We start from the raw sequence: 113,253 nt of genomic DNA on the forward strand, positions 1-113,253 counted from the left end.
TCAAGCCGGCGAACATCCTGGTCACGCCCGCGTCGACCGGGGCCGACGAGTTCGTGTACGTCGCGGACTTCGGCATCGCCCGCTCGTTCCTCAGCGGCTCCACCTCGCTCACCGCGACGGGCGCCACGGTCGGATCGGTCGACTACATGGCCCCGGAACGGTTCGCGTCGGGGCTGGGGGACCGGCGCGTCGACGTCTACTCGCTCGGTTGCGTGCTGTTCGAGGCCCTCACCGGGCGCAGGCCGTTTGAGGCGACCGGCCTGCCCGCGATCATCAACGCCCACCTGAACGTCCCGCCGCCGCGGCCCTCGGAGCTGGTCACGGGCCTGCCGACGGGTTTCGACGCGGTCATTGCCCGCGCGCTGGCGAAGGACCCGGCCGACCGGTTCGCCACCGCGGGCGAGCTCGCCGCCGCGGCCCGGGCGGCGGCCGGGGACCTCCGGTTCACGGGTCCGACGGTCGCGGGGAACTCCCCGCACACCGCCCCGACGGTCGCGGCGTACTCCACCGGCCCGACGGTCGCCCACGCCCCGCACACCGGCCCGACCGTGGCGTCCGCGCCCGCCGGGTCCTGGCAGCCCGCCTACGGTCCACCGGGCGGGAACGTGCCCGGCGGCCCGCCGTACCCGCCCGGCCCGGTGCCGCCCTGGCCGAACCGGGGCACCGGCCCTGCGACGGTCGTCGGCCCGCCGCGCAGGCGGTCTGCCGGCGTGCTGGTCGCCCTCGCCGCAGTCGTCGCGGCGTTGACCCTGCTCACCACCGCGGTCGTCGTGTTCGGCAACCCGCTGGCTGCCGACGCGTCGACCGTGCGCCGCGATCCGGTCCTCACCCCGGGCGACAACCCGTTCATGCCGGCGGTCGGGCGCGACCGCCCCGGCGTGGTCGCGCCTGCCGGTGTCGGGCGCACCGTCGACGGCGCGACCGTCGGGCTCTACGGCGGCACCCGCAACGACGCCGTCTGCGACCCGGCGCAGCTCGTCGCGTTCCTCGAATCCGATCCCGCCAAGGCCGCCGCCTGGGCGCAGGTGCAGCGGATCGCCCCTTCGGAGATCCGGGGCTACGTCGCCGGGCTCACCCCGGTGATACTCCGGTCGGACACGGCCGTCACCAACCACGGCTTCGCAGGCGGCCGGGCGACCGTCGTCCCGGCCGTGCTGCAGGCGGGCACCGCGGTGCTCGTCGACCGCTACGGCGTGCCGCGGGCCCGCTGCGCCTGCGGCAACCCGCTCACGCCCGCGAACCTGCCGTCGACCCCGACGTACACCGGTCCGTCCTGGTCGGGGTTCTCGAGCACACAGATCACGACGATCGTGTCCAGCACCACCGTGATCGTCGACTTCACCCTCGTCGATCCCTCGACGCAGGAGGCGTTCACCCGCCCAGCGGGCAGCGGCGGCGACCAGGACGGGGCGCAGCAGCCGCAGCAGACACCCCTGCCGACGCAGGCACCGCTGCCGACGTTGCCGACGCTGCCACCGCTACCGACCCAGCCGCCACCTCTGCAGGAGACGCGGACCCCGCTGTACTACCTCGCGTCCAGCACGAATGCGGCCGGGGCGTCGGGCAGCCGGGCCGACCCGTCGGTCACCGGCGTGGCGGGGGAGTCGAACACGAGCTTCTGGGTGGGTTGCGACGGCGCCCCCGCCCAGACGGTCTTCCAGCTGTCCGGCGGCTACTCCCGGGTCGACGGACGGATCGCCCTGGCGTACTTCACCCCCTCCGACCTGACGATCGCCGTGCAGCTGCTCGGCGACGGGGTGGTCCTCGACTCGGTGTCGCTCACGGCGGGCCGGACCTACGACTTCTCCCTGGCCACCGCGGGTGTCCAGTCGTTCACCGTGGCCGCGCAGGCCGTGTCGGGGACCTGCACGCCGGCCCCAGTGGGCTACGGCGTGCTGGCGGACGCCGCGGCCGTCACCTAGCCGGGTCGGGGGCGCGGCCGTAGGTGAGGCGGCGCAGCAGCACCTCGGCGGGTCCCCGCAGCCCGGCCCTGCTCGACGCCACCGAGCCGAGCACCGTCGCGACCCACACCCCGGCCGCGAGGGCGGAGGCCGCCGGCAGGCTGATCGTCGCACCGAGCCCACCCGCGAACGGGGCGAGCAGCGCCACGAACACGACGGACTGGGCCAGGTAGCAGGTCAGCGACCGCTGGCCGCACGCCCGCAGCGCCGCGACGACGTTGCCCGCGTGGGCGGCGAGGAGCATGGCCAGCGCGAGGTAGCCGACGGCCGCGGCAAAGCCGGCGAGGGTGTGCGCCACGCCGGCGGCGACCGCGAGCCCCGTGCCCGGGGCCGTCCACCATCCGGCGGTCATCAGCGCGAGCGGCAGCCCGCCGACGACACCGACGGCCACGCCGATCACCGCCACCCGCCCCTGCAGCGCGCGGTCCGTGGCCGACGCGTCGAGCCGGTTCGCCCACCACGCCCCCGCGGCGACCGCGGCCAGCACCGCGATCGCCTGCCCGAACAGCCCGGTGCTCAGCCACTCGCCCGCCCGCAACCCGAGCGCGGTGACGGCGTCCGGCTCGGCGCGCGACGGGAACGGCACCGAGTCGGTGGACCGCGGGAGCCCGGACCCCGCGCCGAGGACCGCGGCGAGCAGCAACCCCGTCACCGTCGCGTAGCCCAGGACGAACCCGGACCGCAACGCGATCGGCACCGCCAGGACCACGGCGAGCAGCCCGTACGCACCGACGATGTCGCCGGAGAACAGCAGGATCCCGTGGAGGGCGCCGATCAGCAGCAGCGCGGCGCCGCGCCGGGCGAGCAGCCCGGCCGTCACGACCGGCCCGTCCTCCTCGCTCCGCCGCGCCAGCCGGGCCAGGCCGTATCCCACGAGCAGCCCGAAGAGCGGGTAGACCCGCCCGTCGACCAGGAGCATCTGCGTGAACGTCACCACCTGGTCGGCGGTGTCCTGCGGCAGGGGGTAGGAGCGGAGCCCGAACGGGCGGTCGTAGAGGAAGCCGTGGACGTTGGCCACGGCGATCAGCAGGAGCATCGCGCCGCGGGCGACGTCTGGCCAGGGGGCACGTGCGGACAGCGGGGTCGCCGCGCGTGACCGGGTTGGTTCCGTGCCGGGCACGCGCGACAGGGTGGCACAATCCTGCGGGTGACCGCCGCAGCGACCCTGAGCCGCCTCGAGTCGGCCGATGCCGTCGAGCTGGCACGTGCCGGGGCCGTCGAGGACGCCGTGCTGGACCTCGGGTCCGCGGGCGAGCGCGCGGTCGGCGAGCACCTGGAGGCCGTCGCCGAGGAGGGCGGCGGCGTCACCCACTTCTTCGCCGCGCGGCAGGGCGGCTACCGCGGCTGGCGGTGGTCGGTCACGCTGGCCTGCGCGGACGAGGAGTCTGCTGTCACGGTGAGCGAGGTCGTGCTGCTTCCGGGCGCCGATGCGCTGGTCGCGCCCCCGTGGGTGCCGTGGCAGGAGCGGATCCGCCCCGGCGATCTCGGGGTGGGCGACCTGCTGCCCACCACGCCGGACGACGACCGGCTGGTGCCGGCGTACGTGGCGTCGGACGATCCGGCGGTCGAGGAGGTCGCCCGCGAGGTGGGCCTCGGCCGGGTCACGGTGCTGAGCCGGTCGGGCCGCGAGGACGCCGCCCGTCGCTGGGAGCGCGGCCCGCGCGGTCCGGGTTCGGACATGGCCCGCGCCGCCCCGGGCGCCTGCGGCACCTGCGGGTTCTTCCTGCCGCTCGCCGGCTCGCTGCGGGGCGCCTTCGGTGCGTGCGGCAACGAGTTCGCGCCCGCGGACGGCGCGGTCGTGGCGGTGGCCTACGGGTGCGGCGCGCACTCGTCGGTGGTGGTCGAGGCGTCGTCGCCGGTCGCGGTGGCCGAGCTCGTCTACGACGACGGCGTCGACCTGGAGACCCGCTGAGCGACCCGTTCGGCACGGCGGCCCTGCGGGCAGCGGTGCGCGACGCGTGGGCCGCGTCGCCCACCCGGTTCCGCGAGGACGCCAACGCCGAGGAGGACCTGCGTCTCGGCGGGTACGCGCGCTCGTGGCTGGTCGAGCTGGCGCAGAACGCGGCGGACGCCGCCCGGGCGGCCGGGGTGGCGGGACGGCTGCGCGTGGCCGTCGAGGACGGCGAGCTGCGGGTCGCGAACACCGGTGCGCCGCTGGACGCGCCGGGCGTGGCGGCGCTCGCGTCGCTGCGGGCGTCGGCGAAACGGGACGGCCGGTCGGTCGGGCGGTTTGGCGTCGGGTTCGCGGCGGTACTGGCGCTGTCGGACGCGCCGCGGGTGGTGAGCGGCACGGGCGGGGTGGCGTTCTCGGCCGAGCGCACGGCGCGGGCGGTCCGCGGACTCGCGGGAGCCGCGGCGGAGCTGGAGCGTCGCGACGGGCAGCTGCCCGTCCTGCGGCTGGTGTGGCCGGTCGGGGACGACGAACCGCCGATCCCGGACGGCTACGACACCGAGGTGCGGCTGCCGCTGCGCCCCGGAACCGACCCCGCGGCCCTGCTCACCGAGGCGGGCGCGGATGCGGCGGCGTTGCTGCTCGCGTTGCCCGACCTGGCCGAGATCACCGTCGGGGGTGCGGTCCTGCGCCGGGAGGACGGCCCCGCCGCCCGGGTGACGACGGCGTGGCTCGTCACGGACGGGCGGCGGGAGGCGTGGCTCCTGGCCCGTGCGTCGGGGGAGCTGGACGCGGGCGAGATCGCGGCGCTCGCCGTCGAGCAGCGGGGCTTCGCGGCGTGGTCGGTGTGCTGGGCGCTGCCGGTGGACGCCGACGGCCGGCCCGAACCCGCCACTCGGCCTGATGAGATGCGCAACTCGCGGCGGTGGGATGCGCAACTCGCGGGGGGCCCGGGGGTGGGGGCCGGGGATGGCGTCGTCGCGGGGATTACCGGCGATGGCGTCCTGGCCGGGGGCGCGGCCGGGGAGGTCCTGCACGCGCCCACGGCCACCGCGGAGCGCCTGAGCCTGCCGGCCCGGCTGATCGCGACCGTCCCGCTCGACCCGGACCGTCGCCACGTCCGTCCCGGCCCCGCGACGGAGCGGGTGCTCGCCGCCGCGGCGGCCGCGTACGTCCACCTGGTCGCGGCGCTCGCCCCCGCGGACCGGCTCGCGCTGGTCCCGGCGGCGGGCTTCCCGCGCTCGGAGGTCGACGGGCGGTTGCGCGAGCTGGTCCTCGCGGCGCTCACCGGCGCCGACTGGCTGCCCGGCGCGGACGGCACGGATGTGGCGCCGTCGCGCGCGGAGTGGCTCGACCTGCCCGGCGAGGATCTCCCGGGCCTGCTCGCGGAGTCGGGGGCGTTCCCCGGCCTGCTCGCGGTCCCGCAGCGTCCGCCCACCGCACTCGGGATCGCCCGGCTCGGGCCGGCGGCGATGGCCGACCGCCTGATCGGCGTGGAGATGGCGCCGTCGTGGTGGCGCGCGGTCTACGCCGCCCTTGCCCCGGCCGTGGACGCCGTTCCGGGGCTCGCCGAGGAGCTCGGCGCGCTGCCCGTCCCGCTGCTCGGCGGAAGATCACCAGGAATGGGGCAGGAGCGCCGGATGCGGGGCCCACGTCACACTCCCGGTGATCTCCGGACGGTTCCGGGACCCGCGGCTGTGCTCCTCACGGTCCGCTCACCGGCGGTCGAGGCGGTCGCCGGGCTCCAGCTGACCGGCCTGCACCTCGCCCATCCCGACGCCGGGCACCCGCTCCTGGAGCGGCTCGGCGCCCGCCCTGCCGACGCGGCCGTGGTGCTCGCGCACCGCGCCGTGCGGGCAGCGGTGGAGCGGTCCGTGGACGACGCGGACGCTGGCCTCGACACGGCGCCGCTCGCCGCCGCCGTCCTCGCGCTGCTCTCCGAGACAGGGTCGGACGCGGCGCCGCCGTGGATCGGCGCCCTCGCCCTCCCCGAGGACGGCGGGGGCGTGCGCCGGGCGGACGAGCTGCTGTTCCCGGACGCCGCGCTGCGGCCGCTGCTCGCTCCCGACGCCCCGCTCGGGGTCCTGGGCGAGGTCGGGGCGCCGCGCGAGGTGCTCGCCGCGGCCGGCGTGGTGGACGGGTTCGTGGTGCTGCTTGACGACACCCCCACCGCTCCGGACCACGACCTCGACGACGAGGAACGGTGGTGGGACGACCGCGACGTCCCGCCGTCGCGGCTGCGGGCCGTCCGCGACCTGGACCTCGTCGCGGCCGGCGCCTGGAGCGACGCCCTGGCCCTGCTCGCCGCGGATCCCGGCACGCGGGCGGCCGTGCTCGAACCGGGCGGTTACACCGGCTGGTGGCTCGCGCGGCACGCCCGGCCGGGCGGGCGGCGGCCGTCGCACTGGCGGCTGCCGTCGGCGACGGGGATCGCCGCGCTCTACGACGCGGTCCCGCTCGCGGCGGGCCGCCCTGCCGCCGCGCCCGCCGACCCTGCCGGGCCCGCGCAACGAGCGGCGCGTTCGTCCGACTCAGTTGGACGAGCGGCCCGTTCGTCCGTGGGGGCCGGGGCCACCGTGGGGGTGGAGGCCGGGGGCGCCCAGGACGGGGCCTTCCTCACCGCGATCGGTGTCCGCGCCGATCTCACCGTCGCCGAACCCCATGCCGCCGCGGACCTCCTCGCCCGCCTCGCCGATCCCGCGCGGCACCCCGATCCGGCGCTCGCCGCGCAGGCCCATGCCGCCCTCGCCGCTGCAGTGGCCGACGGCCGGGTGGACCCGGTCGACCTCGACCCGCCGGACCGGGTCCGCGCCCTGGACGGCACGGTCGCCGCCGTCGATCTCGCGGTCGTCCTGGACCACCCCTGGCTCGCCGCGGTCCTCCCGCCGGGGGAGACGGTCGCGGGCGGCGAGCCGGAGGACCTCGCCGCGCTGCTGGACCTGCCCCTCGCCTCGGAGGTCGTCGCCGCCACGGTCGAGGGCACGGGCGAGCGCCGGCGCTGGGCCGAGATCCCCGAGATCGTGCTCGCCTGCGCGGCGCTGCACACCGCCGTCCCCGAGGGGGAGCTGACGGTGCACGAGACGCTCTCGGTGAGGGTCACGCGGCCGGTCGTGGGGCGCCGCACCGTCCTCGCCTGGTGTGACGGTGATCACTGGCATGCATCGGACCCGCTGCGTGCCCTGGTCGGCTTGCTCGCGGCGGCGCCGCCGGGCACCCGTTGATCCCGGCTCGCGGGGTGACCGTCGGGGTCGCGTGCTAGGAAGGGGCGTGTCCTTCGCCAGTGTCGCCGGCGCAGCCAGTGCCTCCGCGCCTCGCCGCGTGTGCGTGCTCTCGGTGCATACGTCGCCGCTGGAGCAGCCGGGCACGGGCGACGCGGGCGGGATGAACGTCTACATCGTCCAGACGGCGCTGCGGATGGCCGCCCGCGGCGTGGACGTGGAGATCTTCACGCGGGCCACGTCGTCAGGGCACGACCCGGTGGTCGAGCTGGCGCCGCGCGTGCTGGTGCGCCACGTCGAGGCGGGGCCGTACGAGGGCCTGTGCAAGGACGACCTGCCCGGGCAGCTGTGCGCGTTCACCGCGGGAGTGCTGCGCACGGAGGCGCAGTACCCGCCGGGGCACTACGACGTCGTGCACTCCCACTACTGGCTCTCGGGCCAGGTCGGCTGGCTGGCGCGGGACCGGTGGGGAGTGCCGCTGGTGCACACCGCCCACACGCTGGCGCGGGTGAAGAACGCGGCGCTGGCGGACGGGGATCCGCCGGAGCCGATGGTGCGCGTGATCGGCGAGGACCAGGTGGTCGCGGAGGCGGACCGGCTCGTCGCGAACACCGAGGCCGAGACGCACCAGCTCGGGGAGCTGTACGGGGCCGATCCGACGCGCACGGTCGCGATCCCGCCGGGGGTCGATCTCGCACAGTTCACGCCGGGGGACCGGGTGCTCGCCCGCGACGCGCTCGGCATCGCGCCGGACGCGCAGGTGCTCGCGTTCGTGGGTCGCATCCAGCCGTTGAAGGCTCCGGACGTGCTGCTCCGGGCGGCCGCGGAGCTGCTGGCCCGGGATCCTGCATTGCGGCAGCGGCTGGTCGTGCTGGTCGCGGGCGGGCCGTCGGGCAGCGGGCTGGCCGAGCCCGCTGCGCTGCAGCTGCTCGCCCGCTCGCTGGGCATCGACGACGTGGTGCGCTACCTGCCGCCGGTGTCGGGCGCGAGGCTCGCGGGCGTCTTCCGGGCCACCGACGTCGTGGCGGTGCCGAGCCACAACGAGTCCTTCGGGCTGGTGGCGCTGGAGGCCCAGGCGTGCGGCACCCCCGTGGTGGCGGCGCGGGTCGGCGGCCTGCCGGTCGCGGTGGCGGACGGACGCTCCGGCCTGCTCGTGCCGGGGCACGAACCAGCGGCGTGGGCGGACGCGCTGGCGGAGGCGGTGCGGCGGCGCGCCGAGCTGGCGCCGGGTGCGGTGGCGCACGCGCAGCGGTTCTCCTGGGAGCGCACCACGGACGCGCTGCTCACCACGTACGCGGACGCGGCGGCGGAGTTCGCGGCGCGGCGGATGCCGGTGATGACGTGACCGAGCTGGACACCACGATCGGAGACGCCCTCGCCGCGCTCGAGGTCGACCACGTCCACCCGGAACCCGGCCAGTTCCTCGTCACGCTTCCGGGGACGAACCGGCTCCAGACCCACTGTTGGCTGGTGGTGCGCGACCACGCCCTCTTCGTGCAGGCGTTCGTGTGCCGCCGCCCGGACGAGGAGCACGAGGCCGTCTACCGCTTCCTGCTGCAGCGCAACGCCCGTCTCTACGGAGTGCACTACGCGCTGGACCGCATCGGCGACATCCACCTCATCGGGCGCATCGCGCGGCACGCGGTCAACCGGGACGAGCTGGACCGCGTGCTCGGCCAGGTCCTGGAGGCCGCGGACGGCGACTTCAACACGCTGCTGGAGCTGGGCTTCGCCTCGTCGATCCGGCGGGAGTACGCCTGGCGCATCGAGCGCGGGGAGTCGATCGCCAACCTCCGAGCCTTCGAGCACCTCTTCTCGTAATCATTCCGTGATCTGACACGGCCAACCTGCCGCCCATCCCGCTCCGTCCTGGTCGCAAGGGACGGACGAGGAGGCCGAGGGTGGGACTGCGACAGGTGTGGGGGCGCCGCTGGGTGCGGCGGAGCGCGGCGATCGCGGGTGCGGCGGCGGTGCTGATCGCCGGGGCGGCCGTGGTGGTGCAGAACAGCGAGGCCGGCGGACGCGCGGGGGGGGAGCGCCGAGTACGCCACCGCCCCCGCGGTGCCGTCGCCGGGGGGTTTCGGTGCGCCGGTGACGTCGGAAGCGGCCGGGGACGCGGCCCGCAGCGCCGCCCCGGACGTCTCGACGGTGCCGCCGGCGGGCGTGCCCGTCGGGACGGTCGACCGGACCCTGATCCGGACGGCGCAGGTGTCGCTGGAGGTCGCCGACCCGGCGGCATCCGGTCGCCAGGTGCGCACGGCCGTCGCGGCCGCGGGTGGGTTCGTCACGGAGGAGTCGACGGCGACCAAGCGGGCGACGCTGGTCGTGCGGGTCCCGGCGGCCGCCCTCGACCGGCTGCTCGACGACGTCGCCACCCTGGGAACCGTCACCGAGCGTGGCGGGCAGACCGTGGACGCCACCGAGGAGGTCGTCGACCTGGACGCGCGCGTGGCGAGCCAGCAGGCCAGCGTCGCGCGGGTGCGGGCGCTGCTCGCGCGGGCCGAGTCGATCGGTGACATCGTGGCGATCGAGTCGGAGCTCGCGCGCCGCGAGGCCGAGCTGGACTCGCTCACGTCCCGGCTGGCGGCCCTGCGCGGCCAGGCGGCGCTCTCCACGCTCACCGTCACGCTGCGTCAGGTGGGCGACGAGACCGACGAGGACGACCGTGCCTTCGGCTTCCTCGACGGCCTCGGCGCCGGCTGGGACGGGCTGAAGGCGTTCGGGCTGGCGGTGGCGGTGGTCGTCGGGTTCCTGCTGCCGTTCGTGCCGGTGGTGGCGGTGATCGCCGGGATCGGGTGGCTCGTGCGGCGGGGGATCCGCTCCCGGCGTACCCCGGCCGCGACGCCGCCGGCGGGCTGAACCTCCCGGTTCGCGTGGTCCGCCCCCGCCCCGGTCGCCTGTGGGCTGCCGGGCCGGGGCCGGCCCCGCTCCGGTTCGCGCGAACGGCACGTACGGGAAGACCTATTTCCCGTACGTGCCGTTCGCTCGGGGCTGCGGGGGCTGCGGGGGCTGCGGGGGCTGCCGGGGGCTGCGGGGGGCTGCGGGGGCTGCGGGGTTTCCCCGATACTCGTCCGCCCCGCCCCTGCCTAGCGTCGGCCACCTCGGACGGGAGGTGGCCGGATGCGGACGTCGCTGCTCGTGGCCGTGCTGGCCGCGCTTCTGCTGGCGGGCTGCGGCGGGGTCGGAACACCGGCGCAACCACCGGCGCAGCCACCGACGGCGGACGCGTTCGCAGGCGTCCCCGCCACGGGCCCGGACGGACCGCCCGGGTTCGTCGGCCGCGACGCCGCCGGGGTCGGCCTGGCGGTCCGCCTGACGGGTCCGCAGACCGCCGTCGCCTATCTCTGCGACGGGGCCGGGACGGGGCGCTGGTACACCGGTCCGGTCGCCGCCGACGGCACGCTGCGGCTCACCGCCGCGGACGGGGAGGTGCTCACCGCCGCTCCGGCAGGTGCGGGTCTCACCGGCACCCACGGCGACGGGGTGGCGTTCACGCTCGAACCCGCGCAGCCCGGGTCGGGGCTGTTCCGCCAGACCCTCGCCGGCACGTCGTTCGTCGCCGGATGGGTCGTCGGCAACGACGGCTCGGTACTCGGCCGGGCCAAGGACGACGGCGGCGGCGTCGTCACCGTCTCGTCGCCCGGTGACGACGAGCCCGCCGCCGACACCGGTGAGGCCGTCACCGGTTCCGGTGGGGCGCCGGAGCCGGCTGTGCGCCGGGTCCGTTGCGGGCTGCTGAACTTCCGGATCGGCTTCAACGAGGGTCAGTTCCAGTCCGCGGAGCCCGGCAGCCAGGCGGAGGCGGACGCCCGCGGCGATCGGGACCGGCTGGTCAAACGCAACACCGATCTGGGCTGCGGTGACTTCGCCGCCGGGCCCACGTCCTGACCCGGGAGGCCACCTGTGCGCCGATCGATCCGTGCCCTCGCCGCGTTTCTCGCCGGCGCCGCGCTGCTCGCCGCGGGGTGCGCCGCGGCGCCGCCCGCCCCGGCGCCGCCCCCGTCCGCCGACGTGCTGCTGGCTGCGCTCCCCGGGCCGGAGGCCGAACCGCTGCCCGGGTTCGTCGGCACCGATGTCGCCGGTGTGCCGTTGGCCGTCGTCGAGGTGGCCGGCGGGGCGGTCGCCTACCTGTGCGACGGCGCCGGGGTCGGGAAGTGGTTCACCGGCTCGGTCGACGGTGGCCGCTTCGCCCTGGCGGCGCGCGACGGCACCACCCTCGTGGCGACCGTCGAGGGCGCGACGCTGCGCGGCGAGCTCGGCGGCGTGGCGTTCGCGTTGCCGTCGAGCACGCGGGGCGGGCTGCTGCGCTCGACGTTCCCGCTGGACGGCACGACGTTCGCGGCCGGCTGGATCGTCGGCGACGACGGCGCGGTGCACGGCCGGACCGTCGACGAGAGCGGCAAGGGCGTCGGCGTGGCGAGCGCGGCCGACGACGCGCCGGGGAACACGCAGGACGTGAGCGTCTCGGGCCCGCCGGACGGTGAGCCCGTCCCGACCGGACTGCTGGGCAACGCCCAGTGCGGGATCCTGCTGACCCGGCTCGTGTTCAACCAGCGGCAGGGCCGCGAGGCGCAGGCCGCCGGCGACCAGGAGGCGCTCGACGACGCGCTGGCCGACATCGACGTGATCAAGGCGAAGCAGCGGCGGGCCGGCTGCGAGGTGTGAGCTGTGGGAGCACCCATACGGGCTACCGGGCGGTCACTAGCATCTGGACGACCCACGCCGACACGCAAGGGAGCGCCGCCATGCCGATCCGTAGCCCGTACCCCGACGTCGAGATCCCCGAGGTGTCGCTGCACGACTTCCTGTTCGGCGACTTCGGCGACCGGGCGGACGCCCCTGCGTTCGTCGACGGTGGCTCCGGTGCGTCGATCACGTTCGCGGAGCTCGCGGGCATGGTGGGCAAGCTCGCCGCGGCGCTGCACGAGCGCGGGATCGGCGACGGCGACGTCGTGGCGATCTTCTCGCCGAACACGCCGTACTACCCGGTGGTCTTCCACGGCATCCTCCGCGCCAACGCCGTCGTCACCAGCGCGAACTCGCTGTACTCACCGGCCGAGCTCGCCCACCAGCTGCGGAACTCCCGCGCCAAGATGATCTTCACGATCTCGCTGTTCCTCGACCGTGCCCGGGTGGCGGCGCAGGAGGTCGGGATCCCCGACGAGGCCGTCGTCGTCCTCGACGGGGCCGACGGCTTCGCCTCGCTGCGCGACCTGCTCGCCACCTCCGCCGAACCGCCCGCGCACAACCGCATGCCGGCCGACACCGCCGTGCTGCCGTACTCGTCCGGCACGACCGGGCTGGCCAAGGGCGTGATCCTCACCCACCGCAACCTGGTGGCGAACCTGTGCCAGATCGATCCGGTGTTCCGGGGCGACCACACCACGAAGATCCTCGCGGTGCTGCCGTTCTTCCACATCTACGGCATGACCGTGATGATGAACGCCGGCATCCACCAGCGGCAGACGGTCGTCACGATGCCGAAGTTCGACCTCCCCGAGTTCCTGCGGGTGGTCTCGGAGTACCAGGTCCAGCGCGTGTACATCGCCCCGCCCGTGGCGGTGGCGCTGGCCAAGCACCCCATCGTCGACCAGTACGACCTGTCCTGCGTCGACGTCATCTTCTCCGGAGCCGCGCCCCTGGACGCTGAGCTCGGCCACGCCGTCGCCAAGCGCCTGGGCTGCGAGGTGCTGCAGGGCTACGGAATGACGGAGATGAGCCCCGTCAGCCACTGCATCCCGGACGGCCGCACCGACATCGACCTGAACAGCGTCGGCTACGCCATCGCGAACATGGAGTGCAAGCTGGTCGACCCCGACACCGGCGAGGAGGTCGGCCCCGGCGGGCGCGGGGAGCTGTGGTGCAAGGGCCCGAACATCATGGCCGGCTACCTCGACAACCCCGAGGCCACCGCCGCCACGCTCGACGCGGACGGCTACCTGCACACCGGCGACGTCGCGACGGTCACCGACGAGGGCGTGTTCGCGATCGTTGACCGGGTCAAGGAGCTGATCAAGTACAAGGGCTACCAGGTGCCGCCCGCCGAGCTGGAGGCGTTGCTGCTCACCCACGACCGGATCGCGGACGTCGCCGTCATCGGGGTGCGCGACGACGAGGGCGAGGAGGTGCCGAAGGCGTTCGTCGTGCTCCAGGAGGGGGCGTCGCTGTCCGCGGACGACGTCATGGACTTCGTCTCCGAGCGGATCGCACCGCACAAGAAGGTGCGGGTCGTGGAGTTCATCGAGGCGATCCCGAAGTCGGCGTCGGGGAAGATCCTGCGCAAGGACCTGCGCGCCCGGGAGGCGGCGAAGTCCTGATCGGCTCGATGCGGTGCCGACCAGCGGAGACGTCGGTCGGCACCGCACCCGTCGCCGGTGGCGATCCACCCGCCGCTGCTCGACGCCGCGCGTGGGGCTGTCCGGCTACCCGCGCCGGCCGAGGGTCTCCACGGGAGTCGCGCCGGGGCGGGTCCACTGCGGCGCGGGGCGGCTGGTCGGGCCCCAGGTGGCGTTCCCGTCCGCGTCCGAGCACCAGTACCAGCACGAGTGACGCCCCTCGGGCCAGCCCTCGGGGTTGTCCTCCCACGCCTCGCCGCGCCCGTACGGCGTCATGTCGAGCAGGCCGAAGGATCCGGCGGCCGGCTCGTTGCCCCGGGCCGTCGTGGAGTAGGTGAGGAACGCGCGGTCGCCGTCGCGCAGGTAGCAGGTGATGGAACCCATGCTGTCGCCGACCGGAGCGGCCACGTCGCGCACCGAGTACCAGGGCTGGGTGTAGCCCATGAACTCGACGTAGGGAGCCACCTCGTCCCACCGGCCCTCGGTCAGGATGGCGAACGAGACGCCGCGGGCGTTGAGGTAGACGGCGTCCTTCAGGTTCCAGGCGTTGGTGGTGCAGCCCCCACACTGCCCCTGGTGCGGGGCGCCGTCGTGCCACATGTGCTTGTAGACCGCGAGCTCGTCACGGTCCTGGAACAGGTCCAGGAACGGGACCGGGCCGTCGGGTCCGACGACCTCGACCGTCCCGTCGAACTCCACCATCGGCAGCCGCCGGCGCACCGCGGCGATGGCGTCGCCCTCGCGCGTGTGGGCCTTCTCGCGGACCAGCAGCTCGTCACGGGCGGTCTGCCAGGTGGCCAGGTCGACGACGGGCGGGCGGCCGGGCAGCGCGGTGGTGGGGTCACTCGGCATGGTCGTCATGGTGTCCTCCGTGGAGTTCCCTGCCGGGAAGGGGCGTACGACACGAGAACAGACCCGATACCCGGCCGGAACTCATCGCGGGGGCCCCGGCCGGCCCGGACCCGCGCGGCCCGGACACGCGCGCCCCCCGACCCGCGCCCCCCGGACACGCGCGCCCCCCAGCCGGTCGCACATATCCCGTGGTGCTGGCACACACCGCCGGCGGTATGTGCGAGCGCTCCGGGGTGTGTGCGAACCGTCGAGCGTGTGTTCGAGCGCCGCACGGCTGCCTCGCCGTGGCCATCGCGGCGGACCGGGGCGGTCCTCCCGCAGCCACAGGAAGCCCCGGGCAGCGGCATCCGTCGCGGCTACGCGCGCGACCGACTACACCGGGAGCGACGTGCCGCGGGCAGACCCGGAACCGATGAGTTCGCGACCCGCGGCCCGTCCGACCCTCATGACCGATCTCGCACCCACGGACACGACGAATCTCGACGGCTACGGCAACGCCGCGCTGGGCTGGGACCGGGCCCGCGTCGCCATGGCGAAGCCCGGCGCCGAGTTCACGTTCTTCCTCGGCACCTGCCGGCCGGACGGCAGGCCGCACGCAGCGGGGGTCGGCGCCCAGTGGCTGGACGGCGACCTCTACTTCCCGAGCGGCCCCGGCACGCGCAAGTCGCGCGACCTCGCGGTCAACCCGGTCTGCACGCTGTCGGTCCATCTGCCGGGCATCGACCTGGTGCTCGACGGCTCCGCCGAGCGCGTGACCGACCCGGAGACCCTCGAACGCGTCGCGGCCGGCTACCGGGACGTCCACGGCTGGCCCGCCCAGGTCGACGGGGACGCGCTCACCGCCCCGTTCAGCGCTCCGAGCGCGGGTCCGCCGCCGTGGCACCTGTACCGCTTCACGTTCCACACCGCGGTGGGCGTCGCGGGCGCGGAGCCCTACGGCGCCACCCGCTGGCGTTTCCGGCGCTGATCAGGATTCCCCGGCCCGCGAGGGGGACGGGCGCTGCGGGCACGTGCAGGCGGTGATGCTCACGCACCGCGCCCGGACGACCTGGAGCAGCCCCTCCCGGATCCGTTCGAGGTCGGCCATGCGGTCCTCGATCTCGGCCAGCTTGGCGCGCGCCCGCTCCTGCAGCACGGGGGTCGGGTGCCGCCGTCCGGTGTCGAGCAGGTCGGCCACCTCGTCCAGGGTGAAGCCGAGCCGCTGCGCCGCCTTGACCGCCCGAAGCCGCGCGACGGCGTCCTCGCCGTACTCGCGGTACCCGCCCGTCGTCCGGCGCGGCTCGGGCAGCAGACCGCGGCGCTCGTAGTAGCGCAGCGTCTGGACGGTCATCCCGGCAGCCGCGGCCAGCTGACCCGACCTCACCGCGGGTACCCGGCCATCGCGGCCAGCCCGTCGAGCACGGCGGCCCGGCTCGGCGGTACCCGCACGTCCACGACCACGTCGCCGCCCTCGCGGTGCACGGTGAAGTCGAAGAACGCGCAGCAGCCGGCCTCCCGCGCGGTGAGCTCCGCGGCCCGCTCCGCCACCCCCGCCCCGTCCGCGAGGCGCAGCCGCAACCACTCCGGTTCGTACCGGTCGAGCCGCCGCAGGCCGCGGAAGAGGTCCGCGAACTCGTCCAGCCGAACCGGCCGCTCCGCCGCCGCCAACGTGCAGGCGTCCACCGGCACCCATCCCGGATCGCCCGCGCCGCTCCCGATGCCCTCCACCGTCGTCCTCCTCCGCGAGCCCGTCGACGAGGAGACCGTAAGCCCGTACCCGGGTACCGGGTTCAACATGGCGCTCGTCACATCTCGGGCCTCGGACGGCGCACGGCGTCGGTCCGGCATCCTCCGGGTGCCCCGACCCCGAGGAGCCCCCGTGCCCCGCATCGAGCCCGACGATCCGCCGGAAGCGACCGCCGCGGTCCTGCGCGAGCGCATCTACGGCGGCATCGCCTGCCTGAGCACCCTCCTGGTGCTCGCCCGCCACGTCGAGGACGTGGAGTCGGCGTGGACGGCGTTCGCCGACGTCGCGATCGCCACCGGGGCGCTGTACGCGGCGAGCCTGCTCGCGGACTACGTGGCGCACGTCGCGGCGCACGGGCAGGGCCCCCGCGGCGCGGACGCGGTGGCCGCGCTGCGGGCGTCCGGCCAGATCCTGCAGGCCTCCGCGGTGCCTCTGCTGCTGCTCGCCCTCGCCGGCGTGGGCATCATCGGGACGGCCGGGGCGTTGCGGGCCGGGGTGTGGGTGTCGGTCGTGACGCTGGGGCTGTTCGCGTTGCTCGCCGCGCGCCGCACCATGTTGCCGTGGTGGCAGCGGGCGGTGCTCGTCGCAGCGCTGCTGGGGCTGGGTGCGCTCGTCGTCGCGCTCAAGACGCTTGCCCACTGACCCGCCTCACCGCGCGCGCAGCACCCGCACCATGAACACGTAGGCGGGTGCGACGAGCACGAGCCCGGCGAGCAGCACGCCCAGCACCGGGCCGGCGATCGCGGCGGGTGCTGCGGTGTCGGCGAGCGCGACGCCGGGCAGCGCGTCCGGGTGCAGCGCAAGCGCCCAACCCGTCAGCAGGCCCAGCGGTGCGGCTGCCGCGGCCACCCTGGCGAGCGAGTACGAGCGCCGCCAGAGCAGCGCGAGCGCGAGCACGCCCGCCGCCGCCGAGGCGGCCACCGCGGGCAACCCGATGCCGCGCAGCTCGGCCGCGAGCGCCGGGGGGAGCAGCGGCAGCGCCGCGAGCGCGAGCAGGCCCGCGACGGTGCCCGCGCCGAGTGCCCTGCGGCGCATCCGGCCCACCAACCCGTCCGCGGGAGATCCGACGCGCTCGGCGTCGCGGGTGAGGAACACCGCCGCCAGGAAGGCGCAGCACGCCACCGCCAGGATCCCCCCGACCAGCGGCAGCGGTGCGAGATAAGGCGCCAGCAGACCCGCCGAGCCGTCCGCGCGCAGGGTGCCGTCCGCCATCGCCCCGGCGGCGGTACCGAACGCGAACGGGGTGAGCAGGGACGACCACGCGAACACGTGTCCCCACGCGCGGGTGCCGCGGACCTCCCCGCCGTAGGTGTGGAAAACGAACGCCGCGCCGCGCAGGACGATCCCGAGCAGCGCCACCGACAGCGGGGCGACGAGCGCGCGCGACAGCGCCCCGAACGCCCCGGGGAAGCCGGTGAACAGCGTGATCACGACGAAGATCAGCCAGACGTGGTTGGCCTCCCAGACCGGGCCGACGGCCTTGACGAGCAGCTCGCGCTGCGCGCGCGAGCGGGTGAGGTGCCACAGCCCCGCGCCGAAGTCGGCGCCGCCGAGGACGGTGTAGGCGCCGAGCCCGGCGAGGACGATCAGGGCGAGCCCATCGGCGGCAGTCATGACCGGCCCTCCCCGGTGGCCGTCGAGAACGACGTTGTGCCGATCTCCGCCGGCGTGTCGCCTGCGTAACGTCGTTCTCGACGGGGCTCCGACGGCTCGGGCGGCTCGGGCGGCTCGGGCGGCTCGGGCGGCTCGGGCGGCTCGGGCGGCTCGGGCGGGTCGGGCGGGGTCGGCCGGCGCGCGAGCCGTCGCAGGATCGCCACGAGCGCGACGGCGAGCACCAGGTAGACCACGGCGGTGACGTAGAGGTAGACCTCGAGCCCGGTCTGCGTGGTCAGCGCCTCGGGGGTGCGCATGACGCGGTAGACGATCCACGGCTGCCGTCCGACCTCGGTGACGACCCACCCGGCCAGCAGCGCCACGAACGGCAACGGCCCGGCGACGGCCATCGCGCGCAGGAACCACACGTTCCCGACGGGCCGCCTGCCGCGCCACCACATCCACGCGGCCCAGACGGCGAGCGCGGCGAGCGCCGTGCCGATCACGACCATGATCTCGAACGACAGGTGGGTGAGGGCCGCCGGTGGCCGGTCCGGCGGCGGGATGGCATCCAGGCCGACGATGCGGGCGTCCGGGTCGAGGTGCATGAGCAGCGACAGCGCGTTCGGGATCTCCAGCGGCCCGAGCCGGAACGGGGCCCCGTCGACGGTCCGCGCGACCCCTTCCATGGCGGCGAACTTCGCGGGCTGGTTCGCGGCGACGGCACGTGCGGCCCAGTCCCCGGCGAGTACCTGCATCGGAGCGGTCGCGAGTCCCATCACCGCGCCTGCGGCGAACCCGCGGCGGTGGTAGCCGTCATCGCGCCCGCGCAGGATCGCCACGGCGTAGACGGCGGCCACCGCGAAGCCGGTGCACATGAGCGCGGCCAGCGCCATGTGCACCATCTGCGGCGCCGCGGTGGGGGCCATGAAGGGCCCGAGGGGCTCGGTGGCCACGAGGTCGCCGTCGGGTCCGGTGACGAGCCCGACCGGGCCGTTCATCCAGGCGTTCGCGGTCGTGACGAACAGCGCCGACGCCATGCCGCCGAGCGCGACGGGGACGGCGCAGAGCAGGTGGACCCGCGGGCTCAGGCGGTCGCGGCCGTAGAGGTAGAGGGCCAGGAAGATCGCTTCGACGAAGAACGCGAACGACTCCAGGGTGAACGACAGCCCGATGGCGGCGCCGAACCGCTCCATGAACGTCGGCCACAGGAGTCCGAACTCGATGGAGAGCACCGTCCCGGAGACGGCGCCGACGGCGAACAGGACGGCGACGGCGCCGGCCCACCGGTGCGCGAGCGCTGTCCAGCGGGGGTCGCCGGTGCGCACGCCGCGCCACTGCGCGGCGAGCATCAGCCACGGCATCCCCACCCCGAGCACCGCGAAGACGATGTGAAAGCTCAGCGAGAGGGCCATCTGCTCGCGCGCCGCGGTCAGGTCGGGGATCATGACCGCACCGTACTTCTACTTCACGTAGAACTTCTACTGGGCGTAGAAGGCTGTGGCAGTCGACACCGGAGGAACGGGGGGGTAGGCGGGGACTACGGTGTACGGATGGCGCCGCCCGAGCCGTCGAGTTTCAACCTCGACGAGCAGCTGTGTTTCGCCCTCTACACCGCCTCACGCGCGATGACGGGGTGCTACCGGCCGCTGCTCGATCAACTGGGACTTACCTACCCGCAGTACCTCGTGATGCTCGTCCTGTGGGAGCGCGGTGAAGCCACCGTCGGAGGCCTCGGCGAGGCACTGCATCTCGAGACCGGCACGCTGTCCCCGCTGCTGAAGCGGTTAGAGGCGGCCGGCCTCATCTGGCGTCGCCGCCGGCCGGACGACGAGCGCTCCGTGCTGATCGGGCTCACCGACGCCGGCCACGCGCTGCGCCGCCGCGCCGACGCCGTGCCGAGCACCGTGGCGGCGGCCACCGGCTTGGACCGGGCGACGATCGAAGAGCTGCGCGAGACGCTCCAGCGGCTGGCGGACACGATCCGCGCCGACGCCGTCCCCGTCCGCTGAGCCGCGCCGTCAGCATCCGGTCGGCGTCGCCCGCACCGTCCCGGCGGGTGGTACCTCGACCGTCTCCGCGGCCCGCGATTCGTCCGGCGACCGATCCCCCGGGCCCGCCTCGGTGCCGAACGTCAGATGGACCCGAACCGTCGTCCCACCCGGCCCGCGGTGCACCCGCACGAGGTCGGCGAGATCGTGGACCAGACGCAGCCCGTGCCCGGTGTCCGACGGCGTGCCCGGCCGCCTGCCCGCCAGGACGTCCGGCAGGAAGCCACGATCCTCGATCTGGCAGACGAGGTGCTCGTCGGTCACCCACACGGTGAGCAGTCCCTGGCCGCCCGCATGCACGATCGTGTTGATCACGAGCTCCTGCACGACGCTGCGCAGGGCGGCGACGCGCACGGGAGGCAGCCCGGCCCGGGCGGCGACGTCGTGGACGAACCGGCGGGCCTGCGCGGGACCGATCGGACCGCCGACGACCTGGATGTCCGATTCGGGCGGTGGCGGGGGCAGCGGCCGGTCGAACATCGCGGCGACGGCCACGGGGTCGGCGTAGTCCAGGCTGTGCCACCGACGCCCGCCCTCGATGAGCACGGGATGGGTACGGGCGGCGTCGTGGATCCGCCCGCCGTCGAGGCTCGTGGTGTCGTAGGGGCAGAGCACGGATGCCGGCGCGTCCTGGAGGGCGACGTTGATCAGCGCCTCGTGCTCGGCACAGGCGGGGTACTCGTCGTCGGAACGGCCGGGCCAGATCGGCTCCCCGACGATCCGTACCCGACGGCCCGGATGCTCCCCGACGAACGCGCCGAGCACGCTTCCGATGATGCGTCCGGGGTTTCGGCCCGCACGCCGCATGTCGACCATGTGCACGGCCGCGCGCTCGGCGGGGGCCAGCTCCTCGCGCACGGCGCCGAGGTTGGGCTCGGGGACGGCGACCAGCGTGGGTTCGCCCCGCTCCAGCCCCTCGCGGACGAATCCGACCACGCCCGCGAGGTAGTCGTCCTGGTCGGTGTAGTACAGCGCCGGGTGCCACAGGCCGGCCGGACGTTCCTTCACGGGCGCCGTCATCGCCGCACCGCCTCCGTCGCTGGGCAGGTTTCGGGTTCGCCGGCCGGGCCGGCCAAGGGTGTCACGCTGCGTGCCGAGTGCAGCGGCGTACGGAGCGAGGAGCGTACTCCGGCCGGGGACGGGCGTTCAGTCACCCCACGTTCGGTGTCGCGCTGTGCAAGCGGATCATGTCAGGGCGTGGTCGCGGCGGGAAGTGGCCGGGACGGCCGAGGATGGCACAGTGCTCCGCATGGGAACGCTTGTGCTGCTGCGCCACGGCCAGAGTGTCTGGAACGCCGAGAACCTGTTCACCGGCTGGGTGGACGTGCCTCTGTCCGAGCTCGGCGAGCAGGAGGCGCGCCGCGGCGGGGAGCTGCTCCGCGAGGCGGGCCTGCTGCCCGACGTCGTGCACACATCCCTGCTGCGCCGGGCGATCTCGACGGCGAACCTCGCCCTGGACGCCGCGGACCGCCACTGGATCCCGGTGAAGCGGGACTGGCGGCTCAACGAGCGCCACTACGGCGCCCTGCAGGGCAAGAACAAGAAGCAGACCCTCGACGAGTTCGGCGAGGAGCAGTTCATGCTCTGGCGCCGCTCCTACGACGTCCCGCCGCCGCCGATCGAGCCGGGCTCGCAGTGGAGCGAGGACGGCGACCCGCGCTACGCCGGGCTCGGTGACGCCCTGCCGCGCACCGAGTGCCTCGCCGACGTCGTGGTGCGGTTCCTGCCCTACTGGGAGCAGGAGGTCGTGCCCGACCTGCTGGCCGGGAAGGTGGTGCTGCTCGCCGCACACGGCAACTCGCTGCGTGCCCTGGTCAAGCACCTCGACGGGATCTCCGACGACGACATCGCGGGCCTCAACATCCCGACCGGCATCCCGCTGCGCTACGACCTGGACGCCGGCCTGCGACCCACCGTCCGCGGCGGCGTCTACCTCGACCCGGACGCGGCGAGGACGGCCGCGGCCGCGGTGGCCGCCCAGGGCCGCTGACCCGGGCGCGGCCGGGCACGATCACCGTCCGGGCGCGAGAGGCGACCCAGGGTGTCGCATCCCGCACCGGGCGTGCCGGTCCGGGCCGGCCGGCCGCGCACCGCGAATCGACCGGGTGAACGGGTGGTGAACGAAGGGCGAAAAGTCGCTCGCTGCGACGTCGCCATCGTCACGCCGCGCTGTTCGGGCTGGTGGTCGGCCCACCCTTCGCGCTTACGATTCGGAGCGTGATGGCGTGGGTGCTGGTCGCGATCGTGGCCGCGCTGCTCGGCGGTGCGGTCGGTGTGATGTTCGCCCGGCACCGCGGCAGCGTCCCGAGCCACCTCCCGAGCCCTGGCCCGCCGGCCGCCAAGTCCCGCGCCGCACCGGTGCTGGAGGAGCTGTTGGAGCGCGTCTTCCAGTCCTCGGGTGCGGGCCTCGCCGTCCTCGCGCGCTCCGGCGACGTCGTGCTGTACAACACCCGGGCCGTGGAGCTGGGCGTCGTGTCCGGCGGCAGGCCCGATCCGCGGGCGTGGGCGGCCTGCCAGGAGGCGCTGCAGTCCGGCCGGTCCGCCGACGTCGACCTCTCCCCGCTGGACCGCCGTGGCCGCGGCCCGTCGGCGGTGGCGGCGCACGTCCGGCCGCTCGGCGAGGGCTACACGCTCGTCGAGGCCGAGGACACCTCCGAGGCCGTGCGCCTGGAGGCCACCCGGCGCGACTTCGTCGCCAACGTCAGCCATGAGCTGAAGACCCCGGTCGGGGCGGTGGGCCTGCTCGCCGAGGCGGTGCTCGACGCCGCGGACGACCCTGCCGAGGTGCACCGGTTCGCCACGAAGATCCTCAAGGAGTCGACGCGGTTGGGTGCGATGGTCACCGAACTGATCGCGCTGTCGCGGCTCACCGGCGCCGAGCGGCTGCCGGAGCTGGCCGCCGTGGAGGTCGACGGCGTGGTGGCGGACGCGCTGGCCCGCTGCCGCATCTCCGCGGAGTCCACCGGGATCGAGATCCACGTGGACCGGGCGAGCGGCCTCGAGGTCGACGGCGACCACACGTTGCTGGTCACGGCCCTGGCGAACCTCGTCGAGAACGCCATCGCCTACTCCCCGCGCGACGCCCCGGTCTCCGTCACCCGCCGCCGGGCCGGCGACTCGGTCGAGATCTCCGTGACCGACCGGGGCATCGGCATCGCCGCGGAACACCAGCAGCGGGTGTTCGAGCGCTTCTTCCGCGTCGACCCGGCCCGTTCGCGCGCCACCGGCGGCACCGGGCTGGGCCTCGCGATCGTCAAGCACGTGCTGGCCAACCACGGTGGGGAGGTGCGCTTGTGGAGCACACCCGGTACCGGCTCCACCTTCACCATGCGGCTGCCCGCGCACGTTGCGGCGAAGCCCGCCGAACCCGCCGCAGAGCCCCCGGTCACCACAGATCCGGTCCGCGACCCCGTGAGGACGACATGACGAGGGTGCTCATCGTGGAGGACGAGGAGTCCTTCGCCGATCCGCTGGCGTTCCTCCTCCGCAAGGAGGGGTTCACCACCGCGATCGCCGCCACCGGCCAGGACGCCCTCGTGGAGTTCGACCGCAACGGTGCCGACATCGTGCTGCTCGACCTCATGCTCCCCGGCATGAGTGGCACGGACGTCTGCAAGGCGCTGCGCACCCGCTCGTCGGTTCCGGTGATCATGGTGACGGCCCGGGACAGCGAGATCGACAAGGTCGTCGGGCTGGAGCTGGGCGCCGACGACTACGTCACCAAGCCGTACTCCGCCCGCGAGCTGATCGCCCGGGTGCGTGCGGTGCTGCGCCGCGGATCCGACGCGGCCACCGAGGACGCGCCGGGCTGGGGCGGCGGGGCCGTGCTGGAGGCGGGCCCGGTGCGGATGGACGTCGAGCGCCACGTCGTGAGCGTGCGCGGCGCGGACGTGGCGCTCCCCCTCAAGGAGTTCGACCTGCTCGAGTACCTGCTGCGCAACGTCGGGCGGGTCCTCACCCGCGGCCAGCTCATCGACCGGGTGTGGGGGGCGGACTACGTCGGCGACACCAAGACCCTCGACGTCCACGTCAAGCGCCTGCGCTCGAAGGTCGAGATCGACCCGTCCACGCCGCGCCACCTCGTCACGGTGCGCGGCCTCGGCTACAAGTTCGAGTCCTGAGGGGCCGCCGTGCGCCTCGGCGTGCTCGACGTCGGATCCAACACCGTCCACCTGCTCGTCGTCGACGCCCACCGTGGCGGCCACCCGACGCCGATGAGCTCGCAGAAGGCGCAGCTGCGCCTCGCGGAGCACCTGGACCGCGCGGGGGCGCTCAGCCGCGAGGGCGCGGACGCCCTGGTCGCGGCGGTCCACCGGGCCCACGAGGCGGCCGCGGTTGCCGACTGCGCCGAGGTGCTGGCGTTCGCGACGTCCGCCCTGCGCGATGCCACGAACTCGGCCGCCGTGCTCGCCAGGGTCCGCGCCGAGACCGGGGTCTCACTGCAGGTGCTCCCCGGCGAGGACGAGGCCCGCTACACGTTCCTCGCCGTCCGCCGCTGGTACGGATGGTCGGCGGGGCAGCTGCTGGTGCTCGACATCGGCGGTGGTTCCCTTGAGCTCGCCGTCGGCCTCGACGAGCTGCCCGCCACCGCGGCGTCCCTGCCGCTGGGCGCGGGCAGGCTCACCCGCGAGTGGTTCGCGGGCGACCCACCCACCCGCGGCGAGATCGACGCCCTGCGCGCCTTCCTCGACGCCGAGCTCGCCCCGGTCGGGCGTCGGCTGCGTCGCAGCGGCGTGCTCGAACTCGCCGTGGGTACCTCGAAGACGTTCCGGTCGCTCGCCCGCCTCGCCGGGGCGGCGCCGTCGGGCGCGGGGCCACGGGTGCGACGCATGCTCACCGAGGCCGGGCTGCGCCAGGTCGTGGCCTTCATCACGCGGATGTCGGCCGCCGATCTCGCCGATCTCGAAGGCGTGAGCCCCGGACGGGCCCACCAGCTCGTCGCCGGCGCGCTCGTCGCCGCGGCCGCGATGCGCGCCCTGCGCGTCGACCGGCTCGAAATCTGCCCTTGGGCGCTGCGTGAAGGGGTCATCCTGCGCCGGCTCGACACCCTCGACGGCTCTGCACACCCACGCCAGACGCAGAGCGACCGTTCGGCGCAGGGCGCATCCGATGGACTTGGTCGCCTGTCGCCGTTCGAGGCACGGTGGACCGGATGACTTCCGACACCGAGCGGCCCCGCCAACGCACCGTCGCCGAGCTCCTGGCGGAGCACGGCGATGCCGCCTCGTCGTCCCGCCGCCGCCGCCGGCGCACCTCGGACGACGAGAACGCCGAGTCGGTCGCGACGGTCGGGGTCACCGCGGCCACCGGTCAGGTCGGTGGGCAGCGCACCGCGCCGGGCCACCCCCCCGCCCCGGAGACACCGCAGCCCCGCCAGCCCTCGTACGGGCAGTCGGGCACCGACGACAGGCTCGAGGCCTACCGTGCCGTCTCCCGCCCGCTGCCACCGGAGACGCCCACGGACGTGATGCCGCGCGTCCCCGCGTCCACCCCGCCTGCCGCGTACGAGCCCGGCTACCAGCAGTGGTCGCAGGGTGGCGGCCCGGACGTCGAGGCCACCGGCCCGATCGCTCAGGTCGCGGAGGCGGCCGGAGCCACGGCGGCAGGGAGCGCCGAGGCGACCACGGCCGTCCCGGCCCGCGCGCCGGAGGACGGCGGCCCGCCCACCGAGTTCGCCCCGCGCGTCCAGGACCAGGACGATGAGGACGCCCACGAGTGGGACGAGGACTGGTCGGACGACCAGTGGGACGACGAGCAGCACGCGGGTGCGGACCAGCACGACAGGGATCGGCGCCGCGGGGCCGACGGCGACGGGGCGGAGGGCCCGCCGACCGGCTTCTACGACGTCGAGTCCGAGGAGTACGGAAAGGTCGGCACGGCCGAGGACGGCGAGGCCCCGGGTCTCGCCGAGGAGGACGCCGAGGCCGAGCACGATCCGGATGCGCAGGAGGAGCGGGCGCCCCGCTCCGGGCCGTCGTGGCCCGCCGTCATCGCGCAGTGGATCGCCGGGGCGATCGGCGGTGCGGCCCTCTGGGTGGCGTTCCGCTACCTCTGGAAGGGCTTCCCGATCGTCGCGGTCGCCGCGGCGCTGCTGGTCACCGTAGGACTGGTGATCATCGTGCGCGGCCTGCTGCACAACCGCGACCTCCGCACCACGATCTTCGCGGTCCTCGTCGGGTTGCTGCTGACGGCTTCACCTGCCGTGCTTGTGCTGATCGGACGCTGACGAAGAGGATGGCGGGGTGGCTGCACCCGCCATCCCGGTCGCCTTGTCCACGGCCTCGGTCTACCCCGAGTCGGTGCGGGCGGGTTTCGAGCTGGCCGCCGAGCTGGGCTACGACGGCGTCGAGCTGATGGTGTGGACGGACCCGGTGAGCCAGGACATGGCGGCGGTCGGGCGGCTCGCCGAGCGCTTCGCGATCCCGGTCGTGGCGGTGCACGCGCCGTGTCTTGCCGTCACCCAGCGGGTGTGGGGTGCCGACCCGGTGCAACGGCTGCGGCGCTCGGTGGCGGTCGCCGCCGATCTCGGCGCACGCACCGTCGTCCTGCACCCGGCGTTCCGCTGGCAGCGACGCTACGCGGACGTGTTCGCGGAGGAGGTGGCGCGGGCGGGTACGTCCTGCGGTGTGCTGCTGACGGTGGAGAACATGTTCCCGGTGACGCGCGGCAGGGTCACGGCCACGCCCTACGACCCGGGGCACGATCCCACCGCGGTCGGCTACGCCCACTACACACTCGACCTGTCGCACACCGCCGTCGCGGGCGACGACGCGCTCGCGATGCTGCGGCGGATGGGGGAGGGGCTCGCGCACCTGCACCTCGGCGACGGCACCGGCGCCCACCGCGACGAGCACCTCGTCCCGGGCCGCGGCACGCAGCCGTGTGCCGAGGTGCTGCAGCGGCTGGCCGACGCCGGTTTCGGTGGCGTGGTGGTCGCGGAGATCAACACCCGCGGCTGTCGCACCCGCTACGAGCGGGCCGCGATGCTCGCCGAGACGCTGCTGTTCGCGCGGCTGCACCTGCAGGCGTCCGGCGCGGCGAGCGCCCCCGGGGCGTCCGTCCCGTCCTGAGTGACCGTCGAGAACGACGTTGTGCAGCCCGGGAGGCCCCCGGACGCTGCATATCGTCGTTCTCGACGGGGGCACCCCGGCTACGGTGCCCGCATGACTCGGATCGCGGTGCTCGGGGCAGGCAAGATCGGTGAGGCGTTGCTGGCGGGCCTGCTCGCGGCGGGGCGTGCCCCGGCCGACCTCGTGTTCAGCGAGCGGCATCCGGAGCGCGCCGCGGAGCTGACCGCGCGGCTGGGCGTCCCTTCCGCCGACATCGCCACCGCGGTGGCGGAGGCCGAGATGGTCGTCGTGGCGGTCAAGCCGCAGGACATCGCGCCCGTGCTGGACGAGCTCGCGGCCTCGCTGAAGCCGGCCACCGCCGTGGTGTCGCTGTGCGCGGGCCTGCCGACCTCCCGGTTCGAGGCGGTGCTGCCCACCGGGACGTCCGTCGTCCGGGTCATGCCGAACACCCCGATGCTCGTGGGGGAGGCGATGAGCGCGGTGTCGCCCGGCACCCACGCCACCGAGGAGCACCTCATCGCGGTGGAGAAGATGCTCGGCGCGGTCGGCCGGGTCGTCCGGGTGCCGGAGACGCAGCAGGACGCGGTCACCGCGCTGTCCGGCTCGGGGCCCGCCTACTTCTTCTTCCTCGTCGAGGCCATGATCGACGCGGGGATCCTGCTGGGGCTGCCGCGGGCGGTGGCCGCGGACCTCATCGTGCAGTCCGCGTTCGGTGCCGCGCGGATGCTGCGCGAGTCCAGCGACCACCCGGTGATCCTCCGCGAGGCCGTCACCTCGCCGGCGGGTACGACCATCGCGGCCATCCGGGAGCTGGAACGCCACGGCGTCCGGGCGGCGCTGATCGACGCGATCGAGGCCGCCCGGGACCGATCGGTGGAACTGGGGCGCCCCACGAGCTGATCACCGATACGCGCCAATCAGTCCCCCGGACGGGTGGGGGTCCGTGTCCACCGCGTGACGGTCAACGCTAGGCTGACCGGCGGTCGGCGCCGAAGGTGGGATCGGTGCCCGTGACCTCCAGGAGGTCGGATGGCACCGGAAGAGATCGCCCGGCTGGGTGGCACCCTGACGGTGGCCGAGGTCGCGGCGCGTATGCAGGTCTCGAAGATGACGGTGTACCGGCTCGTGCACTCCGGCGAGCTCCCCGCGGTGCGCGACGGGCGGTCGTTCCGGGTGTCCCGCTCGGCGGTGGAGGAGTACCTGCGCACGGTCTGGTCCGACGCCGGATAGACTCGGCCCGACGCGCGCGCCGGCGGGCGGTCGCCGGGACCTCCGGCGCGGGTCCCGGCGCCGCACATCCGGTTCGATCCAGGAGGACGTCGACGCATGGGTTCGGTCATCAAGAAGCGCCGCAAGCGGATGTCGAAGAAGAAGCACCGCAAGCTGCTGCGCAAGACCCGCGTGCAGCGTCGCAAGCTCGGCAAGTAGGGCGGTCCCGGGCGGTGGGCATCGCGCCGCACCGCCCGGATCGGGCCTGCGATCCTTTGGTCACACCGTGTCGTGGCCGTGGTGCGGATCGGTCTAGCATCGGGCACTCACGTCGAACGTCTTTCGTGAGGCTCTGCTTGTGACCCCTAGTGTCGTACTCGTCTCCGGCGTCAGCCGGTTCCTCGGGGGGCACCTGGCTGCCCGGCTGGCTGCCAATCCGGGGATCGACCGCGTGCTCGGCGTCGACACGGTCCCGCCGTCGCGGGACATGCTGCGCCGGATGGGCCGCGCCGAGTTCGTCCGGGCCGACATCCGCAACCCCCTCATCGCCAAGGTCGTCGCGAACGCGAACGTCGACACCGTCGTGCACGCGTCGCTGTCGGCAAGCCCCGGCTCGTCCGGGGGGCGCACGGTGATGAAGGAGATGAACGTCATCGGCACGATGCAGCTGCTCGCGGCGTGCCAGAAGGCACCGTCGGTGCGCCGCGTCGTGCTGAAGTCCAGCACGGCGGTCTACGGGTCGAGCCCGCGCGACCCGGCCCTCTTCGACGAAGCCACGACGCCGAAGGACATGCCGTCGGGCGGCTACGCCAAGGACACCGTCGAGATCGAGGGCTACCTGCGGGGCTTCGGCCGCCGCCGCCCGGACGTCTCGGTCACCGTGCTGCGGTTCGCGAACTTCATCGGCCCCCGCATCGAGACCGTGCTCACCCGCTACTTCGCGCTGCCGGTCGTGCCGACGGTGCTCGGCTACGACGCCCGCGTGCAGCTCCTGCACGAGGAGGACGCGCTCGCCGTCCTGGAGCGGGCGACCGCCGAGGACCTCCCGGGCGTGTTCAACGTCGCTGCGGACGGGGTGCTGCTGCTGTCGCAGGCCATCCGCCGGGCCGGGCGGGTCCCGGTGCCGGTCCCTGGCCTCGCCGTCGGGCCGGTCAGCAGGCTCTTCCGCGGTGCCGGGCTCGTGGACTTCTCGCCCGAGCAGATGCGCTTCCTCAACTTCGGCCGGGTCGTCGACACCACCAGGCTGCGTGAGGGCTTCGGTTTCGAACCGAGGTGGACCACCATGCAGGCCTTCGACGACTTCGTCCGCGGCCGGGGCCTGAACCCGGTCGTCTCGCCCGCCCGTGTCGAGTCGCTGGAACGCTGCGTGCTCGACATGGCCCGTTGCATGCGACGTGAGTCGCCGGAGAGGACATGACCGTGCCGGAGGGGCGCAACGGATCGGCGGTCGGCGTGCGGGCCGCAGAAGGGGCGCGGGTCATCCCGCTGCGCCCGGACGGGGAGAACCGCCGCTGGCGCCTCGGTGCGGAGCCGCGGGGCCGGGCCGTACGGCGACCCGCCCGCCCGATCGCGGTGGCGGAGCCCGAACCCGCGCCCGAGGCCGAGCCCGCCGCCTGGGAGCAGGCGCTGGAGGAGGCGCTCGCGTTCCTGAGGAGGCGCGTCGAGGGCGACTACACGGTGGACGAGTTCGGCTTCGACCGCGACCTCAACGAGCACGTCATCCTGCCCGTGCTGCGCCCGCTGTACCGGCACTGGTTCCGCGTCGAGACCATCGGCATGCACCACGTACCGGACACCGGCGGTGCGCTCGTCGTCGCGAACCACGCCGGCACGCTGCCGCTGGACGCGATGATGACGGCCGTCGCGCTGCACGACGAGCACCCGGCGCAGCGCAACCTGCGGATGCTCGGTGCCGATCTCGTGTTCCGCACCCCGCTGATCGGCTCGATCGCGCGCAAGCAGGGCAGCACGCTGGCCTGCAACCCCGACGCCGAGCGCCTGTTGCGCACCGGTGAGCTGGCCGGGGTGTGGCCCGAGGGGTTCAAGGGCATCGGCAAGTCGTTCGCGGACCGCTACAAGCTGCAGCGGTTCGGACGCGGCGGCTTCGTCTCCGCAGCGCTGCGCACCCGCGTCCCGATCATCCCGTGCTCCATCGTGGGCTCCGAGGAGATCTACCCGAAGATCGGCGAGCTCACCCCCGTGGCCCGGCTGCTGGGCCTGCCGTACTTCCCGATCACGCCGACGTTCCCGCTGCTCGGGCCGCTGGGTGCGGTGCCCCTGCCGTCCAAGTGGTACATCGAGTTCGGTGAGCCGATCCGCACGGACGAGCTGGGACCCGCGGCCGCCGAGGACCCGATGCTCGTGTTCAACCTCACCGACCAGGTGCGCGAGACCATCCAGCACACGCTCTATCGGTTGCTCGCGCAGCGGCGCAGCGCCTTCCTCGGGTAGCGCTTCCGCGGGAAGGAGCTACTTCTTGCGGTAGGCCAGCCCGGCCGCCACCGCCCCGGCGACCGCGCCCGCGCCGAGCACGGACGGGACCGCGATCCGGGTGGCCTTGCGGCCCGTGCGGAAGTCCCGGACCTGCCACGCCCGCTGCTTGGCGAGATCGCGCAGCTGCGAGTCCGGGTTGACCGCCACCGCGGTGCCCACGGCGGAGAGCATCGGCACGTCGTTGATGGAGTCCGAGTAGGCCGTGCACCGGCGCAGGTCCAGCCCCTCGGTCGCGGCCAGCGCCCGCACCGCGTGCGCCTTCGCCGGGCCGTGCAGGATCTCGCCGACCAGCCGGCCCGTGTAGTGGCCGTCCACGCTCTCCGCGACGGTGCCGAGCGCCCCGGTGAGCCCCAGCCGCCGCGCGATGATCAGTGCCAGCTCGACGGGCGTGGCGGTGACGAGCCAGACCCGCTGGCCCGCGTCCAGGTGCATCTGCGCCAGCGCGCGCGTGCCGGCCCAGATCCTGTCCGCCATCAGCTCGTCGTAGATCTCCTCGCCGAGGGCCAGAACCTCGGCGACGCTGCGCCCGGCGACGAACGACAGCGCCGTGTCCCGTCCGGTGGTGGTGCTGTACTTCGTCTCCCGGCCCCCGACGCGGAACTTCACCTGCTGCCAGGCGAAGCCCACGAGATCGGACGTGGTGAAGAACTTGCGTGCCGCGAGCCCCCGGGCAAAGTGGAAGATCGATGCACCGACCATCATCGTGTTGTCGACGTCGAAGAACGCCGCTGCGGTGAGATCGGTCAGCGGGACGTCCGGCGGGCTCTCCCCGGCGGCGACGGCCGCGGCGGCCGATGCCTCCCCGGCGCGGACCGCAGGATCGTCGGCGGTCGCGGCGACGATGACGTCGGCGGCCTCGGTGATCCCCGCCACCTCGGCGCGCCCGTTGCGCTCCTCGCCCGTCACCGTCCCGTCCCCCGCTCGCGCTCGACCGATCCGCCCACGCCGGGCGGGCCTCCAGCCTAGGTGACGATGAGGGCCGCACCCGTGCGGGTGCGGCCCTCATCGCAGTCCTGCAGCGGCCGCGATCAGCCGATTGTGAGCGGCGGCATGCCGGGCAGCAGCGGCGGGAGCGTGACCGGTGCGCCGGGCAGGGGCAGCGGTACGCGCGGGTTCTGGGTGTCCTGTGTGGCCGCCGGGTCCTGCGGCGTGGCCGTCGCCGGGTTCTCCGGGTCCGTGACGAGCGGCGTGCCGTCCGGCTGGAGGCCGGGGAGGCCTTCCTCGGGCGTCGCCGACGGATCGGCCGGGTGCGCGGAGGAGTCTGTGCCCGCGCCGGGCGCACCGTTGCGCTGCACGGGCCCCTGCGGGGTGATCCGGTCCGGCCTGTCGGCGCCGCTTCCCGTCCGGGGCGAGTCGGAGCTCAGGGACTCCTTGCCGATCAGGCCGTCCAGCAGCGCGAGCGAGGTGTCCGTGGCGGGCAGCGCGGGATCCGGCAGGGACGGGCGGAGCGCAGAGAGCCGGGCCGACTGCGTCGCCGCCCAGGCGTGCAGGGCGTCGTCGCCGCCGCCGCTCAGCAGCGCGCGCGATCCCTCGTTGGTGGCGAGGTCGAACTCCGACATCGCCACGCGCACGACCTGAGGATCGATCCCGGACCCGCCCAGCGCGACGAGCCGTTCGAGCTCGCCGATCCGCAGTGCCGCGAGCTCGAGGTTGCGTTGGGCGCGCTCCGCGTCGTCGAACGTCATCGCGAGGCTCGCGGCCTCGGCGGCCCGCTTGAGCGGGTAGAGCGTCTGGCCGGGCAGGGCGTCCTGGCTGACGAACACACCCGTGCCGGTGAACGCGACCAGCACGAACAGCGCCGCGGAGCCGACCACGCCCGCGCGGCGGGCGATACCGGGACGCTCGCCGGCGAGCCGACTGCGCCCGGCACGGCCCATGGCCTCGCGCTTCATCGCCGCCGGCAGCGCGTGCCGGCCGCGGCGCGAGCGGCCCGCGAGCGGGGTGACGGCGGCGAGCGGGGTGTCGCTGGATCCGTCCGCCTCCTCCTGGGCATCGTCGAAGGCGTCGTCGTACGGGTCGTCGAGGGCCTCGACACGGGCCTCCCCGGCGACCGGCTCGTCGCGGACGGTCGGGATCGGCGAGGTCGGGTCCGCCGCGGTGACGGCCGGGAAGGCGACGACCCGGCCGCCTGCGCCGGGCGCATCCGGCTGCTCGGGTGTGCTGCGCTCGGCGAGCATCGCCATGAGCCGTTGCTTGGCCCGGGCCTTCTCGTCGGCGCGCGGCGCGTGGGCGTCCGTCCCGGACCGCAGCATCGCCATGGCCTCGTCGTGCGAGGCCAGCGTGCCCTCGCGCGAGCGCAGCCGTGCCACGATCGCCAGCTCGCGTGCCAGATCGGCGTCGCTGCCGGCGGACAGGGGGGATCGCCCCGAGTCCACTGCCGCGGCGAACCTCTCCGCTGCGTCCTTGCCCCGTTCGGCGGGCATGTTGGCCGTCCTCACTGCATCCCTGCGTTTCCACTCGGCACCGCGCCGTGCTGACCTCGCTCGACACAACGAGCCGAGGGCCGCCGGGTTACGGGGCAGGTACCGTTCATCGCATCGGGTTGTTCGTTCGCCGCAACCGTAACGGGGAGGACTTCCCCGTCGATATGCACGGAGTTCATCGCAGACCCTCCGGTAGGAGCTGGGCGAGGCGCCGGACCGCGCGGTGCTGGAGCGCCTTGACGGCGCCCTCGTTGCGGTCCATGATGCGCGCCGTTTCGGCCACGGAGAGCCCCTGCAGGAAGCGCAGCTCGATGCACTGCTGCTGGTCGGGGTTGAGCTTGCGGACGCATCGCAGCAGCTCGTCGTTGGTGGCGCCGTCCAGGACCTGCTGCTCGGGGCCGCCGGTGGGCGGTGAGATCTCCACCATCTCCGCCGTGGTGGTCTCGAGCCGGTACCGGCTCGACTTCACGTGGTCGAAGATCAGGTTGCGGGCGATCGTGACGAACCAGGCGCCGATGTCCTTGCCCTGGTAGTTCACCGAGCTGATCCGGCGCAGCGCGCGCAGGAACGTCTCCTGGGTGATGTCCTCGGCGAGGATGCGGTCGCCCATCCGGAACAGCACGTACCGGAAGACGACGTCGTAGTAGCGGTCGAAGAGCAGGCTGAAGGCGTCCATGTCGCCGGCCTGCGAAGCCCTGACGAGTGCCCACGCACCCTGGTCCGCGCCGTGGTCGCCGTCGTCGGGGAGCGTCTCGGGGTTCACGTCCTGGGCTGCCGGTTCGGGGGCGGGGGCGACCGGGCGCTGCAGGGGGAGCGGGCGCCCGTCGGCGGGACTCGCGGCGTGGCCGGTCACGTGCCCGGGGGCGGGAGGGGGAGCGGCCCGGCCGTCGCGTGGGCCGCCCGGCATCGGGTGGCCCGGCGCCGCTCGGGCCGGTGGGGCGGGCGGAGCGGGTGTCGGGCCCCCGGGCAGTGGCGGCCCGGGGGCCCGGACCGGTGCCGGTGCAGCTGCGGCACGCGGGGGGTGGTGCGGGGGTGGACCGACGCGGGGAGCGGTGGTCGACGGCATCTGTACCTCCCCACCCGCCGGTGGGCGGGTGGTCTCGGTGCGGAGCAACCGGATCGGATGCATCGGAGCGGTCATGCCTCCCGACCGGCCCGCGGGCCAAGTGCGGTCGCACGCCGGGGGACGTGCGGTCTGGAGACAGGGGGCATGCCACTCCCTCGGGTGAGTTCGCGCGACGAGTTCGGGGCTTCGTCCGTTGAGCGAGCTGTAGCGGCGGAGCATACGACCGGACGTCCACGGGGGAACCCGCACCGCCGTTCGCCGCGTGGGGGAACCGGTGAGCGGGCCACTACGCGCGGTCAGCGTCACAATCGGGAGCGTGATCGGCACCATGTGCGGGCACGTCTCGCCCGTTCGCCCGTACGCCGGTCGTCGCGGACCGCCGATCGCCGGTCCGCGCCACCCGCCGATCGCCGACCCGTCCCGGGTCGAGGCCCTGGAGGACCTGTGACGCCCGCCGCCGATGTCCCCGCCGATGTCCCCGCCGAGGTCCGTGTCCTCGTCTACACCCGCAGCGGCTGCACGGCCTGCGTCGCCGCCGAACGCGACGTCGAGCGCGTCTGCGGCGAACTCGGCCAGGGCTGGGCCGCGGTCGACGTCGACACGGACCCGGAGCTGCGTGCCGAGTACGGCGACCGCGTCCCGGTGATCATGGTCGACGGCCGCGAGCACGGCTTCTGGCGCGTCGAGGAGCCGCGGCTGCGGGCGGCGCTCGGCGGCTGACCGGGCCGGGCGCCGGCGGGCCGTTCGCGCGGCAGGCGGCGGCACGCGAACGGGCAGCGGCACGCGGGGCCGCCGGCCGCTCCCGGACGGACTCACCCGGGTGACCTTCCCCGGGCGGTGAGCGACGCCACAGGGCGTGCGGTGCGGCGAGCGGGCGCCCGCAGGCGACCACCGGCCGACGCGCGTCTGCCGGGCCCGGGAGGACCCGGGCGGGCACGTCGAGGTTCAAGATCGCAACTTTGTGCGTGCCTTCACAAGCGGCTACCGTGACTTCCGGTCGTCGTCAAGGCCCCTCCGGGATTCCGGACGCGAGCGCGGAGGCGACCGTCGCACCATGTACTCGAGGAGTCAGCCCGTGACGTTGCCGCCGCACGCCGGCCCCGGCTCCGACCCGGGCATCGGTGGAGCCGTCGCCCCGGGCGGCTCCCCGCTCCGGTCGGTCCCGGAGGCGAGCGTGGTACGGCTCGCGCTGTACCTGCGGGTGCTCGGCGAGCTCGCCGAGCAGGGCACGGAGACGGTCTCCAGCGACGAGCTCGCGGGCGCCAGCGGCGTGAACCCGGCGAAGCTGCGCAAGGACCTCTCCTACATCGGTTCCTACGGCATCCGCGGCGTCGGCTACGAGGTCGCCCCGCTGCTGCGCCACCTCGAACACAGCCTCGGCCTCACGCAGCGCCAGGCCGTCGCCCTGGTCGGCGTCGGCAACCTCGGCCACGCGCTGGCCGGCTACGCCGGCTTCGCCGGGAACGGCTTCCCCGTCGTCGCCCTCTTCGACATCGACCCGGACCTCGTCGGGGTCGGGATCAACGGGATCCTCATCGACCACGTCGACGAGCTCCGGCGGGTGTGCGCCGAGCGCGGCGTCACGATCGGGATGATCGCCACTCCCGGCCAGGCGGCCCAGGGCGTGTGCGACCAGCTGGTGGCCTGCGGCGTGCGGTGCATCCTCAACTTCGCCCCCGCGGTGCTCCAGGTGCCCGACGACGTGGACGTCCGCAAGGTCGACCTCGCGGTCGAGCTGCAGGTGCTGGCCTTCCACGTCGCCCGGAGGCACCTGGCGGCCGCCGAGGGGCCCCTCAACGTGGTCGCCCAGGCCGCCGCGGCCGCCATCAACGGCGCGGGGCGCCGTGTCACGGGAGGAACGTCATGAGCGTGCTCGTCGTCGGGCTGTCGCACCGCAGCGCGCCCGTCGAGGTGCTGGAACGCGCCGCCGTCGGCGCGCACGAGGTCCCCAAGCTGCTCGACGAGGCGCTCAAGGGTGCCCATGTCAGCGAGGCCGTGCTGCTGTCGACGTGCAACCGGATCGAGGTCTACGCCGTGGTCGACGCCTTCCACGGCGGCCTCGGCGACGTCTCCGCGGTGCTCGCCCGCCATGCCGGCCTCCCGATGAGCGAGCTCACCGAGCACCTCTACGTCCACTACGCCGGTTCCGCGGTGCAGCACCTGTTCGCGGTGTCGTCCGGGCTGGACTCGATGGTCGTCGGCGAGGCGCAGATCCTCGGTCAGCTCCGGGCCGCGTACGCCACCGCCCGCACGTCCGGCACGGTCGGGCGCGTCCTGCACGAGCTCGCGCAGCAGGCCCTGCGCGTCGGGAAGCGGGTGCATTCCGAGACCGGGATCGACGCGGCGGGGGCGTCCGTGGTCGCCGAGGCGCTCGCCGACGCCGACGTCGCGCTGGAGGGCCTGGCCGGCCGCCGCGCCGTCGTCGTCGGGGCGGGGGCGATGGGGGCGCTCGCGGCCGCACACCTGCGCCGCGCCGGGGCGTCCGAGATCGTCGTGCTGAACCGCTCGCCGGAGCGCGCGCGGCGGCTCGCGGACATCACCGCTGGGCACGGCACGCCCGCCCGCGCGGGCGGTCTGGGCGATCTCACCGTCGAGCTGGCCGACGCGGACGTGATGGTGGTCTCCACGGGAGCCGTCGGAACGGTCGTGGACCGCGACACGGTCGCGGCGGCCGTCGCACAGCGTGCGGGTCGCCCGCTCGCGGTCTGCGACCTCGGCCTGCCCCGGGACGTGGACGGGCGCGTCACGGAGCTCCCGGGCGTCACCGTCGTGGACCTGGCCGCGCTGCAGCGCCGCCTCTCCGACCGCACCCAGGGCGCGGCCGTCGAGAGCGCCCAGCGGCTCGTCGCGGCCGAGGCGCAGGCCTACCTCGCCGCGCAGCGTTCCGCGGAGGTCACGCCGACCGTCACCGCGCTGCGCCAGCGCGCGTCCGAGGTGATCGACGCCGAGCTGCTGCGCCTGGCGTCGCGGTTGCCCGACCTCGACCCGGGCGTGCGCGAGGAGTTCGCCCGCACCGTCCGCCGGGTCGTCGACAAGCTGCTGCACACGCCCACGGTGCGGATCAAGCGCCTCGCCGAGGGGCCGGACGGCAGCAGCTACGCCCATGCGCTGCGCGAGCTGTTCGAACTGGACCCGCAGACCCCGGCCGCCATGGCCATCCAGCGCAGCGGCGACGTCCTCGCCGCGCTGGAGGCCGCAGCGAGCGTCGGCGAGCGGCGCGCAGCGGCATCGGGCACGCCGCTGCCCCACGGCGACGAGGAACCCGTCCGATGACGGTCCGCACGCCCGCGCTGCGGCTCGGTACCCGCCCCAGCGCGCTCGCGCTCGCGCAGAGCGGCCTGATCGCCGAGCGGATCCGTGCTGCGGGCCGCGACGTCGAGCTCGTCGAGATCCGCACGCCCGGCGACCGGTCCACCGCGCCCGTCACCCAGCTCGGTGTCGGCGTGTTCGTCTCCGCGCTGCGCGACGCCCTGGTGGACGGGGCGTGCGACCTCGCCGTCCACTCCTACAAGGACCTGCCCACCGCGCCGGATCCGCGGCTCGTGCTCGCCGCCGTCCCGCCGCGGGAGGACCCGCGCGACGCGCTGGTCGCCCGGGACGGGCGTGTGCTCGGCGAGCTGCGCCCCGGCTCCCGGGTCGGCACGGGGTCGCCGCGGCGGATCGCCCAGCTCGCCGCCCTCGGCCTGGGCCTGGAGCTCGTCCCGATCCGCGGCAACGTCGACACCCGGATCGGAAAGGTCGTCTCCGGCGATCTGGACGCCGTCGTCGTCGCCGCCGCCGGGCTGCGCCGCCTCGGGCGCATCGACGAGGCCACCGAGCTGCTGGACCCGCTGCAGATGCTGCCCGCACCCGCCCAGGGGGCGCTCGCCGTCGAGTGCCGTGCGGAGGACCGGGAGCTGGCGGACTTCCTCGCCACCACCCTCGAGGACCGCCCGACGCGCGCCGCCGTCGCCGCCGAGCGGGCCGTCCTCGCCACCCTGGAGGCGGGCTGCAGCGCGCCCGTGGGCGCGCTCGCCGACATCGTCAGCGATCTCGACGACGACGGCCGCGCCGTCGACCGGGTGTCGCTGCGGGCCGTCGCCGGAACCACGGACGGGGAGCTGGTACGCGCCTCCGTCACCGGAGAACTCGACAACGCCGAGAAGCTGGGGGCCGCCCTCGCCGCCGAGCTTCTCGACCTGGCCGGCGACACGCTGCCGGCCGCCACGAATGCTGGATCGGGAGCCAACGGATGAACACACCCCCCACCGCCGGACGCATCGCCTTCGTGGGCAGCGGCCCCGGCGATCCCGGCCTGCTGACGCTGCGCGCCCGCGACGCGCTCGCCGCAGCCCCGATCGTCGTGACCGATCCGGACGTCCCCGACGCGATCCTCGCCCTGGCCGCGGAGGGTGCGGAGACCCGACCCGCCGTCGGCGAGCCCGCCGACGTCGCCAAGACCATGGTCGAGGACGCCCGGTCCGGTCGCTCGGTCGCTCGCCTGGTGTCCGGCGACCCGCTCACCACGGACTCGGTCGTCGCCGAGGCCCGCGCGGTCGCCGAGGCAGGCATCGCGTTCGACCTCGTCCCCGGCGTCCCGGCCGCCACCGCCGTCCCCGCGTACGCGGGCGTCCCGCTCGGCTCGGCCCACACGGAGGCCGACGTGCGCGGCAGCGGGGTGGACTGGGCGCGGCTCGCCGCGGCCCCCGGGCCTCTCGTGCTGCACGCCGCCCCGGCGCACCTGGCGGAGGTCTCGTCCGCGCTGGTCGAGCACGGTCGCTCGGCGGACACCCCGGTCGCCGTCACCGCGAGCGGCACCGCCCCGACCCAGAAGACGGTGCAGGCCACCATCGGCACCGTCGCGGCGGCCGCGGGTGCCGCGGACCTCACCGGACCGGTCGTGCTGACCGTCGGGGAGGAGGTGGCGCTGCGCTCCGAGCTCTCCTGGTGGGAGTCGCGCTCCCTCTACGGCTGGCGCGTCCTCGTCCCGCGCACCAAGGACCAGGCGGGTGCCATGACCGAGCGCCTCGCCGTCCACGGTGCGATCTCCGAGGAGGTGCCGACCATCGCGGTCGAGCCGCCCCGCTCGCCCACGCAGATGGAGCGCGCGGTCAAGGGCCTCGTCGACGGCCGGTACCAGTGGGTGATCTTCACCTCCACCAACGCGGTCAAGGCCGTGTGGGAGAAGTTCGCCGAGTTCGGTCTGGACGCCCGCGCCTTCTCCGGCGTCAAGATCGCCTGCGTCGGCACGGCGACGGCCGAGCGGGTCGCGGCCTTCGGCATCGTCCCGGAGATCGTGCCGGACGTCTCCGAGGCGCAGGAGTCGTCGTCCGAGGGCCTGCTGAAGATCTTCCCGCCCTACGACGACGTCCTGGACCCGGTGGACCGCGTCCTGCTGCCGCGGGCCGACATCGCCACCGAGACGCTCGCCGCCGGCCTGCGCGAGCGCGGCTGGGAGATCGACGACGTCACCGCGTACCGCACCGTGCGCGCCGCGCCGCCGCCCGCCCCGATCCGCGAGGCCATCAAGACCGGTGGGTTCGACGCGGTGTGCTTCACCTCGTCGTCCACGGTGCGCAACCTCGTCGGGATCGCGGGCAAGCCGCACGCCCGCACGATCGTCGCGTGCATCGGCCCGCAGACCGCCGAGACGGCCCGCGAGTTCGGCCTGCGCGTCGACGTCCAGCCCGCAGAGGCGCGCGTGCCCGCGCTGGTGGACGCCCTGGCCGCGCACGCCGCGAAGCTGCGTGCCGAGGGGGCCCTGCCGCCGCCGCGGAAGGTGAAGGCCCGCCGCCGCTGACCCGGCGCGCTGAGGGCGCGCACCTTGACCATTCGCTGGGTCAGCGCGGGATCCGGGCCAGCCGCTGCTGCTCGACCGCGGCGAAGTAGCGGTTCGCGCGCGGCGTGAAGGGCAGGACGATGCTCGCCACGAGCATGACGGCCTGCACCACCGTCGCCGCGACCGCCTCGATGCCGGCGGTCACCGCTACCACCAGACCGACCGTCCACAGCGCGCTCATCACCGTGATGACGATGCGGGCCCAGTTCCGGCCGCGGAAGGTGAGCAGGCCGAACACGAGGTACGGCACCCACGCCACCGAGATCACGACGGCGGCCCCCACGAACGCGGCGAGCACGTTGCCGACGGGGCCGATGTCGGTGGTCGACTCCTTGTCCAGCGCGACCGCCACGACGACCAGGCCCACCACCACGGCGGCCGCCTGCAGGAGCAGCGCGACGAGGAGCTCGGGCGGGGCGGGCCCCGTGGAGAGCGGCGGCCTCGACGGCACGGGTCCCGCCTGCACCCCCCGCGGCGGCGGCACCGACCCCGGCGGCGGGTAGCGGACGTGCGGCGGGCCGGGCGGCCCGCCCTGTGGCGAGACGCCCGGTGCGCCGCGCGAGGGCGCGGAGAGTGCACCCGACGACGAGACGCGCCGGCCGGGGGGCGGCGTGGGGAGCGCACGCGGCGCGCCGGGCGGTGGCGTGTGCAGGCGCAACGCGGCGCGGGCCGCGGCGACGAGCTCACCGGCCGTCGCGTAGCGGTGGGCCGGCTCCTTGGCCATCCCGCGGAGCACGACGGCGTCGAGCCCGGGCGGCAGGTCGGCCCGGACCGTCGACGGCCGTGGCGGCTCGACCGCGACGTGCGCGTGCAGCAGGGCCAAGGTCGAAAGCCCCGGGAACGGCGGGCGGCCGGTCAGCAGCTCGAAGAGCACGCAGGCCAGCGAGTAGACGTCGGCACGCCCGTCGATCGCCGTGCCGGCGAACCGCTCGGGCGCCATGTAGTCCAGGGTCCCGACCGTCGCACCCGCTGCGGTGAGCTGCGCGCTGCTCGACGACCCGGTCGCTGACCAGGCGATCCCGAAGTCGATGAGATAGGCGAACTCGTCCTCGTCGAGGCCCCGCACGATCACGTTCGACGGCTTGACGTCCCGATGGACCAGGCCGTCCGCGTGCGCTGCGTCGAGCGCCGAGGCGACCTGCCCGAGGATGCCGACGGCGCGGCGGGGCGACATCGGCCCGCCCCTCGCGACGACCGAGGCGAGGTCGGTGCCTTCCACCAGCCGCATGTCGATGTAGAGCTGGCCGTCGATCTCACCGAAGTCGTGGATCGGGATGATGTGCGGCTCGGACAGCTGCGCGGCGAGCGCCGACTCGCGGCGGAAGCGGGCCTGGAACTCGGGATCGTCCGCCCGCTCGACGGGCAGCCGCTTCAGCGCGACCGTGCGGTGGCGCACCGTGTCGTACGCGCGGTGCACCTCGCCCATGCCGCCGCGCCCCAGAAGCGCCTCGAGGCGGTACGGGCCGAACTGTTCCGCCACACGCACACCCCCCTCGACGGTGCGAGCCTCTCATCCGTCCGCCCCGGTCGGCGAACGAGGGGCGGGCGGGTGCGAGACTCGACCGAACGTCCACGGTAGGCGAACCAGCGGGGTCGCCGATGCCGATTTCGTCGGCCGTGGGGCGCCCGCGAGGAAGCATCGGGAGGAGTCGTTGCCGGCCACCGAACCGCGGCCGCCCGGTGGGGGGCCGTATTTCGTGCCCGGCTCGACGATCCTGTGGCGCTACCGGCACTCCGTCGCCCCGCTGCGGGTGGTGGAGGACGGGCCGCGGCAGCTGGTCGCCTGGCTGCCCGGCGGCACGCCGCTGTTGCGACCGGTGCTGCCGGACGGCCGTGAGGTGCGGTCGGTCGGGCCGCACGAGATGTTCCGCCACGGCCGGGCGCTGCGCCGCGACGTCTGGCACGGGTACGGCAGCCTGCGGATCGCACCCCGGGCCCGGCCGTGGTCGGTGTGGATCTTCCGTGACGACAGCCGCGACTACCTGCGCTGGTATGTGAACCTCGAAGCGCCGCAGCGGCGCGACGAGCGGGGTGTCGTCAGCGACGACCGCGTCGTCGACCTGGTGGTCGACCCGCAACGCCGCGTCGAGTGGAAGGACCTCGACGAGCTGGAGGGCGCCGTCGTGGCCGGCCGCTTCACCCGGGCCCAGGCCGACTCGTACGTCGCGGACGCGCACGACGCCCTGCGGGAGATCGAGGCGTGGACCGCGCCGTTCTGCGACGGCTGGGAGCGGTGGGACCCCGAGCCCGGGTGGCCGCTGCCGGAGCTGCCGGCGGATCTCGTCGCGGACTACTGACCGCCCGGTCCACGCCTGCTCCGCCGGGGCGGGATCGCCGGTCGCGGGCGGTCGGGAACGGGCTGGCGCGACGTGGATCCGGTCGCAAGGCGCTGCGGATCCGACCAGGATGATCAGTATGAAGGACTACAGGGCCGACACCTACGGCGAACGTATCGCTGACGTGTACGACCAGCGCCATCCCGAGGTCGGGGCGGGGCAGGTGGAGCTGTTGGCCGAGTTGGCCGGTGCCGGACCGGTGCTGGAGCTGGGGATCGGGACCGGTCGGCTGGCGTTGCCCCTGGCTGCTCGGGGGGTGCCGGTTCACGGCATCGACGCGTCCCCCGCGATGGTGGATCGCCTGCGGGTCAAGCCGGGTGGGGAGCAGGTTGCGGTGAGCATCGGCGATTTCACCGACTTCGACGTGGGTGAGCGGTTCTCGCTGGTGTTCGTGGTGCTCAACACCTTCTTCGCCCTGCCCAGTCAACACGCCCAGCTCAGCTGCTTCCGTGCTGTGGCCCGACACCTGGCACCCGGTGGACGGTTCCTGGTCGAGGCGTTCGTGCCCGATCCCAGCCGCTTCGGCCGGGGCCGGCAGGTGGTGAGCCTGCGCCATCTCGAGCTCGACGAGGCTGGTCTGGACTGCTCGATCCATGACCCGGTGGGCCAGCGGGTGACGACGCAACACGTGACGGTGGGGCCGAGTGGTATCACGTGCTATCCGGCCGAGTTGCGCTACGCCTGGCCTGCCGAGTTGGACCTGATGGCCGCCCTCGCCGGTCTCGAACCCGCTGCCCGATGGGGTGGCTGGGACCGCCAGACCTTCACCGCCGACTGCACGTCACACGTCTCGATATGGCAGGCCCCGACCATCGGCTGAGGTCGTCGACGGGGTCCGCCCACCACGACGAACGGCACACCCGTACCGGGTACGAGGGAACCCACTCGTCGCGCGTTGCGGGCGGCGGGGGGACACGGGGTCACCCGGTCGTACCCTGGCCCGCATGCCCTTCCCCACCCACCGGCCGCGGCGGCTGCGCACCACCCCCGCGCTGCGGCGGCTCGTCGCCGAGACCGACCTGCGCCCGCGCCACCTCGTGTTGCCGATGTTCGTCAAGGAGGGCGCGTCCGACCCGGTGCCGATCGCGTCGATGCCGGGGGTCGTGCAGCACACGCGGGACTCGCTGCGCAAGGCGGCGGTCGAGGCCGTCACGGCGGGCGTCGGAGGACTCATGCTCTTCGGCGTGCCCGCGCGGCGTGACGCGCGGGGGAGCGCGGGCACCGACCCGGACGGCGTGCTCAACGTGGCGCTGCGGGACGTGCGTGCTGAGATCGGCGACGACACCGTGGTCATGTCGGACTGCTGCCTCGACGAGTTCACCGATCACGGCCACTGCGGCGTGCTCGACGCGCAGGGCCGGGTGGACAACGACGCCACCCTGGCCGTCTACGCCGAGATGGCGGTGGCGCAGGTCGAGGCGGGCGCCCATCTGGTCGGGCCGAGCGGGATGATGGACGGCCAGGTCGGGGTGATCCGGGGGGCGCTGGACACCGCGGGCCACGCGGACGCGGGCATCCTCGCCTACACCGCGAAGTACGCGTCGGCGTTCTACGGGCCGTTCCGCGAGGCGGTGGAGTCGCAGCTGCGGGGCGACCGCAAGACCTACCAGCAGGACCCGTCCGGGATCCGGGAGTCGCTGCGCGAGCTGGCGCTCGACCTCGAGGAGGGCGCGGATCTCGTCATGGTCAAGCCGGCCATGGCCTACCTGGACGTCCTGCGCGCCGTCGCCGAGGCCTCGGACGTGCCCGTGGCGGCGTACCAGGTGTCGGGCGAGTACGCGATGATCGAGGCGGCCGCCGCGAACGGCTGGATCGACCGGGAGCGGATCGTCCTGGAGACGCTCACCGGGATCCGCAGGGCGGGTGCGGACGTCGTGCTGACGTACTGGGCGGCGGAGGTGGCGGCCCGCCTGGACTGACACCCTCTGGTCACGATCTCCCGCACGGCATGGACGCGCGGGTGTGCGCGGCCTTAGTTTGCCGCCCATGAGCTCCCCGTCCGACCCGCCCGGCCAACCGGGCTACGGCCAGCAGCCCGGCTACGGCCAGCAGCCGCCCGGATACGGCCAGCAGCCGCCCGGGTACGGGCCTCCCCCGGGCTACGGCCAGCAGCCGCCCGGGTACGGGCCCCCGCCGGGCTACGGCCAGCAGCCGCCCGGGTACGGGGCCCCGCCGGGTTACGGCCAGCAGGGCGGCCAGCCCGGATACGGCCAGCAGGGGTACGGCCAGCAGGGCGGCCAGCCCGGGTGGGGCCAGCAGCCGGGGCCCGGTGGGCCGCCGCACAAGCCCGGGGTCGACTTCTCCGTCGCCGGGGTCAAGGCCGCGTATGCGCAGGCCCGCCCGCCGAAGGAGGTCCACCAGGGCTTCCTCGCGTTCCTCGCCGCGATGGCGGTCGGCCTGCTCAGTTCGCTGGTCGGGATCGTCTACGCCTCGCTGATCGTGTCCGCGGTGGGCGGGTTCGGCGGGGTCGGCATCGGCGTGGGCCTCGTCGGGCTGCTGTTCTCGCTGGTGATCTACGCTCTGGTGGTGTTCGTGCTGATCCAGATGCGGGCCGGCCTGAAGTGGGCCCGGATCACGATCACGGTCCTGGGCGCCATCGCGCTGCTGTTCGGGGTGATCGGGATCCTCACGTCGCTGACCGGCTTCGGTCTCCTCGGCGGCTTCGACCTGTTCACGGTGATCTCGACGCTGCTCTCGATCGGCCAGGTCGCGCTGATCGCGGGTGGCATCTACCTGATCCACAGACCGAGCACCGCGGGCTACTTCCGCTGACACCCGGCGCGGTCCTACGGTGGCGCCGTGACCACCCCGGAGCACGGCCGACCGGACGATCGGACCGTCGTCGTCCCGACGGGATCGGTGCAGCCGCCGCCGTACGGGCAGCACCCGCCGACGGCGCAGTACCCCGCGCCTGCCCAGCCGTACAACCCGTACGGCAACGACTACCCGGACTACCCGGCCGTCGACCAGTACCCGGACGGCTACCCGCAACCGCAGGCGCGGCGCACCGGTGGGATGGTCGTCGCGCTGCTGCTGCACATCCTCGCGGCCCTGCCGTTCCTGGGCGGTGCCGTGCTGGTGGTGGTGGCGGGCGCGTCGATCCAGTCGATGGTGCCCGCCGAGCAGCTTGCCGATTTCCGGCAGCTCACCGGGGTGGACCCGTTCGCGCTGCTCTACGGGCTCGCGATCTTCGTCGGCGCGGTGGCGTTCGTGTTCGTGCTGCTGGCGTTCGTGACGTTCGCGGGCCGCAACTGGGCGCGCATCCTCGGCACGCTCATGACGGTGGTCTTCGTCCTGATCACCGGCTTCGCGGTGTTCGCAGGCCTGGCCGGCGGGGTGGCGGTGGACCCCTCGCTCACGGGCGGGGGGCAGCTGGTCGCCGGCCTCGCCGTCGTCGCGGCCCCGGCTCTCTTCGCGCTGATCGGCACGATCCTCGACTTCACCCCGGGCGCGAACCGGTTCTTCGCCGCCCGGCGCCGCTGACGTCTCGTCCGCCCGCGTCACCTGCCGGCGCCGCGCGGCTGTAAGACTGGAGGTCGTGCACACCTCGTCGGTCAGCGGGTCGGTCAGCGGCACGGCCACCTCGCGCGCGCTCTTCGACCGGGCCACCTCGGCCATCCCGGGCGGGGTCAACTCGCCCGTACGGGCCTTCACCGCGGTCGGCGGCACCCCCCGGTTCATGGCATCGGCACGGGGTCCCTGGTTGACGGACGCGGACGGCAACCGCTACGTCGATCTCGTCTGCTCGTGGGGGCCCATGATCCTCGGGCATGCCCATCCGGCCGTCGTCGAGGCGGTACGACGGGCGGCGGGCGGCGGGCTGTCGTTCGGCGCGCCCACCGAGGCCGAGATCGAGCTGGCCGAGGCGATCATCGCGCGGATGGCGCCCGTCGAGCGCGTGCGGCTGGTCAACTCCGGCACCGAGGCCACGATGAGCGCCATCCGGCTGGCCCGGGGCATCACGGGGCGGCGGGCCGTCGTCAAGTTCGCCGGGTGCTACCACGGGCACGTGGACGCGCTGCTCGCGCAGGCCGGCTCCGGCGTCGCGACGCTGGGGCTGCCCACCAGCCCGGGCGTCACCGGAGCGCAGGCCGCGGACACGATCGTCCTGCCCTACAACGACCTGGACGCCGTGCGTGCCGTCTTCGCCGAGCGCGGCGGCGAGATCGCGTGCGTGATCACCGAGGCGGCGGCGGGCAACATGGGCGCGGTCGCGCCGCGGCCCGGCTTCAACGCGGGCCTGCGCGAGGTGTGCGACGCCCACGGCGCCCTGCTCGTCATGGACGAGGTCATGACGGGTTTCCGCGTCTCACCCGCCGGCTGGTTCGGCCTGGACGGGGTGGCGGGCCACCTCTACACGTTCGGCAAGGTCATGTCCGGTGGGCTGCCCGCCGCGGCGTTCGGCGGACCGGCCGAGCTCATGGGCCACCTCGCCCCGGCCGGGCCCGTCTACCAGGCCGGGACGCTGTCGGGGAACCCCGTCGCCGTCGCCGCCGGGCTCGCCACGCTGCGCGCCGCCGACGACTCCGTCTACGCCACGCTGGACGCGAACGCCGCCCGGCTCGGCGGGATGCTCACCGACGCGCTCGCCGCCGCAGGCGTCCCGCACCGCGTCCAGTACGCGGGCAACCTGCTCTCGGTCTTCTTCTCCACGTCCGACGTGCAGGACTACGAGGGCGCCAAGGCCGCCGACACCTGGCGGTTCCCGGCGTTCTTCCACGCGCTGCTCGACCGCGGCGTGTACGCCCCGCCCAGCGCGTTCGAGGCGTGGTTCGTCTCCACCGCCCTGGACGACGAGGCATGGGCGACGATCGACGCGGCGCTGCCGGCCGCCGCGCGGGCGGCCGCGGAGGCGAGCGCGTGAGCACCCCCGCCGAACCGCTGCAGCCGGGGGAGGAGCTGGCGCCCGCCGAGGTCGCGAACGACCCCACCACCACCGCGCGGATCCCCGAGCCCGTCGCGCCGGGGGAGCGGCCCGCCGAGCGCGTCCGCACGGTGGTGCACGTGGTGCGCCACGGCGAGGTGCACAACCCCGCCGGGATCCTCTACGGCCGGCTGCCCGGCTTCGGCCTGTCCGCGAACGGCCGCCACCAGGCCGATCTCGTCGCGAAGGCGCTGGAGGAGGCGGACGTCGCCGCGCTCGTCGTCTCCCCGATGCAGCGTGCCCAGGAGACCGCCGCGCCCATCGCCGACTCCCACGGGCTGGAGATCATCACCGACGACGGCCTCATCGAGGCGTCGAACCTGTTCGAGGGTCTCGACGTCTCCATCGGGGACGGCGTCGTGCGCCGCCCCGAGCACTGGTGGAAGTTGCGCGACCCGTTCACCCCGTCATGGGGGGAGCCGTACCTGCAGATCGCGCACCGCATGCTGGGGGCCGTCCACCGCGCGCGCGAGCTCGCCGAAGGGCGCGAGGCGGTCTGCGTGTCCCACCAGCTGCCCATCTGGACGCTGCGACGCTTCCTCACCGGCAGGCGGCTCTGGCACGATCCGCGCCACCGCCAGTGCGCGCTCGCGTCGGTCACGTCCCTGGTGTTCGCCGACGCCGAGTTCGTCGGGTTGCGCTACAGCGAGCCGGCCGGTGAGAGCGACCCGACCCAGACCGGCGCATGAGGGCGCTCCTGCTCGTCCTGCTGCTGGCCCTCGCGGGGTGCTCGGCGAGCAAGGACGCCGTCGCGACCGGCGGGGACTTCCAGTTCGTCGCCCCCGGTGGGAAGACCGAGATCCTGTACGACCCGCCGTCGTCTCGCGGTGCCGTGACCGGGCTCACCGGGGAGAGCCTGCAGCGGCCCGGCCAGACCGTGGGGCTCGAGGACTACGCGGGCAAGGTCGTCGTGGTCAACATCTGGGGCACCTGGTGCGGGCCGTGCCGGGAGGAGATGCCGGACCTGCAGTTCGTCGCCGACCAGGCGGGCGGGGACGGGGGGGACGTCGTCGTGCTCGGCATCGACGTCCGCGACGCGGCCGACCCGGCCCGGGACTTCCTGCGCGACCAGGGCATCCGCTTCGACTCGATCTTCGACCCGGCCGGGCGGACGCTGCTCGCCCTGCGCGGCTATCCGCGCAACGTCGTGCCGTCGACGATCGTGCTCGACCGCGAGCACCGGGTGGCGGCGGTGTACCTGGCCCAGATCCGCGTGCCCCAGCTGCTCCCGCTCGTGCAACGGCTCGCCGCCGAACCCGCCGCGCCGTAGCCCGCGAGTTGCGCATCCCGCCGCCGCGAGTTCCGCATCCTGCACCGGCGAGTTCCGCATTCCGCGCCCGCGAGTTCCGCATCCTGCACCGGCGAGTTGCGCATTCCATCAGGCCGACATGCGCGTTCCCTCGGACGAGATCCGCGACATCCCCTGACGAGATCGGCAACTCGCGGTCTACAACCTGTAGAACCCGGTGCGGTGCCCCGTCGACCGCGCGCCTACCCTCGACGGTGATGGACTCGACGGCGCTGGCGGTCTCGGGCCCGCTGCTGGTGGCAGCGGTCGTCGCCGTGCTCGCCGGGGCGGTCAGCTTCGCCTCGCCGTGCGTCGTCCCGCTGGTTCCGGGCTACCTCGCCTACCTCGCCGGGCTCGTCGGCGCCGACGCGCCACCCGCGACGGTGACGCAGGCCGAGGCACCCCGGTCCGGCCGCTGGCGGGTGGCGGGCGCGGCGGGGCTGTTCGTCGCCGGGTTCACCGTCGTGTTCGGCGTGATCCTCGTCGGGGTCGTGTGGCTCTCGGACACACTCGTCCGCAACGAGCTCGCCCTCCAGCGCGCCGGCGGCGTCGTCATGATCGTGATGGGGCTGGCGTTCGTCGGGCTGCTGCCGGTCCTGCGCACCGAGCGGCGGGTCCACTGGGTGCCGCGCGCGGGCGTCTGGGGGGCGCCACTGCTCGGCGCGGTGTTCGGCCTGGGCTGGGTGCCGTGCATCGGGCCGACGCTCGCGGGCGTCGTCGCCGTCGCAGCCGGGACGGGCGGCGGGTCGCTGCGCGGCGTGGTCCTCACGCTGGCGTACTGCGCGGGGCTCGGGTTGCCGTTCGTGCTCATCGCGCTCGGCGCCTCGCGGGCCGTCCGGGCGTTGGGGTTCCTGCGCCGCCACACGCGCGCGATCCAGGTCACGGGCGGCGCGATGCTCGTCACCGTGGGAGTGCTCCTGGTGACGGGTGTGTGGGCGGCGCTGCTGGCCCAGCTGCAGGTCGCGATCTCCGGATTCGTCCCGGTGATCTAGGTGACGACCACTCCGACGCGGACGGATTCCGCAGCACAGCCTGATGAGATGCGCAACTCGCGGCTGCGGAATGCGCAACTCGCGGGGGTGCAGAACGTGTGGCGCGGCCTCACCAGCATGCGGACGGCGCTGGTGCTGCTGTTCCTCCTCGCCCTCGCGGCGCTGCCGGGGGCGCTCCTGCCCCAGCACTCCCTCAACGCGCAGCTCGTGCGGGACTACTACACCGACCATCCCCGCCTCGCACCGCTGCTCGACGGCCTCGGCTTCTTCGACGTCTTCGCGGCCCCGTGGTTCGCGGCCGTGTACCTGCTGCTGATGGTGTCGCTGGTGGGCTGCCTGCTGCCGCGTACTGCCGAACAGCTACGGGCGCTGCGCACCCCGCCCGTCGCGACGCCGCGCAACCTCGGGCGGCTGCCCCACCACGCCACCGCCACCCTGGATGCCCCATGCGAGGAGGTGGCGGGCCGCGTGCGGGGGCTGCTGCGTGGCTGGCGCGTCGCCGAGCGCGAGGACGGGCTCTCCGCCGAGCGCGGATCGCTGCGGGAGCTGGGCAACCTCGTGTTCCACATCAGCCTCGTCGGCCTGCTGGTGGCATTCGCCGTCGGGAAGCTGTTCGGGTACTCGGGCCAGGTGATCGTGCTCACCGGCCAGCAGTTCTGCAACACCGGCATCCTCGGCTACGACTCCTTCCGCGCGGGCCTGCGCGTGGACGGCACCGAGCTGGACCCGTTCTGCGTCCGCCTGGACCGCTTCGCCGCCGACTACCTGCCCACCGGCCAGGCCGACGCCTTCAAGGCCGATGTCGGCTACCAGACCGCCGAGGATCTCGCCGCGGGAGTGTCCACGTGGCGGCCCTACGCGCTGGAGGTCAACAGCCCGCTGCGGCTGGACGGCTCGCGGGTCTACCTGCTCGGCCACGGCTACGCACCCCGCTTCACTGTCACGTGGCCGGATGGACAGCAGCGCACCGGTGAGATCCAGTGGCGGCCGGTCGATCCCGTGACGCTGCTGTCGGAGGGCGCCACCAAGTTCACCCGCCCCGGCCTGGACGACGCCGAGCAGCGCCGGACGTCCCAGCTCGCGATCACGGGCCTGTTCGCGCCGACGAGCTCCGGCGGGAAGATCGTCACCAGCGTGTTCCCGGAGCTGCGCAACCCCGAGGTGGCGGTGGACGTCCTGCGCGGCGATCTCGGACTCGACGACGGCCGCGGCCAGTCGATCTTCACGGTGTCCGCCGAGCAGGTCGAGTCCGGCGCGCTGGCGCGGGTCGCGCGGGCCAACCTCACCCCGGGCCAGGAGGTCCGCCTCGACGACGGCACCACCGTCCGGTTCGACGGGGTACGCGAATGGGCGTCGCTGCAGGTCAGCCACGATCCGGGGCAGCTCGCGGTGCTCGTGTTCGCCGTCCTCGCGCTCGGCGGGCTGGCCGTGTCGCTGGCCGTGCGGCGGCGGCGGTTCTGGGTGCGGCTCACCCCGGCCGGGCCGCAGCGCACGGACGTCGAGCTGGGCGGGCTCGCGCGCACGGACCGGGCGGGGTACGGCGAGGAGTTCGAGCGGCTGGCCCGGGAGCTGCTCGGGAGCGGCGCCACGGTGCGGTACGAGCGGCACCCTCGTACGCACGAAGCGGACGAGGGTGCCTCTCGTACCGGAGAACCCGACGTCCAGGAGTCGCGATGACCGCCGACCCGACCCTCTCGCTCCTCAGCGACCGCCTCTTCATGGCCACGGTCGGCGTCTACGTGCTGGCGCTGATCTTCCACAGCGCGCAGTACGCGCTGGCGGCAGGCCGCCGCGTCCCGGTCCCGGCGGGCGCCCCCGGCGAGGCCCCCGCGCCCGTGCCGCAGGCGGCCCGGTTCGGGCGCATGGCCGTGGCCTTGGTGGTGCTCGGCGCGGTGCTGCACCTCGGGTCGCTGGCCGCCCGCGGGTACGCCACAGCACGCTGGCCGCTGGGCAACATGTACGAGTTCACCTCGGCGATCTGCCTCGCCGCCGTGGTCGCATGGCTCGTGATGCTGCGCCGTGCGGCACGCAGGCCGGCCGAGGACGCGGCCCGCTTGGTCGCGGCGGGGCCGTTCCTGCTGCTCCCCGTCGTCGTGCTGATGTTCCTGGCCGGCACCGTCCTCTACGCGCAGGCCGCGCCCGTGCAGCCTGCGCTGCAGTCGTACTGGCTCGTGGTACACGTGACGACGATCTGCCTGTCCTCGGGGATGCTGCTCGTCGCGGGCGTCGCGAGCCTGCTCTACCTCGTGCGGCGCACCGGCCGTGCCCCGTGGCTGCCGGCGGCGGACGTGCTGGACCGGCTCGCCTACCGCGTGACGATCGTCGCGTTCCCGGTCTACACCTTTGCCGTCATCGCGGGCGCGATCTGGGCTGAGGCCGCCTGGGGACGCTTCTGGGGGTGGGACCCGAAGGAGACGGTCGCCTTCGTCGCGTGGGTCGTCTACGCTGCCTACCTGCACGCACGCGCCACGGCGGGCTGGCGCACCGCCCCCGCCGCGTGGATCAACGTCGCCGGGTTCCTGGTCATCGCGTTCAACCTGTTCTTCATCAACATGGTCGTCGCCGGGTTGCACTCCTACGCAGGCATCTGACGACGCCGGGTGCCCGCTCGACCGCAGCAGGTGGCACGACTACCGTCGTCGGCGAGAGGAGTGCCGATGACGGAGCGAGGGGCCGGGGACTTCCCGGACGGGTCGGTGGGCCGGTACGTGCGGGAACGCTGGGGTGCGGCGCCGCGGGACCGGGTACCGGAGCGCGCGGACGAGCCCGCCCACGACACGTACGCCGACACGCTCGCCCGGACGGCGTCCTCGGAAGCACCCGAGGTCGAGACCGACGTCGAGCCGGGCTCCGAGCCCGCGGCGCCTCCTGCGCAGACCCCCGCGCCGTCGCCCGCCCCGGCGGCGGGCGAGCGGCCGTCCGACCCGATCGGCTCGCCCACCCCGGCGCCGGCGGACCAGCTGACCGACCCGATCGGCACTCCCACCGCCCCCGCGCCCGGCCCGCCCGCTGCGCCCGCCCCTGACCAGGCGGCTGCGCCCACGCCTGGTCCTGCTGCGCCCACGCCTGGTCCTGCTGCGCCCACGCCCGGTCCTGCTGCGTCCACGCCCGGTCCTGCCGCGCCCGCGCCCGGTCCTGCTGCGTCCACGCCCGGTCCTGCCGCGCCCGCCACCGGCCCGACCGCCGACGACGCGGCCGACGAGCCCACCGGGGAAGCCGCCGGCGCACCGGCCGCACCGTCCCCGAACACCGCCCGCCCACGGCCCGGCGACCGGCACCGCCCGGCCGATCACCACCCGACCCAGCACCACCCGACCGAACACCGCCGCGCTACGGACGACTGGCCCCGCTCCCGCAGGGTGACGCCCGGGACAGCGCGCCGCACCGGGCCCGAGCGGCCGGTCGGCAGACCCCGCGACGAGGACCGCAACCGTCGCACCGACGCCCGCGGCGTCAACGGCACGCCACGCGCCCGCGACGGTGGCCACGCCGAGCGTGCCGCGGCCAGGGAGATGTGGGACTTCGACAGGCCGGACATCAGGCCCGCCGCGCCGCGGCCGTCCGCGCCGCCGGCGCTGGACGTGCCGCCCGACCTGTCGACGGAACGGCTGCTGCGCCGCAGCAAGCGGGTGCCGCAGTCCGGATGGCGCTACTGGGTGTACCGGCTGTCCGGGCGCACGATCAACCCGGGGGAGAGCCCTGCCGAGCGCCGCCGTCGTGAGCTCACCGCGCGCGTCAACGCCCCGCTGCTGGGCTCCTACAAGATCGCGATGCTGAGCCTCAAGGGCGGCGTCGGCAAGACCACCATCACCGCCACCCTCGGGGCGACCTTCGCCTCGATGCGCGGCGACCGCGTCATCGCCGTGGATGCGAACCCGGACCGCGGCACGCTCAGCCAGAAGATCCCGCTGGAGACCAGCGCCACCGTGCGCCACCTGCTGCGCGACGCGCAGCGCGTGCGGCGCTACACCGACGTGCGCGCCTACACCTCGCAGGGCGCGTCGCGGCTGGAGGTGCTGGCCAGCGAGCAGGATCCCGCGGTCTCGGAGGCGTTCAGCGATGACGACTACCGCCGCACGATCACGCTGCTCGAGCACTTCTACAACATCGTGCTCACCGACTGCGGCACCGGCCTCATGCACTCCGCGATGTACGGGGTGCTCGGGATCGCCGACCAGTTGGTGATCGTCTCCTCCGGCTCGATCGACGGTGCCCGCAGCGCCTCGGCCACCATGGACTGGCTCGACGCGCACGGCCACGCCGATCTCGTGAGGAACGGGGTGGCCGTCATCAACTCGGTGCACCGCCGCCACGGGCCGGTGCACCTCGCACGGGTGGCGGAGCACTTCGGGGCACGCTGCCGCGCCGTGGTCCGGATTCCGTTCGATCCGCACCTGGAGGAGGGGGCGGAGGTGGACCTGGACCGGCTGGAGCCGGACACCCGTATCGCGCTGCTCGAACTCGCAGCAGCAGTGGCGGACGGGTTCGCCGGAAACCAGCCGAGCCGGAGCTGATCCCGCGGTTCAGGACGTGGGCGGCGGCTCCTCGCGACGCAGCTTCTCGTTGATCCGCCGCAGGAACTCGGGGTCGTCGTCAGGGCCGGATACGCGCGGGCGCGTGGTCCGGCGGGGCCCTTCGACAGGCGGCTGGCCGTCGGCGCGCACGGAGTTCATCGCCTTCCACAGCACCACCGCCACCACCACGGCGCCGATGAACGCGACGAGGAACAGCATGTGCATCACCTCCGAACGCGAGGTTACCCGCGCCGGGGCGAGGCAGTCGTTAAATCACTCGGCCCCCTCGTCCGGCGGCCGGTCGGCGGGGCCGGAGGGTCTGTCGGGCGGCCCAACAGGCGCCGCACGTCGGACTCGCGGTAGCGGCGATGACCACCCGGCGTGCGCAGCGCGCCGATCCGCCCGGAGGTCGCCCAGCGCGCCACCGTCCGCGGATCGACGCCGAACAACGCGGCCACCTCGCCGGGGGTGAGCAGGCGGTCGCCGGGTGCGGTCACGGTCCCATCGTGCCAGCGGCGGCCGCGGTCCGCAGTGACTCGCCGTAGGGTTGGGACCATGCCAGCGCCTCCGCCAGCGCCGCCTTCCCCACCGCCGCTCGCGCGGACGATCACGCTCTACACGCTGGCCCGGATCGCGCTCGTCGTGGCCGCCGCCGCGGTCCTGGTCCTCGTCGGGGTACCGCTCCTCATCGCGGTGCTGGTGGCGCTCATCGTGGCACTGCCGCTGTCCATGGTGCTGTTCCGCGGGTTGCGGGCGCAGCTGGACTCCGCGCTCGCCGCGCGGACCGAGCAGCGGGCGCAGTTGCGCGCCCGGCTGCGGGGGGACGAGCCGGACCCCGACACCGGGCCGGACGGCTCGGGATCAGCCGGCGAGGGCGAGCCCGACGCCCGTCGCGGCTGACCAGGTGAGCAGCACCACGCCCGTCGCCGCCAGCACGGGGATGAGCTCGCGCCCCGCCGCCCCGCCCAGCACCCGGCGCACCGGGCCGACCGCCAGTGGTGCCGCGAGCAGCCCGAGGAGCAGCGGCCAACCGAGGAAGCCCGCCGTGACCGCCGACACCGCCAGGGGGCCGAGCACGAGCGCCACGTACAGCACCCGGGTACGGGCGTCACCGAGCGCCACGGCGAGGGTGTGCTTGCCCGCGAGGGCGTCGGTGGGGATGTCGCGCAGGTTGTTCGCGACGAGGACGGCGCTGGTCAGCCCCCCGACCGCCACCGAGACGACCACCGCCGACCACGTGACCAGCCCGGCCTGCGTCAGCATCGTGCCCAGCACCGCGACCGGTCCGAAGAACACGAACACAGCCACCTCGCCGAGCCCCGCGTACCCGTACGGCCGCCGTCCGCCGGTGTAGAACCACGCGCCCGCGATGCACGCCGCCCCGGCCGCGGCGAGCCACCACAGCCCGGACAGCGCCAGCAGTATCAGCCCCGCGAGCGCCGCCACCCCGAAGCAGGCGAAGGCGGCGGTGCGGACCGCCTCCGGCCGCGCGAGCCGTGATCCGACCAGCCGCACCGGGCCGACGCGGACGTCGTCGGTGCCGCGGATGCCGTCGGAGTAGTCGTTGGCGAAGTTCACCCCGACGACCAGCGCGATCGAGACGATCAGCGCCAGTAGCGCGCGACCCGGGGCGACGGCCCCGGCCCCGACGGCGGCGCCGGTGCCCGCGAGGACGGGCGCGACGGCGGTCGGCAGCGTGCGGGGGCGGGCGCCCTGGACCCATTCGGCGAGCGTGGCCACAATGCCGACGCTATCCCGGGCCGGGCGTCAGCCGCCGCCGTCCTCCCCTGGGGGTGCGCCCGCCTGCACCTCGGTCCCGGCGCGGACCTCCGCGGCGGACCCGGGTGCTCCGACAGCGGCCTGCACCGTGACCGGGGCGGGCGCCTGTGGGGCGCAGGCGTCCGGCTGCCGCGCCCAGCTGACGGCCCCCGCCGGGACGTACTGCCCGTCGTCGATCCGCAGCCACGGACCGTCCGGCCCCTCGACGAGGCACCGCGCCGGGATCCGCGCGCTGCGCCCGGCGAAGCCGACCTCGGCCGCGTCCGGGTCCGCGGCGGCCCGCACCGTCACGGGCTCCTGGCCGACGGTGCCGAGGGGCCCGGACCCCGTCCACAGGTAGTCCACCCGGACCCACGCGTTGTCGTCGAGGCCGAGGTCGTAGAAGAAGGCGTCGGACAGGTCGATGCCGGCCGGGTTGAGCACCTCGCGGCCGAACTGGTCGAGCCCGCCGTTGAACCCGTCGAGGTGGGCCAGCTGCGCCTGCGGCATGCCCTGCGGCAGCTCGGCCCACTCCTGGCGGACGTCGGCGGGGTTCCAGTAGTCGTCGCGGGTGTTCCACGGGCCGACGTCCCAGACCGGCGCGTAGCCGCAGCGACGGGCGGTGCAGACGCGCACGGTGTAGTCGCCGGTGTCCTTCGGGGCGAGGGCGCGCCGGGACGGGAGGGCGACGAAGTGGTCGGTCTCGGTGATCACGTGGCCGTTGGCGGTCGTGCCGCCGACGAGCCCCTCCCGGGTCGCGAAGACGCGGTAGCGCAGCACCTGCGGCGCCGACATCGCGATCCGCGGGCGGGCCGCGGGCCGGGCCTGCAGGTCGACGGCGCGCACCACCGGTGCCGCCGCCGGGCCGCCGGTGAGCACGATGCGGCCCTGGACCTGCGACGACGGTTCGGGCAGCGCGATCTCCCCGTCCGGGTCTGCTGGCACCCACTCGCCCCACTCGCCGCCGGCCTCCCGGCCCCGGACGTCGACGGTGGCGGTGGCGCCCGCGGGGACGTCGGCGCGCAGTGCCGTGCGGATGCGGTCGGTGGGGATGGTGAGCTCGTGAGGGGCGAGGGTCAGCAGGCCGAGCTGCTCCGTGCCGCGGCCGGGGCGCGCGTCGAGGCGCACGCCGCCGGGCCCCGTGACGACGGCGCTGCCCTGCCCGGCGCCCAGGTCGGGCGACCAGCGGTCGGCGTCCGCCGCGTGCGACGAGCCGGCGAGGCCGGTCGCGAGGCCCGCCGTCAGCGCGAGGACGGCCGAGGTCCGCAGCAAGGTCGTGAGCACGGCGGCGAGGAGATCGGACCGGTTCGTAGCGGTCAATCAACGCTCGGTCACCAAGCCGATCGAGCGACGCCGGTATTCACTCGTCAGGGGGACCCTGATCGAACATCTGCGTAATCACCGCCCGGTCGGGTTTCCCGATGCCGCGCAGCGGCAGGTCCGGCAGGTCGAGCAGCCGCCGCGGGACCGCGGCCCGCCCGAGGGACTCCCGGACCGCGTCACGCAACCGCCGGTCGTCCGCGGCGGGCACGTCGCGCACCACCGCGGCGACGACGACCTGACCCCACTCGACATCCGGCACCCCGACCACGCACGCCGCCCGCACCCCGGGCTGCGCCGCGAGGATCCGCTCGACGGCCGCGGGCGCCACGTTCTCCCCGCCCGTGACGATCACGTCGTCCGCCCGACCGAGCACCTCCAGGCGCCCGTCGGACCCCCAGCGGCCGAGATCGCCGGTGCGGAAGCGGCCGTCCGCGAAGGCGGCGGCGGTCGCCGCCGGGTCGCCGAGATAGCCCGAGGCGAGGGTCGCGCCGGCGACGGTGATCCGGCCGGTGGGGCCCTGTGCGTCGTCCGGTGAGCCGCGCTCGTCGACCAGCCCGATCCGCACGCCGTCCAGCGGCACGCCGTCGTACACGCAGCCGCCGCTGGTCTCCGTCATGCCGTAGGTCGCGACGAGCGGGACCCCCGCGGCCTCGGCCCGGGCCCGCAGCGGGGGATCCAGCGCAGCCCCGCCGACGAGCACCGCCGAGAAGCCGCGCAGCGCGGTCAGGGCGGGCCCGCCGTCGTCGAGCAGCCGGAGCAGCTGCGTCGGGACGAGGCTCGTGCACCGCGGGCCCGGGCCGAGACGGGCCGCCGCGGCGGCGAACCCGTCCGGGCGGAAGCCGCCGCGCAGGTCCTGCACCACCGGTGCCGCCCCGGCGAGCAGCGCGCGGACGATCACCTGCAGCCCCGCCACGTGCTCGGCGGGCAGCGCCAGCAGCCAGCGCGCGGGCCCGCCCAGGCGCGCCCGGGTCGCGAGTGCCGACGCCCGCAGCGCCGCAGCGGGCAGGGCGACGAGCTTCGGCTCACCGGTGGAGCCGGACGTGGCGAGGACGGCGGCCGTCCCGGGCGCCGGGTCGGGCAGCGGTGCCGCGTGTCCGGCCGACCCGGCGAGCGCCAGTACCGGTGGGCCGCCGTCGAGCGCCTCGTCGAGCACCGCGACGAGCTCCGCGATCCGGTCCGGCGAACCGTCGCACCGGATCGTCCGCACCGGACCAGCCTGCCATGCGGCCGTACCGGCCGGGCCGGCACGTCGAGCGGGGGTTGGCCCCCGTCGATGCGGGGGCCGCCACCCTGCCGCGGGGTGCCGCGGGCGCGCCATCCTCGTGATGGGCCCGCCGACCGGCCGGGCCGGACCGGGGGACCACCATGATCGAGACGGGCCCGTGGGTCGCCGGACACCGGGGGCCGTCGCTCGCGGGGCGACTGGCGGCGGTGGTCGTCGTCTGGGCCGCGGGCGCGGCCGTGGTGCTCGGGACGGCTGCGTTCACGCGGATCGGCCCGGTCGTCTACGTGATCGACTCGCGGCACGGCGTCCACGCCTTCGACGCCCTCGTCGCGGTGGCGGTGGTCGTCGTCGCGGTGCCGTCGACGGTGGCGTTCCTGTGGCGTTCGCGGTACGAACCTGCGCAGGACGCATCGTTCGCCGGTTCAGGCGTGCCGCACGGGTGGGCCGTGGGCGACCCGGGTCGTCCCGTGCCGGGCGGGTGGTACGGACCCGACCGCCACCGCCCCCGGTCGCCCGGGCTCGACGCCCCGACCGTGGCGTTCGCCCCGGCGATCCGGCGCCCGCGGCCCTCATGGCCGGCCGCCCCGACCGTGGCGTTCGCCCCGGCGATCCGGCGCCCGCGGCCGTCCGGACCGGCCGCCCCGACCGTGGCGTTCGCCCCGATCGGCCTCGCTGGGTGACCGCGCGGCCGGCACGTGGCGGCGACGACCCCGCTGCCGACCCTCCGTCCGGTGATCGGGCCGGCGACGCTCGGTGACCGGCTCGGTAGACTGTCCCGGTGCTTCAGGTCGAGCCGGATGCGCCGCATCCGCGTCCCGTGGGCTGGCCCAGCCTCGGCAAGCTGGTGCTGGTCGCGCTCGTCTGGGGCGGCGCGGCGTTCGTCGTGCTCGGCAACGCGGCCACCACCCGGATCGGCCCCGTGCTCTACAGCGTCAGCGACGGCCACGGCGTGCACGCGGGCGACATCGTCGTCGGCACCGTCGTGTTCTGCCTCGCCCTGCTGGCGACGGCAGTGATCGTCTGGCCGCGCCACCGTCGCTGAGGCGTGGGCCGCGATCGGTCGCGCACACTCCAGGCGGTGCCGGTTGTTCGTGTCCGTGTGCGGCGCTTGCGCCCAACGCGGTGGCCGCCTGTCGCAGCGGCCGGATCTGGTCGACTCGGCGTCGCCTCGAAAGATCAGCTTGCGGCGGCAACCGGACCAGCGGGCGACCGCCCACCACAGTGGGCGGGCCGCTGACCGGCAGTCCCCCGCCCCGGCCGCCCGCCTCCCTCGCAGGGACCGGGCACGCCTCGCACTGGCCGCAGCCCCTGCGAAGCATGCGGAAAGCCTGCGAAGCTGCCCGCCGCGGTCGGTTGCGGCCCGGTTCGGTGGTCGGTGCCGGCGACGCGCGTGGGCGCGGACCGCCCGGCTTCGGGCCTCGTCGCGGACCGCCCGGCTGCGGGCACGGGCCGCCCGGATCGGGCCGCCGTGTCGCCGGGGAGCCCTCGCACGACGCGCCGCCTCGGACGGGCCGCCGAGCTCAGAAACTGTTCCGGCTGGGCAGCCCGACCAAGTGAACGTCGGCCGTCAGTAGTGCCACGGGTAGGGCGAGAAGTCCGGCTCCCGCTTCTGCAGGAACGCGTCGCGCCCCTCGACCGCCTCGTCGGTCATGTACGCCATGCGCGTGGCCTCGCCCGCGAAGAGCTGCTGCCCGACCAGCCCGTCGTCGAGCAGGTTGAACGCGTACTTGAGCATGCGCTGCGCCTGGGGCGACTTGCCGTTGATCTCCCGCGCCCACTGCAGCGCGGTAGCCTCCAGCACCGCGTGCGGGACGACGGCGTTGACCGCGCCCATGTGGTGCATCTCCTCGGCGGTGTAGGCGCGGCCGAGGAAGAAGATCTCCCGGGCGAACTTCTGCCCGACCTGGCGGGCGAGGTAGGCCGAGCCGTACCCGCCGTCGAAGGAGCCGACGTCGGCGTCGGTCTGCTTGAACCGGGCGTGTTCGGCGCTGGCCAGCGTCAGGTCGGCGACGACGTGCAGCGAGTGCCCACCGCCCGCCGCCCACCCGTTGACGACCGCGATGACGACCTTGGGCATGAACCGGATGAGCCGCTGGCACTCCAGGATGTGCAGCCGCCCCGCCCGGCCCCTGTCGACCGTCTCGGCGGTGTCACCCGAGGCGTACTGGTAGCCGGTGCGTCCGCGGATGCGCTGGTCGCCGCCCGAGCAGAACGCCCAGCCACCGTCGCGGGGGGACGGACCGTTGCCGGTGAGGAGCACGCAGCCGACGTCCGGGGTCTTCCGGGCGTGGTCGAGGGCGGTGTACAGCTCGTCGACGGTGCCGGGGCGGAAGGCGTTGCGGACCTCCGGCCGGTCGAAGGCGATGCGTACCGCGCCGGTGTCGACGGCGCGGTGGTAGGTGATGTCGGCGAAGTCGAGGCCCTCGACGGCGCGCCAGGCGGTGGGGTCGAACAGCGCGGACGGGCTCGTGGACGGCTCGGACGTGCTCATGCGGTGGACCCTAGAGGTGCCTCCCGCAGCAGGATTTGCCACTCCGACCTGCTGGGTACCGTAAGCGTGACACCCATTCGGGGGGCATCATGGCGAACCAGTCAGGCGGCGGTGTCTCCACGGTGCTCCTGCTCGGCCTCGCCGGGCTGATCGTGTTGGGGTTGATCGGCTGCAGCAACACCGCGACAACGGCGCCCCCTTCGGGCCAGACGCTCACCGCGATCCCCGACGACGTGCAGATCCAGAACGTCGCGCAGATGACGCAGATGGCGGGCGAGGAGGTGGCGGCCCAGGGCGTGCGGGTCGACCACGTGGCCGCGGACGAGGGGTTCTGGCTGGATCTGGTCGGCGGCCGCGTCTGGGTCACGCTCGTCGGTTCGGGTGAGTCGCCGTACACGGTGCGTGACGGGGACGTGGTGAGCTTCCAGGGCCGGATCGTGCCGCACGGCCCGACGTACCCGGCGCCGCTGGGGATGTGCTCGCAGGCCGACTACGACGCGCTGTCCGCGCAGCCGTCGCACATCGAGGTGCCGTACGACGCGCTCGCGTTCGGGGTCGGATGACCGGGACGGTCCTCGCGGGTTGACCACGGCGGGGCGCGGTGCCACGGTCCGCTGTCGTGAGACCGGTCCGGCAGTCCGAGACGGTCAACGCGCAGGTCTTCGACGCGTTGCGCACGGCGGTGATCACCGGGGAGCTCCAGCCCGGCACGCTGCACTCGGTGCAGACGCTCGCCACCCAACTCGGCGTCTCGCGCACTCCCGTGCGCGAGGCGTTGATCAAGATGGCGCAGCACGGGATGGTGCGGTTCGAGCGCAACCGGGGCGTGCGGGTGCTGCAGACGTCGTTGCACGACCTCGAGGAGGTCTTCGCGCTGCGCCTGCTGCTGGAGCCGCCGGCGACGCGCCGGGCGTGCACGCTCCTCGACGCCGCGGGCCGGCGCGAGCTGCGCCGGGTGCACCAGGCGATGGAGCGGGCAGCGCGCGCCGAGGACGAGTTCCGGATGTGGGAGCACGACCGGCGCTTCCACGCGGTGCTGCTGGAGGCGTCGGGGAACACCCGGCTGGCCGGGGTCGTGGACGGGCTGCGCGACATGGTGCTGCGCCGCGGCGTGTCGACGGCCGGGTCGTCGCGCGGTCTCGCCGACATCGTCGCGGAGCACACGGCGGTGCTGGAGCGGGTGGAGGCGGGCGACGCGGACGGGGCGGCCACGGCGATGCGCGCGCACGTGCTGCACACCGCGGAGCTCCTGATCGCGCAGGAGGCGGGTGCGGCGGTGGACGTCGATCTCGGCTGGACGGCTCCCTGACGGACTCGGATCGCCAGATCCCGGCGAGAGTGGCATGCTACATGTCACTCCTCGGGCTGCCCCCTCCAACGACGAAGGGACCACGATGGCGACTGCGAACAAGGTGACCGTCATTCCCTGCGGGGCGATGACCGCCGATCTGACCTGGCTGCTTCTCAAGCCGGGCCGCTCGATCATGGACCGCTCGAACAAGCAGGCCACGACCCCGTGGGTGGACGTGCCCACGCACTGCGTGCTGGTCGAGACCGACGAGGGAAAGGTCCTCTGGGACACGAGCTGTCCGCGGGACTGGGAGGAGCGCTGGGGGCCGACGGGCCTGCAGGAGTTCTTCCCGTACGACAAGGTCGGCGAGGACGAGTACCTCGACTCGCGGCTCAACCAGCTGGGCGTCGGGCTCGACGAGATCGACTACGTGATCCTGTCGCACCTGCACTTCGACCATGCCGGCAACGCCCAGATGTTCAAGAACACGAACGCCAAGCTCGTCTGCCACCAGCGGGAGAAGGACTTCGCGACCGGATTCGAGGGGTTGTTCAACGGCGCGCACCTGAAGACCGACTACGAGGGCCTGGAGCTGCAGACGGTCTCCGGGGACACCGAGTTCCTCCCCGGCATCACGCTGATCGAGACCCCGGGGCACACGGTCGGCACGATGTCGATGCAGGTCGATCTGCCCGACAGCGGAACGATGATCTTCACCAGTGACGCCGTGTACATGGGGGAGAGCTTCGGCCCGCCCGCGACGCCCGCGGCGATCGTGAACAACCTCGAGGACTTCTACCGCTCCGTGGAGAAGCTGCGCGGCATCCAGGAGCGCACCAACGCCGCGATGGTGTTCGGCCACGACGCCGAGCAGATCCACAAGCTGCGCGTCGCTCCGGGGGGCTCCTACACATGACCTACCCGTCCGACGTGCAGCTCACCGAGGAGACGATCTTCACCTGGGGGGCGCCGCCGCTGAAGTTCGGTGCGGGTGCGCTCGACGAGGTCGGTTTCGAGCTGAGCCAGTTCGGCGTGCGCCGCGTCCTGATCGTCACCGACTCGGGGATCAACGCCCTGGGTGCGCCCCAGCGCCTCGCGGACAACCTGCGCCGCTACGACATCGAGTCGGAGATCTTCGACGGCGTCCACGTCGAGCCCACCGACGACTCGATGAACAAGGCCGTCGAGTACGCCCGCGTGCAGGGGGAGTGGGACGGGTTCGTCGCGATCGGCGGCGGGTCCGCGATCGACACGGCGAAGGCGATCAACCTGCTCACCAGCCATCCCGGCGAGCTGATGGACTACATCAACAAGCCCATCGGCGCCGCGAAGGCGCCGCCGGGAGCGCTCAAACCGCTGGTCGCGGTCCCCACGACGGCGGGGACGGGCTCGGAGTCGACGGCGATGTGCGTGCTGGACATCCTGTCGATGAAGGTCAAGACCGGGATCAGCCACTGGCGGCTGCGCCCGACGCTCGCCGTCATCGACCCGCTGCTGACGCTCTCGCTGCCGCCGGAGGTCACGGCGGCGTCGGGGATGGACATCGCCTGCCACGCGCTGGAGTCCTACACCGCGCGGTGGTACACGACGTTCGACCGCAAGCCCGCCGAGCAGCGGGTCACGTACTGCGGCTCGAACCCGGTGTCGGACCTGTGGTGCGAGAAGGCGATGGCGCTGCTCGCGCAGTCCTTCCGCGATGCCGTGCACCGCGGTACCGACGCTGACGAGGGGGCCCTCACGGCGCGGGCGAACATGATGATGGCCGCGACGTTCGCGGGCATGGGGTTCGGCAACTCCGGCGTGCACATCCCGCACGCCAACGCCTACCCGATCGCGGGGATGGTCAAGGACTACCGGCCGGCGGGCTACCCGCAGGACGAGCCGATGGTCCCGCACGGACAGTCGGTGTCGCTCACCGCGCCGGAGGCGTTCCGGTTCTCGTTCGAGAGCGCCCCGGAGCGTCATCTCAAGGCGGCGTCGCTGATGGCTCCGGATGCGGAGAAGACCAACGACCCGCGTGAGCAGCTGCCGTCCGTCCTGGTGCGGCTCATGCAGGACATCGGCATCCCGAACGGCATCGGGGGCGTGGGCTACTCCGAGTCGGACGTCCCCGACCTCGTCCCGGGCACGATGAAGCAGCAGCGGCTGCTCGCCACGTGCCCGAAGACGCCGTCCGAGGACGACATCGCCGACATCCTCACCAAGTCCGTCGAGAACTGGTGACGTGCCCGTCGAGAACGACGTTGTGCTGATCAACAAGGCCGTCCGGCCTGCACAACGTCGTTCTCGACGGGGGACCCCGGGAGTTGCGATGCCGATCTACGTCTACAAGTGCGGGTGCGGGACGCGTGTCGAGCGGTTGATGCCGCTCGACGCGCCCGCCCCGGGCTGCCCCGCCTGTGGCGGGGAGACCCGCAAGATCCCCGCGGGGTTCAGCCTCGGCGGGCAGGCGGACGCGGGGCTGTCGAAGGAGCGGATGCCGCAGACGTGGCGCGGCACCTACCACGGCGACCGCGAGTACCTCACCGGGCTGCAGCGGCAGTGGGAGAAGCGGCAGCGGTTGGAGGCACACCACCCCGAGATCGCGGGCGACCAGCGGCCGATCATCGCCCACGAAGGGCGCTACCACGACGCGCCGCTGCGGGCGGGCGACCCGATCCTCGGCGGCGGCGCAGGCTCGGGGCACGGCCACGGCCATGGCCACGGGGGCCACGGCGGTGCTGCGGACGGCGGCGGGGCTGGCCCCGCACCGGCGTCACCGACATCACCGACGCCGACCCCGCCCGCGTCGCCTCCGAAGCCGGCGTCCGCCGGAGAATGATCCGGTGACCGCCACCGAACCCGCTCGCGATGCCGCGCACCTGGCCGACGACCTGCGCCGAGCCGTCGGCGGGGAGGTGGCCTTCGACACCGCGACCCGGGCGATGTGGTCCGCCGACGCGTCCAACCATCGTCGCGTCCCGCTCGGGGTGGTGGCGCCCCGCGACGCCGCGGACGTCGAGGCGGCGCTGGCGGTGTGCCGCGAGCACGGGGCGCCGGTCCTGCCGTTGGGCGCGCGGACGTCGATCGCGGGCCAGTCCGTCAACACCGCGGTCGCGCTGGACTTCACCCGCCACATGAACCGGATCGTCGAGATCGACCCGGACGCCCGTGCCGCCCGCGTCCAGCCCGGGGTGGTGTGCGACGCGCTCCGTGACGCCGCCCGCCCGCACGGGCTCACGTTCGGCCCGGACCCGTCCACGCACAACCGCTGCACGCTCGGCGGGATGATCGGTAACAACGCCTGCGGGTCGCACTCCGTGGCGTGGGGAAAGACGGTCGACAACGTCGAGGCGCTGGACCTGCTCACCTACCGGGGCGAGCGGGTGTCGACCGGCGACGCCGGCCGGATCGGCGCGGAGCTGCGCGCGCTGGGGGAGCGGCGCGCCGGGGCGATCCGGGCCGGTTTCCCGCGGCTCACGCGGCGGGTGTCGGGCTACAACCTCGACGAGCTGCTGCCCGGAACCGTCGACCTCGCCCGCGCGATGGTCGGCACCGAGGGGACGTGCGCGACGGTCGTCGAGGCGACGATGACGCTGGTGGAGTCGCCGCCCGCGCGTGCGCTGGCCGTCCTGGGCTTCCCGGACGCGTACCTCGCGGCGGAGCACGCCGTCACCGTCCGGGAGCACTCGCCGCTGACGATCGAGGGCATGGACGCGGGCCTCATCGCGGCGCTGCGGGCGCACCGGCCGGGGGAGACCTCCTCGCGGATGCTGCCCGACGGCGGTGGCTGGCTCTACGTCGAGACCGGCGGGGCCACGCGCGACGAGGCCGAGGAGGCTGCGCGGAAGGTGGCACAGGACGTCGGGTCGTCGCTGGTGGTGAGCGACCCGGCCCGGATGCGGGCGCTGTGGCGCATCCGCGAGGACGGCGCCGGCATCCTCACCCGCTCGGCGGACGGCGGCGAGGCCTGGCCCGGCTGGGAGGACGCCGCCGTCCCGCCCGTCAGGTTCGCCGACTACCTGCGCGAGTTCGACGCGCTGCTGCGCCGCCACGGCCGCCGCGGCGCCTACTACGGCCACTTCGGCGACGGCTGCCTGCACGTGCGCATCGACTTCGACCTGCTCACCCGGGCCGGGATCGCGAACTACCGGGCCTTCCTCGAGGACGCCGCCGATCTCGTCGTCGCCCACGGCGGATCGCTCTCGGGCGAGCACGGCGACGGGGCCGCGCGCGCCGAGCTGCTGCCGAGGATGTACCCGCCCGAGGTCATCGCGGCGTTCGAGGAGTTCAAGGCGATCTGGGACCCGGACGGGCGGATGAACCCCGACCGGGTCGTCCGCCCCGCGAAACTGGACGAGGACCTGCGCGTCTTCGTCGGTCTCCCGACGCTGCCGGACACCCCCGTGCTCGCCTTCGCCGAGGACCGCGGCTCGTTCACCCGTGCCACCCGCCGCTGCCTCGGCGTCGCCAAGTGCGTCACGGCGTCCGGCGGGGTGATGTGCCCCAGCTACCGCGCCACGGGTGCGGAGATGCATTCGACGCGCGGCCGGGCGCGGCTGCTGTTCGAGATGGCCTCGGGCGAGGTGATCACCGGAGGCTGGCGCTCGCCGGAGGTGGCCGAGGCGCTGGACCTGTGCCTGTCCTGCAAGGGCTGCAAGCGCGACTGCCCCGTCGGCGTGGACATGGCCGCCTACAAGACCGAGTTCCTCGCCCAACGCTACCGGCGGCGGTTGCGGCCGCGGCAGCACTACGCGATGGGGGCGCTGCCGCGGTGGCTGCGGCTCACCCGGGCCCGCCCGCTGCGGGCGGTGTTCAACGCCCTCGCGCGCTCCCCGCTCGCGGGGGTGGCGAAGCGCCTCGCCGGGGTGGACGCGCGCCGGGACATCCCGACGCTCGCGCCGACGACGTTCACGGGGACGGGGGAGGGGCGGTCCCGCCGCCGCCGTCGCAGTGGGGCGCGCGGGCGGCTCCTCCTGTGGCCCGACACGTTCACCGACCACTACGACCCGTCGATCGCCGAGGACGCGGTCGCCGTCCTGGAGGCCCTCGGCTACATCGTCGAACTGCCGCCGCGAACGGTCTGCTGCGGCCTGACGTGGACGTCCAGCGGCCAGGTCGGCGCCGCCCGCCGGGTGCTCTCGCGCAGCCTGCGAACCGTCGAGCCGTGGCTCGCGGCGGGCGTCACGGTCGTCGGGCTGGAGCCGTCCTGCACCGCGGCGCTGCGGGCGGACGCCGCGGAGCTGCTGCCCGACGATCCGCTGGTCCCGGTGCTGCGCACGCACGTGCGGACGTTCGCGGAGGTACTCGCAGGCCACCTCGACGAGCTGCCTTCCCGGCCGGGGCAGCGCGCGATCGTGCAGATCCACTGCCACCAGCACGCCGATCTCGGGTCGGAGGCCGACCGGGCGGTCATGACGGCGCTCGGGGTCGAGCCGGAGTTCGTCGAGGGCTGCTGCGGTCTCGCCGGGAACTTCGGGTTCGAGCACTACGACGTGTCGCTCGCCTGCGCGGAGCACGCACTGCTCCCGGCGGTGCGGTCCGCCGGCCCGGACACCGAGGTGGTGGCCGACGGGTTCAGCTGCCGCACCCAGCTCCGCCAGGCGGGGACCCGCGAGCCGGTACACCTCGCGACCATCGCCGCCCGGGCGTTGCGCTCGCCACAGTGAGGTCCCTGGGCTGCGCGCCGTCGCGGAAGCGCCTAGCGTTGAGCCGCATGTTGGCAGTCACCGATATCGCGGCCGAAGCCATCAAGTCCCTGACCACCGACGCGCAGATCCCCCGGCAGGGCGGGCTGCGCATCACCACCGCGGAAACCGGGCCCGCCGAGGGTGGGCTCCAGCTGGCGCTGGCTCCCGAGCCCGTCGCCGACGACGTCGTCGTCGGCGATCCCGGATCCGCGGTGTTCCTGGAACCCGCCGCGGCGGCGTTCCTCGACGACATGGTGCTCGACGTCGAGGCCGCGCCCACAGCGGACGGCGGCCAGGAGCTCCGGTTTGCCCTCGCGCCGAAGCCCGCGGAGGCCTGATCGCCCACCCGACCGAGTAGGACCGAGTAGGACCGACCCGCGCCGCCCGCCGATCCGGCGGGCGGCGCCGTCGTGGGAGGCCGTCGTGCCAGGCCGTTGTGCCGGGCCGTCGTGCCAGGCCGTTGTGCCGGGCCGTCGTGCCAAGGCCGCCCGGTCCGGCCCGTACCCGCGAGTTGCGCATCCCATCAGGCGGTGTTGCGGGTTTCCTCAGGGCCACGCCGGGACACGCGCCGGGACGCACCGGGAACACCGCGCGCACCCGACCCGTTGTCCCACCGCCGGCCTGTCCCGACCGGCGTGCCCGTGCCCACGCGCTGCAGGGAGAGCCCGTGCCCCCACCCGACGCCCCGTCGGATGCCGCCGGGGCCGTCGCATCGGGCGTGCGCCCAGCCGTGTTCGCGGTGGGCGGCATGGCCGCAGCGGCTCTCGCCGCGCTGCTCGTCGGGTCGCTGCACGTGATCGTGGGCCCGGACGAGGTCGATCCGGTGCGCCGCACGATCAGCGAGTACGCGCTCGGCGACTACAAGCCGATGTTCGACGCCGGTGTGCTGACGCTGGCCGCGGGGTCCGTGATCGTGCTGGTGGCCCTGGCCGGAACGCGCCTGCTCCGGGTGGTGAGCGCGCCGTCGCTGCTGCTCGCGACGTGGAGCGCAGCCCTGGTCCTGGTCGTGGTCTTCGAGAAGATCGACTGGTCGGTGGGACCCACAGCAGGTGGCTACCTGCACCGCTACGCGAGCCTGGTGGCGTTCCTGAGCCTGCCGCTCGCCGGCCTGCTGCTCGCGCTGCGTCACCGACGTCGCTGGCCCGCCGCGGCGCGATGGACGGGGGCACTGTCGCTGCTGTCGCTCGCCTGGCTCGCCCCTATCCTGCTCGGGTTCGCGCTGCGGCCGCTGACGGGCGTGCCGTGGTGGCGGTTCGTCCCGCTCGGGCTGGTCGAGCGGGGCCTTGCGGTCACGGAGGTTGCCGTGGTCTTCGCGCTGGGCTGGTGGGCCTGGTCGGCCGGGCGTGCGCGGGAGACGGCGCGGTGACCGATCGCGCGCTCGTCCTCGGCGGGGGCGGGTTCACCGGTGTCTCGTGGATGTGGGGGATGCTCGCGGGGCTGGTCGAGCGGGGGATCGACCTGCGAGCAGCGGACCTCGTCGTCGGGACGTCGGCCGGCTCCGTCGTGGGCGCCCAGGTCGCGTCCGGGCTGGACGTGGAAGAGCGGTATGCCGCGCAGCTGCGGCCGCTGGCGGACGAGGTGCCGGTGTCGCTGCCGCTGCTGCGCAAGCTCCGGTTCGGTGCGGCCCTGTTCGGCGATGCTGCGGCGGCGCGGCGGCGGATCGCGGCGATCGCGCTGCGTGTCCCGACCGTGCCGGAGGAGGAGCGGCTGCGCCTCATCGGGGACCGTCTGCTGGTCACCGCGTGGCCGGACCGGGAGCTGAAGGTCACCGCGGTCGACACCGCCACCGGCGAGCTCACCGTGTTCGAGCGCTCGTCCGGGGTGGCGCTGCGGCAGGCGGTGACGGCGAGCTGCGCGGTGCCGGGCGTGTGGCCCCCGATCACCGTGAACGGCCGCCGCTACGTCGACGGCGGGCTGCGCTCGCCCGCCAACGCCGACCTCGCCGCCGGGTACGCGCGCGTGGTGGTGCTCGCGCCGATCCCGCGCGGCATCGGCCCCATCCCCGGGGTGGAGCGGCAGGTCGCGCAGCTGCGCGAGCACTCGCGGGTGGCGCTCGTCAGCCCGGACGGGGCGTCGCGGGCCGCGATCGGGCGCAACGCCCTGGACCCGGGCAGGCGGCCCCGGGCGGCGCGTGCCGGGCGGCGGCAGGCGCGGGCGGTGGCTGCCGAGTTGCGGGCGGTCTGGGAGGTCTGACCGGTCCGTGCACGGCATTCCTCGCAGCGTGCCGCGTCACCTCACAGCCGTCCGGCCAGTTGCGAGGTGACCCCCGAGGCTGCGAGGTGCGGCCGGTCGCCGTCCGGGCTACGGCTCGCGGACCTGCCCGTCCGCCACGATCCACCGCCGCGTGACGCGCACCGCGTCCAGCATCCGGCGGTCGTGGGTGACGAGCAGGACGGTGCCGGGGAAGGAGTCGAGCGCCTGCTCGAGCTGCTCGATGGCGGGCAGGTCCAGGTGGTTGGTGGGCTCGTCCAGGACGAGCAGGTTGACCTCGCGGGCCTGAGCAGGGCCAACGCGGCTCGGGTGCGCTCGCCGGGGGACAGCGACGCGGCGGGCCGCGGGACGTGTTCGGCGGTGAGCCCGAACTTCGCGAGCAGGGTCCGCACCTCCGACTCGGTCCATGACGGCATCGCGTCCCCGAACGCCCGTGCGAGCGGCGTCGGGCCGAGGAACAGCCCCCGGGCCTGGTCGATCTCGCCGACCCGCACACCCGACCCGAGCCCAGCAGAACCGGCATCCGGAGTGACCCGGCCCAGCAGCAGGCCCAGCAGCGTCGACTTGCCTGCGCCGTTCGCCCCGGTGACGGCGATCCGGTCCGCCCAGTCCACCCGCACGTCCACCGGGCCGAGCTGCCACGCGCCGCGCCGCACCATCGCGCCCGACGCCGACGCGACGACCGTTCCGGAGCGGGGTGCCGCGGCGATCGTCATGCGCAGCTGCCACTCCTTGCGGGGCTCCTCGACGACCTCCAGCCGCTCGATGGCCCGCTCCGTCTGCCGCGCCTTCGCCGCCTGCTTCTCGCTGGTCTCGGCCCGCTTCGCCCGACCGATCTTGTCGTTGTCGGTGGACTTGCGCCGGGCGTTGCGCACGCCCTGGGCCATCCAGTTCCGCTGCACGACCGCGCGTTCCTTGAGACCGGTGAGCGTGTCGGCGTACGCCTCGTAGGCCTCGCGGGCGTGGCGGCGGGCCCGCGTCCGCTCCTCCAGGTAGGACTCGTAGCCGCCGTCGTAGATCCCGACCTGCTGCTGGGCGAGGTCGAGCTCCACGATCCGCGTCACGGTGCGGGCGAGGAACTCGCGGTCGTGGCTCACGATCACCGTGGCCGACCGCACACCCGCGACGAACCGTTCCAGGCGTTCGAGGCCGTCCAGGTCGAGGTCGTTGGTGGGTTCGTCGAGCAGCAGCACGTCGTAGCGCGACGCGAGGAGCGCGACGAGCCCGGCGCGCGCTGCCTGCCCGCCGGACAGCGTCGCCGTCGGCGCGTCGAACGCCACTCCGAGCCCGACGTCGGCGGCGATCTCCGCGGCGCGCTCGTCCAGGTCGGCCCCGCCGAGGGCGAGCCAGCGGTCCAGGGCTGCGCTGTAGCGGTCCCCGCCACCGGCTGCCAGCTCCTCCGCTGCCGCGTCCATCGCCGCCTGCGCGGCGGACACCCCGGTGCGCCGCGCGACGTACGCGGCGACGGACTCGCCCGCCCGGCGCTCCGGCTCCTGGGGGAGGTAGCCGACGGTCGCGTCCGGCGGGCTGAGCGAGACCCGGCCCGCGGCCGGCTCGGCCAGGCCCCCGAGCATCCGCAGCAGCGTCGACTTGCCCGCTCCGTTCGCCCCGACGAGCCCGACGACGTCGCCGGGTGCGACGACCAGGTCCAGGCCGGAGAACAGGACACGGGAGCCGTGGCCCGCGGCGAGATCGGTGGCCTGGAGGGTCGCGCTCATGACGAGGGTGACGCTACCGGGAGCGCCGAAGTCGCCTGCCGGGTCCCGGGAATCGTCAAGAGTTGCGATGTCGTGCACAGCGGGACCCGGGAGGCTGCCCGTGTGAGTGCAGGCAGCGGTGTCAAGGTGGCGCGCGTGCCCGCCGCGGGGACGGAGTGTCGATGAAGGCGACGTGGGCGCGACTCGAGCTCGCGGCGCGACGGGCCCTCCGCCGGATCGAGGGCGTGCGCGATCGGAAGTGGGGAATCCGAACCAGCGACGAGATCGAGTTGGCTGCTCTCGGTGCCGAGGGCTCCGACCGCAATCCCTACGCGCCGAGCCGGTGGTCGACGCTCGAGAAGATCCTCCCGCCGGCCGAGGTGACCGCGAAGGACGTCTTCCTCGACCTTGGCTGCGGGATGGGGCGGGTTCTCCTGGTCGCGGCGTCGCGGTACCGGTTCCGCGCGGTGATCGGCGTCGAGGTGTCTGCGGAGCTCTGTGAGATCGCCAGGGCCAACGTTGTCGCGGCCCGGTCCAGGTTGGTCTGCGAGGACGTGCAGGTGGTCGAGGCCGACGTCCTCGACTACAACGTTCCCGACGACGTCTCGGTGGTGTTCATCTACAACTCGTTCGGCGGGCATGTCTTCGCGCACGTCGTGGACGGGCTGGTCGCCTCCTTCGACCGCAATCCGCGTGACCTGCGGATCGTCTACCACAACCCGGTCGAAGAGGCTGCGCTGCTCGCGACCGGGCGGATCCTCCCGATCCGCGCCGCACTCGAGTTCAAGCTCACGCCGGATTTCGACAGCTGGCGCTCGCTGCGCATGTACGTCGTGGGCTCGCCGTCGGTACGCGACGTTGCCGACGGGACGCCCTCGATGGTGGAGAACTGGTCCTCCGGCGCGCACACCGATCGGGCTCGCCCATGAGCTCGACCCTCGATCCCGGCGACGGCGGTGGCCCGTCGCGCTTCTCCGAGCCGATTCCCGCCCCCCGCGGCTGCCCGGGCGGAGGACCCGCATCAGACGCTGCCGGCATCGACCGGTCGATTCAGGAGGCTGCCATGTCGATGACGCACGAGGCGAACGGCAACGGCCCCGTGGTGACGCACGTGATCGCTGCATCGGGTGGTGAGAACGGATCGGCGGTCGCACCCCGCGGCGTCGTCCCGCTCGCGGCCTCGGTGATCGGCCCGGTGGCGCCGGGACACGTGATCCCGTCGGTGTCACTGATCATCCCGACGAAGAACGAGGCGTCGAACGTCTCCTGGGTGCTCGAGCAGGTCCCCTCGGTCGTCACCGAGATCGTCATCGTTGACGGGCACTCGTCGGACGCCACGATCGTTACGGCCCGGTCCAGCCGCAACGACGTGAAGGTCGTGACCCAGGAAGGAATGGGCAAGGGCGACGCACTGCGCAAGGGCTTCGCCGAGGCCACCGGTGAGATCCTCGTGATGATCGACGCTGACGGCAGCATGAACCCGCAGGAGATCACGCACTTTCTGCACTTCCTGGACAACGGCTACGACTTCGTCAAGGGATCGCGGTTCACCGGCGGCGGCGGGTCGCGCGACATCACCCGCATGCGCCGGATGGGGAACATGGCGTTCCGGCAGATGGTGAACGTGCTCTTCGACGCCCAGCTCACGGATCTGTGCTACGGCTACTGCGCGTTCCACCGTCGCTACCTGCCGTTCCTCAACCTCCGCACGTCCGGGTTCGAGGTCGAGACCGCTCTCGTGATCTCGGCGCTGCGCGCGGGGCTGCGGATCGCCGAGGTACCGAGCATGGAGATGCCGCGGCGCCACGGACGCTCCAACCTCAGGACGTTCCGCGACGGCAGTCGCGTGCTGAACACGATCATCCGTGAGCACCGGTCCCGCAATGTCGTCCTGCCGGGCCGAGGCCTACCGGCGCTTCCGGCAGCCGACCCGGCCCGTGCCGACCACCTCGCGTGATCGGCCTGCATGGTGGCCGCGTTCCCGTCCGGCCCACACCGCGCTCATGCCTGCTCGCGACGGTTCTCGGGCAGGGCCTCCTCCTGGCCCCTGTCCTGCTCCTGCCGCCGGGCGGTGTCCGGACGATCGCCACCGTGGTGTATCTCGTCGGGGCGCCTGCGCTACCGGTCTTCCTCTCGCTCACCGGTCTTGACCTCCTGCTTCGGGCCGTCCTCGGGGGCTCCGTCGCGGTCGTGGTGAACACGGTGGTCGCCGAGTTCATGGTGGTGACCAGGAACTGGTCGATCGTCGGCGGCATCGTCGCAGTCGGTGTCGCAAGCGTGGCGATCGCGCTGGTGGGGTTCGGCATGTCGCGGGAAACGCACAGGCAGGCCGCGGGCGGGTTGGGTTGATGGACGTTGACGTCGTCCGGCCCGGCGAGCTCGGCCCGCCGGAAATCGACGCCTGGCGTCGGTTCCAGACGACCTGCCCGGAGTGGGCTAACCCTTTCCTAGCCCCTGAGTTCGCGCTCGCCGTGGGGCAGGTGCGGCCGGAAGCCCGGGTGGCGGTGCTGTCGGGTCCGGGCGGCGCCCTCGGCTTCTTCCCGTTCGAGACGGGACCGTTCGGCTACGGGAAGCCGATCGCGGCCGGGCTCACCGACTGCCAGGGCCTCGTGCACGCCCCAGGTCTGGAGTGGGACCCGCGCGAGCTCCTGCGCCGGTGCGGCCTCGCGATATGGGAGTTCGACCACCTGGTCTGCGGGCTCGAGCCCCTCGAACCCTTTGTTCTGTGCCACGCCCCGTCCCCGGTGATCGACCTGCGCGGCGGGTTCCCCGCATACCTCGCCGGGCGCACCGCCTCGCGCATCCGCGACCTGCCGCGGCGGCGCCGCAAGCTCACCCGGGAGCACGGTGAGCCGCGGTTCGTCTACAACTCCGACGACCGTGCCGCGCTGCGCACCGTGCTGGCCTGGAAGTCCGCGCAGTACCGGCGGACCGGCCGTTCGGACCGGTTCGCCCGCCGATGGATCGTTGAGCTGGTCGAGACCCTGCTTGCCACCCGTACCCCGGCCTTCTCGGGGCTGCTGTCAGTGCTCTACGCGGGCGACACGATCGTCGCCGGCCATGTCGGGCTGCGCTCGGAGCAGGTCGTCCCGACCTGGTTTCCCGCGTACAACCCTGACTTCGCGCGCTACTCCCCGGGATTGCTGCTCCACCTGGAACTGGCCCGTGCGGCCGCCGACGCCGGCGTGCTCCAGGTGGACCTGGGGCGCGGTGCGAAGGACTACAAGGAGTGGCTCAAGACCGGCGACCTCACCGTCGCCGAGGGCAGGGTCACCCGCCGGGTACCGGGTGCCGCACTGCACTGGGCACGGCGCGAGCCGGCGCGGCGCCTGCGCAACACCGTCACGGCCCATCCCGTCCTGTTCCGCGCCGCGGACCGCGCGCTCAAGGCAACTGGCCGCGTGCGCATCCGCACCGCCACGGCCCACCCGACCCGTGAGGAGCTCAGCTGATGCCGGACGATGCCGCCCTTTCCGTCTCGGTCGTGATCTGCGCGTACACCGAGCGACGATGGGACGACGTACTTGCGGCGATCGAGTCGGTCCGGATCCAGCGGCTCCCCGCACACGAGATCATCCTCGTGGTCGATCACAATCCGACCCTCTTCGCCCGGCTGCGGGCCGAGCTGCCCGATGTGCTGGTGGTGGAGAACCGCCATCTCCGGGGCCTGTCCGGGGGGAAGAACACCGGTGTGGGGCTCGCGACGGGGGAAGTGGTGGCGTTCCTCGACGATGACGCCGTCGCGGAGCCGGGATGGCTCGGCCATCTCCTCGCAGGCTATGTCGAGCCGGAGGTCATGGGGGTCGGCGGGCTCACACTGCCCCTCTGGGAGACGGGGCGCCCCACCTGGTTGCCTGAGGAGTTCGACTGGACCGTCGGCTGCACCTTCGTAGGCCGCGAACCCGGCCGGGTGCGCAACCTGCTCGGCGGGAACGCGTCGTTTCGGCGCGAGGCATTCGTGCGGGCCGGAGGTTTTCCGGAGGGGATCGGCCGCTCGGCGGCCGACCGCAGGCCGCTGGGCTGCGAGGAGACCGAGTTCTGCATCCGGCTGGCTCAGCGCATCCCGGGCAGCGTGTTCGTCTACGACGCCGGTGCAGTCATCCACCACCGGGTGCCACGTCAGCGCGAGCGGTTCGGGTACTTCCGGACGCGCTGCTTCTCCGAAGGGCTCTCCAAGGCCCAGGTGACCCGCAGCGTCGGCGTCGCCGACGGGCTGTCCGCGGAGCGGCGGTACGCGAGGGTCACCCTGCGGCGGGGCGCGACGCGTGGCCTCCGTGACGCCGTGCGCGGAGACCTCGCCGGGCTGGCCCGTTCGGGTGCGATCGCCTCGGGGTTGCTCTTCACCACTGCGGGCTTCGCGCTCGGCACGCTGCGCGGCGCCGTGACACGGGTGACGCGATGACCGGGCCCGTCCCCGTGCTCATGTATCACTCGGTCGCCGAGCACCCTCCGCGGTCGACCCACCGGCTCTCGGTCGGCCCGGCGTCGTTCGCCGACCAGCTCGCCCACCTGCGCGACCACGACGTCGCCACTGTGACCTTCTCCGATGTGGCGGAGGCGATGGCGGGCGGCCCGGCGCTGCCCGAGCGGGCCGTCGCGCTGACCTTCGACGACGGCTACGCGGACTTCCACGAGACCGCGCTCCCCCTGCTGGAGCGCTTCGGCTGCACCGCGACGGTCTTCGTCACCACAGGATGGCTCGACGACGCGGGTTCCCACCGCGCCGGGCGGCCCCTGGACCGGATGATGACCTGGAGCCAGGTCGCCGAGAGCGCGGCCGCAGGCGTCGAGGTCGGTGCGCACAGCCACAGCCACCCGGAGCTGGACCAGCTGCCCGACGGGCTGCTCGCCGAGGAGCTGGCCACGAGCAAGGCGCTGCTGGAGGAGCGGCTTGCGGCCCCGGTGCCCGCCGTCGCCTACCCGTTCGGGTACTGGAGCCCCCGGGTGCGTGACGCCGCGCGCGGTGCCGGCTTCCGGCACGCCGCCGCGGTGGCCAATCGGCTCGCGGGCGCCGGACACGACGGCTATGCGCTCCCGCGGCTCACCGTCCGGCGCTCGACCGACCTGGAGACGTTCGCGCTGCTGGTGCAGGGCCGCCGGATCGGGCGGACGTTCGCCATGGACCGCTGCCTCACCGCGGGGTGGAAGGCCGTGCGTCGTGCACGTTCCGGAATGCGGAGTCGCTGAGATGACCGATGTCGACCAGAGCGCCGTGGTGCCGACCTCTGCCCTCGCCGAGAGCGAGCCGCAGATCGACCGCGCTGCGTCGAACGGCTGCGTCGTCGACGTCGCCGAGGCCGAGGCGCCGCACCGGGAGGCCTGGCGCGTCCAGCTGCGCAACCATCTGGCCGACCCCTTCTTCCGCAATGCCTACGCGCTGATCGCCAACACCGGTCTCACCGCCCTGCTGGGCCTGGGGTTCTGGGCGCTCGCGGCGCGCCTGTACGACGATTCAGACGTCGGCCGCGCGTCCGCGCTGATTTCGGCGATGACGGTGCTGTCGGGCGTCGTCGCGATCAACCTCGCCGGCACGCTCAGCCGGTTCATCCCGGAGAGCGGGCGGCGGACCGGTCGCCTCATCGGCGCCGCCTACGCGCTCAGCTCGGCGGCCGTCCTCGTCCTTACCCTGGGCTTCCTGCTCTTCCTGGGGCAGTGGGGGACCTCCTTCGAGCTGCTGCGCGATCCGGTGACTGCGGGATGGTTCCTGCTCGCGGTCGTCGCGGCGGGCATCTTCACCGTGCAGGACGGCGTGCTGGTCGGGCTGCGCAGCGCGGTGTGGGTGCCGATGGAGAACGTCGTCTTCGGGATCGCGAAGATCGTGCTCCTCGTCGTGCTGGCCGCGTCGTTCCCCGGGGACGGGGTCTACCTCGCGTGGATCGTCCCGATGATGCTGCTGATCCTGCCGATCAACGCGCTGATCTTCGGGCGGCTCGTTCCCTGGCACGTGGCCGCAAGCCCGGCGGACCAGTCGCCGCCCACCCGCCGCACCATCGGCCGGTTCTTCCTCGCGGACTATGCGGGATCGCTGTTCATGTTCGGGGCCGCGACGGTTCCGCCCGTCCTCGTGGCGCCGTTCGTGGAGCCGTCGACGTTCGCCTACTTCTACATCGCCTGGATCACCGCCGGCGCGCTGAACCTGCTGGGCATCAACCTCGCTCACTCGCTGACCGTGGAGGGCGTCTACGAGGCCCGCCGACTCGTGATCAATACCCGTGCGGCGCTCCGCCGGGGCGCCCTGCTGACCGTGACCGCCGCCGTGTTCCTGGGCGTCGCTGCGCCGACGTGCCTCGAGCTGCTCGGCAGCGGGTACGTGGAGGCCACGTCGATGCTGCAGGCGCTAGGGATCGCGGCGATCCCCCGGATGATGATCGAGATCTGGGTCGGTGTGCTGCGCGCGCGAAGCCGGGTCCGCGAGATCGTCCGGGTGCAGGTTGGCTCCGGCGGGCTCGCCGTCGCCGCCGTCGCCGTGTGGGTCTACCTGTGCGTCGGCAGCGGCGGGTCCGACACCGAGCTGATCACCGGTGTCGGCGTGGCCGTGCTGCTGAGCCAGGTCGCCGTCGCCGCCGCGGTGGCCCCCGCGTTCGTCCGCTTCGTGCGTGACGGGGACGGAGCCGGTGCAGGCCAAGCAACGCCGAACGGGCGGTCCGAGCCGGACCCGCCGGCGGCCCCGGAGGACCGGGACGCACCGTTGACCGCGGACCGGCCGGGCGGGGGCGGCCCGGCCGGGGACCCGGCACTCGACGACCCGACACTCGCGGATCCGGCTCCCGCGGATGCCCCACCCTGGGATGCCGCTCCCGGCGACGCGGCTCGCGGGGAATCGGCTCCCGCGGATGCCCCACCCTGGGACGCCGCTCCCGGGGACGCCGCTGCCGACGAGGCGGCTCCCGAGGTGGCGGCGCCCGAGGATGAGGCTTCCGCGGCCGCCGTCCCAACCGCCGGCGAGGCACCGCCCGCCCCGGCACCGGGCAGGATCGCGCGGCTCCTCCCGTGGCTGCTCGGCCTGGTCGGCGCCGTTGCCGTGACCCTCACCGTGCGGGGGCTCGCGGAGGTCCGGCCCGCCGCGGTGGACGGCTACGGGCTCGTCTCCGGCCTGCCCGTGATCGTCCTCGCGGGACTGGGCCTGCTCACGGTCACGTTCCTGGCGACCCTGGCCCGGCGGCGGCAGAACCGCTTCCTGCTCGCGGCGCTGCTCGTCGCCACGATCTGCTGCCTGCACGGGGCCACGCTGTTCGCCTCGCCACAGCCGAGGTTCAACGTCACGTGGGTCCACCTCGGGTTCGTCGAGTTCATCTCCCGCACCGGCGGCCTCGCGGAAGGCCTCGACGCGCGATTCAGCTGGCCGGGGTTCTTCGCCCTCGTCGCGTTCTGGCTGGGCGACCGCCCGAGCTCCGAGCTCGTGCCGCTGCTCGGCTTCGTGCCCGTGGTGTCGAACCTGCTCTACCTGCTGCCGCTGGCCCTGCTCATCCGGAACCTGCGGATGAGCTGGCAGGCGGCGTGGACGTCGGCGTGGCTGTTCGGCGTGCTGAACTGGATCGGCCAGGACTACTTCTCCCCCCAGGGCTTTACCTACGGCCTCTACCTCGTCTTCATCGCGGGCATCGTGACCTGGCTGCGCGCGCCGGCCGGTACGGAGGTGCCGCCGGGCCGGTGGTCGACGATCGGTCGCCGGCTCGGGTTCCCGCCGGCCACCGTGGCCGGCGAGCTGCCCCCGACGCCCGTCGGGCCGAGGCTGCGAGCGGCGATCCTCCTGGTGCTGGTCGGCGTCTTCCTGGTCGCGGTCGCCGGGCACCAGCTGACCCCGTTCGTCATGGTGGCCGCCTGCGCCGCGCTGGTGCTCGTCGGCCGCTGCGCGCCCCGCAGTCTCCCGGTGCTGCTCGCCGCGCTGCTCGCCACGTTCATCAGCTACCTGGCGGTCGACTTCTGGAGCGGGCACCTCGCGAAGCTCTTGGGTGGCGTCGGCGACGTGGGCGGCAATCTCAGCACGAGCATCGTCGAACGCGCCGGTGCGGGCGCCGAGCATCAACACGTCGTCCTCACGCGGGTCGGGCTGGCCCTCTTCGTCGCCGGTCTGGCGTGGATCGGCCTGCTGCGCCGTCGGCGTCGCGGCATCGCGGATCGGGTGCTCGTCGTCCTGCTCGTGGTCCCGCTGCTCACGGTCGGCTTGCAGAGCTATGGCGGCGAGATCATGCTGCGCGCCTACCTCTTCGTGTTGCCCGCCGCGGCGATCCTCGCAGCGTGCGCCTTCCTGCCGGCGATCGACGGGAAGCGCCCGCGCCCGCTCGCCTTCATCGTGCTCGGCGCGACGATGCTGGCGCTGGTCGGGGCGTTCCTGGTCGCCCGCTTCGGCAACGAGGCCTACGAGCGCACGGACCCCGCCGCGCTCGAGGCCGTCGAGTTCGTCTACGACCAGCCGGGGGTGGTACGGGTCGTCTCGGTCACGCTCCCGGCGACCGATGCACCCCCGTTCCTCCCCGTGGGCTACCGCGACGCCGAGCGCACGCGGTACACCAACCTTCCCGCGCCTGAGGACCCGAGCGACGTCTCCGACCTCGTCGCGGCCCTGCGTGACCTGGGGCCGGGCGCCTACCTCGTGACGACGGCCGAGACGGAGGCCTACCTGCGGATCAACCTCGGCTACCCGCCGGACTGGGGCGAGCGGTTCGCCCGCGCACTCACCGCGCGACCGGAGATCGAGCGGGTGGCGGGAACCGACGGTGCCGCCGTGTACCGGGTGCGGGGCCTGCCACCCCCGGCGCCGGCGCCGGCGCCACCGGTGTCGTCGGTGGACATCGGATCGACTCCCTGGACGGGGTTCGGGTTGATCCTCCTGGCCGGGCTCACTGTGCTCGTCGGAAGCCGGGAGATCCGGCGCATCCTGGGTCGTCCGGTCGGGGACAGGACGGTCTCGTGGATCGTCGGCATACTGGCGGTGGGGTTGCTGCTCGTGATCATCGAACGGCTGGTGCTGCTGGCATGACCGGAGGATGGACGTGGGACGGCTTCAGCCGACCGGGACAGGGTGGACGGTGGCTGGGCGGGCCGCTCTGATCGGCGCGATCCTGATTCTGGTGACCGCGGCGGCGAGCGCGCCGTCGCCGGCCCGGGAATGGCCCCGATGGGGTTTCACACATACCCAGTTCAGCGCGGACCATGGCGAGCCCGAGGCGGTCACGGCTATCGTCGGCGCCCTGGCCCAGCAGCCGCTCGTGCAGGTGCAGCCGATCATGGGCTGGGGCGCCGGGAACCCCGAACCGTCGCCAGGCATGTACGACTTCGAGAGCCTGGACAGCCGGATGGACTTCATCCGGCGCTCCGCGGGCGTACCCGTGATCACGCTGTGCTGCGCGCCGGACTGGATGAAGGGCGGGCAGGCGGGCCACACCGACTGGGACGAGATCGAGACCGCACCGCTCCCGCAGCACTTCGCCGACTTCGCCGAGCTGAGCGCTGTGATCGCCCGCCGCTATCCCGACGTGCGGCACTTCATGGTGTGGAACGAGCTCAAGGGCTTCTTCGACGACGAGGCAGGGAAGTGGGACGCGGAGGCCTACACCGACCTCTACAACCAGGTGTACGTCGCGCTGAAGGCGGTGAACCCCGACATCCAGGTCGGCGGCCCCTACATGGGGATGGCCACCGCTAGGCCGAACGCGTGGATGCATGCCTCCGCCGTCCGCGGCGACTGGGGGGCACTCGACCGACGTTCGTTGGATGTCGTGGAGTACTGGCTCACGCACAACGTGGGGGCCGACTTCGTAGTCGTGGACGGGTTGGCCACCACCGCCGGGGGTGCGCCGGACGAGTTCGCTGCGCTGGGCAAGCTGTCGGCCGTGTCCCGCTGGGTGCGGGAACGGACCTCGCTGCCGCTGTGGTGGGCCGAGTGGTACGTCGGCCCGGACCGTCCGGACTGGAGCGCCGATCGACGGGTCGCGCTGCGGACCGCAGCGCTCATCGAGCTGGCAGCGGCCGGTGCGGACACGGTGCTCTACTGGAATCCGGCCCCCGCCGGCCCGGGGTGCGCCTCGTGCCTGTGGACCGACACCGAGGAGATGGGTGGCGGCGCCCCCTTGCCCTACCTCGCCGTCCTGCAGGAGTTCGCCCGGTCGTTCCCCCGCGGAACCCCGCTTGTCGCCGTGCCCGAGCCACCGGGCGTACGGATCCTCGCCTCGCCAGAACGGCTCGTCGCCGTCAACACCACGGGCGAGCCACGGATGTTCGGACAGGACGGTCGGGAGGTCGTCCTCGGCCCGTACGAGACCCGCTGGATCACACGGACGGCGATCACCTGAGGTCCCGACCGCCCGAGCACCGGGAGCGGCCGGTGGATTCAGGCTCAGTGCAGCGCCGGGTCGGGACGCCGAGCACGTCGCCCGGCGACATCACGAGATCGACCGGCGACGGGGAGTTGTCGACCTGGAGCCTGCTGATCGCCACCCATTCGTCCCGGGTGGCGACCCAGGCCTGGTCGACGTCGCAGCTACCGACGGTTCCCGGCGGCTCGGTCGCAAGGACCCCGGTGCGCTGCGCCCGGCGCACCGTGATCTCCAGCCCGTCGACGCCACGGGTACGGGGGCGCCCCCACGGCGACGCCCAGGGGCCGTAGTCGCAGGCGCGGACCAGCCCGGTCACGCGGGTGGCGTCCTCGCTCCACGGGATCCACCCGTCGTGCGGGATGCCCCGCCCGAAGTACCGCCGTCCGGTGCTGTCCTGCTCGATGACCGGGACGGTCGTCACGTCGGTCGCGAGGGCCGTCAGCAGCCGAGACACGAGCTCCAGCCCCCGTCGCACACAGGCCGCGGAGAGGCTGAAGCCGGTGTCGTCCGGCGAGACGGGGAACGAGGACTCGTACGCGACGGCACCGGTGTCGATCCCCGGCGCCATCCAGTGCAGCGTCACGGCGTGGGTCGTCTCGCCGTGGTAGAGCGCCCAGTTCGGCGCGTTCAGGCCGGCGTAGCCGGGCAACGGTCCCGGATGCAGGTTGAAGCACCCGACGCGCGGCGCCGCCAGCACCGCCGGCGAGACGACGTGCAGCGAGTGCACGTTCAGCAGGACATCGACCTCCCGGTCCCGCAGGACGCCCGCGAGGCCCGCGTCGCGAACCGCGGTGCCAGGCAACGTCGGGATGCTGAGATCTGCGGCGACGGCCGCGACGGTCAGGCCGCGGGCCCGGTCGGTGGAGCTCGACGCGGTCAGCACCAGGGGAATGACGTGGCTGGAATCGGCCAGGAGGCGCAGCGTCTGCACCCCCGCGGACTCCTCCGCGGCCAGCGCGATCCTCATGGTGTCGCTGCCGCGAGCCGCGCGGCGATCGCCTCGGTGCTCAGCCACAGGGAGTGGTGGCCCATCCACCATTCGCCGTCGAGGCGGGTCAGCAAGGTCTCCGGCGTTCCCAGCAGGGCGAGGACGCTCTGGTCTTCGCTGTGCACGAGGCTCCACTCGCTCGGCACCAGCAGGCACCGGTTGCCGTGCAGCTCACTCACCGTGTGCGCCTCGACCCGTCCGGTCACTGCCGCCGCACCCTGGGAGTCGGCGTGCCAGAACAGGTGCCCGAGCACGGCTGCCATGTCACCGCCGGGTGCCGCGACCTGCATGACCTGGGCGACCGACCCCGGTTCGAGGTAGTAGACGTACCAGCCGAGCACGCGGCCGCGGACGTCCCGGACAAGATGGCGCACCGGGGTCCCGCGGAAGGTCACGGCGGCGAGCTCCTCGAAGAGCCAGTCGACGTACGCCGTGTCGTAGTCGGGATGCAGCCGCAGATGTCGCGCCGCCGACCCGACCTGTTCGACGAGCGTGGCGGCGTCGAGCTGCTCGGTGAAGGTCTGCGGCTCAAGGGGGAGGACGCCTGGTACCCGGCCCGCGAGGCGGCGGGCCGCCGCATCGACCGGGGATCCGACGAACCCGATGGACCTAGTGAGCCACCTGCGCCCGCGCCTGCGGGAGAGGAACGCGCCGACCTGGGCCGGGCGCAGGAACTTCACCCAGCCGATCGACGCGGCAGTGTCGGTGCGGCCGCCGAGGCCGGTCCAGATCCGGCGCACATAGTCGGTCGCTCCGTCGGTGATCGTGATGTCCTGCGGTCCCGCCAGGTAGCGGCGCATCAGCAGCGCTCCGACGCCCTTGTGGCGGGCCTCCGGTGCGGCGACCAGCTGCCCGCTGCACCCGAGGCGGACGGCGCGCCCGTCCAGGCGCATCCGGCGGGCGTAGGAGCCGAGGAACCCGGCGATCTCGCCTTCGCGGGTCTCGTACACCAGGGACGGAATGTCCTCGTCGAACCACGGATGATCGATCAGGGTCCGCGCGAAGTAGTCCTCCAGCGCGAGCGGGTGCTCTGGCGTGCCCGATCGAACCACCCGCTCGTAGAGGGAACACACCTCTGGGAGGTCCTCGCGGGCCAAGGGGCGGATACCGCTCATGGCAGCCTCACCAGGTGCCCCGGGCGTCGAGGACCCCCGACTCGTCCAAGTACGTAGTGATGCGTCGCACCGAGCGGAAGTTCTCGATGTCGAAGTCGTCGAGGGGGAGTTCGCAGGCGAACGTCTCCTCGATCGACGTGATCAGCATGACCAGCGCGAGAGAGTCCACCAGCCCGGTCTCGATCAGGTCGACGTCGGCGTCCGGTACGTCGATACTCAGGCGCTCCCGGACCAGGCCGAGGATGCGGTCGTCGAGGTCTGCGCCGCTGCGGTTCACGCGCCACCCACCGACTGTCCGCGCGAGGCCAGTTCGCGGGTGAAGGCCTCCCGGAGCTCCTTGCGGTCGATCTTGCCGTTGACGTTCTTCGGCAGCGCCTCCAGCTGTTGCCACCGCGCCGGCAGCATGTAGGGCGGCAGGAGGCTCGACACTGCGGTCCGCAGTGCGAGCGGCTGCAGGTCGACGCCGTCGGAGAGCGAGTAGGTGCAGCAGATCGTCGTGCCTTCGAACCCGCCGACGTCGACCCCGACGACGGCACACTCGCGCACCCCGGACTGGGCGTTGACCGCGGCCTCGATCTCGCCGAGCTCGATACGGTAGCCGCGGCTCTTGATCTGCGAGTCCGCGCGGCCGAGGAAGTGCACCAGCCCGTCCTCGCCGAGCCGGGCGAGGTCGCCGGTGCGGTAGATGCGTTCGCCCGTGCCGGGGCCGGTCACGAAGGCGTCGGCGGTCTTCTGCTCGTCGCGCCAGTACCCGGGGGAGAGCCCCACGCCCGAGATGTAGAGGTCACCGATCTCGCCCGACGGGACCGGGCGCCGCTGCTCGTCCAGGACGAGCAGCGACTCGCCGTCGCACGCTGTGCCGATCGGGATCGGCTCGGTCTCGTCGACGGGGCAGGCCGGAACGGTGTAGTAGCTGCTCGCGATCGTGGCCTCGGTGGGACCGTAGAGGTTCGTGAAGCGCACGTGCGGCAGCCGGCGCATCCAGTGCGCGAGGACCGGTGTGGGCAGCACCTCGCCGCACCACAGCAACCGCTCCATGGCCGGGAAGTCGTCCTGGGCGATCGCGTCGAACTTCGCGAGGTAGGTCAGCACCGACGGTACGGAGAACCACTGCGTGAGCTCGCGGTCGCGGATCATCGCCGCCAGGGCGCGCGGGTTGACGCTCAGGTTGCCCGGGACGAGGTGCAGCTCAGCGCCCGCCGCCAGCGTCGCGAAGATGTCGAACGTCGACAGGTCGAAGTGCAGCGGGGGGTGTCCGGAGATCCGGTCGGTCGGACGCGTCCCGAAGTACGTGACGGCCCACTCGACGAACGCCACGACGTTCGCGTGCGTGATCATCACGCCCTTGGGCACACCGGTCGAGCCGGAGGTGAAGAGCAGGTGTGCGAGGTCTCCGGTGCTCTGCGGGGCCGGCAGCGGTGCGGGCGAGAGGCGTGCGGCGTCGTCCCACGCGAATCCGGAGGCGAACCTGTCGCCGTACAGGGGCGCGTCCACCGAGCCGATCGGGGTGATGAGCCGCGACAGGGCGCCCGCGTCGATCAGCCCGTCGATCAGCGGGACGGCCGAGTCGTCGGCGAGGACCAGTGTCGGTTGTGCCGATTCGAAGATCCTCGCGACCCGCGCGGCGGGGCTCGAGCTGTCGATCGGCACGTACACGCCACCGGCCTTGAGGACGGCCAGCAGGCTCGCCACGGTGCGCGGGGTCTTGCTTGCCAGGACGCAGACCCGGTCGCCGGCGCGGCAGCCGGACTCCTGCAACAGGCGGGCGACGCGGTTGGTGGCCGCCTCGAGGTCGCCGTAGGTCAGTCGCTCGTCACCCATGACGAGCGCGCCAGCGGATGCGTCGCGCTCAGCCGAGCGGGTCAGGTAGTCCTGCAGTCGGGTGATCATGTCGTGACCATCTCCTGTGCCTTGGCGAAGACGACCGCGCAGTGGGCGAGCTCCTCCTCGCTCGGTGGGACGTCGAGGATGAATGTGCTCGTGCCGAGGTCCATGTAGTGGCTCAGCATCCGCGCGACGCGGTCGTAGCTGCCGACGAGATAGGGGCAGAACGTCCGGTAGTTCTGGAACGGACCCAACCAGTACGGATCCGGCTCGCCGTCGAGATCGGGGCCGGCGTGCTCGTCGCCGGACAGCTGACCGTGCCAGTGCGAGTCGGACACGGCCATCGCGAGCCGGTGGGTGATCTGCCCGCTCCGGTCGGTCGGGAAGCGCTCGTGCGCCACCCGCCAGGCCTCGTCCGTCGTGTCCCGCGCGACGATGCCGACCCGGATGCCGAAGCCACCCGTGAGACCGTCGGTCATCCACTCGATCTCCTGGCCCGGCGGCTGGGGGTACTTGACGGCGGTGGCGTCGAGCGCGCGCGCGGCCTCGCGGCCGGCCGGGGAGGACCCGGATACCAGCACGTCCGGCAACAGCTCGGCGGGGACCTTCGGCCGCAGGCGCAGACCCTTGACCGTGTAGTACTGCCCGTCGACGGTCACCGGACCCTCGTCGCGCAGCAGCGCCATGACGATCCGGGTGTACTCGACCGTCCGCCGGTAGCGCTCGTCGTGCTCGGTGTCGTCGCCCAGCGCGATCAGATCGTTGCGGAATCCGCCGGCCAGCATGTTCAGGTGCACGGCTCGTCCGTGCAGGTGGGCGAGCGAAGCGACCATCTTCGCCACCGCGTATGGGTGCATGTAGACGGGCTGGACCGCGACCAGCGGACAGAGCCGGCGGGTCGCCTGGATGATCACCTGCGATACTAGCCACGGGTCTACCAGGCCGTTGTCGGTGTAGACGAGGATCCCCTCGCACCCTGCCCGGTCGCTCCACCGCGCGATGTCGCGGACCATCGGCAAGTAGTCGGTCCCGCTGATCCCCTTCGAGGGTGGACACGTCGTGTAGATCCGCACGATTGATCCACCTCTCCCGCCGGTCGATGTGGGCGAGTGCTCCGCACCCAGCACATCGTCGCAATGGATTCGGCGGGTCCGGGGGCGTCCGCAAATTAGATGTTTCACCCAGTACGGCGGTGCCTGAGGCGCGTCAGAGACGGCGGCCGCGCCGGTTGCCTGGCTCGAGCCGCTGCTGGCGGAACAGCGCGACGGCCTCCAGCTGCGAGCTCACCTCGAGTTTCGTGAGGATGGAACGGATCTGCGTGCGGACCGTCGGCATGCTCACGACGAAGTGTTCCGCGATGCTCGCGGCGCGCCGACCCTCAGCGAGCATCTCCAGCACCTCCCGTTCGCGGGGGCTGAGCCGCGACAGCCGTCGTGCCAGCTCACGCTCGCGGGCGATGTAGCGGCGATGGCGCTCCAGCCAGGCCTGATGCTCCTGCTCGGTCATGACCGACTCCCCGCGCGCCGCGGCGCTCACCGTCGCGAGCAGCACGTCGAACGACCGCGACTTGGGGACCGAGCCGATCGCACCCGCGGCGATCGCCGCGGCGACCCCCGGCCGGTCGACGCTCCCGCTGACGATCAGCACCGTCCAGCCGTGTCTGCGCAGTCCCTCGACGAGATCGGCCCCGTTGACCCAGTTGCCCTCCGCGTCCTGCCCGAGGTCGAGGTCGAGCACCACCAGGCCGGTTCGCCCGGGTGTCGGCCCGTTCATGAAGTCCCGTACGCAGGCGACCGTGAGGGCCCGGGCGTCGAACCCCTCGGAGCGCAACGCCATCGTGAGCGAGGTGCTGAACAGTTCGTGGTCGTCGATGACCAGGACCGGGTAACCGAAGGCCGGGACCGTTGCGCCAGCCGAGCCGAGCGTTGCGGTCATGACGCGACGCGGCTGCCGACGGCCGCGGCGGCAGAGGACACCTCGGCAGCGGGAAGGTCCACGACGACCGTGCAGCCGGGGCACAGCGGGTCGGCCGGCCGGATCGAGATCGTGCCTCCCTGACCTGTCACCAGGCGACGGGAGATGTGCAGGCCGAGGCCGAGGCCGGTCGACTCGCCACGACGGTGCCCGGGTTCGAACACCGCCTCCTCCTTGCCGGGGGCAACCCCAGGGCCCCGGTCGGACACCTCGATGACGACGCGGACGCCGCGGTGCCGGGCGCGGATGTCCACCGGGCTGCCCGGGGCGTGTGCGGCGGCGTTGGCCAGCACGTTCGTGAGCACCTGGGTGAGCAGGCGCGAGGAGCCGAGGACGCGCAGGCCGGGGTCGGCCTCGAGGTGGATGTCCATCCCGGTCGAGCTGCGCAGCGCGACGAGGCCGTGCAGCACCGGAGTCACCGCGTACGCCTCCACCGGTGCCGGTCGGGGCCGGTCTGCGGGGGTCCGCAGCAGCTCGTCGAGCCGGCTGAGCTCCGAGGCGACGACGGTGCCCAGCAGCGCGGCCTGCGGGTCGTCGCGCACACCGAGCAGGTTCGTGGCTCCAGCCAGGCCGGCGAGCCCGTTGCGCAGCTCGTGGTCCCGCTCGGCGGCGCGCGCGAGCCGGATGTCCGCCAGGCGCAGCTGCTCCTCGTGGTCGGCCAGATGGGCGTCGAGCCGGCCGACCGCTTCGCGGGCGAGGTTGAGCGATGCCCAGAGCACGATGATCACTCCGGCCATCCGGATGGTCGAGAAGACCAGGCCGAGGTCACCGGGGGAGGCGATGTCACCGGCGTTGATCTGCCCGAAGTGGGCGAGTCCGATCACCGCGATCCCGGCACCGACCTGCGACAGGCGCGGGCTACGGTTCCGCGCCGCTTGCAGCGCGACGGCGACTGCCGCGATCGTCCAGGACGCGGCGACGGCGTAGCGGATGGGGAGATTCGTCGACAGCGCGTTGCCGGCGGCGGGGAACGCGGAGCCGAGGCCCGCGACGCCGATCGCGAGGCCCACCGCGCAGATCGCGGCGCCGACGGTCTGCCAGCGGTTGAGCGGGGCCGGGGCGACCAGCGCCGTCACGAGCAGCGCTACCACGAGGCAGTGCAGAAGGGAACGGACGGCGCCGACCATGGGCGCCGGTGCCGCGCCGAGGGCGCCGGCAGCGGCCGTGGGGATCACCACCAGGCTGTAGCAGCCGAGGGCGAGTGTGATCCAGGTGAGCCGATGGTCGTCGGTGAGCCGCGCCGCGATCACCGCGAGCATCGCGGCGGTCGTCCCGGCCGCCGCGGCGAACAGCGCCATGATGATCGTGATCTCGTCGGCGGGGAGGGCCTGCTCCAGGGGAATGCAGATGGCAGCCAGGAGCGCGAGCGCACCGAGCACGAGCACTGAGTCGAGCAATGCGACCGGCCGGCCCGCCCCCGAGACGGCTTCGGTGATCTTCGAACGCATGGTCAGTCCCCTGGTGGTGTACGTGCCGTCGACGTCCCCGTTCGTCGGCGGCCCACGCTCGCCGGTGCCGCTGTGCGCGGCAGCCTGTGCTGTCACCCTCTCCGCCGGAGACGGTTCGACATTGCAGAGCGTGACGTCCGTTAGCGCAATCGAGCTACGGCAATCAGGTGATGAAGTTGTAGGTCGTGACGCTGAGCTGAACTCGTCGTTTGTTACCTCGTGTTACAGGGGGACAATGTTTCATCCGATCAGGGCCGCAGGCTGGCGAAGCTCGGCTGGTCCACAGTATCTATGGGGCACGATCTGATCGTAGGCGATGTGACTGGCCGTTCAGGGCCGGATGCCGCGCCCCGACGTCTCGGTGGAGGAGGGCCAGCACCGCCCGTCGGTCTATGTGACACGGGTCAGCGGACCAGCCCGTCGAGCAGCAGCACCTCCGCCAGCACCCCCCGCCCGAACATCCCCAGGTGCAGGCTCTCGTCGATCCCGTGCCACCGGCTCGCCGGATCGCCCACCCCCGTCACGAGCACGGCCGCCCCCGGGAACGCCCGGGCGAACTCCGCGATGAACGGGATCGAGCCGCCGATGCCCGTCTCCACGACCTCGTTGCCGTAGGCCTGGGCGAACGTGCGCCGCGCCAGGTCGTAGACGTCGCCGACCGCCTTGAGCTCGTACGGTGCCGCCGCCGCTCCCGGCGTCACGGTGACGTGCGCACCCCACGGCACATGCGCCGTCAGGTGGGCGGCGAGCGCGTCCTGCGCGGCCGCCGGATCGTCGCCCGGAGCCAGGCGCATGCTCACCATCGCGCGCGCCCGCGGCAGCAGCACGTTCGACGCCTCCGCGACCGACGGTGCGTCGATCCCGAGCACGGCGACGGCGGGGCCCTGCCACGCGCGTTCCAGGATCGTGCCCTCGCCGAGCAGCTCCACGCCGTCGAGGAGGCCGACGTCGGACCGGAAGGTCGCGAGATCGGGGTCGGGGGCGTCTGCGTGGTGGTGCAGCCGGCCGGGGACGGCGACGCGGCCGTCGTCGTGGTGCAGGCTCGCGAGCGTGCGGCACAGGGCGGTGAGTGCGTCCCCGACCGGGCCGCCGTAGAGCCCGGAGTGCACCGGGCGCTCCAGCATCGCCACCTCGACCGTGCAGTCGACCAGCCCGCGCAGGCTCGTCGTCAGCGCCGGGACGTCCACCGCGGGGTTGGCCGAGTCCGCTATGACGATGACGTCGCAGGCCAGGGCGTCGCGATGCGCCGCCATCAGCTCGACCAGCGTCGGGGAGCCGGACTCCTCCTCGCCCTCGACGAACAGCACCACGTTCACCGGCGGGCGCCCGCCGAACGCGCGCAGCACGGCGAGATGGGTCATCACACCGGCCTTGTCGTCGGCGGCGCCGCGGCCGTACAGCCGCCCGTCGCGCTCGGTCGGCTCGAACGGCGGGCTCGTCCACAGCTCGTCCCCGCCGGTGGGCTGGACGTCGTGGTGGGCGTAGAGCAGGACCGTCGGCGCACCGGCGTCCGCGGCGGGCCAGTGCGCGATCACCGCCGGAGCGCCGTCCCCCGCGGCCACGACCTGCACGGTGGCTGCGCCGCCCGCGCGGGCCAGCGCTGCCACCGCCTCGGCGCTGCGACGGGTGTCGTCGCGGTGCGCCCGGTCGGCCCAAACGGACGGGATGCGCACGAGATCGCGCAGGTCGGCGAGGGCGCCGGGGAGTACCGCATCGACGGCCGCGGCGAGCGCTGCGGGAGGCGTGTCCCGGAGAGTGTCGGGAGCGGATGCGACGGCGGGTTCACGCTGGTCAGCCACCCGGCGACGTTACACCGCGTGCCGCGGCCCGCGAGTTGCGCGTTCTGCCGCCGCGAGTTGCGTGTTCTGCGGGGGCGAGTTGCGCGTTCTGCGGCGGCGAGTTGCGTGTTCTGCCGCCGCGAGTTGCGTCTTCCGCGGGGGCGAGTTGCGCGTTCCGTCGGTCCGTGATCGCCGTCCTGTCCGGCGGAGTCACCCCCCGTCCCCCGTCCGCCGCACCGCCACCGATCACTCACGACGCGATGACATCCCGGGGCCGTACGCTCGGCGCCATGTCCCGGTTTCTCGCGACGATGCTCGACACCGCCGCGCACTCCGACCGCGGGATGACCACCGGCGAGCCGACCACCCCGGTGCGCACTCCGTGGCCCGACGTGCACTCCCGAGCCCGGGGAATGGCCGGCGCGCTGCGGGCCGCGGGTGTCGCGCCCCGGGCGGCGGTCGGGATCCTCGCGGGCCAGCCCGCCCTCATCGCCCCGGCGGCGCAGGCCGTGTGGCTGTGCGGCGGCAGCGTCACGATGCTGCACCAGCCCACCGCGCGCACCGACCTCATGGCGTGGGCGGAGGACACGGTCGCGGTACTGCGCATGGTCGATGCCGGGCTGGTGCTGCTCGGTGCCCCGTTCGACGGCCTCGCCCCGGTGCTCACCGAGCGCGGCATCCCGTTCCGCGTCCTGCACGAGCTGGACGGTGAGCCCGTCGAGCCCGCCGTGGACGTCGCGGGCGAGGGCGACACCGCGCTGCTTCAGCTCACCAGCGGGTCCACCGCGAAGCCGAAGGCCGTCCGCATCACTCACGGCAACCTGCACGCCAACATCACCGCGATGACCGCCACCGCACAGCTGGACCCGGCCCGCGACGTCCTCGTCTCGTGGCTCCCGCTGTTTCACGACATGGGGATGGTCGGGTTCCTCACCACGCCGATGGTGTGCGGGCTGGAGCTGGTCACGGTCACGCCGATGGACTTCCTGTCGCGTCCCACCCTGTGGGCCGAGCTGATCTCGAAGTACCGGGGATCGGTGACGGCCGCCCCGAACTTCGCCTACTCGGTGCTCGCGCGCAGGCTCGCGCGCGCCGAGGCCGGATCGCTGGACCTGTCGAGCATGCGCTTTGCGCTCAACGGCGCCGAGCCGATCGACCCGGGCGTGGTCGAGGCGTTCGCCGAGGCCGGGGCGCGTTTCGGGCTGAGCCCGGACTGCGTCGTCGCGGCGTACGGGATGGCGGAGACGGCGCTGGGGGTGTCGTTCGCGCCGATCGACACCGGCCTGCAGGTCGACCAGGTCGACGCGCATGCGCTCGAGTCGCAGCGCCGCGCCCTGCCAGCGATGTACGGCCCGTCGCGTCGATTCCCGAAGCTCGGTCCGCCGCTGCCGGGCATCGAGGTGCGCGTCGTGGGCGAGGGCGGCCGGGTGCTCGGCGAGCGGGAGGTGGGGGTGCTGCAGCTGCGCGGGGAGTCCGTGACGCCCGGCTACCTGACCGTGCAGGGGCCGATCGCCACCCAGGACGCGCAGGGCTGGTTCGACACCGGCGACGAGGGCTATCTCGCCGAGGGCTCCGTCGTGGTGTGCGGCAGGCGCAAGGATGTGATCATCATGGCCGGGCGCAACATCTACCCGACCGACATCGAGCGCGCCGCCGCGGGCGCGGACGGCGTGCGGGCGGGCAACGCCGTCGCCGTCCGGCTGGACGCGGCGGACGGGCGGCACCGGGAGTCGTTCACGGTCGCCGTGGAGTCGCGGCAGGCGGGCACCGAGGACGAGCAGCGGATCCGTAGCGACGTGACGAGCCGGGTGGTGTCGGCGGTGGGCGTGCGGCCCGCCGAGGTCGTCGTGCTCACACCGGGGAGCCTGCCGAAGACGCCGTCGGGGAAGCTGCGCCGTGCGGCAACGGCGGCGTTGCTGCTGGCGCGGGGCTGACGGCCCTGCGGAATGCGCATCTCGGCCTGATGAGATGCGCAACTCGCGGCTACGGGATGCGCAACTCGCGGGCCCCCGGCGAGTTGCGGGTTCGGCCGGCGCGAGTTGCGGGTTCGGTCAGGGCGAGGTGCGGGTTCGGTCAGGGTGAGTTGCCCGATCGGTCAGCCCGAGAGGGCATGGAACCGGTTCTGTGCCGCCTCGAGCCCGTCGGCCAGCAGCGCCTCGGTCGCGTCCGCGGCCAGATCGATGCCGAGGTCGAGTTCCTTCGCCTCGACGGCGGAGAAGCGCCGGAGCACGTAGTCCGCCGGGTCCTGCCGGCCGGGGGGACGGCCGATGCCGAAGCGGACGCGCAGGTAGTCCCGGGTGCCGATCGAGCGGCTGATCGACCGTAGCCCGTTGTGCCCGCCCTCGCCGCCGCCGCGCTTGAGGCGGACGATGCCGAACCCGAGGTCGAGCTCGTCGTGCAGCACGACGAGCTCCTCCACCGGCACGGAGTAGTAGCGCAGCAACCCGGCGACGGGCCCGCCGGAGAGGTTCATGTACGTCCGCGGCTTCGCCAGGACGACCCGCCTGCCGGCGAGCCGGCCTTCGACGACGTCCGCGTTCGTCCTGTGCTTGGCGAAGCGGCCCGCACCGGCCCGCGCCGCGAGCAGCTCGACGACGCGGAAGCCGATGTTGTGGCGGGTGGCGGCGTAGTCCGGGCCCGGGTTGCCGAGCCCGACCACCAGGGCGGGGCCCGGCATCCGTCGGTCCTCCCGTCAGTCCGCGGAGTCCTCGGCGCCGACCTTCTCCGGGCTGGTGGGGGCGTCCTCGACCACGCCGGCACCTTCGGTGTCGATCTCGCCCTCGAGGTCCTCGGCGGTCGGCGCCGCGACCACGTTGACGACGAGCGCCTCGGCGTCCGAGCGGAGCGTGACGCCCTCGGGCAGGTCCACCCCACCGGCGAGGAACTGGGTGCCGACCTCGGCGCCCTCGACCGAGACCACGATGTGCTCGGGGATGCTCAGCACATCCGCCTCGACCTCGATGGTGTTGGCCTCCTGGGTGATGAAGGTGCCGGGGACCGCCTCGCCGGTGACGACGACGGAGACCTCGACCGTGACCTTCTCGCCACGCCGGATGACCAGCAGGTCCACGTGCTCGATGTAGGGCCGGATCGGGTGGCTGACGACCGTCTTGGTCAGCGCGAGCTGTGCCTTGCCCCCGATGTTCAGGGTGAGCACGGCGTTGCGGCCCTGCTCTCGGACCACGCGGGCGAACTCCAGCGACGGCAACGCCAGGTGCTGGGGATCGGTGCCGTGGCCGTACAGCACGGCGGGGATCTTGCCCGCGCGGCGGGTGCGGCGGGCGGCGCCCTTGCCGAACTCCGTACGGGTCTCTGCGTCGATGCGGACCTCGGCCACGTGCGTCACTCCTCGATCGAGTCTGGGCAGGACGCGACGAGGGGCCGGGCGGCCACGTCGATGACGGCGGACCTCACCTGGATGGGCCCGCCCTCGCCGCGGAACTGGCGACGACTTTACGTGAGTGGCCGAGCGTCGCGCCGGGCGGGGCCGCCCGTCCGACGGGATGCGGAACTCGCGGCGGCCGGATGCGGAACTCGCGGCGGCGGGATGCGGAACTCGCGGCGGCGGGATGCGCAACTCCGGCTGATGAAATGCGCAACTCGCGGGCGCGAGATGCGGAACTCGCGGTCAGGCGTTGCCGTCGAACAGCGACGTGACGGAGCCGTCGTCGAACACCTCGTGGATGGCCCGGGCGAGCAGCGCGGCGATGGGCAGCACCCGCATGGTCGGGAAGCGCTTCTCGTCGGGGATCGGCAACGTGTCGGTGAAGATCACCTCGCGGGCGCCGCACTCGGAGAGGCGCTGCGACGCCGGACCGGAGAGCACGCCGTGGGTGGCCGCGACGATCACGTCCGACGCCCCCGCGCGCAGCAGCACCTCGACGGCCTTGGCGACCGTTCCGCCGGTGTCGATCATGTCGTCGATGACGACGCAGAGCCTGCCCTCCACCTCGCCCACGACGCGGTTCGCGACCGCCTCGTTGGGACGGCGCGGATCGCGCGTCTTGTGGATGAACGCCAGCGGCGTGCCGCCGAGGGTGTCGGCCCAGCGCTCGGCCAGGCGCACCCGCCCCGAGTCCGGGGAGACGACGCACAGCTCGTGGTCCGCGTAGGTCTCGCGGATGTGCTCGGCGAGGACGGGCAGGGCGAACAGGTGGTCCACCGGCCCGTCGAAGAAGCCCTGGATCTGGGACGTGTGCAGGTCCACGGTCATGATGCGGTCCGCGCCCGCGGTCTTGAACAGGTCCGCGACGAGGCGGGCGGAGATGGGCTCGCGGCCGCGGTGCTTCTTGTCCTGGCGTGAGTAGCCCCAGAACGGCATCACCACGGTGATCCGCTTCGCCGACGCCCGTTTGAGCGCGTCCACCATGATCAGATGCTCCATGATGGCGTCGTTGATCGGGGCCGAGTGCGCCTGGATGACGAAAGCGTCGCAGCCGCGGACCGACTCCTCGAACCGGACGAAGATCTCGCCGTTGGCGAAGGAGTAGGTGGACTGCGGGGTGATCGTGACGTCGAGGTGCTTCGCGACCTCCTCGGCGAGCTCGGGGTGGGCCCGGCCGGAGAAGAGCATGAGGTTCTTCTTGGGCGTGGCCGACATGGCACTCACGGTGGTGCTCCGTCCGTACGGTCTGAATCTGACTTCGCCTCGTCCGTCCCGGTGTCCCGGCGTTCTCGGGCGGCGCGCGACGCCTCGGCGGCGGCCGTGCCCGGACGCCTGCGCTCCACCCAGCCCTCGATGGTGCGCTGCGGCCCTGCGGACACCGCGAGCGCCCCGGGCGGCACGTCCTCGCGCAGGACGGTGCCCGCGCCGACGTAGGCGCCGTCGCCCACCCGCACGGGTGCGACGAACATCGTGTCCGACCCGGAACGGACGTGGGAGCCGATCTCGGTGCGGTGCTTGCGGACGCCGTCGTAGTTGACGAAGACCGACGACGCGCCGATGTTGGACTGCTCACCGATGGTGGCGTCCCCGACGTAGGTGAGGTGGGGGACCTTGCTGCCGGGCCCGATCTCGGAGTTCTTCACCTCGACGAACGTGCCGATCTTGCCGCGCTCGCCCAGGCGCGCGCCGGGCCGCAGGTAGGCGTACGGCCCGACGGTGGCGCCCGGGCCGATCTCCGCGTCGCTGCCGTGGGTGCGCACGACCGTGGCGCCCGTCCCGATGGTGACGCCGGTGAGCGTGGTGTCCGGGCCGACGGCGGCACCGGTGGCGACGGAGGTGTTGCCGTGCAGCTGGACCCCCGGGTGCAGGACGACGTCCGGTTCGATCACGACGTCCACGTCCAGCCAGGTGGTGGCGGGGTCGACGACCGTCACCCCGGCGAGCATCCAGCGCCGCACGATCCGCCGGTTGAGCTCGGCCCGGACCTCGGCGAGCTGCACCCGGTCGTTGACCCCCTGCGCCTGCCACGCGTCGGCGCAGTGCACGGCGATCGCGCAGCCGGCCATCGCCACCAGGTCGGTGAGGTAGAACTCGCCCTGGCTGTTCGCGGTGTCGAGACGGTCCAGCGCGGCGGTGAGGTAGGCGCCGTCGAAGACGTACACCCCGGAGTTGACCTCGCACACGGCTTGCTGCTCCGGCGTGGCGTCCGCCTGCTCGACGATCCCGGTGACCGTCCCGCCCGGAGAGCCGTCCGCGCTGCGCAGGATCCGCCCGTAGCCGGTGGGGTCCTCGGCGGTGAAGGTGAGGACGGCGACGTCGGCGCCCGCGGCGTGCTGCGCGGCGAGCAGCGTGCGCAGGGTGTCCGGTTCCAGCAGCGGCACGTCGCCGTAGCTCACCAGGACGGGGCCGTCGGGGGTGGCGGGCAGGGCGTCCAGGCCGCAGCGCACGGCGTGGCCGGTGCCGAGCTGCTTGTCCTGGACGGCGGCGAGCACGGGGCGCTCCAGCCGGTCGGCGAGCGCGGCCACCTCGGCGGCGACCAGCTCGCGCCCGTGCCCGATCACCGCGACGAGCTGCTCCGGGCCGGTGGCGGCGGCCGCGTGGACCGCGTGGCCGAGGAGGGTGCGGCCGGCGATGGTGTGCAGCACCTTCGGTGTCGCCGAGCGCATCCGGGTGCCCTCGCCTGCGGCGAGGACGACGGCCGCCGCCAGGTTGTCGGCCGTTGCCGGGACGGGTTCCCGCCCGAGGCGGTCGGGCATGGACTCTCGCTCCCTGGTTCGCGGCGCCACGGCGCCCGTGCGGCTCGACGCGTGCCGGGCCCGCGCGGGCGGACCGACGATCGCGCGTCGGGGGGACGACGGCGATCGTACGTCCTCGCTGTACGTCTGCCGAGCGGCCCCGGTTCCACCCCGTTGTGATGATTTCCGGGTGCGGTCCGTGATCGGGTGACGCGAGGGTCTCCACCGGTTCGGGGCAGTAACCATTAGTAGTCGCGTGTCGTTGGCCCGAGCGTCTCCCACGAACCGACCCGTCGAAGGGTTTCGATGCGCCACCAGAGCAGGCCCGCCCGTCCCCGGACGCGTGCCGTGATCGTCGCCGTCCTGATCCTTCTCGGCGTCCTCGGCTCGGTCGGGGTGGCGCAGGCCGCGGGCGGTGGTGACGGCAAGGGCGGCGGCAAGGACGGCGGCACGGTCTGCGCGGACGGCCGCCGCGACACCAACCCCGCCGACGGCGTCTGCGCCCGCGACGGCGGGCCGAAGAAGGACGACGGGGCGAAGAAGGGTGGCGACAAGAAGGGCGGGGACAAGAACGGCGACAAGAAGGACGGCGACAAGAAGGACGGCGACAAGGGTGGCGAGAAGGGCAAGTCCGCTCCGCCCCGGGACCCGAACCTCGTCGCCGGCACCCCGTGCACGAAGGCGGCCGAGGCCTGTGCCGACCTCAACGCCAAGAAGGCCTGGCTGATCAGGGACGGCAAGGTGACGCGCGGGCCGGTGCCGCTGGCCTCCGGTGGTCCGGGTTACGAGACGCCGCGCGGCGACTTCAAGGTCCAGTGGAAGAACAAGGACCACCGCAGCGCCGAGTTCGACAACGCCCCGATGCCGTGGGCGGTGTTCTTCACCGACACCGGCGTCGCCTTCCACCAGGGCGACCTGAGGTCCAACTCGCACGGCTGCATCCGGCTGGGTGCCCAGGACGCGGAGGCCTTCTTCAACGCCCTGAACACCGGCGACGACGTCCAGGTCCGCTGATCCGGTACCGTCACCGTCCGCCGCTCACCGGTCGGAGGTCCCGCTCGTCGCGGCCGTTCGACCGATCAACGCAGCATTGCCGTACCTGGGATACTCCTGCGTGTGGGCCGGGTTGAACGGTCGCACGAGGTATGTAGGTCGGCACCACGGAACGGGGGTTCACAATGAGGTGCACGGGCAATGGGCGGCCTGAGCCGCCGCCACCGCCACCGCCGCCGGGTCGCTGAAGGGTCGCGCAAAGCGACGATCGTCAGAGGGGTGGTGCCCGTTCCCGGGGCCACCCCTCAGGCGTGTCCGGGCCCGGTGAGCGGGTGCCCGCAGCCGCCCCGTCTCACGATCACTGCGTCACCGTTGCATCATCGATCGTGGTCCGAGGACTGCGCCACATGCCCTGACCTGCTGCTCCGCCGCCAGGATTCGAACCTGGACCATCGGAACCAAAATCCGAGGTGCTGCCGTTACACCACGGCGGACAGGCCCCCATCCTGGCACGCCCCTCATGTGCGGCTCCGCGCAGCGCGGCGTTCGTCCAGGGTTGCGGCAGTCGTGGTGTTCGGTCGGCAATGGGTCGGCTACTCTCGGCACCCGAAGCGGTCACGCCCCGCATCGAGGCCGTCACCCGACCCCGAGGAGACTCGTGTCCGCAGGTGCTCACGCCGCGCCGGATCCCATCCTTCCCGTGCCGATCCGGGCGCCGGCGCGCAGCGCCCCGCTCCCGATCACGGACGGCCGGCGCACGTCGGTGCAGCACTTCCTGATCTACGTCTTCGTCGCGGTGCCGATGATCGCGCTGGTCGCGACGGTTCCGCTGGTGTGGGGCTGGGGCGTGAACTGGCACGACCTCGCGCTGCTCGCGGTCTTCCACACGGTCGGCGTCCTGGGGATCACCGTCGGCTTCCACCGTTACTTCACCCACAAGTCGTTCAAGGCCAAGCAGTGGCTGCGGGTGGCGATGGCGATCACGGGGTCGCTCGCGGTGCAGGGCAACGTCCTGAACTGGGTGGCCGACCATCGCCGCCATCACGCGTTCTCCGACCGGGAGGGCGACCCGCACTCGCCGTGGTTGTTCGGGACGTCGCCGCTGGCGGTGGCGAAGGGATTCCTGCACGCGCACATGGGCTGGTTCTTCGACCGTGCCGAGACCAACCACCGCCGGTTCATCCCGGACCTGCTGGCCGACCGTGCCGTGCGGGGCGTGGCGCGCACGTTCGGGCTGTGGGTGACGGTGAGCCTGCTGCTGCCGGCGATCATCGGCGGTCTCGTGACGATGTCCTGGTGGGGAGCGGTCAGCGGGTTCTTCTGGGGCGGCCTCGTGCGGCTCGCGGTCTCGAACCACGTGACCTGGTCGATCAACTCCATCTGTCACATGGTGGGGGCGCGGCCGTTCCGCTCGCGGGACCGCTCGCGCAACTTCTGGCCCCTCGCGCTGGTGTCGATGGGGGAGTCCTGGCACAACCTGCACCACGCCGATCCGACCTGCGCGCGCCACGGCGTGCTGCCGGGGCAGATCGACGTGTCCGCGCGGGTCATCTGGATCTTCGAGCGGCTGGGTTGGGCCTACGACGTGCGCTGGCCCACGCCCCAGCGGCTCGCGAAGCTGGCAGTAGACGTCTGACGCTCGGTTATCTGCCGCTAGGCTTGTTCACTCCTTCGGGCTTATCGCCCCGCCGCCTCGCCCGATCGTGCACACTGTCCGTCGTGCTCGCTGTGATGTCGCTCGGGCCGGGGCGCCGGTGCTGAGCCTGCTACCCGAGCGCCTGGACCGGCTGCTGCTGGTCGGTGCGCACACCGTGGACATCGCCGCGGGCGCTGGCGGCGCCCTTCTCGAGCTCTGCCGCGCCCACCCCGCGGTCGCCGTGCAGGCGCTCGTCGTCACCGGTGGCGGCTCGCTGCGCGAGGAGGAGGAGCGCTCCGCGCTCACCGCGTTCTGCCCGGGCGCGCGCCTGGAGGTCTCGGTCCTGGACCTGCCCGACGGTCGCCTGCCGTCCCGCTGGGAACGGGCGAAGGTGGCGCTGGAGGAGCTGCGCACCCGGGGCGACCCCGATCTCGTCCTGCTGCCGTCTACGCGTGGCGGTCTGCAGGATCACCAGGCGCTCGCCGCGCTCGTCCCGACGGTGTTCCGCGACCACCTGCTGCTCGGCTATGAGATCGTCACCGGCGACGGCGACCTGGGCAGGCCCGCACTGCACCTGCCCATGTCGGAGCCGGTGCTGCGGGAGAAGATCGCGAAGCTGCACGAGCACTACGGCTCGCAGCGCGACCGCAGCTGGTTCGACGGCGAGGTGTTCGGCGGGCTCGCGCGGCTGCGCGGCCTGCAGTGCCACGCCCGCTACGCCGAGGCCTTCCACGTGGGGACGTTCGTGCTCGGGGTGGCGCCGCTGCCGGGGCTCGACCCGGACTGAGCGGCTACTGGCGAGGGTCGATCGCCAGGTCCAGCACGTCGGTCGGGAACGCCCCGCGGTCGACGAACGTGCTGTCGCGCAACGCCACCGCCAGCAGCCGGTACTCGCCACCCATCGCGACCGCCGCGTACGCGTCGTCGTCGCGGTCGTCGTCGAGATCGCCCCGGGAGTAGACGTCCAGGCCGCCGTCGCCGGTGAGGGCGGTCAGCGTGCCAGGGCCCCCGATGCCGCGGATCGTGCCCTTCTCCTGCGGGTGCAGGACGGCGAGGCGGTCGTCGCGGGTGTCGATGACGCCGGGGGTCGTCCCCGTCGCGGGGTCGGTGTCGTTGTTGATGTAGGCCAGCCCGACGACGCCGGTGGCGGGGGCGGAGGTGAGGGCGAACGTGCCCGCGCGGTGCAGCGGCGAGTCCGCGACCGTCGGACCTTCCGGTGCGGCGCCGTCGCCGAACGCCTGGGCGAGGTTCTGCCCGCTGTCGCTCACGATGCGCAGCCCGTCGGCCACGGGGTCGACGTCGAGACCGAAGGAGCTCCCGTCCAGCGCGACGGAGAGCTCCCCGACCTTCGTCGCGTCCGCCGTGCGGTCGTCGACGAGGTAGATCCCGCCCGCGTCGCCCACGCCGTAGAGATCGCCGGTGGCGGGGCGGAAGTCGATCCCGATGAGGAACTCGTCGCCGTCGAGGCCCGCGAACGGACCGAGGACGCGGGCGCGCTCCGGCCCGTCCGTGCGGAACGCGACGAGCTCGGTGCCTCCGCCCGCGAGGCCGACGGCCCGCAGGCCGTCCGGGTCGTGCGCGGACGCGGCGGGCGCCACCGCCACGGCGGCCGCGGCGAGGGTGGTGACGACGGCGGCGAGCCGGAGCGTCCGGATCACGGGGTGCCCTCCTCGGCGGGTTCGGCGGCCGGGACGACCGCGAGGTCGACGACGTCGATGTCGAAGCGGCCGATCCGGCTCGCGGTGCCGTCGGCGAGGTCGACCGCGAGCAGCAGCGGCATCCCCGGGCGCCGGACGACGGCGAACGCGCTGTCGCGTGTCCCGTCCGGGGTGGTGGCGGTGTGGATGTCGAGGCCGGCGCTGCCCACGAGGTCGCCCAGCTCACCGGGCTCGCCGAGGCCGGTGACGTCGCCCGACGGGCCGACCGCCACCAGCCGGTCCGCGATGGTGTCCACGCCGAACACGTGCGCGGAGCCCGTGTACGCCACCCCTGAGATCCCCTCGCGATCCAGCGGCGCGTCCTCGACCGTGGTGAGTGCGGGGACGTCGGAGGTGCCGGTGAACGGGTGACGCAGGTTCTGCCCGGTGTCGCTGACGATGCGCAGCGCGTTGGCGGCGGGGTCGACGTCGACGCCGAAGAACCGGCCGTCGAGGGGGACGGTGAGGCAGCCGATCCTCGTGAGCGCGGCGGTGCCCGCGTCCACGCGGTAGATGCCGCCACCGTCGCCGACGCCGACGAGTGCCCCCGTGCGCGGGTGGTGGTCGATACCGACCAGCAGCGTGTCGCCGAGGCCGTAGCCCTTGATCAGGCCGATCGGCGCGGTGTCGCCGGGCTCGTCCGTCGTGAGGGCGACGAGGCTGTGGCCGCGTTCGGAGAGGGCGACCGCGGCGAGCCCGGGAGCCGAGGCGAGCGCAGCGGGTGCCGTGGCCACGACGACCGCCGCTGCGGCGACGGCCGTGCCCACGGACCGGCCGACGGACGTGCGGAGCCTCATGCGTGTCTCCCCTTGCGGGCGGGGACTCGAGGCCCGCCCACAAGGGGAAACGGACGGCGGGTGACCGGGGTACGAGGCGCCCCGTCACCCGATCGGGCAGAGGGTCAGCGGCGGATCGTCAGGTCGATGACGTGGCGGAAGGACTCCGCCCCGTCGCCGGTGGGGTTGAAGGTGCCGACCTTGGTGACCGTCCCGCGCGCGGGGTCGACCCGGAACAGCGTGTGGTAGTGGTTCAGGTTCACGGTGGCGAACACCGACGAGCCCTGGACGTCCAGGCCGTTGCTGGAGGTCGAGATCGTCCCGAACGCCCCCGCCGGCCCGACCGGCGTCACCTTGCCGCTGGCGCCGTCGATCGACACGACCTGGCTGCGGCCGGTGTCGATGGCCAGGGCTTGCCCGGACCCGGTGTAGGCGAGCGCCGCGATCGGGGTGCGGCCGAGGTTGCCCTCTTTGACCGTGTTGCCGGACGGGCCGTTGGCCCCGAACGGCTGGCGGAGGTTCTGGCCCTTGTCGGTGACGATCCGCAGGAAGTCGCCCGCGGCGCTGAAGTCGATGTCCCAGTACGAGCCCTGGATGGCCGTCGTGAGCCTGCCGACCTCGGTGGCCTTGGCCGTCTTCGGGTCGAGCGTGTAGATGCGCCCGCGGGTGCTCACGCCGTAGAGGCGGTGGTCCTTGGGCCGGAAGTCGATGCCGATGAGCCGGTCGCCGTCGAGGCCCGCCACCGAACCGATCAGCTTGACCTTGGTGGGATCGGCGGTGTTGAAGGAGGCGAGCTGGGCGCCTCGTTCCGCGAGCCCGACGGCCTCGACGCCACTCGCGGCGAGAGCCGACGGCGCCGCGACGACCGCGGCCGCAGCCGCGGTGCAGAGCGCCATCGCGAGCCCGGCACCCCAACGGATGACCTTCATTTCAGTGTCCCTTTACTGCCGTATTACCCCAGGTCAGGGGCCTTCCGACAGGGAAGACGAGCGACCGCGGCAAGGGTTGCGTGATCCACTGGATCACGAACCGAACGGACGCGCCGGTGACGCAGCGTCACCGGCGTCGGGTCATTCGGGGTCGATGCGCAGCACCTGATCGTCCGAGCTGTTCGACGTCGTCACGAGCAGGGAGCCGTCGGGCGCCGAACGCACCGCCCGCAGCCGCCCGTACGTCGCGTCGAGCTCCGCCGGCACGCCCACCGACGCCACTGCGCCGTCCGGGCCGAGGGTCATCAGCAGCAGCTTCTCGCCGCGCAGCGCCGCCACCGCCAGCACGCCGTCGAGCGTGCCCCACTGCGGCCCGGACAGGAACGCCGCGCCCGCCACGGCCTCCACCGGGCGTCCCGAGCTCCACACCGCGGGGACGGCGTCGGGGAAGCGCTCCCGGTCCGTCATCGGGACGGACTCGTCGTAGCCGCCGACCGTGCCGCCCTGTGACGGGTCCCAGCCGTAGTTGCCGCCGGGGCGCAGCCGGTTCACCTCGTCGTCGGTCGACGGCCCGTGCTCGGCCGTGTAGACCTCGCCCGTTCCCGGCCGCAGGGCCACGCCCTGCACGTTGCGGTGCCCGTAGGTGTAGACGAGCCGCTGCGCCGGGTTCGCGGCGTCCGCGAACGGGTTGCCGGGCGCGGGATCGCCGTCGAGGGTCAGGCGCAGCGTCTTGCCGCCGAGCGAGGTCAGGTCCTGCGACAGCGCGCCGCGCGCGCTGTCGCCGGTGCCCACCACGAGCAGCCCGTCCGCGTCGATCGTGGGGCGGCAGCCGGAGTGGCGGCCCGACGCCGCGATCGGCAGGCCCCCCACCAGCGGGTCCGCCACCCGCCGGGCCGTGGTGCCGTCCAGCTGCCAGGTGACGAGCCGCACGTCCGTGGGGCGGCCCGCCTCCGCGTGGGTCTGGCAGGTGGTGAAGCGCCCACTCGTGGCGAAGTCGGGATGCACGGCGAGGCCCATGAGGCCGCCCTCGCCGCGCGCGTAGACGTCGTCGAGATCGGCCTGCACGGGCGTGACCGTCGCGCCCGGCCGGGTCGAGGACAGCAGTGAGATCCGCCCGGGCCGCTCGGTCATGAGCACTCGCCCGTCCGGGAGGAACCCGATGTCCCACGGGTTCTCGAACCCGGCGGCGACCGGCGTGACCCGCAGCCCCGGGGTGTCCGTTCGCGGCACTGGCGTGGCCGCCGGGCCCGATCCGGTGCCGGTGGCGGGCTCGGGAGCCGCGCATCCGGCGAGGGCGACGAGTGCGGAGGCGGTGGCGGCGGCGATGCAGCGCGCGAGCGGCATGCGGCCATCCTTCCGCCGACGAGGTCAACGCGCCGTGTGCCGATACCGTCTGCCCCTGTGCCCGCGTACCTCCGATACCCGCACCTGCGCGGCGAGGACCTGGTCTTCGTCGCCGAGAACGACGTCTGGACCGCACCGGTCTGCGGCGGCCGGGCCTACCGGCTCACCGCCGACGACGTGCCCGCCGCGACCCCCAGGCTCGCACCCGACGGCGCGCGCGTGGCCTGGACGTCGTGGCGCACCGGAGTCCCCGAGGTGCACGTCGCGCCGCTGGACGGGGGCAGTGCGACCCGACTGACCTGGTGGAACACGCTGAACACCCGGTGCGCGGGCTGGACGGCGGACGGTGCGGTGCTGGCCGTGAGCAGCACGGGCGAGCCGACGCGCCGCACGTGGGCCCACGCCCTGCCGGCGGGTGGTGGTGTACCGCGGCGGCTGCCGTACGGGCCGGTGTCGGCCGTCGCGCTCGGCCCCGGCGCGGAGGTTCTCACGGCCAGCGCGGGCTCGCACGACATGGCCCGCTGGAAGCGCTACCGCGGCGGCCTGGCCGGCAAGCTCTGGTGGGACGCCACGGGGTCGGGGGAGTTCGTCCGCTTCGCCGCCGATCTCGACGGGCAGATCGACTCGCCGATGCTCGTGGGGGTGGGTGGGGCGCTGCGGATCGCGTTCGTCTCCGACCACGAGGGCTGGGGCAACCTCTACTCGCTCGCCCCCGACGGCACGGACCTGCGCCGTCACAGTGACCACGGCGCGCCCGGCAACCCCGCCTTCTACGTGCGCCACGCCACGACCGACGGCGAGCGGGTCGTCTACGAGTCCGCGGGTGAGCTGTGGATCGTCCACGCGCTGGACGCCGACGCCCGGCCCCGCCGGCTCGACGTGCGGCTGTCCGGACCCCGCACCCGTCGCGACCCGCACCGCGTGTCCGCCGCGGCGTGGCTGCGCTCCGCCGTGCCGGACCGCACCGGCCGGGCGAGCCTCGCCCTGGTCCGCGGCACCGTCCATCGCCTCACCCACCGCGACGGGCCGGCCCGCACGCTCTTCGCCGAGCCCGGCGCACGCGCGCGGCTCGCCGTGCCGCTCGGCGAGGACCGCGCGATCTGGATCGACGACCTCGACGGCGAGGACGCGATCTGCATCGCCCCCCTCGACGACCGTGCCGAAGGCGCCCCGGCCCGGCGGCGCATCGGCGCGGGGCAGATCGGACGGGTGCAGGAGCTCGCCGTCGCCCCGGACGCGTCGCGGGTCGCGCTCACCGTGCACGACGGGCGCCTGCTGCTGCTGGACGTGGCGGCCGGGACGCTGCGCGAGCTGGCGCGCGGCGCGGACGGGGAGATCTCCGGGCTCGACTGGTCGCCGGACGGGGCCTGGCTCGCCTACTGCGACCCGGTCGAGCCGGGGATCTCGCGGATCATGATCGTGCGCCCCGGGGCTGACGGGGCCGACGGGGCCGAAGGGGCCGAAGGGGCCGACGGGGCTGACGGGGCCGCTGACGAGCGCGTCGCCGTCACCGAGCCACGGTTCGTGGACCGCTCCCCGGTGTTCTCCCGCGACGGGCGCTACCTCGCGTTCCTCTCGCGGCGCAGCTTCGACCCGATCCACGACGAGCACTCCCAGGACCTCACGTTCCCGGCGTCGTGGCGCCCGTTCCTCGTGCCGCTCGCGGCCCGCACGCCCTCACCGTTCGGGGCGGGCCCGGACGGGCGGCCGACCTCCGCGTCCGACGAGACCCCGCAGGACCCGCCCGCGCCGTCCGTCGAGCCCGACGGCAGGCCCGCGGACGGGGAAGGGGCCGAGCCCGAGGAGCCGGCGGGGGAGCGGTCCGGGGACGAGTCCGGTGCGAAGTCCGGGGACGAGCCCGAGGTCGTCGTCGACGCCGAGGGGCTCGCGGCGCGGATCGTGCCGATCCCGGTCGCCGAGGGCCGCTACTCCGGGATGGCGTCGGCGAAGGACTGCCTGCTGTGGTTCTCCAGCCCCGTCGCGGGGATGCTCGGCGACGGCCGCGTCGAGGGTGAGCGCCCCGAGCGGCCGGTGCTGCTGCGCTACGACCTGGTCCGCCGCAAGCTCGACGTCGTCGCCGACTCCGCGGACGCCTATGACGTGTCGGGTGACGGCACCCGGCTGGTCGTGCGCGACGGGCGCGCCCTGCGGGTGCTGCGCACGGACCGCTCGGGGTCGAGCGCGCCCACCGACAGCGCGGACGGACCCGGCGACGAGTTCGAGATCGACACGTCGCGGATCGGGGTCACCGTCGACCCCGGCGCGGAGTGGCACCAGATGTTCGACGAGGCCGGGCGCCTGATGCGCGACCACTTCTGGGTCGAGGACATGGCGGGCGTGGACTGGGCGGCCGAGCTCGCCCGCTACCGGCCGCTCGTGGACGCCGTGGGCAGCGTCGACGACCTCGTCGACCTGCTCTGGGAGGTGCAGGGCGAGCTGGGCGCCTCGCACGCCTACGTCGCGGGCGGGGACACGCGCGGGGACTCGAGCGGGCGGCCCGGCCTGCTCGGCGCCGATCTCGAACCCGCCGGGGACGGCTGGCGCGTCGCGCGCGTGCTCCCTCCCGAGACCTCGGCGCCCGCGGCGCGCAGCCCGCTGTCCGAGCCCGGGGTGGATGTGCGGGCGGGTGACGTGATCCTCGAGGTCGGTGGCCGTCCGGTGGATCCTGCGCTGGGGCCCGCGCCGCTGCTCGCCGGCACCGCGAACCGGACGGTCGAGCTCACCGTGCGTGCCGCCTCGGGTGAGGTGCGCCGGGTCGCGGTCACGCCGCTGGCAGGCGAGGGGGAGCTGCGCTACCAGGACTGGGTGGCCGGGCGGCGTGCGCTGGTGGCGGAGCGCTCGGAAGGCAGGTTGGGCTACCTGCACGTCCCCGACATGGACGCCGACGGCTGGGCCCAGCTGCACCGCGACCTCAGCCGCGAGACGGCCCGCGACGGCCTCGTGGTGGACGTGCGTGCCAACCGGGGCGGCTACATCTCGCCGATCGTGCTGGAGAAGCTGGCCCGCCGCGTCATCGGCTGGGACTGGGTGCGCCACCGCCTGCCGCAGGCCTACCCGGCCGACGCCCCGCGCGGGCCGGTCGTCGCCGTCACCGACGAGCTCGCCGCGTCCGACGGCGACATCGTCACCGCGGCGTTCAAGCGGATGGGGATCGGCCCGGTGGTGGGAGTGCGCACCTGGGGCGGGGTGATCGGCATCGACAGCCGGTACCGGCTGGTGGACGGCACGCGGGTCACGCAGCCGCGGTACTCCTTCTGGTTCGACGACCTCCGGTGGGACGTGGAGAACCGGGGCGCCGAGCCGGACGTCGAGGTGGTGATGACGCCGCAGGACTGGGTGTCGGGCCGCGATCCGCAGCTGGAGCGGGCCGTCGACCTGGCGCTCGAGCTGCTGGAGCAGCGTCCCGCGGTGCGTCCGCCGGACCCTGCGACGCGCCCGTCGCGGGTGCGGCCGGAGCTGCCGGCGCGGCCATCTACTTGAACTCTCAACTATCTGAGCCGTATGCTGGGTCGGCCACCGAATCGAGGGATCGTCATGACCGACCAGCCCACCGTCGCCGCCGTGCGGCTCAACCACGCCGTCCTGTTCGTCACCGATGTCGATCGCGCCGTCGACTTCTACACCGGTGTGTTCGACATGACCGTGATCGTCCGCGAGCCGCGCGCGAACGCCGCCTTCCTGCGCCTGCGCCGCGGCGGGAACCACCACGACCTGGGCCTGTTCGGCCTCGGGCCGGCCGCCCGCAAGCATCGCGGCGTCGGGCTCTACCACCTCGCGTGGCAGGTCGACACCATCGACGAGCTGGCGACGGCCCAGGTCGCGCTCGCGGAGGCGGGCGCGCTGACCGGCGCGTCCGGCCACGGAGCCACGAAGAGCCTCTACGGAGCCGATCCGGACGGCAACGAGTTCGAGATCATGTGGATGCTGCCGCGCGAGGCCTGGGGCGAGCACGAGCACTCCGCGGTCGTCGAACGCCTGGACCTCGCGGGCGAGCTGCGCCGCTGGTCCGGCGTGCGGACCGCGGGCCGGATCACCGCCGACACCGCTGTTCTCGCGGACACCGCCACCGCCGACACGGACACCGCCACCGCCGCCACGGACACCGACACCGCCGACACGGACACCGCCACCGACTCGCCCGCCGCGACCCCCGCCTGACCCGCGAGTTGCGCGTCTCGCCAGTGCGAGTTGCGCGTTCCGCCGCTGCGAGTTGCGCATCCGGCCGCCGCGAGTTGCGCGTTCCGCCGGTGCGAGTTGCGCGATCCGCCGGCCGGCGGGCCGGCCCGTCAGCCGACGGGATTCGCCTGCGCGCGGCTCGGGCGCCGCAGGTGGAACCACAGGACGAACACCGCGACGGCGGCCAGGTGCACGCCGACGACGCCGGTCAGGAACCCGCCGCGGTCCAGCGTCGGCCCCGTGGCCGGCTGGAGCACCACGTGCACCAGCGCGAAGGCGCCGAGCCCCGCGAGGAGCGCCCAGCGGGAGCGTGACCAGTCCAGCACCGCCGCGCCGTCGAGGAACCGCACCGGGACCATCGCGAAGGCGAGGTGGACCACCGCGGTGACGGTGACGGCGGTCAGCCCCGAGGCGAGGAACTGTCCGGCGAAACCCTCGCCGGCGGGCCCGAGCAGCGGGTCGCGCAGCATCCACGCGACGGTCCCGACGGTCGCGAGGCTCGCCGCCGCGAGCGCCTTCGCCCGGCCGTCGCGGAACCCACCGTACGCGCGCAGGGAGATGTAGTCCGCCGCCCCCGCCGACGTCGCGACCGCGGCGAACGCGCCCGCGACGAGGCCGGCGTGCAGTCCGACGAAGCGCGTCGCGACGACGGTCGCGAGCCCCAGCAGCAGGAACCCCGGCACGCGGCCGAGCTGACCGCGCTGCGGCCCCGAACGACCGAGCAGGATCTGGCGCGTCACGTCGGCCATGGCCGTGACCAGCAGGAACGCAGCAGCCAGGCCGAGTGCGAGCGCGATCGAGGAGGCGTCGAGGCCGAGCAGGGGTGCCCCTACCGCGTACGCGGCGATCGTCACGCCGGTCGTCACGAGCGCCCCCGAGGGCCCCGTGAGGCGGATCCGCCCGGACAGGCGCCGCGCGATCCGCTCGGCGTGCGCGTCCGCGGTGCGGTTGACGAGCCGGGCGGGCAGCACGAGCAGCGTGAGCAGGACGAGCGCCATCATCGCGCTGCGCAGCACGGACGCGGGGTCGGTGCGGACCTCGTCCGGCGCGGGCACCGCGGCGGTGGCCTCCAGGGCCGCCCGGCCGGTCCACGAGCCGGACAGCGGGACGACGGCGGCCTCGTCCGGACCCCGGGTGGTGTCCGCCGGGACCGGGGCGTCGGAGCCTGCCGCCGTTGCGATGGGCGGCACTCCCGGCGCGACCCCGTCCGGGCCGGTGGGCGCGGCCGGGTCGGCACCTGCCGCGACGGCGGGGGCAGGCGGACCGGGGAGCGCGACTGGCACCTCCGTCAGCGGCGCGACGGGAGCCACGGGGACCGCGGGGAGGGGCGTGGTGGCGCCGAGGCTGCCCAGGGCACCGAGCACCTCCGGGACGACGGGCAGCCCGTCGACGGCTTCAGCGGTGTCCGCCGGGGAACCGTCCGCAGGGGAACCGGCGGCCGAGCCCCGGTCGGCGGTGCCCGGCCCGGCGGGGAGAGCGTCCGCCCCGCCCGCGGTGCCCGGCCCGGCGGGGAGAGCGCCGGCCGCGCCGTCGGGCCCACCCCGGAGAGCGCCCGACCCCGCGCCCGAGCCGGCCGCATCCGAGCCGGCGGTTCCGGCGCCACGCGGATCGCCTCCGGCGGAACCGGCCGCACGGGAGCCGCCGATCGGGCCCGAGCCCGGCGCGGAGCCTGACTCCTCCCGCGAGGTGCCCTCGGGACCGGTCGGCACCTGCCCGGGCAGCAGCGCTGGCAGGAGCGCGCCCGTGTCGACGGGCACGCCGGGCAGCACCGGCCGCCCGACGGGGGTCGTGCCGGGCCCGAACGAGACGTCGTCGAGCGCGACGTCGGCCGGGGTACCCGCGCAGGGCCCGTCGCCGAGACGCAGCGGGGCGGAGTTGTCGAGGTCGACGCGGCCGTCCGAGCGGTCGCTCGCCGCCACGCCGTCCACCTGCACCGACAGCGTCGAGCCGGAGCGGATCAGGCTGATCTCGTGCCAGCGGCCGTCGTGCACGTCGGCGGGGTGCGTGACGGCCACGTCCGCGCCCGCGGCATCGCCCAGCACGGCGTGCACCCGGCCGTCGCGGGTGGTGACGTCCAGGCCGGTGCTGCACTCGGCGGACTTGGCGAGCACCTGCTCGCGGGATGCGCCGCCGCCGAAGCGCGCGGAGAAGCGCACCGTGAAGTCCCGGGTGCCGAAGTTCGCCGCCGCGGGACCGGAGGCGGCGAGGTGGCCGCCGTCACCGAGGTCGAAGGCGCGGTCGCCCGGCGCCCCGCTCTGCCCCGATGTCCAGGCCGCGCCGCCCGACCAGGTCAGACGGCTGTTGCCGTAGGCGTCGACGGTGTCGTCGGCGGAGAAGTAGCTCCGCATGTCCCCCGTGCCCTCTGCGGCCACCGCCGGGGAGGCGGTTCCGATCGCCAGCCCGGCAGGCGCGATCGCCCCGACGAGGGCGCTGACGACGATCCGTCGTGTCCAGCGACTCCGCACCTTCTCGATCCCCCTGCTCAGCTCCGGGGCCCGCCGGGCCACCGCTCCCGCTCGTTCAGAGGCCCCAACGAAGCCTCGTCCACACGGTTGCGCGTCGCTCATTCGAATGGCCTAACCGCTGGGCGACGGACGAGTATCACGGCCAGTGGGTGTTGATCACACTCCGCGCAGGGACGGGGGTCCCCCGACGCGGTGGTTCCGGCTGTGGTCCGGGTCGGCGGCTACCGTGGGTGGCATGTGCCGCAACATCCGCACCCTCCACAACTTCGAGCCCCCCGCCACGGTCGACGAGGTGCACGGTGCGGCCCTGCAGTACGTCCGCAAGATCAGCGGTGCGGCCCGCCCGTCGCAGGTCAACGCGGCCGCCTTCGAGAAGGCGGTCGCAGCGGTCGCCGCCGCCACGCGGACGCTGCTGGACGAGCTCGTCACCTCCGCGCCCCCGCGGGACCGCGAGATCGAGGCGGCGAAGGCCCGCGAGCGGGCCGCCCTGCGCTACGCCCGCTGAGCGGGCCGGACCACCCGGGCGGCCCAACGGGCGCGGTGCGCCGAGCGGCGCGGGCGGCCCGCCCACGGCGCACGGCGGGCGGTGAAGCGGTCCCGGCGCCCCAGCGGGCCGCCAGGGTCGGTCAGGCCTCGGTCGCGGGCACGGCGTCGGGCGCAGGCGCGGCGACGACGGGCTCGGCCGGCAGCGGAGCGGGCCGGGCCAGCGCCACCGCCACGAACGCAAGGAGCGAGCACACCGGGGCGATGAAGGTCGGCCACCCGTCGAACCCGGGCCCCACGAGGTCGTTCGGGACGTAGAGCAGGGTGTTCTCGACTCCGTACATCGTCGGCGTCAGTGCGAACAGCACCAGCCGCACCGTGACGCCGACCGCGATCGACGCCGCGGCGGCGGCGGTCGTGATCCGCGACCAGTAGTGCCCCAGCACGAACGGGACGATCAGCCCGGCGAGCATGAGGTCGAACGCCAGCGTGAGCAGGATGCCCGTCTGCGGCACCACCAAGGCGAAGAAGATCGCCACCCCGACGACCGGCAGCATCGTGATCCGGACGATCCGCAGCAGCGGGTCCGCCACGGTCGTGTCCTGCGGCCGCGGCTCGACGCCGGCGATGTTGCGGACCGCTACCGAGGCCGTGCCGAGGATCGCGCCGTTGGCCGTCGAGCAGGACGCGGCGACGATCGCGGAGAGCACGAGGATCGTGAGCAGCGGCGGCGCGTACTCGTCGAGCAGGGCGAACAGCACCGGGCCGTCGGTGGGCTCGCCGCCGAAGATCGCGACGCTGGACAGCGCCACCAGCGCGTACGGGATGCCGACGAGCGCGGTGCCGGCAGCGCCGATGAAGCACGCGCGCCGCGCGATCTCGGGCGTGCGGGCGGAGAAGATGCGCTGCATGAAGTCGATGGCGACGATGTCGCCGATCCCGAGCGCGACGAGCGTCGCCCAGTTGACGACGGCCCCCTGCGCCGGGTCGCCGAGCTGCCCGAGGTCGAACGGGCCCATCCCCTCGGGCACGGTGATCCCGAACCTGACGGCCACCCAGACCAGCAGCGCCGCCGAGCCGATCACGGTGATCACCATCTGGATGAAGGCGGTGTAGGCGTCGCTGAACATGCCGCCGGTGAGGGTGTAGCTCAGCACCGCGATGACGATCAGGACGACGCCCAGCCAGTACGGGGTGCCGAGGAAGCGCTCGAACAGGAACCCGCCCGCCACGAGGTTGCCCGCGAGCAGCAGCGAGAAGCTGAAGATCATCAGGACCGAGGCGGCCAGCTCGACGCCGCGCCCGTACTTGATGCGGTAGAAGTCGGGCAGGCTGAGCAGCTTCATCGCGTTCATCCGCTTGGCGAAGAAGATGCCGGTGAGCAGCAGGCACAGTCCCAGCCCCAGGGGCAGCGAGGCGCCCGCCCAGAAGCCGAGCGAGTACGTGAGGTCGGTGTTGCCGAGGGTGGCGTTGGAGTCGACGGCCTGGCCCATGAGCCCGGCCGCGACGAGGGGCACCGCGAGCGAGCGGCCCGCGACGAGGAAGTTGGTGCTGTCGCCGTCCACCTTGCGGGCGACGGCCAGCCCGACCGCGATGACGGCGAGGACGCCGACCGCGACTCCGATGATGATCATGGCAGCTCTCCGGGTGAGGTGGCTGCCGACGCCGCGCTGCGCCGGCGGGTGGGAACTCAGGAGGACGTGCGCGGCAGGTGGCCCGAGCGGACCAGGCAGCCGAGGGTGTCGCAGATGACGCGCGTGGCGAGG

102 protein-coding genes, 1 tRNA gene and 2 pseudogenes are annotated in these 113,253 nt (G+C 73.9%); 68 read left to right on the forward strand and 37 right to left on the reverse strand.

Translation table 11 applies throughout. The features are described from left to right. A partial coding sequence (locus AB7J25_RS04560; protein WP_428505340.1) for a DUF6777 domain-containing protein occupies positions 1–1,922 on the forward strand: 1,922 nt, incomplete at its 5' end. Here the strand turns inward: AB7J25_RS04560 and AB7J25_RS04565 are convergent. Continuing rightward, entirely contained in the window at positions 1,915–3,081 is a 1,167-nt protein-coding gene (locus AB7J25_RS04565) for a DUF418 domain-containing protein (protein ID WP_428505342.1), read from the reverse strand. The genes AB7J25_RS04560 and AB7J25_RS04565 overlap by 8 nt on opposite strands. 27 nt (positions 3,082–3,108) lie before the next feature. On the opposite strand from AB7J25_RS04565, the gene AB7J25_RS04570 reads away from it, so the two are divergent. The 8 genes from AB7J25_RS04570 (at position 3,109) to AB7J25_RS04605 (ending at position 13,387) form a co-directional block, all read left to right on the forward strand. Then, positions 3,109–3,873, forward strand: coding sequence for a DUF3027 domain-containing protein (locus AB7J25_RS04570; RefSeq protein WP_428505344.1), 765 nt, complete (start codon positions 3,109–3,111; stop codon positions 3,871–3,873). A 35-nt stretch (positions 3,874–3,908) separates the two neighbouring features. Continuing rightward, positions 3,909–7,073: a sacsin N-terminal ATP-binding-like domain-containing protein gene (locus tag AB7J25_RS04575; RefSeq protein ID WP_428505346.1), complete on the forward strand. Its 3,165-nt coding sequence runs from the start codon at positions 3,909–3,911 to the stop codon at positions 7,071–7,073. Positions 7,074–7,119: 46 nt separating this feature from the next. Beyond that, positions 7,120–8,415: a D-inositol-3-phosphate glycosyltransferase gene (gene mshA / locus AB7J25_RS04580; RefSeq protein ID WP_428505348.1), complete on the forward strand. Its 1,296-nt coding sequence runs from the start codon at positions 7,120–7,122 to the stop codon at positions 8,413–8,415. Positions 8,416–8,432: 17 nt separating this feature from the next. Next, entirely contained in the window at positions 8,433–8,891 is a 459-nt protein-coding gene (locus AB7J25_RS04585; protein ID WP_428505529.1) for a YbjN domain-containing protein, read from the forward strand. A gap of 270 nt (positions 8,892–9,161) precedes the next feature. Continuing rightward, positions 9,162–9,929 carry a DUF4349 domain-containing protein gene (locus tag AB7J25_RS04590; RefSeq protein WP_428505350.1) on the forward strand — a complete coding sequence of 256 codons (768 nt, stop codon included), beginning with the start codon at positions 9,162–9,164 and terminating at the stop codon, positions 9,927–9,929. Positions 9,930–10,190: 261 nt separating this feature from the next. Beyond that, entirely contained in the window at positions 10,191–10,958 is a 768-nt protein-coding gene (locus AB7J25_RS04595; protein WP_428505352.1) for a hypothetical protein, read from the forward strand. A 15-nt stretch (positions 10,959–10,973) separates the two neighbouring features. Next, on the forward strand, positions 10,974–11,735 hold the full coding sequence (locus AB7J25_RS04600) for a hypothetical protein (RefSeq protein ID WP_428505354.1): 762 nt from the start codon (positions 10,974–10,976) through the stop codon (positions 11,733–11,735). 80 nt (positions 11,736–11,815) lie between these two features. Further along, positions 11,816–13,387 (forward strand): AMP-binding protein, encoded by a 1,572-nt coding sequence (locus AB7J25_RS04605; RefSeq protein WP_428505356.1) that lies wholly within the window; start codon positions 11,816–11,818, stop codon positions 13,385–13,387. Between the two features lie 105 nt (positions 13,388–13,492). On the opposite strand, the gene AB7J25_RS04610 is transcribed toward AB7J25_RS04605, so the two are convergent. Further along, positions 13,493–14,266: a DUF899 family protein gene (locus AB7J25_RS04610; RefSeq protein ID WP_428505358.1), complete on the reverse strand. Its 774-nt coding sequence runs from the start codon at positions 14,264–14,266 to the stop codon at positions 13,493–13,495. Positions 14,267–14,669: 403 nt separating this feature from the next. Here AB7J25_RS04610 and AB7J25_RS04615 point away from each other — a divergent pair, with 403 nt between their 5' ends. Further along, entirely contained in the window at positions 14,670–15,224 is a 555-nt protein-coding gene (locus AB7J25_RS04615) for a pyridoxamine 5'-phosphate oxidase family protein (RefSeq protein ID WP_428505360.1), read from the forward strand. Here the strand turns inward: AB7J25_RS04615 and AB7J25_RS04620 are convergent, their stop codons facing one another. Together AB7J25_RS04620 and AB7J25_RS04625 are read right to left on the reverse strand one after the other, a co-directional pair. Continuing rightward, positions 15,225–15,620 carry a MerR family transcriptional regulator gene (locus AB7J25_RS04620; protein WP_428505362.1) on the reverse strand — a complete coding sequence of 132 codons (396 nt, stop codon included), beginning with the start codon at positions 15,618–15,620 and terminating at the stop codon, positions 15,225–15,227. It lies immediately after the preceding gene. After that, positions 15,617–15,964 (reverse strand): hypothetical protein, encoded by a 348-nt coding sequence (locus AB7J25_RS04625; protein WP_428505364.1) that lies wholly within the window; start codon positions 15,962–15,964, stop codon positions 15,617–15,619. Before AB7J25_RS04625 ends, AB7J25_RS04620 begins: the two co-directional genes overlap by 4 nt. Positions 15,965–16,115: 151 nt before the next feature. On the opposite strand from AB7J25_RS04625, the gene AB7J25_RS04630 reads away from it, so the two are divergent. Next, positions 16,116–16,625 (forward strand): hypothetical protein, encoded by a 510-nt coding sequence (locus AB7J25_RS04630; RefSeq protein ID WP_428505366.1) that lies wholly within the window; start codon positions 16,116–16,118, stop codon positions 16,623–16,625. A gap of 6 nt (positions 16,626–16,631) precedes the next feature. On the opposite strand, the gene AB7J25_RS04635 is transcribed toward AB7J25_RS04630, so the two are convergent. Next, on the reverse strand, positions 16,632–17,597 hold the full coding sequence (locus AB7J25_RS04635; protein ID WP_428505368.1) for a cytochrome d ubiquinol oxidase subunit II: 966 nt from the start codon (positions 17,595–17,597) through the stop codon (positions 16,632–16,634). Then, positions 17,594–19,024 carry a cytochrome ubiquinol oxidase subunit I gene (locus AB7J25_RS04640; protein WP_428505370.1) on the reverse strand — a complete coding sequence of 477 codons (1,431 nt, stop codon included), beginning with the start codon at positions 19,022–19,024 and terminating at the stop codon, positions 17,594–17,596. Before AB7J25_RS04640 ends, AB7J25_RS04635 begins: the two co-directional genes overlap by 4 nt. 105 nt (positions 19,025–19,129) lie before the next feature. On the opposite strand from AB7J25_RS04640, the gene AB7J25_RS04645 reads away from it, so the two are divergent. Next, positions 19,130–19,588, forward strand: a complete 459-nt coding sequence (locus AB7J25_RS04645) for a MarR family winged helix-turn-helix transcriptional regulator (RefSeq protein ID WP_428505372.1) — start codon at positions 19,130–19,132, stop codon at positions 19,586–19,588. Between the two features lie 9 nt (positions 19,589–19,597). Here AB7J25_RS04645 and AB7J25_RS04650 read toward each other — a convergent pair whose 3' ends face one another. Continuing rightward, positions 19,598–20,647, reverse strand: coding sequence for an anti-sigma factor RsbA family regulatory protein (locus AB7J25_RS04650; protein WP_428505374.1), 1,050 nt, complete (start codon positions 20,645–20,647; stop codon positions 19,598–19,600). A 220-nt stretch (positions 20,648–20,867) separates the two neighbouring features. Between AB7J25_RS04650 and AB7J25_RS04655 the strand changes: the two genes are divergently transcribed. The 11 genes from AB7J25_RS04655 to AB7J25_RS04705 all read left to right on the forward strand — a co-directional run bounded on the left by AB7J25_RS04655 (position 20,868) and on the right by AB7J25_RS04705 (position 30,357). Beyond that, entirely contained in the window at positions 20,868–21,617 is a 750-nt protein-coding gene (locus AB7J25_RS04655) for a phosphoglyceromutase (protein WP_428505376.1), read from the forward strand. A gap of 230 nt (positions 21,618–21,847) precedes the next feature. After that, positions 21,848–23,053, forward strand: coding sequence for a sensor histidine kinase (locus AB7J25_RS04660; RefSeq protein WP_428505531.1), 1,206 nt, complete (start codon positions 21,848–21,850; stop codon positions 23,051–23,053). Beyond that, positions 23,050–23,748 (forward strand): response regulator, encoded by a 699-nt coding sequence (locus AB7J25_RS04665; protein WP_428505378.1) that lies wholly within the window; start codon positions 23,050–23,052, stop codon positions 23,746–23,748. The genes AB7J25_RS04660 and AB7J25_RS04665 overlap by 4 nt, the downstream gene beginning before the upstream one ends. A gap of 9 nt (positions 23,749–23,757) precedes the next feature. Beyond that, complete coding sequence (locus tag AB7J25_RS04670; protein WP_428505380.1) at positions 23,758–24,783, forward strand: hypothetical protein; 1,026 nt, start codon at positions 23,758–23,760, stop codon at positions 24,781–24,783. Continuing rightward, a complete protein-coding gene (locus AB7J25_RS04675) occupies positions 24,780–25,853 on the forward strand; it encodes a hypothetical protein (protein ID WP_428505382.1) in 1,074 nt (357 codons plus the stop codon). The genes AB7J25_RS04670 and AB7J25_RS04675 overlap by 4 nt, the downstream gene beginning before the upstream one ends. A 16-nt stretch (positions 25,854–25,869) precedes the next feature. After that, positions 25,870–26,697 (forward strand): sugar phosphate isomerase/epimerase family protein, encoded by an 828-nt coding sequence (locus AB7J25_RS04680; protein WP_428505384.1) that lies wholly within the window; start codon positions 25,870–25,872, stop codon positions 26,695–26,697. A 93-nt stretch (positions 26,698–26,790) separates the two neighbouring features. Further along, on the forward strand, positions 26,791–27,597 hold the full coding sequence (gene proC, locus AB7J25_RS04685) for a pyrroline-5-carboxylate reductase (protein WP_428505386.1): 807 nt from the start codon (positions 26,791–26,793) through the stop codon (positions 27,595–27,597). Between the two features lie 129 nt (positions 27,598–27,726). Continuing rightward, a complete protein-coding gene (locus AB7J25_RS04690; protein WP_428505388.1) occupies positions 27,727–27,927 on the forward strand; it encodes a helix-turn-helix domain-containing protein in 201 nt (66 codons plus the stop codon). Between the two features lie 96 nt (positions 27,928–28,023). Further along, positions 28,024–28,125: a 30S ribosomal protein bS22 gene (locus tag AB7J25_RS04695; protein ID WP_010241351.1), complete on the forward strand. Its 102-nt coding sequence runs from the start codon at positions 28,024–28,026 to the stop codon at positions 28,123–28,125. A 139-nt stretch (positions 28,126–28,264) separates the two neighbouring features. Then, entirely contained in the window at positions 28,265–29,323 is a 1,059-nt protein-coding gene (locus tag AB7J25_RS04700) for an NAD-dependent epimerase/dehydratase family protein (protein WP_428505390.1), read from the forward strand. Next, complete coding sequence (locus AB7J25_RS04705) at positions 29,320–30,357, forward strand: lysophospholipid acyltransferase family protein (protein ID WP_428505392.1); 1,038 nt, start codon at positions 29,320–29,322, stop codon at positions 30,355–30,357. Before AB7J25_RS04700 ends, AB7J25_RS04705 begins: the two co-directional genes overlap by 4 nt. 18 nt (positions 30,358–30,375) lie before the next feature. Here the strand turns inward: AB7J25_RS04705 and AB7J25_RS04710 are convergent, their stop codons facing one another. The 3 genes from AB7J25_RS04710 to AB7J25_RS04720 form a co-directional block, all read right to left on the reverse strand. Then, positions 30,376–31,263, reverse strand: a complete 888-nt coding sequence (locus AB7J25_RS04710) for an HAD family hydrolase (protein WP_428505533.1) — start codon at positions 31,261–31,263, stop codon at positions 30,376–30,378. A gap of 164 nt (positions 31,264–31,427) precedes the next feature. Beyond that, positions 31,428–32,822: a DUF5667 domain-containing protein gene (locus AB7J25_RS04715; protein ID WP_428505394.1), complete on the reverse strand. Its 1,395-nt coding sequence runs from the start codon at positions 32,820–32,822 to the stop codon at positions 31,428–31,430. Positions 32,823–32,997: 175 nt separating this feature from the next. Further along, positions 32,998–33,585, reverse strand: a complete 588-nt coding sequence (locus AB7J25_RS04720) for a sigma-70 family RNA polymerase sigma factor (protein ID WP_428505535.1) — start codon at positions 33,583–33,585, stop codon at positions 32,998–33,000. 619 nt (positions 33,586–34,204) lie between these two features. Between AB7J25_RS04720 and AB7J25_RS04725 the strand changes: the two genes are divergently transcribed. The 6 genes from AB7J25_RS04725 (at position 34,205) to AB7J25_RS04750 (ending at position 39,667) form a co-directional block, all read left to right on the forward strand. Continuing rightward, entirely contained in the window at positions 34,205–34,336 is a 132-nt protein-coding gene (locus tag AB7J25_RS04725) for a hypothetical protein (RefSeq protein ID WP_428505396.1), read from the forward strand. Then, complete coding sequence (locus AB7J25_RS04730) at positions 34,333–34,608, forward strand: glutaredoxin family protein (protein ID WP_428505398.1); 276 nt, start codon at positions 34,333–34,335, stop codon at positions 34,606–34,608. The genes AB7J25_RS04725 and AB7J25_RS04730 overlap by 4 nt, the downstream gene beginning before the upstream one ends. Positions 34,609–34,963: 355 nt before the next feature. Beyond that, the gene (locus tag AB7J25_RS04735) at positions 34,964–35,755 is read left to right on the forward strand and encodes a redox-sensing transcriptional repressor Rex (protein ID WP_428505400.1); all 792 of its coding nucleotides are present in this window, start codon (positions 34,964–34,966) and stop codon (positions 35,753–35,755) included. Continuing rightward, positions 35,752–37,161 carry a glutamyl-tRNA reductase gene (locus AB7J25_RS04740; RefSeq protein ID WP_428505402.1) on the forward strand — a complete coding sequence of 470 codons (1,410 nt, stop codon included), beginning with the start codon at positions 35,752–35,754 and terminating at the stop codon, positions 37,159–37,161. The genes AB7J25_RS04735 and AB7J25_RS04740 overlap by 4 nt, the downstream gene beginning before the upstream one ends. After that, positions 37,158–38,123, forward strand: a complete 966-nt coding sequence (hemC, locus tag AB7J25_RS04745) for a hydroxymethylbilane synthase (RefSeq protein WP_428505405.1) — start codon at positions 37,158–37,160, stop codon at positions 38,121–38,123. The genes AB7J25_RS04740 and hemC overlap by 4 nt, the downstream gene beginning before the upstream one ends. Continuing rightward, entirely contained in the window at positions 38,120–39,667 is a 1,548-nt protein-coding gene (locus tag AB7J25_RS04750) for a uroporphyrinogen-III synthase (protein ID WP_428505407.1), read from the forward strand. Before hemC ends, AB7J25_RS04750 begins: the two co-directional genes overlap by 4 nt. Before the next feature lie 40 nt (positions 39,668–39,707). On the opposite strand, the gene AB7J25_RS04755 is transcribed toward AB7J25_RS04750, so the two are convergent. Further along, the gene (locus AB7J25_RS04755) at positions 39,708–41,186 is read right to left on the reverse strand and encodes a serine/threonine-protein kinase (RefSeq protein ID WP_428505409.1); all 1,479 of its coding nucleotides are present in this window, start codon (positions 41,184–41,186) and stop codon (positions 39,708–39,710) included. A 172-nt stretch (positions 41,187–41,358) separates the two neighbouring features. On the opposite strand from AB7J25_RS04755, the gene AB7J25_RS04760 reads away from it, so the two are divergent. The 12 genes and pseudogenes from AB7J25_RS04760 to AB7J25_RS04815 form a co-directional block, all read left to right on the forward strand. Further along, the gene (locus AB7J25_RS04760) at positions 41,359–42,003 is read left to right on the forward strand and encodes a DUF402 domain-containing protein (protein ID WP_428505411.1); all 645 of its coding nucleotides are present in this window, start codon (positions 41,359–41,361) and stop codon (positions 42,001–42,003) included. Positions 42,004–42,166: 163 nt separating this feature from the next. Continuing rightward, positions 42,167–42,862, forward strand: coding sequence for a class I SAM-dependent DNA methyltransferase (locus tag AB7J25_RS04765; RefSeq protein WP_428505413.1), 696 nt, complete (start codon positions 42,167–42,169; stop codon positions 42,860–42,862). 124 nt (positions 42,863–42,986) lie between these two features. Next, on the forward strand, positions 42,987–43,961 hold the full coding sequence (hemB, locus tag AB7J25_RS04770; RefSeq protein ID WP_428505415.1) for a porphobilinogen synthase: 975 nt from the start codon (positions 42,987–42,989) through the stop codon (positions 43,959–43,961). 67 nt (positions 43,962–44,028) lie between these two features. Continuing rightward, positions 44,029–44,814: a hypothetical protein gene (locus tag AB7J25_RS04775; protein WP_428505417.1), complete on the forward strand. Its 786-nt coding sequence runs from the start codon at positions 44,029–44,031 to the stop codon at positions 44,812–44,814. Positions 44,815–44,841: 27 nt separating this feature from the next. Next, positions 44,842–45,525, forward strand: a complete 684-nt coding sequence (locus AB7J25_RS04780) for a hypothetical protein (RefSeq protein WP_428505418.1) — start codon at positions 44,842–44,844, stop codon at positions 45,523–45,525. 55 nt (positions 45,526–45,580) lie between these two features. Then, positions 45,581–46,906: a glutamate-1-semialdehyde 2,1-aminomutase gene (gene hemL / locus AB7J25_RS04785; protein ID WP_428505420.1), complete on the forward strand. Its 1,326-nt coding sequence runs from the start codon at positions 45,581–45,583 to the stop codon at positions 46,904–46,906. A gap of 80 nt (positions 46,907–46,986) precedes the next feature. Continuing rightward, on the forward strand, positions 46,987–47,655 hold the full coding sequence (locus AB7J25_RS04790; RefSeq protein ID WP_428505537.1) for a histidine phosphatase family protein: 669 nt from the start codon (positions 46,987–46,989) through the stop codon (positions 47,653–47,655). Continuing rightward, a complete protein-coding gene (locus tag AB7J25_RS04795; protein ID WP_428505422.1) occupies positions 47,652–48,236 on the forward strand; it encodes a TlpA family protein disulfide reductase in 585 nt (194 codons plus the stop codon). The genes AB7J25_RS04790 and AB7J25_RS04795 overlap by 4 nt, the downstream gene beginning before the upstream one ends. 236 nt (positions 48,237–48,472) lie before the next feature. Continuing rightward, positions 48,473–49,246 carry a cytochrome c biogenesis CcdA family protein gene (locus tag AB7J25_RS04800; RefSeq protein WP_428505424.1) on the forward strand — a complete coding sequence of 258 codons (774 nt, stop codon included), beginning with the start codon at positions 48,473–48,475 and terminating at the stop codon, positions 49,244–49,246. Positions 49,247–49,294: 48 nt separating this feature from the next. After that, positions 49,295–50,923, forward strand: coding sequence for a cytochrome c biogenesis protein ResB (gene resB, locus AB7J25_RS04805; protein WP_428505426.1), 1,629 nt, complete (start codon positions 49,295–49,297; stop codon positions 50,921–50,923). Beyond that, a complete protein-coding gene (gene ccsB, locus AB7J25_RS04810; protein WP_428505428.1) occupies positions 50,920–51,837 on the forward strand; it encodes a c-type cytochrome biogenesis protein CcsB in 918 nt (305 codons plus the stop codon). The genes resB and ccsB overlap by 4 nt, the downstream gene beginning before the upstream one ends. A gap of 999 nt (positions 51,838–52,836) precedes the next feature. Continuing rightward, positions 52,837–53,760: pseudogene (locus AB7J25_RS04815) on the forward strand (MinD/ParA family ATP-binding protein); the annotation flags it as partial. 9 nt (positions 53,761–53,769) lie between these two features. On the opposite strand, the gene AB7J25_RS04820 reads toward AB7J25_RS04815, so the two are convergent. Together AB7J25_RS04820 and AB7J25_RS04825 are read right to left on the reverse strand one after the other, a co-directional pair. Continuing rightward, positions 53,770–53,979, reverse strand: a complete 210-nt coding sequence (locus AB7J25_RS04820; RefSeq protein WP_428505430.1) for a hypothetical protein — start codon at positions 53,977–53,979, stop codon at positions 53,770–53,772. Positions 53,980–54,002: 23 nt separating this feature from the next. Beyond that, positions 54,003–54,257, reverse strand: a complete 255-nt coding sequence (locus AB7J25_RS04825) for a BldC family transcriptional regulator (RefSeq protein WP_428505432.1) — start codon at positions 54,255–54,257, stop codon at positions 54,003–54,005. Between the two features lie 58 nt (positions 54,258–54,315). On the opposite strand from AB7J25_RS04825, the gene AB7J25_RS04830 reads away from it, so the two are divergent. Then, a complete protein-coding gene (locus AB7J25_RS04830; protein ID WP_428505434.1) occupies positions 54,316–54,660 on the forward strand; it encodes a DUF4229 domain-containing protein in 345 nt (114 codons plus the stop codon). Here the strand turns inward: AB7J25_RS04830 and AB7J25_RS04835 are convergent. From AB7J25_RS04835 to AB7J25_RS04845, 3 genes are read right to left on the reverse strand one after another with little or no spacing between them, the layout of a single operon-like run. Continuing rightward, positions 54,622–55,500, reverse strand: coding sequence for a 1,4-dihydroxy-2-naphthoate polyprenyltransferase (locus AB7J25_RS04835; protein WP_428505436.1), 879 nt, complete (start codon positions 55,498–55,500; stop codon positions 54,622–54,624). The two genes, AB7J25_RS04830 and AB7J25_RS04835, sit on opposite strands and share 39 nt — an antisense overlap. A gap of 27 nt (positions 55,501–55,527) precedes the next feature. Next, complete coding sequence (locus AB7J25_RS04840; protein ID WP_428505438.1) at positions 55,528–56,838, reverse strand: hypothetical protein; 1,311 nt, start codon at positions 56,836–56,838, stop codon at positions 55,528–55,530. A 40-nt stretch (positions 56,839–56,878) separates the two neighbouring features. Next, positions 56,879–58,048: an AMP-binding protein gene (locus AB7J25_RS04845; RefSeq protein ID WP_428505440.1), complete on the reverse strand. Its 1,170-nt coding sequence runs from the start codon at positions 58,046–58,048 to the stop codon at positions 56,879–56,881. Positions 58,049–58,206: 158 nt separating this feature from the next. On the opposite strand from AB7J25_RS04845, the gene AB7J25_RS04850 reads away from it, so the two are divergent. Together AB7J25_RS04850 and AB7J25_RS04855 are read left to right on the forward strand one after the other, a co-directional pair. Further along, positions 58,207–58,746, forward strand: a complete 540-nt coding sequence (locus AB7J25_RS04850) for a hypothetical protein (protein WP_428505442.1) — start codon at positions 58,207–58,209, stop codon at positions 58,744–58,746. A gap of 98 nt (positions 58,747–58,844) precedes the next feature. Next, positions 58,845–59,108, forward strand: coding sequence for a hypothetical protein (locus AB7J25_RS04855; RefSeq protein WP_428505444.1), 264 nt, complete (start codon positions 58,845–58,847; stop codon positions 59,106–59,108). 525 nt (positions 59,109–59,633) lie between these two features. Here the strand turns inward: AB7J25_RS04855 and AB7J25_RS04860 are convergent. Continuing rightward, a complete protein-coding gene (locus tag AB7J25_RS04860) occupies positions 59,634–60,557 on the reverse strand; it encodes a 1,4-dihydroxy-2-naphthoyl-CoA synthase (RefSeq protein WP_428505446.1) in 924 nt (307 codons plus the stop codon). An 89-nt stretch (positions 60,558–60,646) separates the two neighbouring features. Between AB7J25_RS04860 and AB7J25_RS04865 the strand changes: the two genes are divergently transcribed. The 9 genes from AB7J25_RS04865 (at position 60,647) to AB7J25_RS04905 (ending at position 69,710) form a co-directional block, all read left to right on the forward strand. Further along, entirely contained in the window at positions 60,647–61,120 is a 474-nt protein-coding gene (locus AB7J25_RS04865) for a hypothetical protein (protein WP_428505448.1), read from the forward strand. Positions 61,121–61,176: 56 nt separating this feature from the next. Then, positions 61,177–61,866: a GntR family transcriptional regulator gene (locus AB7J25_RS04870; protein ID WP_428505450.1), complete on the forward strand. Its 690-nt coding sequence runs from the start codon at positions 61,177–61,179 to the stop codon at positions 61,864–61,866. 127 nt (positions 61,867–61,993) lie between these two features. Beyond that, positions 61,994–62,764: an N-acyl homoserine lactonase family protein gene (locus AB7J25_RS04875; RefSeq protein WP_428505452.1), complete on the forward strand. Its 771-nt coding sequence runs from the start codon at positions 61,994–61,996 to the stop codon at positions 62,762–62,764. Next, positions 62,761–64,071, forward strand: coding sequence for a hydroxyacid-oxoacid transhydrogenase (locus AB7J25_RS04880; RefSeq protein ID WP_428505454.1), 1,311 nt, complete (start codon positions 62,761–62,763; stop codon positions 64,069–64,071). The genes AB7J25_RS04875 and AB7J25_RS04880 overlap by 4 nt, the downstream gene beginning before the upstream one ends. 88 nt (positions 64,072–64,159) lie before the next feature. Continuing rightward, on the forward strand, positions 64,160–64,669 hold the full coding sequence (locus AB7J25_RS04885; RefSeq protein WP_428505456.1) for an FmdB family zinc ribbon protein: 510 nt from the start codon (positions 64,160–64,162) through the stop codon (positions 64,667–64,669). 4 nt (positions 64,670–64,673) lie between these two features. Next, positions 64,674–67,496 (forward strand): FAD-binding and (Fe-S)-binding domain-containing protein, encoded by a 2,823-nt coding sequence (locus AB7J25_RS04890; protein ID WP_428505457.1) that lies wholly within the window; start codon positions 64,674–64,676, stop codon positions 67,494–67,496. A gap of 47 nt (positions 67,497–67,543) precedes the next feature. After that, positions 67,544–67,855: an adhesin gene (locus AB7J25_RS04895; RefSeq protein ID WP_428505459.1), complete on the forward strand. Its 312-nt coding sequence runs from the start codon at positions 67,544–67,546 to the stop codon at positions 67,853–67,855. 329 nt (positions 67,856–68,184) lie between these two features. Beyond that, complete coding sequence (locus AB7J25_RS04900; protein ID WP_428505461.1) at positions 68,185–68,883, forward strand: DUF998 domain-containing protein; 699 nt, start codon at positions 68,185–68,187, stop codon at positions 68,881–68,883. Further along, positions 68,880–69,710: a patatin-like phospholipase family protein gene (locus AB7J25_RS04905; protein WP_428505462.1), complete on the forward strand. Its 831-nt coding sequence runs from the start codon at positions 68,880–68,882 to the stop codon at positions 69,708–69,710. Before AB7J25_RS04900 ends, AB7J25_RS04905 begins: the two co-directional genes overlap by 4 nt. Positions 69,711–69,818: 108 nt before the next feature. Here the strand turns inward: AB7J25_RS04905 and AB7J25_RS04910 are convergent. Further along, positions 69,819–71,446, reverse strand: a pseudogene (locus AB7J25_RS04910) (ABC-F family ATP-binding cassette domain-containing protein). Positions 71,447–71,607: 161 nt separating this feature from the next. Between AB7J25_RS04910 and AB7J25_RS04915 the strand changes: the two are divergent. The 8 genes from AB7J25_RS04915 to AB7J25_RS04950 all read left to right on the forward strand — a co-directional run bounded on the left by AB7J25_RS04915 (position 71,608) and on the right by AB7J25_RS04950 (position 81,717). Next, entirely contained in the window at positions 71,608–72,354 is a 747-nt protein-coding gene (locus AB7J25_RS04915) for a class I SAM-dependent methyltransferase (RefSeq protein WP_428505464.1), read from the forward strand. 134 nt (positions 72,355–72,488) lie between these two features. Continuing rightward, positions 72,489–73,382, forward strand: coding sequence for a glycosyltransferase family 2 protein (locus AB7J25_RS04920; protein WP_428505466.1), 894 nt, complete (start codon positions 72,489–72,491; stop codon positions 73,380–73,382). 134 nt (positions 73,383–73,516) lie between these two features. Next, a complete protein-coding gene (locus AB7J25_RS04925) occupies positions 73,517–73,774 on the forward strand; it encodes a hypothetical protein (protein ID WP_428505468.1) in 258 nt (85 codons plus the stop codon). A gap of 131 nt (positions 73,775–73,905) precedes the next feature. Then, positions 73,906–74,877 carry a GNAT family N-acetyltransferase gene (locus AB7J25_RS04930; RefSeq protein ID WP_428505470.1) on the forward strand — a complete coding sequence of 324 codons (972 nt, stop codon included), beginning with the start codon at positions 73,906–73,908 and terminating at the stop codon, positions 74,875–74,877. Then, the gene (locus AB7J25_RS04935; RefSeq protein WP_428505472.1) at positions 74,877–75,827 is read left to right on the forward strand and encodes a glycosyltransferase family 2 protein; all 951 of its coding nucleotides are present in this window, start codon (positions 74,877–74,879) and stop codon (positions 75,825–75,827) included. The genes AB7J25_RS04930 and AB7J25_RS04935 overlap by 1 nt, the downstream gene beginning before the upstream one ends. Then, positions 75,824–76,612 (forward strand): polysaccharide deacetylase family protein, encoded by a 789-nt coding sequence (locus AB7J25_RS04940; protein WP_428505474.1) that lies wholly within the window; start codon positions 75,824–75,826, stop codon positions 76,610–76,612. Before AB7J25_RS04935 ends, AB7J25_RS04940 begins: the two co-directional genes overlap by 4 nt. Position 76,613: 1 nt before the next feature. Further along, positions 76,614–80,405: a lipopolysaccharide biosynthesis protein gene (locus tag AB7J25_RS04945; RefSeq protein WP_428505475.1), complete on the forward strand. Its 3,792-nt coding sequence runs from the start codon at positions 76,614–76,616 to the stop codon at positions 80,403–80,405. Between the two features lie 91 nt (positions 80,406–80,496). After that, entirely contained in the window at positions 80,497–81,717 is a 1,221-nt protein-coding gene (locus tag AB7J25_RS04950) for a GH39 family glycosyl hydrolase (protein ID WP_428505477.1), read from the forward strand. On the opposite strand, the gene AB7J25_RS04955 is transcribed toward AB7J25_RS04950, so the two are convergent. The 8 genes from AB7J25_RS04955 to AB7J25_RS04990 all read right to left on the reverse strand — a co-directional run bounded on the left by AB7J25_RS04955 (position 81,710) and on the right by AB7J25_RS04990 (position 90,889). Then, complete coding sequence (locus tag AB7J25_RS04955) at positions 81,710–82,708, reverse strand: methionyl-tRNA formyltransferase (protein WP_428505479.1); 999 nt, start codon at positions 82,706–82,708, stop codon at positions 81,710–81,712. The two genes, AB7J25_RS04950 and AB7J25_RS04955, sit on opposite strands and share 8 nt — an antisense overlap. Continuing rightward, positions 82,705–83,844 (reverse strand): N-acetyltransferase family protein, encoded by a 1,140-nt coding sequence (locus AB7J25_RS04960; protein ID WP_428505482.1) that lies wholly within the window; start codon positions 83,842–83,844, stop codon positions 82,705–82,707. Before AB7J25_RS04960 ends, AB7J25_RS04955 begins: the two co-directional genes overlap by 4 nt. A 7-nt stretch (positions 83,845–83,851) precedes the next feature. Further along, positions 83,852–84,121 carry an acyl carrier protein gene (locus AB7J25_RS04965; protein WP_428505484.1) on the reverse strand — a complete coding sequence of 90 codons (270 nt, stop codon included), beginning with the start codon at positions 84,119–84,121 and terminating at the stop codon, positions 83,852–83,854. Further along, positions 84,118–85,734 (reverse strand): amino acid adenylation domain-containing protein, encoded by a 1,617-nt coding sequence (locus tag AB7J25_RS04970; RefSeq protein WP_428505486.1) that lies wholly within the window; start codon positions 85,732–85,734, stop codon positions 84,118–84,120. The genes AB7J25_RS04965 and AB7J25_RS04970 overlap by 4 nt, the downstream gene beginning before the upstream one ends. Then, the gene (locus tag AB7J25_RS04975) at positions 85,731–86,741 is read right to left on the reverse strand and encodes an LLM class flavin-dependent oxidoreductase (protein WP_428505488.1); all 1,011 of its coding nucleotides are present in this window, start codon (positions 86,739–86,741) and stop codon (positions 85,731–85,733) included. Before AB7J25_RS04975 ends, AB7J25_RS04970 begins: the two co-directional genes overlap by 4 nt. A gap of 133 nt (positions 86,742–86,874) precedes the next feature. Then, positions 86,875–87,603, reverse strand: a complete 729-nt coding sequence (locus AB7J25_RS04980; RefSeq protein ID WP_428505490.1) for a LuxR C-terminal-related transcriptional regulator — start codon at positions 87,601–87,603, stop codon at positions 86,875–86,877. Further along, complete coding sequence (locus AB7J25_RS04985; protein WP_428505492.1) at positions 87,600–89,186, reverse strand: ATP-binding protein; 1,587 nt, start codon at positions 89,184–89,186, stop codon at positions 87,600–87,602. The genes AB7J25_RS04980 and AB7J25_RS04985 overlap by 4 nt, the downstream gene beginning before the upstream one ends. Positions 89,187–89,494: 308 nt before the next feature. Beyond that, positions 89,495–90,889 carry a M20/M25/M40 family metallo-hydrolase gene (locus AB7J25_RS04990; protein WP_428505495.1) on the reverse strand — a complete coding sequence of 465 codons (1,395 nt, stop codon included), beginning with the start codon at positions 90,887–90,889 and terminating at the stop codon, positions 89,495–89,497. Positions 90,890–91,158: 269 nt separating this feature from the next. Here AB7J25_RS04990 and AB7J25_RS04995 point away from each other — a divergent pair, with 269 nt between their 5' ends. After that, entirely contained in the window at positions 91,159–92,802 is a 1,644-nt protein-coding gene (locus AB7J25_RS04995; RefSeq protein WP_428505497.1) for a fatty acyl-AMP ligase, read from the forward strand. A gap of 161 nt (positions 92,803–92,963) precedes the next feature. On the opposite strand, the gene pth is transcribed toward AB7J25_RS04995, so the two are convergent. The 4 genes from pth to glmU all read right to left on the reverse strand — a co-directional run bounded on the left by pth (position 92,964) and on the right by glmU (position 97,009). Continuing rightward, positions 92,964–93,545, reverse strand: coding sequence for an aminoacyl-tRNA hydrolase (gene pth, locus AB7J25_RS05000; RefSeq protein WP_428505499.1), 582 nt, complete (start codon positions 93,543–93,545; stop codon positions 92,964–92,966). 15 nt (positions 93,546–93,560) lie between these two features. Then, a complete protein-coding gene (locus AB7J25_RS05005) occupies positions 93,561–94,205 on the reverse strand; it encodes a 50S ribosomal protein L25/general stress protein Ctc (protein WP_428505501.1) in 645 nt (214 codons plus the stop codon). Between the two features lie 291 nt (positions 94,206–94,496). Continuing rightward, a complete protein-coding gene (locus AB7J25_RS05010; RefSeq protein WP_428505503.1) occupies positions 94,497–95,477 on the reverse strand; it encodes a ribose-phosphate diphosphokinase in 981 nt (326 codons plus the stop codon). Continuing rightward, positions 95,474–97,009, reverse strand: a complete 1,536-nt coding sequence (gene glmU, locus AB7J25_RS05015) for a bifunctional UDP-N-acetylglucosamine diphosphorylase/glucosamine-1-phosphate N-acetyltransferase GlmU (protein ID WP_428505505.1) — start codon at positions 97,007–97,009, stop codon at positions 95,474–95,476. The genes AB7J25_RS05010 and glmU overlap by 4 nt, the downstream gene beginning before the upstream one ends. 327 nt (positions 97,010–97,336) lie before the next feature. Between glmU and AB7J25_RS05020 the strand changes: the two genes are divergently transcribed. After that, positions 97,337–98,002 (forward strand): L,D-transpeptidase, encoded by a 666-nt coding sequence (locus AB7J25_RS05020; protein WP_428505507.1) that lies wholly within the window; start codon positions 97,337–97,339, stop codon positions 98,000–98,002. Between the two features lie 402 nt (positions 98,003–98,404). Here AB7J25_RS05020 and AB7J25_RS05025 read toward each other — a convergent pair. After that, positions 98,405–98,475: transfer RNA gene (locus AB7J25_RS05025), tRNA-Gln, on the reverse strand. Positions 98,476–98,720: 245 nt separating this feature from the next. On the opposite strand from AB7J25_RS05025, the gene AB7J25_RS05030 reads away from it, so the two are divergent. Together AB7J25_RS05030 and AB7J25_RS05035 are read left to right on the forward strand one after the other, a co-directional pair. Further along, positions 98,721–99,617 carry an acyl-CoA desaturase gene (locus tag AB7J25_RS05030; RefSeq protein WP_428505539.1) on the forward strand — a complete coding sequence of 299 codons (897 nt, stop codon included), beginning with the start codon at positions 98,721–98,723 and terminating at the stop codon, positions 99,615–99,617. A gap of 118 nt (positions 99,618–99,735) precedes the next feature. After that, positions 99,736–100,404, forward strand: a complete 669-nt coding sequence (locus AB7J25_RS05035) for a PIG-L deacetylase family protein (RefSeq protein ID WP_428505509.1) — start codon at positions 99,736–99,738, stop codon at positions 100,402–100,404. Between the two features lie 4 nt (positions 100,405–100,408). On the opposite strand, the gene AB7J25_RS05040 is transcribed toward AB7J25_RS05035, so the two are convergent. The 4 genes from AB7J25_RS05040 to AB7J25_RS05055 form a co-directional block, all read right to left on the reverse strand. Next, positions 100,409–101,275, reverse strand: a complete 867-nt coding sequence (locus AB7J25_RS05040; protein ID WP_428505511.1) for a DUF4394 domain-containing protein — start codon at positions 101,273–101,275, stop codon at positions 100,409–100,411. Next, positions 101,272–102,111, reverse strand: coding sequence for a DUF4394 domain-containing protein (locus tag AB7J25_RS05045; RefSeq protein WP_428505513.1), 840 nt, complete (start codon positions 102,109–102,111; stop codon positions 101,272–101,274). The genes AB7J25_RS05040 and AB7J25_RS05045 overlap by 4 nt, the downstream gene beginning before the upstream one ends. Positions 102,112–102,215: 104 nt before the next feature. After that, on the reverse strand, positions 102,216–103,019 hold the full coding sequence (locus AB7J25_RS05050) for a DUF4394 domain-containing protein (protein ID WP_428505515.1): 804 nt from the start codon (positions 103,017–103,019) through the stop codon (positions 102,216–102,218). A 141-nt stretch (positions 103,020–103,160) separates the two neighbouring features. Next, the gene (locus AB7J25_RS05055) at positions 103,161–104,363 is read right to left on the reverse strand and encodes a PQQ-dependent sugar dehydrogenase (protein WP_428505517.1); all 1,203 of its coding nucleotides are present in this window, start codon (positions 104,361–104,363) and stop codon (positions 103,161–103,163) included. A 57-nt stretch (positions 104,364–104,420) separates the two neighbouring features. Here AB7J25_RS05055 and AB7J25_RS05060 point away from each other — a divergent pair, with 57 nt between their 5' ends. Continuing rightward, a complete protein-coding gene (locus AB7J25_RS05060; RefSeq protein WP_428505519.1) occupies positions 104,421–107,843 on the forward strand; it encodes a S41 family peptidase in 3,423 nt (1,140 codons plus the stop codon). A gap of 54 nt (positions 107,844–107,897) precedes the next feature. Beyond that, positions 107,898–108,521 (forward strand): VOC family protein, encoded by a 624-nt coding sequence (locus AB7J25_RS05065; RefSeq protein ID WP_428505521.1) that lies wholly within the window; start codon positions 107,898–107,900, stop codon positions 108,519–108,521. A gap of 128 nt (positions 108,522–108,649) precedes the next feature. Here AB7J25_RS05065 and AB7J25_RS05070 read toward each other — a convergent pair whose 3' ends face one another. After that, on the reverse strand, positions 108,650–111,046 hold the full coding sequence (locus tag AB7J25_RS05070; protein ID WP_428505523.1) for a LamG-like jellyroll fold domain-containing protein: 2,397 nt from the start codon (positions 111,044–111,046) through the stop codon (positions 108,650–108,652). 193 nt (positions 111,047–111,239) lie between these two features. On the opposite strand from AB7J25_RS05070, the gene AB7J25_RS05075 reads away from it, so the two are divergent. Further along, positions 111,240–111,509, forward strand: a complete 270-nt coding sequence (locus tag AB7J25_RS05075; RefSeq protein WP_428505525.1) for a DUF2277 domain-containing protein — start codon at positions 111,240–111,242, stop codon at positions 111,507–111,509. Positions 111,510–111,630: 121 nt separating this feature from the next. Here the strand turns inward: AB7J25_RS05075 and AB7J25_RS05080 are convergent, their stop codons facing one another. Next, on the reverse strand, positions 111,631–113,121 hold the full coding sequence (locus tag AB7J25_RS05080) for a sodium:solute symporter family protein (RefSeq protein ID WP_428505527.1): 1,491 nt from the start codon (positions 113,119–113,121) through the stop codon (positions 111,631–111,633). Positions 113,122–113,253: the final 132 nt, after the last annotated feature.

This window comes from Pseudonocardia sp. (genome assembly GCF_050246655.1).
Taxonomy (GTDB): Bacteria; Actinomycetota; Actinomycetes; order Mycobacteriales; family Pseudonocardiaceae; genus Pseudonocardia.

Coding starts and splice junctions, on each gene's coding strand:
- AB7J25_RS04945 (WP_428505475.1), top strand. CDS start 76,614: ATGACCGATGTCGACCAGAGCGCCGTGGTGCCGACCTCTGCCCTCGCC.
- AB7J25_RS04995 (WP_428505497.1), top strand. CDS start 91,159: ATGTCCCGGTTTCTCGCGACGATGCTCGACACCGCCGCGCACTCCGAC.
- AB7J25_RS04875 (WP_428505452.1), top strand. CDS start 61,994: ATGACCGCCGATCTGACCTGGCTGCTTCTCAAGCCGGGCCGCTCGATC.
- AB7J25_RS04980 (WP_428505490.1), bottom strand. CDS start 87,603: ATGACCGCAACGCTCGGCTCGGCTGGCGCAACGGTCCCGGCCTTCGGT.
- AB7J25_RS05080 (WP_428505527.1), bottom strand. CDS start 113,121: ATGATCATCATCGGAGTCGCGGTCGGCGTCCTCGCCGTCATCGCGGTC.
- AB7J25_RS04850 (WP_428505442.1), top strand. CDS start 58,207: ATGATCGAGACGGGCCCGTGGGTCGCCGGACACCGGGGGCCGTCGCTC.
- AB7J25_RS04675 (WP_428505382.1), top strand. CDS start 24,780: ATGACTTCCGACACCGAGCGGCCCCGCCAACGCACCGTCGCCGAGCTC.
- AB7J25_RS04800 (WP_428505424.1), top strand. CDS start 48,473: ATGGACTCGACGGCGCTGGCGGTCTCGGGCCCGCTGCTGGTGGCAGCG.
- AB7J25_RS04885 (WP_428505456.1), top strand. CDS start 64,160: ATGCCGATCTACGTCTACAAGTGCGGGTGCGGGACGCGTGTCGAGCGG.
- AB7J25_RS04750 (WP_428505407.1), top strand. CDS start 38,120: ATGAACACACCCCCCACCGCCGGACGCATCGCCTTCGTGGGCAGCGGC.
- AB7J25_RS05075 (WP_428505525.1), top strand. CDS start 111,240: ATGTGCCGCAACATCCGCACCCTCCACAACTTCGAGCCCCCCGCCACG.
- AB7J25_RS04650 (WP_428505374.1), bottom strand. CDS start 20,647: ATGACGGCGCCCGTGAAGGAACGTCCGGCCGGCCTGTGGCACCCGGCG.
- AB7J25_RS05045 (WP_428505513.1), bottom strand. CDS start 102,111: ATGAGGCTCCGCACGTCCGTCGGCCGGTCCGTGGGCACGGCCGTCGCC.
- AB7J25_RS04605 (WP_428505356.1), top strand. CDS start 11,816: ATGCCGATCCGTAGCCCGTACCCCGACGTCGAGATCCCCGAGGTGTCG.
- AB7J25_RS04940 (WP_428505474.1), top strand. CDS start 75,824: ATGACCGGGCCCGTCCCCGTGCTCATGTATCACTCGGTCGCCGAGCAC.
- AB7J25_RS04820 (WP_428505430.1), bottom strand. CDS start 53,979: ATGCTGTTCCTCGTCGCGTTCATCGGCGCCGTGGTGGTGGCGGTGGTG.
- AB7J25_RS04740 (WP_428505402.1), top strand. CDS start 35,752: ATGAGCGTGCTCGTCGTCGGGCTGTCGCACCGCAGCGCGCCCGTCGAG.
- AB7J25_RS04715 (WP_428505394.1), bottom strand. CDS start 32,822: ATGCCCGCCGAACGGGGCAAGGACGCAGCGGAGAGGTTCGCCGCGGCA.
- AB7J25_RS04695 (WP_010241351.1), top strand. CDS start 28,024: ATGGGTTCGGTCATCAAGAAGCGCCGCAAGCGGATGTCGAAGAAGAAG.
- AB7J25_RS04660 (WP_428505531.1), top strand. CDS start 21,848: ATGGCGTGGGTGCTGGTCGCGATCGTGGCCGCGCTGCTCGGCGGTGCG.
- AB7J25_RS04690 (WP_428505388.1), top strand. CDS start 27,727: ATGGCACCGGAAGAGATCGCCCGGCTGGGTGGCACCCTGACGGTGGCC.
- AB7J25_RS04895 (WP_428505459.1), top strand. CDS start 67,544: ATGTTGGCAGTCACCGATATCGCGGCCGAAGCCATCAAGTCCCTGACC.
- AB7J25_RS04830 (WP_428505434.1), top strand. CDS start 54,316: ATGCCAGCGCCTCCGCCAGCGCCGCCTTCCCCACCGCCGCTCGCGCGG.
- AB7J25_RS04645 (WP_428505372.1), top strand. CDS start 19,130: ATGGCGCCGCCCGAGCCGTCGAGTTTCAACCTCGACGAGCAGCTGTGT.
- AB7J25_RS04960 (WP_428505482.1), bottom strand. CDS start 83,844: ATGAGCGGTATCCGCCCCTTGGCCCGCGAGGACCTCCCAGAGGTGTGT.
- AB7J25_RS04665 (WP_428505378.1), top strand. CDS start 23,050: ATGACGAGGGTGCTCATCGTGGAGGACGAGGAGTCCTTCGCCGATCCG.
- AB7J25_RS04640 (WP_428505370.1), bottom strand. CDS start 19,024: ATGATCCCCGACCTGACCGCGGCGCGCGAGCAGATGGCCCTCTCGCTG.
- pth (WP_428505499.1), bottom strand. CDS start 93,545: ATGCCGGGCCCCGCCCTGGTGGTCGGGCTCGGCAACCCGGGCCCGGAC.
- AB7J25_RS05050 (WP_428505515.1), bottom strand. CDS start 103,019: ATGAAGGTCATCCGTTGGGGTGCCGGGCTCGCGATGGCGCTCTGCACC.
- AB7J25_RS04860 (WP_428505446.1), bottom strand. CDS start 60,557: ATGAGCACGTCCGAGCCGTCCACGAGCCCGTCCGCGCTGTTCGACCCC.
- AB7J25_RS05065 (WP_428505521.1), top strand. CDS start 107,898: ATGACCGACCAGCCCACCGTCGCCGCCGTGCGGCTCAACCACGCCGTC.
- resB (WP_428505426.1), top strand. CDS start 49,295: ATGCGCAACTCGCGGCTGCGGAATGCGCAACTCGCGGGGGTGCAGAAC.
- AB7J25_RS04705 (WP_428505392.1), top strand. CDS start 29,320: ATGACCGTGCCGGAGGGGCGCAACGGATCGGCGGTCGGCGTGCGGGCC.
- AB7J25_RS04935 (WP_428505472.1), top strand. CDS start 74,877: ATGCCGGACGATGCCGCCCTTTCCGTCTCGGTCGTGATCTGCGCGTAC.
- AB7J25_RS04880 (WP_428505454.1), top strand. CDS start 62,761: ATGACCTACCCGTCCGACGTGCAGCTCACCGAGGAGACGATCTTCACC.
- AB7J25_RS04865 (WP_428505448.1), top strand. CDS start 60,647: ATGGCGAACCAGTCAGGCGGCGGTGTCTCCACGGTGCTCCTGCTCGGC.
- AB7J25_RS04920 (WP_428505466.1), top strand. CDS start 72,489: ATGTCGATGACGCACGAGGCGAACGGCAACGGCCCCGTGGTGACGCAC.
- AB7J25_RS05055 (WP_428505517.1), bottom strand. CDS start 104,363: ATGCCGCTCGCGCGCTGCATCGCCGCCGCCACCGCCTCCGCACTCGTC.
- ccsB (WP_428505428.1), top strand. CDS start 50,920: ATGACCGCCGACCCGACCCTCTCGCTCCTCAGCGACCGCCTCTTCATG.
- AB7J25_RS04775 (WP_428505417.1), top strand. CDS start 44,029: ATGAGCTCCCCGTCCGACCCGCCCGGCCAACCGGGCTACGGCCAGCAG.
- hemB (WP_428505415.1), top strand. CDS start 42,987: ATGCCCTTCCCCACCCACCGGCCGCGGCGGCTGCGCACCACCCCCGCG.
- AB7J25_RS04595 (WP_428505352.1), top strand. CDS start 10,191: ATGCGGACGTCGCTGCTCGTGGCCGTGCTGGCCGCGCTTCTGCTGGCG.
- hemC (WP_428505405.1), top strand. CDS start 37,158: ATGACGGTCCGCACGCCCGCGCTGCGGCTCGGTACCCGCCCCAGCGCG.
- AB7J25_RS04795 (WP_428505422.1), top strand. CDS start 47,652: ATGAGGGCGCTCCTGCTCGTCCTGCTGCTGGCCCTCGCGGGGTGCTCG.
- AB7J25_RS04970 (WP_428505486.1), bottom strand. CDS start 85,734: ATGATCACCCGACTGCAGGACTACCTGACCCGCTCGGCTGAGCGCGAC.
- AB7J25_RS04915 (WP_428505464.1), top strand. CDS start 71,608: ATGAAGGCGACGTGGGCGCGACTCGAGCTCGCGGCGCGACGGGCCCTC.
- AB7J25_RS04610 (WP_428505358.1), bottom strand. CDS start 14,266: ATGACGACCATGCCGAGTGACCCCACCACCGCGCTGCCCGGCCGCCCG.
- proC (WP_428505386.1), top strand. CDS start 26,791: ATGACTCGGATCGCGGTGCTCGGGGCAGGCAAGATCGGTGAGGCGTTG.
- AB7J25_RS04635 (WP_428505368.1), bottom strand. CDS start 17,597: ATGACTGCCGCCGATGGGCTCGCCCTGATCGTCCTCGCCGGGCTCGGC.
- glmU (WP_428505505.1), bottom strand. CDS start 97,009: ATGCCCGACCGCCTCGGGCGGGAACCCGTCCCGGCAACGGCCGACAAC.
- AB7J25_RS04955 (WP_428505479.1), bottom strand. CDS start 82,708: ATGAGGATCGCGCTGGCCGCGGAGGAGTCCGCGGGGGTGCAGACGCTG.
- AB7J25_RS04615 (WP_428505360.1), top strand. CDS start 14,670: ATGAGTTCGCGACCCGCGGCCCGTCCGACCCTCATGACCGATCTCGCA.